Origin of the sequence: Streptomyces sp. NPDC086519 (assembly GCF_040686075.1) — a bacterium.
Classification (GTDB): domain Bacteria; phylum Actinomycetota; class Actinomycetes; order Streptomycetales; family Streptomycetaceae; genus Streptomyces; species Streptomyces shenzhenensis.
The window spans coordinates 57,188-156,993 of the sequence record NZ_JBFBJL010000020.1 but is presented as its reverse complement, the minus strand read 5'-3'; the positions used below and the strand labels follow the sequence as shown (position 1 = coordinate 156,993).

Genomic DNA, 99,806 nt, shown 5'->3' with positions numbered 1-99,806 from the left:
GTACTGCAGGGGGGACCCTGTGGGAGAGTAGGACGCCGCCGAACAAATATTGAGAAAGAGCCCCACACCTCACGGTGTGGGGCTCTTTCGCGTTTAAGGGGCCGGCCTGGCCCCGCAGGGCCATTCCGGAATCAGAGTCGGCCCGCCGCTTTCAAAGCCAGGTACGCGTCCGCCAACGCGGGAGCGAGATCATCAGGCGTCGCGTCCACGACCGTCACCCCGCGCCGGCGGAGTTGCTCCGCGGTCCGATGCCGTTCGCTCTGCGCCTGTGCGGCCGCCGCTGCCTCGTACACCGAGTCGGCGTTTCCACGAGCCATTGCCATGCGGGCGACATGCGGGTCGGCCACCGACGCGAGCAGAACCGTGTGGCGCTGGGTCAGTTGGGCGAGCACGGGAAGCAGGCCCTGTTCGACCGGGGCCGTGTCCAGTGTCGTGAGCAGGACGATCAGGGACCGGCGTGGGGCCGTACGGAGCGCGGTGGCGGTGAGCCCGCGGGCGTCCGTTTCCACGAGCTCCGGTTCCAGTGTGGCCATCGCGTTGACGAGGGACGGGAGGACGTCGCCCGCGGCGCGCCCCTGGACGAGGGCGCGGACCCGACGGTCGTAGGCGAGGAGATCCACGCGGTCGCCCGCGCGGGACGCGAGGGCCGCGAGGAGGAGTGCCGCGTCCATGGAGGCGTCCAGGCGGGGGGCGTCGCCGACTCGGCCGGCGGAGGTGCGGCCGGTGTCGAGGACGAGGAGGATGTGCCGGTCGCGTTCGGGACGCCAGGTGCGCACCGCGACCGCCGACTGCCGGGCCGTGGCACGCCAGTCGATGGAGCGGGTGTCGTCGCCAGGGACGTACTCGCGCAGGCTGTCGAACTCCGTGCCCTCGCCGCGGGTCAGGACACTGGTGCGGCCGTCGAGTTCACGCAATCGGGCGAGTTTCGACGGTAGGTGCTTGCGGCTGGTGAACGGGGGCAGAACCCGTACAGTCCAGGGCACTTTGTGAGCGCTCTGGCGGGAGAACAGACCGAGGGGGCCGTAGGAGCGGATGGTGACACGGTCCGCCTGGCGGTCGCCGCGGCGGGTGGGGCGCAGGCGGGTCGTGATGCGGCGGCGCTCGCCCGCGGGGACGGTCAGGCGGTGTCGCGAGGCCTCCACCTCCGTGCCGGGCTGCCAGCTGCTCGGCGGCCAGCCGTCCCTGAGGCGGGCCCGCAGCGGGCGCCCGGAGGGGTTGGTCACCGTCAGGGTGACGTCGGCGGTCTCGCCCAGGCGGGCGGAGGTGTCGCCGGAGCGGGCCAGGACCAGGCGTCGTACCGGGGCTGCCAGGGCGAAGTCGCAGGCGCAGGCCAGGGCCAGCGGTCCGTTGACGGCGAGGATGCCCGTCCAGCTCGGTTCCCAGATGCCGACGGGGATCGATCCGATGGCCGCGATGAGGGCGGCGCGTCCGGTGAGCGGCATCAGCGGGGGACCGGGACGTGAGCGAGGATCGCGTTGATGACGGAGTCGGCGGTCACGCCCTCCATCTCGGCCTCGGGGCGGAGCTGGACGCGGTGGCGGAGGGTGGGCAGGGCGAGGGCCTTGACGTCGTCGGGGATGACGTAGTCGCGGCCTGTCAGCCAGGCCCAGGCACGGGAGGTGGCCAGGAGGGCGGTCGCGCCGCGCGGGGAGACGCCGAGGGTGAGGGACGGGGACTCGCGGGTGGCGCGGCAGATGTCCACCACGTAGGCGGTGATCTCGGGGGAGACGGTCGTCTTGGCGACCGCCGCGCGGGCGGCCTCGAGGTCGGCGGGGCCTGCTACGGGGCGTACGCCGGCGGCGCGCAGGTCACGCGGGTTGAAGCCCTCGGCGTGGCGGGTGAGGACGTCGATCTCGTCCTGGCGGGAGGGGAGCGGGATCGTCAGTTTGAGGAGGAAGCGGTCGAGCTGTGCTTCGGGGAGGGGGTAGGTGCCCTCGTACTCGACAGGGTTCTGGGTCGCGGCGACCAGGAACGGATCGGGCAGCAGACGAGGGGTGCCGTCGACGGTGACCTGGCGTTCCTCCATGGCTTCGAGGAGGGACGACTGGGTCTTGGGCGGGGTGCGGTTGATCTCGTCCGCGAGGAGGAGGTTGGTGAAGACCGGGCCGGGCTGGAAGGAGAACTCGGCGGTGCGGGTGTCGTAGACGAGGGAGCCCGTGACGTCGCTCGGCATCAGGTCGGGAGTGAACTGGACGCGCTTGGTGTCCAGTTCGAGCGCGGATGCGAGGGCGCGGACGAGCAACGTCTTGGCGACTCCGGGGACACCTTCGAGGAGAACGTGTCCGCGGCAGAGGAGAGCGACGACGAGGCCGGTCACGGCGGGGTCCTGGCCGACCACGGCTTTGGCGATCTCCGCGCGCAGGGCCTCCAGGGAGGCCCGGGCGTCGGCCGGGTTCCCGGTGCTCCCGGCGTTGTCAGTGGTCGGGTCCATCATGGACGGCGTACCTCTCTTTCGAGGGCGTCGAGCTGGTCGGTGAGGGCGATGAGGGCCGCGTCGTCGCCGGGCGGCGGTCCGAAGAGCAGGGCGTGCAGGGCCTGTCCGTCGCCGTGGAGATGCGCGGACAGGGCGGCGAGCAGGGCCTCCGGCGCGTGCGCCTGGGAGATGGGGACGCCCACGAGGGGGGCGAGGCGGGTGCGGGCGGTGGAGCGAAGAGCGGCGGCGGCGCGGTCGCGGGCGCTCGCCTTCCGGTAGAGGCGGGCGCGGCCTTCGACGGTTTCGGAGGCCCGGATCGCCACGGGGAGTTTCTCGGGCACGAGGGGGCCGAGCCGGCGTGCCCGCCAGAAGGCGGCGAGCGCTGCGGCGATGAAGAGCTGGAGCGTGCCCCAGAGCCAGCCGGAGGGCAGCAGGTCGAACAAGGATTTCTGGTCGCTGCCACCGGTGGCCGTGGAGTCGGAGAGCGAGGGGAGGTACCAGACCAGATGGGGGCGCGAGCCGAGGAGTTGGAGAGCGAGCGAGGCGTTGCCCTGCTCGTCGAGGCGGTCGTTGAGCAGGATGTCGGGGGCGCCGAGGACGACGGTGTCGCCGCCACCGGAGGCCGCGGGGACGCGGATCAGCGTCGCCAGGCGCTGGCTGGGGTAGCAGGAGTCGGCGTCGAGGTGGGTGGTGGTGTAGCGGATGCCGCCGGTGTCGGCGCTGCCTGCCCGCCGGGCCTCGGTCAGGGTGCAGTGCGGGGCGAGCGTGGACCTGAGGCTGGTGGCGGGGTCGGCGGTGACGCCGGGGGCGAGCCGTTCGACGGAGGTGCTGCCGGCGGCGACCAGGACGGTGCGGCCGCCCGACCGGGCCGTCGACTTCCGGAGCTGGGACTGCTGATGCGGGGTCAGCAGATCCGGGACGGCGACGAGAAGGGTGGTGTCCCGGCCGGCTGCGGCGCGCGCCTCGGCCAGGGTGGTGACCACGCGTGTGTCCACACCCCGGTCGGCGAGGAGTTCGGCGACGGCGCGGCTGCCGTAGCGGTCGGCGGAGCGCGGGTCGAGGTCGCCGTGCCTGCTGTCGGAGCGGATGACGGCGATCGCGACGGCCCCGGCGAGGACGAGCACCAGGGCGAGGACGATGCCCCGGGCGCGGGACCACACCTGGCGGCCGGTGGGCGCGGTGGAGGTGGTCGGGAGAGTGGCCACGCCGGCGGTCATTCGGCGGCCCCCTGGCGGGTGCTGTGGGCCGTGCTGTGGGCGCTGGCGGTGAGGATCGGCTTGGCGCGTTCCAGGTCACGGTCGAGGTCGGCGACGCGGTCGTACGACGCCTGGGTCGCCCGGCGGCCGCCGTACGTCACGTCGTCGAACTCCAGGGCGGCGGCGCGCAGCCGGTCGGCGTGGGCGGGCAGGACGCGGCCGGCTTCGGCGGCGGCCTCGTCGGCGGTGCGGCCGGGGCGGACGTCGAGCAGTGCGCGTTCCTCCAGGGCGCGGACGACGCCGCGTACGCGTTCCTGGAGGGCCTGGTTCCAGTGGCCCTGGGCGGCGTGCGCCTCGGCGGCCGCCCGGTGTTCGGCGGCGCTGCGGACCCGGTCGTCGAACAGGGCGACCGAGGAGACGGGTTGCCGGCTGGGGGTGCCCAGGCGCCACCACAGGGCGCCCAGGACGGCGACGACGGCCAGGACCACGACGACCAGGCCAAGTGCGCCTCCGGGCGTCGCGGACGCGGCGGCGGAGAGCAGGCGGTCGATCCAGTCGAGGGCGGCGTTCAGGGCGCGCTGGAACAGCCCGGGGTCGTTCTCGTGGTACATCCGCTTGGACAGTTCACGCCGTGCGGCCTCCCGCGCGGGGTCGCGCGGGATGGTCACGGGCGGTTGGCCGCCCGAGCCGGTCAGCGACAGCAGGGCTGCGGGCACGGCTGTGAGGACTCCCCCCGTCGGGCTCACCGCATCAGCTCCCCGGGACGGTGCCGGGCGTGCCGGCGCCGTAGTTCTCGACACCGGCGGCGCGGGCCAGTTCGAGGTCGAGGGCCTCGCGGCGGATGCGCTGATCGATGTAGAGGAGCACGGTGACGCCCGCGTTGATCGGGAAGGTGAGCATGGAACCGATCACGGAGCCGATGCCGCTGATGACGAGGAACGTCCAGCCGTAGTTTTCGTTGGTGTTCTGAAGGAAGCCGGTCAGGCCGTGGCCGCCGGCGTAGGCCCCGATCAGGGTGAAGGGGACCACGGCGAGCGACGAGACGATGTTGGCGATGATCGAGGCGAGGAACTGGATGCCGAAGACCCGCCACCAGGAGCCGCGTACGAGCTTGATGGAGCGGCCCAGCGATGTGGTGATGCCCTGCTTCTCCAGCATCAGGGCGGGCGAGGCCAGGGAGAAGCGGACCATCAGCCACACGGTGACGACGGCGCCGGCGAGGATGCCGAGGACGAGCAGGCCGGCGATGGCGCCGCCCGGGCCGCCGGCGATCGCGACGACGATGCCCGGCAGTGCGCCGACGAGCAGGACACCGACCGCGATGAGCCCGGTCAGGAGGATGAGGCCGAACAGTTTGAGGACCTGCGGGCGGGCGTCGCGCCAGGCCTCGCCGATGGTGACGGACTTGCCGAGCACGGCGCGGCTGGTGACGGTCGTCAGCAGGGCTGTCGCGATGATGGTGCCGACCAGGGTGATCAGCAGGACGGCGCCCGAGCTGAGCGCGACTCCACCCGCGGCGCGGCTGATCTCGGTGAGGGAGGCGCTCGGGTCGTTGAGTGCGTCGGTGGTCTCGGTGTCGTTCAGGACGAGGCCCTGGAGCAGGATCACCGCGACCTCGGTGACGACGGCGATCGTCAGCGAGATGCCGAGGACCGTGCGCCAGTAGGTGCGCATGGTGGAGACGGCGCCGTCGAGGATCTCGCCGGTGCCGAGGGGGCGGAGCGGGATCACGCCGGGTTTGGCGGCGGGCGGGGGGCCGCCCCAGCCGCCGCCCCAGGCTCCGTATCCGCCGGGCGGGCCGTAGCCGCCAGGGCCTCCGTAGCCGCCTGGCCCGCCATGACCTGCGCCGGGGGGCCGGCCGCCCCAGCCGGGGCCCGGGGGTGGTGGCGGTGCCTGGCCTGGTGTCGGGGCGCCGGTGGGCGTGGACCACTGGCCGGGCGGCGGCTGCTCCTTGGACCACTGCGAGCCGGAGTCCTGCGGATCGGTGCCCGGCTGATCGGCGGGCTGTTCGGCAGGCCCTGCGGGGACGGGGCGGTCGGCAGGCGTGGACGCGCCGGGTTCCCGCCCGTCGGACGGGGCGGATCCGGGCGAGGCCCAGCCCGGAGTGTCGTTCATCGAAGCTCCTTCACGGTGCCCGTCCGCGGACGCGTCGGCGGGTTGGCTGCCATCGTGCCATGGGGTGGGCGCCCAGTGACCGGCCGAGGTGGAGCTGCGCACCTTCAATTGTCTGCCGGATCCGGGGCAGACTGACCGCATGGCTGATCAGTACGCGCAAACCGGCGAGGACAAGCGGCCGACGGGAATGCCAGTGATCCGATGGGAGGAGCCGCCCGAAGGTCCCGTGGTGGTCCTTCTCGACCAGACCAGACTGCCGACCGAGGAGGTCGAGCTGGTCTGCACGGACGCGTCGGCGCTGGTCGAGGCGATCCGTTCGCTCGCGGTGCGCGGAGCGCCGTTGCTCGGCATCGCGGGGGCCTACGGCGTCGCGCTCGCCGCCGCGCGGGGCTTCGACGTGGACGAGGCCGCGGTGGCGCTGGCGGGTGCCCGGCCCACGGCCGTGAATCTCTCCGTCGGGGTGCGCAGGGCCGCGTCGGCATACCGGTCCGCTCTGGCCGAGGGCGGCGACAGCGGGGCGGCGGCCGCGGCGGCGCTGGATGCGGCGCGGGCGCTGCACCGGGAGGATGCCGAGGCCAGCGCCCGGATGGCCGAGCACGGGCTGGCGCTGCTTGAGGAGTTGCTGCCGGGCGGGGGGCATCGGATCCTCACCCACTGCAACAGCGGTTCGCTGGTGTCGGGAGGGGAGGGAACGGCGTTCGCGGTGGCCCTGCACGCCCATCGGGCGGGGCGGCTGCGGCGGCTGTGGGTGGACGAGACGCGTCCCTTGCTACAGGGCGCTCGCCTGACGGCGTACGAGGCTGCTCGCAGCGGCATGGCGTACACCTTGCTCACCGACAACGCGGCCGGTTCGCTGTTCGCGGCGGGGGAGGTGGACGCGGTGCTGATCGGGGCGGACCGGATCGCGGCCGACGGTTCGGTGGCGAACAAGGTGGGGAGCTATCCGCTCGCGGTGCTCGCGCGGTACCACCACGTTCCGTTCATCGTCGTGGCGCCGGTGACGACGGTGGATCCGGAGACGCCGGACGGGGCGTCCATCGAGGTCGAACAGCGCCCCGGATACGAGGTGACCGAGGTCGCGGCACCGCAGGCGCCGGTGACGGGAGCGGGAGGCGGGATCCCGGTGGCGCCCCTGGGGACCCAGGCGTACAACCCGGCGTTCGACGTGACGCCGCCCGAGTTGGTGACGGCCATCGTCACCGAGGAGGGCGCCGTCTCGCCCGTGACGGCCGAGGCCCTTGCCGAGCTGTGTGCCAGGTCGCGCCAGGTGACGATGTAGCCGATGCGCCAGCCGCCCCGCCCGAGATGTTGTCGGCTCGGCCGCCGGGAACGGCCCCTCCGTCTGCGGCGATTCGCAGGCCGAGGGGTCGTGGCGTCCAGCGGTCGCGTCGGCCTGGCCACCTGGTCCGGCAGGAGCTGGGCGAGGACCCGGCAGGGGTACCGTGAGCGCCGCAGAGTCTCGGCGAAGGATTGAGCGGGTGCCCATGCAGGTGATCAGACGCACCGTTGCCGGTGCTCTCCTGCTCTGCGGTGCGTTGCTTTGGGCGCGGGAACTCCAGCGGCGGGCTTCCGGCCGTGGCGCTAAGAAGAGCCTGACGGGGCTTGCGTTCGCGCTGTGCGCTGTCGGCGTGCTGCTCAGCCAGGCATAGCGGCACCGCGTCGGTACGACTCGGCCTCGCGCAGCGGGGTCAGGAGGAGCGGGCGGTCACAGGGGGGGGGCGGAGCCGGCATCCGTCACTGACATCGGCGTCGGCGGACGGGGGCAGACAGTGACGGCCCCCTGCGGCTATCGTCACTGGCCGGTGACCCTGGTCACCTGCGTAACCTTCACCGTTATGAGAATGGGATGATGTCGTTTATGAAGGGACGAGTCCTTGTCGTCGACGACGACACCGCACTGGCCGAGATGCTCGGCATTGTGCTGCGTGGTGAAGGTTTTGAGCCGTCTTTCGTAGCCGACGGCGACAAGGCGCTGGCCGCTTTCCGTGAGACCAAGCCCGATCTGGTGCTGCTCGATCTGATGCTGCCCGGTCGGGACGGTATCGAGGTGTGCCGTCTGATCAGGGCGGAGTCCGGGGTGCCGATCGTGATGCTCACGGCGAAGAGCGACACCGTCGATGTGGTCGTGGGCCTGGAGTCGGGCGCCGACGACTACATCGTCAAGCCGTTCAAGCCGAAGGAGCTGGTGGCCCGGATCCGGGCCCGGCTGCGCAGGTCGGAGGAGCCGACGCCGGAGCAGCTCGCCATAGGTGACCTGGTCATCGACGTGGCCGGGCACTCGGTGAAGCGGGACGGGCAGTCGATCGCGCTGACCCCGCTGGAGTTCGACCTGCTGGTCGCGCTCGCCCGCAAGCCGTGGCAGGTGTTCACGCGTGAGGTGCTCCTGGAGCAGGTCTGGGGCTACCGGCACGCGGCGGACACCCGTCTCGTCAACGTTCATGTCCAGCGGCTGCGCTCCAAGGTCGAGAAGGACCCGGAGCGGCCGGAGATCGTGGTGACCGTCCGTGGCGTCGGATACAAGGCGGGACCCAGCTGACATGCCCGGGGACAGTGCCGCTTCGGCCCCCGGCCGGTCCGGGGACCGTCCGGAGCGGCCTGTCGGCGGGAAACGGCTCGGCACGCGCTGGCGGCGGCTCTTCGAGGGCGGACTGCTCCAGGGCGGGGTTCAGGGCAGCCCGGTGCTGCGCCTGTTCATGCGCTGGGTGCGGCGGCCGCTGCTGCCGGTCATGCGGCTGTGGCGGCGCAACATCCAGCTCAAGGTCGTCGTCACGACCCTGCTGATGTCGCTGGGCGTGGTCCTGCTGCTCGGCTTCGTCGTCATCGGCCAGGTGCGCAACGGCCTGCTGGACGCCAAGGTGAAAGCCTCCCAGAGCCAGGCCACCGGCGGTTTCGCGGTGGCCAAGCAGAAGGCCGACGAGGCCGGGACCGGCACCGGTGACACCGCCGAGACGGCGGACGGACGGCAGTCGCAGAACCTCACCTCGTGGATGAGCGACCTCGTCGAGTCCCTCTCCAGCGGCGGCCAGGGCGCCTTCGACGTGGTCACACTGCCTGCGGGCGACAACAACAGCGGCGGCGGGCGCACCCGCGCCTCCGGGCAGGTCGACCCGACGGCCAGCGTGCCCGACGACCTGCGCGCGCGGATCAACGGCAATACGACGGCCGCGCAGAGCTACACCCGGATCATCTACACGGACGACAAGGAGTCGCAGCCCGCGCTGGTCATCGGCAAGCAGGTCAACGACCCGAACAACCAGCCGTACGAGCTGTACTACCTCTTCCCGCTCACCCAGGAGGAGAAGTCCCTCAGCCTGGTCAAGGGCACGCTGGCGACCGCCGGGCTGTTCGTCGTCGTCCTCCTCGGGGCCATCGCCTGGCTCGTCGTACGGCAGGTCGTCACGCCCGTGCGGATGGCGGCCGGGATCGCCGAGCGGCTGTCGGCGGGGCGGCTCCAGGAACGGATGAAGGTCACCGGCGAGGACGACATCGCGCGGCTCGGCGAGGCCTTCAACAAGATGGCGCAGAACCTCCAGCTGAAGATCCAGCAACTGGAGGACCTGTCGCGGATGCAGCGCCGGTTCGTGTCCGACGTCTCGCACGAGCTGCGGACGCCGTTGACGACGGTCCGGATGGCGGCCGACGTCATCCACGAGGCGCGCGAGGACTTCGACCCGGTGACCGCGCGGTCCGCGGAACTCCTCGCCGACCAGCTGGACCGGTTCGAGTCGCTCCTCGCCGACCTGCTGGAGATCAGCCGCTTCGACGCGGGCGCGGCGGCGCTGGAGGCCGAGCCGATAGACCTCAGGGAGGTCGTACGGCGGGTGGTCAGCGGCGCAGCGCCGCTCGCGGAGCGCAAGGGCACGCACATACGTGTGGTCGGAGACCTGCAACCCGTGGTGGCCGAGGCGGACGCCCGGCGGGTGGAACGGGTGCTGCGCAACCTTGTCGTCAACGCCGTGGAGCACGGCGAGGGCAAGGACGTCGTCGTCAAGCTGGCGGCGGCCGGCGGCGCGGTCGCGGTCGCGGTGCGCGACTACGGCGTCGGGCTCAAGCCCGGCGAGGCGACCCGGGTCTTCAGCCGCTTCTGGCGGGCGGACCCGGCACGCGCGCGTACCACCGGCGGTACGGGCCTGGGGTTGTCGATCGCGCTGGAGGACGCGCGGCTGCACGGCGGCTGGCTCCAGGCGTGGGGCGAACCGGGCGGCGGCTCACAGTTCCGGCTGACGCTTCCCAGGACGGCGGACGAGCCGCTGCGCGGTTCGCCGATACCCCTGGAGCCCAAGGACTCCCGGCGCAACCGGGGGCTGGGTGAGGCCGGTCTGCCGAGCGGCGGCGAGGACAAACGAGCGACGGTACCGGTGCAGCCCGGCGGCCAGGCGCCGCCGCTCGCGCCGATGACACAGCGGATGACCACCACGGCGCCCACGGCCGACCCGACCGCACTGCCCGGCAGCGGCGCGCGCGTGGTGCCCCGGCCGGTCCAGGGCGTACGGCGTCAGGAGGGCCCGCCCGAGACCGGTCAGGCCGGCGGGGCCGACCGGGCCGACGAGTCGAACAAGCCAGGGGAGGCATTTCGTGGGCGCTGACCGCGAGGGGAGCGCCCGGCGCGGGCCGGCGCGCGCGGTGGCGTACGCCGCCTGTGGGGTCCTGCTGCTGGCGGGCTGCGCCTCCATGCCGGACAGCGGCAACCTGCAGGACGTCGAGTCCACACCACGGCAGGACACGCAGGTGCGGGTCTTCGCCATGCCGCCGCAGCAGGACGCCTCGTCCACGGAGATCGTGCAGGGCTTTCTGGAGGCCCTGACCAGTGACGATCCGAACTACGACACGGCGCGCAAGTATCTGACCAAGGCGGCCTCGAAGAGCTGGCAGCCGGAGGTGCAGGCCACGGTGCTGGCGAACGGGCCGAGCATCCAGACGAACCCGCGCCCGGCGGGCCGGGAGGGCACGAACAGCATCACCTACACGCTCCAGGGCAGCCGGGTGGCCACCGTCGACGCGCAGCAGGCCTACACGCCCGCGGACGGGTCGTACAGCAGGACGGTGCATCTGACCAGGGACGCCAAGAGCGGGCAGTGGCGGATCGACTCGCTGCCGCAGGGGGTCGTGATGGGCAAGTCCGACTTCCAGCGCAACTACACGTCGGTCGACAAGTACTACTTCGCCTCGGACACGTCGGCCCGGGAGACCGGGCAGCCGGTGGCGGTCGCCGATCCCGTCTTCGTGCGCAGCCGGGTGGATCCGACGACCCAGCTGGTGCGTTCGCTGATCAACGGCCCCACCGCCTGGCTTGGCCCGGTGGTCCGGTCGAGTTTCCCGACCGGTACGGCGCTGAAGAAGGGCGTGTCGGGGCTGACCCCGGACGACCAGAACGAGGTCACGGTGCCGCTGAACGTCAAGGCGTCCCGGATCGGCTCGGCCAAGTGCAGCGAGATGGCGACCCAGTTGCTGTTCACGCTGCGGAACCTGACGCCCACCGTGGACTCCGTCGCGCTGCGGTCCGTCAACGGCGCACACATGTGCGACGTCGACGAGAGCCAGGCCGAGGCCACCGCCTGGCGTGCCTCGACCAAGCGCCCCGACTACCTGTACTTCCTCGATGACAAGCACCGGCTGGTGCGGATGGCGGCCGGTGGTACCGGGACCAGCGCGTTCGCCGTGCCGGGCCCGTTCGGCGCGGGCACCAAGCCGCTGCGGTCGGTGGCGGTCGCCCGCGACGAGCGGACCGCTGCCGGGGTCACCAGCGACGGCAGGACGCTGTACGTCACCTCGCTCGCGTCCGACGGTTCGCTGGGCGACGCCGTGCTGACCAGCCACGGTGCCACCGAGAACGACCGGCTGACGGCGCCGAGCTGGGACGCCCGCGGCGACCTGTGGGTGGCCGACCGCAACCCCGCGAAGCCGCAGCTGTACATGCTGGAGCAGGGCGTGGGTCAGCCGCTGGCCGTGCAGGTCCCCGAGCTGAACGGCCGGATCGAGGACGTGCGGGTCGCCGCGGACGGGGTGCGGATCGCGCTCGTCGTGGAGAAGGACGGCAAACAGTCGCTGCTCGTCGGGCGGATCGAACGCACCAAGTCCGACGACCAGCAGGAGGTCTCGGTCCTCGAACTGCGCTCCGCCACTCCCGGCTCCGAGGAGGTCACCGCGATGTCCTGGGCGGGGGACAGCCGGCTCGTGGTGGTCGGGCGCGAGCAGGGCGGTGTGCAGCAGACGCGGTACGTCCAGGTCGACGGTTCCACGCCGGACGGGTCGGCGCCCGCGGCGCTCACCGGTGTCCTCGCCATCGCCGCGTCCGAGGACGACCGGGTGCCGCTGGTGGCCCGCTCGCAGGACGACGGGATCGTCCGGCTGCCGTCGGGGGACCAGTGGCAGAAGGTGGTCAAGGACGGGTCGGCGCCGGTCTATCCGGGCTGAGCCCCGAGCCGTGCGCGAGCGGCCGTCCCGTTCCGGCGCCGAGCCGGTCGGGACGGCCGTTTTCGTGTGCCGACATCGGCTTCCTCACCTGTGTGGGGGACGCGCTGTGCAGGTCGCACGGAGTTGTCCACAGGCGGTTGTCCACAGGGGTGGCAGGCCTGGCCGGCCGTTGGCACAGTGGGCACATGCGGGGGTGGTGGCAGGATCTCACCGACCTGGTGCTACCGGCCGAGTGCGGAGGCTGCGGGACACCTCGCACGGTGCTCTGTGCCGAGTGCCGTGCCGCCCTGAGCGGGGCCGTACCGCGCCGGGTGCGGCCGGTGCCGGAGCCGCCCGGGCTGCCGGCGGTGTACGCGGCGGCGTCCTACGCGGACGAGGTACGGACGGTCCTTCTCGGCCACAAGGAGCGCGGTGCGCTGGCGCTCGCCGGTGCGCTGGGCGCGGCGCTGGCGGGAGCGGTGCGGGCCGGGCTCCGGGACGGCCGGAGCGTGCGGATCGTCGCCTCGTGGCGCGGTGCGCAGGGCGGCGTCGCCGCGTCCGGGCCCGTGCTGCTCGTCCCGGTGCCGTCCGCGCCGTGGGCCGTGCGGGCGCGCGGGCACGACCCGGTGCGGCGGATCGCCCTCGTGGCGGCCGCGGAGCTGCGGCGGGCCGGGGCCTCGGCCCGGGTGGCACCGGTGCTGCGGCAGCGGCGGGCCGTGGCCGACCAGGCGGGGCTCAACTCCCGGCAGCGGTTCGCGAATCTCGCGGGCGCGCTGGAGGTGACGGCGGACGGCGCGCGGCTGCTCGGCGGGGGCCGTGTCGTCCTCGTCGACGACCTGGTCACCACCGGCGCCACCCTTGCCGAGGCGGCGCGTGCGGTACGGGAGGCTGCGGGAGCCGCGGCGGCAGGAGAGGGAGCAACGGCTGTGTATCGGCGCGCGGCTTGGGAAGGAAGGGAGGAACGGAAGGCCGGACCAGGGGAAGAGCAGGCCAAGTGGACACGCGACGTATCGGGAATGGCCGAGGTCAGGGGCCTCGCGGGGCCGATCCGTGGGGCCGTGGTCGCGGCCACCCCGGATTCTTTCGAAATGAACCGGAACTGACCGTGAACGTACATCGTTGCAGATAGTGACAGGGCCAATTCACTTGAATGGAGGTACGCATCAGTAGAGGGTGACGACATCCGTCCGGGCGAGATATGTTCGGTTGTGAGGGAGAAAGCCGCAGGCCATGGCTTCCCTGTCCGAATGCCGTGCCGCGGGTTTTCCGTAATCATCGCGGTGCTGGGGTGCAGACTCGCCCATGGGGGAGGAGGAGGTGACGTCGCCGAGTCCAAGGCTCCGGGGTTCACCGGAGCTGGGTGCAAAAGGGAGATGCTCCGCAGTGCAGCGGAGCTATCCGGGAACGGAGTTCTGCGTGGACATCGTCGTCAAGGGCCGCAAGACCGAGGTGCCCGAGCGGTTCCGCAAGCACGTGGCCGAGAAGCTGAAGCTGGAGAAGATCCAGAAGCTCGACGGCAAGGTGATCAGCCTCGACGTCGAGGTGTCCAAGGAGCCCAACCCCCGACAGGCCGACCGCTGTGACCGAGTGGAGATCACGCTCCGCTCCCGCGGTCCGGTGATCCGGGCGGAGGCAGCGGCCAGTGACCCGTACGCGGCACTCGACCTCGCGGCGGAGAAGCTGGACGCGAGGCTGCGCAAGCAGCACGACAAGCGGTTCTCACGCCGCGGCGCACGGCGCATCCCGGCCGCCGAGGTCCCCGACCACGTCCCGGACGCGGCGACGCTCAACGGGAACGGCAGCCCCGTCCACGAGGAAGAGGCCGACGGCGTGCCCACCAAGAAGATGGGCTCCCTGGAAGTGAAGGGCGAAGGCCCCCTCGTCGTCCGCGAGAAGACCCACGTCGCCTCCCCGATGACCCTTGACCAGGCCCTTTACGAGATGGAACTGGTCGGACACGACTTCTACCTGTTCGTCGACTCCGAGACCAAGGAGCCGAGTGTCGTCTACCGGCGGCACGCGTACGACTACGGCGTCATCCACCTCAGCACGGACCCGATGGTCGCCCAGGCGCAGCCCCCCGCGGCAGGAGGCACGCTCGGCGGCTGACCCGCCCGGCCGGCAGCTGAGCCGGTGCCCCTGGGAGCCTGTGCGCCCCCAGGGGCACCGGTGTGCGACCACTTCGCGCCCCGCTCTGTCACCGCGTTCCGGCCCGGGCATGGAATCATGGCCGTAACGGTCCAACCGGTGGGCCGCTGCCTTGGGTTGGCGGATGGCACAGCACCACAGGCCACAGCCTTCAGGGGGAGGAACGATGGCGGACAGCTTCGGACCGATGCGGGACGGTGATGCCGACGGCGGCGTCGCCGGCATGGGCCCGGACACGGGCGGTACTCCACGCAAGGAACCGATCAGAGTCCTTGTCGTCGACGACCATGCCCTCTTCCGCCGCGGACTGGAGATCGTGCTCGCCGCCGAGGAGGACATCCAGGTCGTCGGGGAGGCGGGCGACGGCGCGGAGGCCGTCGACAAGGCCGCCGACCTGCTGCCGGACATCGTGCTGATGGACGTCCGGATGCCCAAGCGCGGCGGCATCGAGGCCTGCACCTCCATCAAGGAGGTCGCGCCCAGTGCGAAGATCATCATGCTGACGATCAGTGACGAAGAGGCCGATCTCTACGACGCGATCAAGGCGGGCGCGACCGGATACCTCCTCAAGGAGATCTCCACCGACGAGGTGGCCACCGCCATTCGGGCGGTGGCCGACGGGCAGTCGCAGATCAGCCCGTCCATGGCGTCGAAACTCCTCACCGAGTTCAAGTCGATGATCCAGCGCACCGACGAGCGCCGGCTGGTGCCGGCGCCGCGGCTCACCGACCGGGAACTCGAAGTGCTCAAGCTGGTCGCCACGGGGATGAACAACCGCGATATCGCGAAGGAGTTGTTCATCTCCGAGAACACCGTGAAGAACCATGTGCGCAACATCTTGGAGAAGTTGCAGCTGCACTCCAGGATGGAGGCGGTGGTCTACGCGATGCGGGAGAAGATCCTCGAAATCCGCTGAGGCCGCGCCGGCGTCGGACTTGGCGCCGGTCAGCGCAGCGCCGCTGTCAGGAAGCGGGTCACCTCCTTCACGAGCGGCTCGCGCAGTTCGGGGGCGTCCACGCGCTCCACGCGCACCGTCGTGCAGTCCACCCAGCTCGCCGCCTCGACCAGCGCCTCCGCCACCGCCGGGACCGCCTTGGGGCCGTCCAGCGTGACCTGGCGGGCCACCAGGATCCCGCCCGCCTCCCGCGCCGGGTCCACGCGGCCCACCAGCCGGCCGCCGGCCAGCACCGGCATCGCGTAGTAGCCGTACACCCGCTTGGGCTTGGGAACGTACGCCTCCAGGCGGTGGGTGAAGCCGAAGATCCGCTCCGTGCGCGCCCGGTCCCAGACCAGGGAGTCGAACGGGGAGAGCAGCGTCGTACGGTGCCGGCCGCGCGGGGGCGTGGCCAGGGCCGCCGGGTCCGCCCAGGCGGGCTTCCCCCAGCCCTCCACCTCCACCGGGACCAGACCCGAGTCGGCGATCACGGCGTCGACCTGCTCGCCCTTGAGCCGGTGGTAGTCGGCGATGTCCGCGCGCGTGCCGACGCCCAGCGACTGTCCGGCCAGCCGGACCAGGCGGCGCAGGCACTCGGTGTCGTCCAGCTCGTCATGGAGCAGCTCGGCCGGGACCGCGCGCTCGGCGAGGTCGTACACCCGCTTCCAGCCGCGCCGTTCGACGCACACCACCTCGCCGTACATCAGCGCGCGCTCCACGGCGACCTTGGTGCCGGACCAGTCCCACCACTCGCTGGTCCTCTTCGCGCCGCCCAACTCCGTGGCGGTGAGCGGGCCTTCGTCGCGCAGCTGCTTGATGACCTGGTCGTAGGTGCCGTCGGGGAGGGCGTGGTTCCAGTGCGGGCGGTCGCGGTAGGCGCGGCGGCGGAAGGCGAAGTGCGGCCACTCCTCGATGGGGAGTATGCAGGCGGCGTGCGACCAGTACTCGAAGGCGTGTGCGTCCTGCCAGTAGGCGGCCTCGACCGTCCTGCGGCCGACGCGGCCGAGGCGGGCGTAGGGAATGAGCTCGTGCGACCGGGCGAGGACCGAGATGGTGTCGAGCTGGACCGCGCCGAGGTGGCGGAGCACGCCCCGGACGCCCAGGCGGCGGTCGGGGGCGCCGAGGAAGCCCTGTGCCTTCAGCGCGATACGGCGGGCTTCGTCCGCCGAGAGAGCGGCGGCGGGGCGCGGGAGGGTCGTCATGGGTCGGACGATAGAGGGTGGCACTGACAGCCCGGCAGGAGCTGGGGTTTCAGCCCCGCGCGGGGGCCGGCAGGTAGGGCGCCGCCGACGGCAGGCCCAGGTCCGAGGGGAGCAGGGAGCCGACCCAGCAGTCGCGTCGTACGCCCTTGTTGTTGAGGCAGGATCGCAGGATGCCCTCGACGGTGAAGCCCGCGCGTTCGGCGACCGCGCGGGAGGCGTGGTTGCCGACCTCGGCGCGCCATTCGACCCGGTCGATCGCCATCCGGGTGAACGCCCAGCGGGCGGCCGCGAGGGTGGCCTCCGCGGTGTAGCCGTGGCCGCGGTGCTCCTTGGCCGTCCAGAACCCCACCTCGGCCGTTCCCAGCGAGCGCATGGTCAGGGCGAGCATCCCGGCCAGCCCGCCGGCCGGCAGGAAGACGCCGAAGGTGAACATGGAGCCCTCGGTCCAGCCGTCGGGGACCATCTGCTCCGTGAAGCTGCGGGCGTGCTCGGCGAGGTAGGGGGAGGGAATCGTCGTCCAGCGCTGGATGTCGGGATCCTGGACGGCCGCGTACACCGCGTCGGTGTCCTGCGGGCCGACCGCGCGCAGCAGCAGACGAGGGGTGGTGAGCGTGACGGGTTCCATCAGCCGATTCTGCTCGCCCCGGCGTCCGGCACGCCATCGATTTCGCGCTCCGTGAGCCTGTGATCACATTTCGCGCAATTCCTCGCCCCGGCGCGGCACTATCGGGCGGTCCTGGCCGTTGTCCCGGGTGAGGCACGAAATGTGCTCGCAGGGCCCTCGGGAAAGCGACAGGCGGTCGTCGGGCCGACAGGCCTCCCGACGCGGCCGGGTCCTCGCATACGATGGCCGTTGCTCAGTACGTCAAATGGAAACCGACCCTCCCAGGCCCGACCGGCAAGGAGACTAACCCCCGTGTCCGTCCTCTCGAAGATCATGCGTGCAGGCGAAGGCAAGATCCTGCGCAAGCTGCACCGCATCGCGGACCAGGTCAACTCCATCGAAGAGGATTTCGTCGACCTCTCCGACGCCGAGCTGCGGGCCCTCACCGATGAGTACAAGCAGCGCTACGCCGACGGCGAGAGCCTTGACGACCTGCTTCCCGAGGCGTTCGCCACGGTGCGCGAAGCCGCCAAGCGGGCTCTCGGCCAGCGTCACTACGACGTGCAGATCATGGGCGGCGCGGCTCTCCACCTCGGCTACGTGGCCGAGATGAAGACCGGTGAGGGCAAGACCCTCGTCGGCACCCTGCCCGCGTACCTCAACGCGCTGTCGGGCAAGGGTGTCCACCTCATCACGGTCAACGACTACCTGGCCGAGCGCGACTCCGAGATGATGGGCCGCGTCCACAAGTTCCTGGGCCTGACCGTCGGCTGCATCCTCGCCAACATGACGCCGGCCCAGCGTCGCGAGCAGTACGCGTGCGACATCACGTACGGCACGAACAACGAGTTCGGCTTCGACTACCTCCGCGACAACATGGCGTGGGCCCAGGACGAGCTCGTCCAGCGCGGCCACAACTACGCCATCGTCGACGAGGTCGACTCCATCCTGGTCGACGAGGCCCGTACGCCGCTGATCATCTCCGGCCCGGCCGACCAGGCCACCAAGTGGTACGGCGACTTCGCCAAGCTGGTCCTGCGCCTGAAGAAGGGCGAGGCCGGCAACCCGCTCAAGGGCGTCGAGGAGACCGGCGACTACGACGTCGACGAGAAGAAGCGCACCGTCGCCATCCACGAGTCCGGCGTCTCCAAGGTCGAGGACTGGCTGGGCATCGACAACCTCTACGAGTCGGTGAACACCCCCTTGGTGGGCTACCTGAACAACGCCATCAAGGCGAAGGAGCTCTTCAAGAAGGACAAGGACTACGTCGTCCTCGACGGCGAGGTCATGATCGTCGACGAGCACACCGGCCGTATCCTCGCCGGCCGCCGCTACAACGAGGGCATGCACCAGGCGATCGAGGCGAAGGAAGGGGTGGACATCAAGGACGAGAACCAGACCCTCGCCACGATCACCCTGCAGAACTTCTTCCGCCTCTACAAGCGCCACGACCACAACGGCAAGGAACTGCCCGGCCTGTCCGGCATGACCGGTACGGCCATGACCGAGGCCGCCGAGTTCCACCAGATCTACAAGCTCGGCGTGGTCCCGATCCCGACGAACAGGCCGATGATCCGCAAGGACCAGTCGGACCTGATCTACCGCACCGAGGTCGCCAAGTTCGAGGCGGTCGTCGACGACATCGCGGAGAAGCACGAGAAGGGCCAGCCGATCCTGGTCGGCACGACCTCCGTCGAGAAGTCGGAGTACCTCTCGCAGCAGCTCTCCAAGCGCGGCATCCAGCACGAGGTGCTCAACGCCAAGCACCACGAGCGCGAGGCGTCGATCGTCGCGCAGGCCGGCCGCAAGGGCGCCGTGACGGTCGCCACCAACATGGCCGGCCGTGGTACCGACATCAAGCTCGGCGGCAACCCCGAGGACCTCGCCGAGGCGGAGCTGCGCCAGCGCGGCCTCGACCCCGAGGAGCACATCGAGGAGTGGGCGGCCGCGCTGCCCGCCGCCCTGGAGAAGGCCGAGCGGGCCGTCAAGGCCGAGTTCGACGAGGTCAAGGAGCTCGGCGGCCTCTACGTGCTGGGCACCGAGCGGCACGAGTCGCGCCGGATCGACAACCAGCTGCGCGGCCGCAGCGGCCGTCAGGGCGACCCCGGCGAGTCCCGCTTCTACCTCTCCCTCGGCGACGACCTGATGCGCCTGTTCAAGGCCCAGATGGTCGAGCGCGTGATGTCCATGGCGAACGTGCCGGACGACGTGCCGATCGAGAACAAGATGGTCACCCGCGCGATCGCGTCCGCGCAGTCGCAGGTCGAGCAGCAGAACTTCGAGACCCGTAAGAACGTCCTGAAGTACGACGAGGTGCTCAACCGGCAGCGCGAGGTCATCTACGGCGAGCGCCGCCGCGTCCTGGAGGGCGAGGACCTGCAGGAGCAGATCCAGCACTTCATGGACGACACGATCGACGCGTACGTCGGCGCGGAGACCGCCGAAGGCTTCCCGGAGGACTGGGACCTCGACCGGCTGTGGGGCGCCTTCAAGCAGCTCTACCCGGTGAAGGTCACCATCGAGGAGCTGGAGGAGGCGGCCGGTGACCGCGCGGGCCTGACCGCCGAGTACATCTCCGAGTCCATCAAGGACGACATCCACGAGCAGTACGCGTCGCGCGAGGCCCAGCTCGGCTCCGAGATCATGCGTGAGCTGGAGCGCCGGGTCGTGCTGTCGGTCCTCGACCGCAAGTGGCGCGAGCACCTCTACGAGATGGACTACCTCCAGGAGGGCATCGGCCTGCGCGCGATGGCCCAGAAGGACCCGCTGGTCGAGTACCAGCGCGAGGGCTTCGACATGTTCACCGCGATGATGGACGGCATCAAGGAGGAGTCCGTCGGCTACCTGTTCAACCTGGAGGTCCAGGTCGAGCAGCAGGTCGAGGAGGTCCCGGTCGAGGACGCCGAGGCGGCCGTGGAGGGCGTCCAGGACGCGGTGCCGGCCCAGGCGGGCTCGCGTCCGGAGATCCGTGCCAAGGGGCTGGAAGCGCCGCAGCGACGGGGTATGCACTTCTCGGCGGCCACCGTGGACGGCGAGGGCGGCATCGTCGAGGGCGACTTCGCCTACGACGACGAGGAGCCGACCCGTTCCGAGGCCGACGGCCTGACCCGCGCCGAACGCCGCAAGCAGGCGAAGAGCCGCCGCGGCCGCAAGAAGTAACCCGACGCCAGCGTCTCGTGAGGGCCGGTCACCTGGAAAGGGGCCGGCCCTTCGGCTTGCGGCCGGGGCGCGGGGGCGGTCAGGGGCCCGGCCTCTCTTCGGGCCGGCCGTGAGTCGTCGTGCGGCGCTTCGGGCCGGCCGTGAGTCGTCGTGCGGCGCCTCGGGGTGGCTGTCAGGGCTGGCTGTCAGTCATCGTGAGGCGCGCGGGGGCCGCCCATCTCCACCGCCGTGCAGCGCCAGCGCAGGTCCGCGCCCTGCTCCAGGCGGAAGGCCATCGCGCGCAGCCTGTCGCCCGCGGCGATGCGGGCGAAGACCTCCAGGGCGCCGGCGCGCGGCACGTAGTAGCCGATGTCGCGGACGACCGGGTCGGCGCCGCGGGTGCGCAGGGGGCCGCGTTCGGCGAGCCGGGCCAGGTCGTCGTAGGCGTCCCCCGCGGTGTGCCGGAGCATCCAGTGGACGGGGCGGCGGCCGCTCAGAACGGCCAGCAGACGCTCCGCGAACAGGTCGGTGGGGCGCGGGCTCGGCGGGGCCGCCGGAGGCGTGAGCGGACGGCGCGAGGAGGGAGCGCCCGGCCGGCGGGGGTCGCGGCGGCCGGGTGGCCGGGTGGCCGGGCGGAGCTGCGCGGTCCTGGTCATGACCTTGTTCATGGGGGATCCCCGTTCGCGGGCCCGGAGAGTAACCGGGCGGTAACTTGAAGTTACGGATCTTGTACGGGGCCGGGTCGGCGGCAGCAAGGCGGTGGCGGTCCGTGTCGGGGGCCCGGGAATGTTCACCTATCCGAGTGGTCGGAGGTGCGGAATCCCGTCGCGTGGGCGGCGGCACCGGGTGAATCGCGGGCGCCGGGTGGACGCCCGCGACGTCACTGCCCGGGACCCGAAGGGGGACGCCCGCACGTATCCTGAAGGCCCTCCGGGAGACGCCAGAGCCTTCGGGAGGCGCAGAGTCGAAGAGTCCGGAAGAGAAGAGCGGCCAGTCATGCGCGTCTACGTCCCCCTGACCCTCCCCGGGCTTGCCGAGGCGCACCGGACGGGCGAGCTGGGGACCGGTCCCTTCGTCGCCTACGCCGTCACGCCCGCGCTGCGCGAGTGGTACCTCTCCGACGACATAGAGGAACTGGAGTACGCCGCGCTCAACCGGGCAGCCCTGGCCTCCCTGCGACTGCTGGCCGCCGACCCGGGCGCGGTACGGCGCCGGGTCGTGGTCGCCGTCGACGTGCCCGACGGCGCGGCGGCGGCCGACCCGGACCGCGGGCTCGACCCGGCGGCGCTGGGCGAGGTCCGGGTGACCGGGACGGTGGTACTGGCCAAGGCGGCCTCGGTGCACGTCGACTCCGACGACGCCCAGGAGGACGTCACGGCGGCCGCCGGGGCGCTGGCGGCGGCGGACGGCGGGGACGACGACGCGCAGTTCGTCGTGGACGGGGCCGAGGACCACGAGCTGCTCTGGTATGCCACGCAGGAGATCCCGAACCTGGTGGGGCTGGGCGGCTGACCGGCCGGGTCTTGATTGTCGGTGGCGGCGGGTAGCGTTTTGGACATGGGGAAGCACGAAAGCGCACACATTGTCTGGGACTGGAACGGGACGCTGTTCCACGACAACGACGCGATCATCGGGGCGACGAACGCGGCCTCGGCCGAGCTGGGCCTGGCGCCGATCACGCTGGAGCAGTACCGGGCGCTGTACTGCGTGCCGGTGCCGAAGTTCTACGAGCGGCTCATGGGAAGGCTTCCGACCGAGGCCGAGTGGGAGGCCATGGACGAGGTCTTCCACCGCTACTACGCCGAGCACCGCGGCCTGTGCGCGCTGACCGAGGGGGCGCCGGAGCTGCTGGCCGGGTGGCGTGCGGCGGGGCGCAGCCAGTCGCTGCTGAGCATGTACGTGCATGACGAACTGGTCCCGCTGGTGCGGGGGTTCGGCATCGAGTCGCACTTCGTCCGGGTGGAGGGGCGGCTCGGGCCGTCGGGGGGCAGCAAGGCCGAGCACATGGTGCGGCATCTGCGGTGGCTGGCGGATGTGGAGCCGGGGCGGACCGTGGTGATCGGCGACGCGGCGGATGACGCGGTGGCGGCGCAGGCGGTGGGAGCGAAGGCGGTGCTGTACACCGGGGGGTCACACGGGAGGGCGAGCCTGGAGGAGGCCGGGGTGCCGGTCGTGGACTCCCTGGCGGAGGCGGTCGAGGAGGCGGAGCGACTCGTGGCGTGAGCGGGTGCCGGCGGGCGCGGGCCGGGGGGCAGGGACGCTTGCCGGCGCTGGCCGGGTGCCGCCCGCGCCCACCCTCCCCCACCCTCCCCCACCCTCCCCCACGCTCGGCTTCGCTCGCGCGGGGGGACCCCCATCGCCCTGGGGGCACCTCCCAGGCCCTTAAGGCACTGGGGGAGGCACGACTGCCCGCGGCTGTAAGAGACGCGGCTGGGCGGCGCGCTCCTCAGGGGCGCGGGGCTGTGTCAATGGGCGGCTCCGCCGCGTGGGCGCGAGCAACCCCCACCGGCCCGCGCATCACCACCCGCCCCCATCCCCCACCCCACCCCCCATGTCGGCCAAGCCGGCGCAGCGCCCCTGTGCAGAACGTCAAAGTTCGACCCCTGGTTTTGTACACATACGGCTCATGACGACCCCCCGGTCGGGAGCGATAGCCTTGGTGGCGTGATCAGCGCGATAGTTCGCGGGGGCCTCGACGTCCCTGCCCTGCGCCCGGTGAGCACGGACCACCTCCGTGACCGGGTGGCGGTAGCTGGTCTTCCCGGGCGGAGGGCGCCGGAGACGGCCCAGGCAGGGGCGCTGCCGAGAGCAGCATCACACCTGCGGAGCAGCTCAAATATGGCTCAATACCCCCCGCTCGTCTCACCCCGCGGCATAGCGTCGGAGCAGACCGGAGAACCCGGCCGTGGCGTCGAGCCGCAGGGGGAAGAGCCCGTACTTCCTTCTACGTCACGCAATGGCGCGCGACAGGAGCCAGAGGACAATGCAGACCAAGCTGGACGAAGCCAAGGCCGAGCTGCTCGATCGGGCCGCTCGGGTAGCTGAGAACAGCCCGGCCGGGGGGCACCTACCGACTGGGACCACGGGGGAGGCGGACCAGGAGTCCGTCTTCGCGTTCCTCCAGCGCTACTACCTGCACACCGCACCGGAGGACCTCGCCGACCGCGACCCGGTCGACGTCTTCGGCGCCGCCGTCTCGCACTACCGTCTCGCCGAGACGCGCCCTCAGGGCACCGCGAACGTCCGGGTCCACACCCCGACCGTCGAGGAGAACGGGTGGACCTGCAGCCACACCGTGGTGGAGGTCGTCACCGACGACATGCCCTTCCTCGTGGACTCGGTCACCAATGAGCTGACCCGGCAGGGGCGCGGGATCCACGTCGTGATCCACCCCCAGTTCGTCGTCCGCCGCGACCTCACCGGCAAGCTGATCGAGGTGCTGCCGACCCCGCCCGCCGACAGCGACCTGCCGCACGACACGCACGTCGAGTCCTGGATCCACGTCGAGATCGACCGGGAGACCGACCGCTCCGACCTCAAGCAGATCACCGCCGACCTGCTGCGGGTGCTCTCCGACGTCCGGGAGGCCGTCGAGGACTGGGAGAAGATGCGGGAGTGCGCCGTCCGCGTCGCCGAGCATCTCGGCGAGGAGCCGGTGCCCGGTGACCTGCCGCGCCCCGAGGTCGAGGAGGCCCGCGAGCTGCTGCGCTGGCTGGCCGCCGACCACTTCACCTTCCTCGGCTTCCGCGAGTACCAGCTGCGTGCGGACGACTCGCTGGCCGCCGTGCCTGGCACCGGCCTCGGCATCCTGCGCTCCGACCCGCAGCACGCCGGCGAGGAGGGCCACCCGGTCAGCCCCTCCTTCGAGCGGCTCCCGGCCGACGCGCGCGCCAAGGCCCGCGAGCACAAGCTCCTCGTCCTGACCAAGGCGAACAGCCGGGCGACCGTGCACCGGCCGTCGTACCTGGACTACATCGGCGTCAAGAAGTTCGACGCGGACGGCAACGTGGTGGGGGAGCGGCGCTTCCTGGGCCTGTTCTCGTCCGCCGCCTACACCGAGTCGGTACGCCGGGTGCCGGTCATCCGCCGCAAGGTCGACGCCGTGCTGGAGCGGGCGGGCTTCTCGCCCAACAGCCACGACGGCCGTGACCTGATGCAGATCATGGAGACCTACCCGCGCGACGAGCTGTTCCAGACCCCGGTCCCGGAGCTGGAGTCGATCGTCACGTCCGTCCTCTACCTCCAGGAGCGCCGCCGGCTGCGGCTGTACCTGCGCCAGGACGAGTACGGCCGCTACTACTCGGCCATCGTCTACCTCCCGCGCGACCGCTACACCACCGGCGTGCGGCTGCGGATCATCGACATCCTGAAGGAGGAACTCGACGGCATCAGCGTCGACTTCACGGCCTGGAACACCGAGTCGATCCTGTCCCGGCTGCACTTCGTCGTCCGCGTCCCGCAGGGCACCGAACTGCCCGAGCTGTCCGAGTCCGACAAGGACCGCATCGAGGCCCGCCTGGTCGAGGCGGCCCGCTCCTGGACCGACGCCTTCGCCGAGGCGCTCAACGCCGAGTGCGGCGAGGAGCACGCGGCCGAGCTGCTGCACCGCTACGGCAACTCCTTCCCGGAGGGCTACAAGGCCGACCACACCCCGCGCGCCGCGGTCGCCGACCTGGTCCACCTGGAGCGGCTCACCGAGGAGGCGGGCAACGACTTCGCGCTCAGCCTCTACGAGCCGGTGGGCGCCGCCCCCGACGAGCGCCGGTTCAAGATCTACCGCAAGGGCGCGGCGATCTCCCTGTCGGCCGTGCTGCCGGTCCTGAGCCGGATCGGTGTCGAGGTGATCGACGAGCGGCCGTACGAACTGCGCTGCGCGGACCGGACGACCGCGTGGATCTACGACTTCGGTCTGCGGGTGCCGAAGGTGCAGGGCAGCACGACCGGCGACTACCTGGGCGACGACGGGCGTGAGCGGTTCCAGAACGCGTTCGCGGCGACCTGGACCGGCCAGGCGGAGAACGACGGCTTCAACGCCCTGGTGCTGAGCGCCGGGCTGAACTGGCGGCAGGCGATGGTGCTGCGGGCGTACGCCAAGTACCTGCGGCAGGCCGGTTCCACGTTCAGCCAGGACTACATGGAGACGACGCTCCGCAACAACGTCCACACCACCCGGCTGCTCGTCTCCCTGTTCGAGGCGCGGATGTCGCCGGACCGGCAGAAGGCCGGCCTGGAGATCACCGACGCCCTGCTGGAGGAGCTGGACGCGGCGCTGGACCAGGTCGCGAGCCTCGACGAGGACCGCATCCTGCGCTCCTTCCTGACCGTCATCAAGGCGACGCTGCGCACCAACTTCTTCCAGGAGACGGCGGAGGGCACCCCGCACTCGTACGTCTCCATGAAGTTCGACCCGCGGGCCATCCCCGACCTCCCGGCGCCCCGCCCGGCGTTCGAGATCTGGGTGTACTCGCCGCGTGTCGAGGGTGTGCACCTGCGCTTCGGCAAGGTCGCGCGCGGCGGTCTGCGCTGGTCCGACCGGCGTGAGGACTTCCGCACCGAGATCCTCGGCCTGGTCAAGGCGCAGATGGTGAAGAACACCGTCATCGTGCCGGTCGGCGCCAAGGGCGGCTTCGTCGCCAAGCAGCTGCCGGACCCGAGCGTGGACCGGGACGCGTGGCTGGCGGAGGGCATCGCCAGCTACAGGACGTTCATCTCGGCGCTGCTCGACATCACCGACAACATGGTGGCCGGCGAGGTCGTGCCCCCGCAGGACGTGGTCCGCCACGACGAGGACGACACCTACCTGGTGGTCGCGGCCGACAAGGGCACGGCGACGTTCTCCGACATCGCCAACGAGGTCGCCGGCAGCTACAACTTCTGGCTCGGCGACGCCTTCGCCTCCGGCGGCAGCGCGGGCTACGACCACAAGGGCATGGGGATCACCGCGCGCGGCGCCTGGGAGTCCGTGAAGCGGCACTTCCGGGAGCTGGGCGTCGACACCCAGACCGAGGACTTCACGGTCGTCGGCATCGGCGACATGTCCGGCGACGTGTTCGGCAACGGCATGCTGCTCAGCGAGCACATCCGCCTGGTCGCCGCCTTCGACCACCGGCACATCTTCATCGATCCGAACCCGGACGCGGCCACCTCCTACGCCGAGCGCCGCCGCCTGTTCGACCTGCCCCGCTCCAGCTGGGGCGACTACGACACCGACCTGCTCTCCTCGGGCGGCGGGATCTTCCCGCGCAGCGCCAAGGCCATCCCGGTCAACAGCCACATCCGCGAGGCCCTCGGCATCGAGGACAAGGTCACCAAGCTGACCCCGGCCGACCTGATGAAGGCGATCCTCGGGGCGCCGGTGGACCTGCTGTGGAACGGCGGCATCGGCACCTACGTCAAGGCGTCGACCGAGTCCAACGCGGACGTCGGCGACAAGGCCAACGACGCCATCCGCGTCGACGGCGCCGACCTGCGCGTCAAGGTCGTCGGCGAGGGCGGCAACCTGGGCCTGACCCAGCTCGGCCGGATCGAGTTCGCCCGCCAGGGCGGCAAGATCAACACCGACGCCATCGACAACAGCGCCGGCGTGGACACCTCCGACCACGAGGTGAACATCAAGATCCTGCTCAACGGCGTGGTCGCGGACGGCGACATGACCGTCAAGCAGCGCAACAAGCTGCTCGCCGAGATGACCGACGAGGTCGGCGCGCTGGTGCTGCGCAACAACTACGCGCAGAACGTGGCGATCGCCAACGCGCTCGCCCAGTCCGGCGACATGCTCCACGCCCAGCAGCGGTTCCTGCGCCACCTGGTCAGGGAGGGCCATCTCGACCGGGCGCTCGAGTTCCTGCCCACCGACCGCCAGATCCGCGAGCGCATCGGCACCGGCCAGGGCCTGACCGGCCCGGAGACGGCCGTCCTGCTGGCGTACACGAAGATCACGGTCGCCGACGAGCTGCTGGCCACCACGCTGCCGGACGACCCGTACCTCAGCGGCCTGCTGCACGCGTACTTCCCGACGGCCCTGCGCGAGCAGTTCGCCGCCGCCCTCGCCACCCACCCGCTGCGCCGCGAGATCACCACCACGGTCCTGGTCAACGACACGGTCAACACCGGCGGTACGACCTACCTGCACCGGCTGCGCGAGGAGACCGGGGCCTCCCTGGAGGAGATCGTCCGGGCGCAGACCGCGGCCCGCGCGATCTTCCGTTCGGCCCCGGTGTGGGACGCGGTCGAGGAACTGGACAACAAGGTCGACGCGGCCGTCCAGACCCGGATCCGGCTGCACTCCCGCCGCCTGGTGGAGCGCGGCACCCGCTGGCTCCTCAACAACCGGCCACAGCCGCTCCAGCTCCTGGAGACCGTCGACTTCTTCTCCGAGCGCGTCGAGCAGGTCTGGCAGCAGCTGCCCAAGCTGCTGCGCGGCGCGGACCTGGACTGGTACCAGCACGTGTACGACGAGCTGTCCGGCGCCGGGGTGCCCGACGAGGTCGCCACCCGCGTGGCCGGCTTCTCCTCCGCCTTCCCGGCGCTGGACATCGTCTCGGTGGCCGACCGCATGGGCAAGGAGCCGCTGGACGTCGCCGAGGTCTACTACGACCTCGCCGACCGGCTCGGCGTCACCCAGCTGATGGACCGCATCATCGAACTCCCGCGCGCCGACCGCTGGCAGTCGATGGCCCGCGCCTCCATCCGCGAGGACCTGTACGCGGCCCACGCGATGCTCACCGCCGACGTGCTCGCCGCGGGCGAGGGCACGGCGACGCCCGAGCAGCGCTACCAGGCCTGGGAGCGGAAGAACACCGCGATCCTGGGCCGGGCCCGGGCCACCCTGGAGGAGATCCGCAGCTCGGACTCCTTCGACCTGGCCAACCTCTCGGTGGCCATGCGGACGATGCGGACGCTGCTGCGCACGCACTCGTAGCCGTACGAAGCAGCCGTACGAAGCAGCCGTGCGGAGTGGCCGTGCGAATTAGTCGTACGACATGAAAGGCGCCCCGGACCGGTGACGGTCCGGGGCGCCTTCTTTCCCGCCGGTGTTTGTTCTTGCCGATATCCAGGGGAAAACGGGCGCTGAATTTACCGTTTCCTGCTAATCCGGACCTCTCGGATATGGTCTGCCCTGTGACAGTGCAACTCACGGTGGGGCGGCCGCTCCCGCACGTCGTACTCGAAGTCGTGAAATTCGGGGTCGTCGGCGGCAGCGGTGTCCTCGTCAATTTCCTGATCTTCAACCTGCTGCTGCACGGCCTGCGTTGGCCGGCCATGACCGCCACAGTGGCGGCCAGCTGCCTGGCGATGGCGACCAATTACGCGGGCTTCCGGTTTTTCGCCTACCGTGACCGGGCCTCGCGCACACGACGGCAGATCGCACTTTTCTTCGTGTTCAGCGGCCTGGGCGTCGGGCTGGAAAGCGGTCTGTTCTACGCCGGTTATCACGGCCTCGGTCTCGACGGACCGCTGGAATCCAACGTGGCGAAGGCGCTGTCGATCGTGCTCGCCTCCGCCTTCCGTTTCCTCGTCTACCGGACGTGGGTGTTCCAGACGGACGCGAGCCGCGCCGTACGGCAACGGCGCGGCTCGCGGTCGTAGAACTCCCGAGGCTGCTTCAGGAAGGCTGGGCGACCTTCGGCTTCGCCTTCGCCTTCGTCTTGTCGGACTTGTCGCCGGTGAAGGCCTCGTACTCCGCGAGGACGTCCTCGGTCGGCCCGTCCATGCGCAGCACCCCGCGCTCCAGCCAGAGCACCCGCTCGCAGGTGTCGCGGATGGACTTGTTGTTGTGGCTGACGAGGAACACCGTGCCCGCCCGCTCCCGCAGCTCGCGGATGCGCTCCTCGGACCGCATGCGGAAGGACGCGTCACCGGTGGCCAGGGCCTCGTCGATGAGGAGGACGTCGTGGTCCTTGGCGGCGGCGATGGAGAACCGCAGCCGGGCGCCCATGCCGGAGGAGTAGGTCCGCATCGGGAGGGTGATGAAGTCGCCCTTCTCGTTGATGCCGGAGAAGTCGACGATGTCCTGGTAGCGCTCCTTGATCTCCTCGCGGGACATGCCCATGGCGAGGCCGCCGAGGTAGACGTTCTTCTCGCCGGTCAGGTCGCCCATCAGGGCCGCGTTGACGCCGAGGAGGGAGGGCTGGCCGTCGGTGTAGATGGCGCCGTTCTCCACCGGGAGGAGGCCGGCGACGGCCTTGAGCAGGGTGGACTTGCCGGAGCCGTTGGTGCCGATGAGGCCGATCGCCTCACCCTTGTAGGCGACGAAGGAGACGTTCTTGACGGCGTGCACCTTGCGGACGCCGGCCGCCTTCTCGGTCTGCTTGCGGCGCAGCATGCGGTTGAGGGCGGCGGTGGCGGAGCCGCGTCCGGCGCCGGTGCCGTTGACCCGGTAGACGATGTCGACGCTGTCGCAGACGACGGTGGGGACCTCGCTCACGGTGCGGGCCTCACGCACGGTGGGGGTGTCGCTCATGCTGGGGGTGTCGCTCACGTTCTCAGCCACGGCCGTACGTCTCCTCAGCCTTCCAGAAGTAGATGAACCCGCCGACGCCGAAGAGCAGGGCCCAGCCGGTCGCGACCATCCACACGTGCGGCGGCAGCTGGCTGGCGTGGAAGCTGTCGATCAGGGCGTAGCGCATCAGGTCGATGTAGACGGCGGCCGGGTTGTCCTTGAGTACCGGGTTCACCCAGCTCGGCAGACCGTGGTGGTTCTTGGTCAGCTTGTCGATGCTCCACATGACGCCGGAGACGTACATCCAGGTGCGCAGCACGAACGGCATCAGCTGGGCGATGTCCGGGGTCTTGGCACCCCACCGGGCCATGATCATCGCAAAGCCGGCGTTGAAGGTGAACTGAAGGACCAGCACGGGGATCGCCAGCAGCCAGGAGGCGGCCACCGGAATGCCGAAGCAGAGCAGGATGACGAACAGGGCGGCCATGGAGAACAGCAGCTGCTGGAGCTGCTGGAGGCAGAAGGAGATGGGCAGCGCGGCCCGCGGGAAGTGCAGGGCGCGGACGAGCCCCAGGTTGCCGGAGATCGCGCGGGTGCCGACCATGATCGAGCTCTGCGTGAACGTCCAGATGAACACGCCCGTGACGAGGAACGGGATGTAGTCGGGGACGCCGCGCTTGGTGCCCAGCAGGATGCCGAAGATGAAGTAGTACACCGCGGCGTTCAGCAGCGGGGTCATGACCTGCCAGACCTGGCCGAGCTTCGCCTGGGCGTACTGGGCGGTGAGCTTGGCCGTGGCGAACGCGGTGATGAAGTGCCGTCGCGCCCACAGTTGGCGGATGTACTGGGGCAGGGAAGGGCGGGCGCCGCTGACCGAGAGTCCGTGCCGGGCGGCGAGCGCCGCGAGGTCGTCCTCGGCCGTGACCGGGGCCGGGGGCGGTGTGTGGAGAACCTGGGTCACATCCGCTGCTTTCACTCGGGGGGTGGGGGTGCGGCGTCCGGCTGGGCGCCGGGCCCGTCATCCGAAGTTTCCTTACGCTTCTCTTCACGTTTTCTTACGTCGGGACGGAACCGTTTCGTCGCAACGGGAGCGTAGGCCGAGTCGGCGTCGGAACGCAACCGTTTCGTCGTCACGGACGGATGTGCGCCGTAACACGTTCGAGGTCGGGGCGCGACCGATTCGTTGCGTTGCGGTGCGGGCACGCGTTCGGTACGGCGGTGAGCTGCGGCGCGTTCAGCGCGCCCGCGCTGCGGCGTTCGAGTGGCGGGTCCGTGTCGGGGTGTCGTCGGAACGCAACCGTTTCGTCGTTACGCCCCTATGCTGGGACCATGACGACGAACGCCGAGGAGTCCCAGACGCGTCCGCGCCGACGAGCCCCCGCCGGGGCGGCCGTCCTCCGCGAGGACGTGACCGAGGCCATCCGGGCCGCCGTCTTCGAGGAGCTCGCGGCGGTCGGGTATGCCCGGATGTCCATCGAGGGCATCGCGCGCCGCGCGGGCGTCGGCAAGACCGCCGTCTACCGCCGCTGGCGTTCCAAGCTGCACCTGGTCCTCGACGTCGTCTCCGCCCTCGCCGTGATGGGCCTGCCGGTGCCCGACACCGGCTCCCTGGAGGGCGACCTGCGGCTGCTCTACGAGGTCACCTCCCGCGCGCTGCGCCACCCGGTCGCCTCGCAGATCATCCCGGACCTCCAGGCCGAGGCGGCCCGCAACCCCGACATCGCCGAGGCCATGCAGAAGACGCTGCGCGAGGGCCAGGAGGGCGTCGCCAGCAAGATCATCGAGGCGGCGCAGCGGCGCGGCGAACTCGCCGAGGGCCTCGACGACGACCTGGCCATGGACCTCATCTCCGGCCCGCTGTACTGGCGCTCGGTGGTGATCCGCACCCCGAAGCTGCCCAAGGGCTATCTGGCGGCGCTGGCCCGCGCGACCACGGAGGCGCTCAAGGCGCTGTGAGCCGCTCTCCCGGGGATGTCACAGGCGCGGCGGCCGTCTCGTCGTAGAGGGCGCAGGCATCCTCGATCAGGGAGTGGACATGGAGAGCAGGACCGAGGAGTTCCAGGAACTGCGGCCGCTGCTGTTCTCGATCGCGTACCGGATCCTGGGCAGCGTCGGCGAGGCCGAGGACGCGGTCCAGGAGGCCTGGCTGCGCTTCGCCGGCTCACCGGCACAGGTCAGGTCGGCGAAGGCCTTCCTGTCGGCCGCGGTCGCCCGGATCTCCATCGACGTGCTGCGCTCGGCACGGGTCCGGCGCGAGGAGTACGTCGGCCCGTGGTTCCCCGAGCCGCTGCTCGCCGACCCCTACGAGGACCCGGTGCGGTCGGCGGAGCTGGCCGACTCGGTGTCCATGGCGGCCCTGCTGCTCCTGGAGCGGCTCAGCCCCCTGGAGCGCGCGGTCTTCGTCCTGCGCGAGGTGTTCGACTTCGGCTTCCCCGAGGTCGCGTCGGCGGTGGGCCGCTCGGAGGCAGCCTGCCGCCAGCTGGCGGTCCGGGCCCGGCGCCACATGGCCGAGGGCCGCCCCCGCTTCGCGGCGGACCGCGAGGAACGCGACGAACTGGCCGCACGCTTCTTCGACGCCCTCCACGAAGGTGACCTGGCCGGCCTCCGGGAACTGCTCGCCGCCGACGTGTCGCTGGTCGGCGACGCCGGCGGCAAGGCACCGCAGCTGGCCCGCGCGGTACTGGGCGCCCAGAACGTGGCCCGCCTCCTCGCCGCCGTCTTCCCGTTGCTGGCCCGCATCGACGTGACCTGCGAACCGCACGAGGTCAACGGCCAGCCCGGCGCGATCTTCCGCGACCGGGACGGCAGGGTCCTCCAGACCTTCTCCCTCGACATCCTCGACGGCCGGATCCAGGCGATCCGCCTCGTCCTGAACCCCGACAAACTCGGCCACGTGGGCCCGGTGGCGGACGCCTGGGCCATCTCCGAGGAAGTCAGACAGGCCCGCAGAACCACGAAGTGACGAGAGCTCAGGAAGCCAGCCGCCCGGTCAGCGCCGCCAGGTCCGCCGTCCGCAGCACCCGGTCACCGGACCCGGGCAACGGCACGTGCAGAACGTCCGTCCACCGCTGCGGCACGGCCCCGGCACCGTGCACGGCACCGGCCAGGGCGCCGGTGACGGCGGCGACGGTGTCGCCGCCCAGGTCGACGGCCGCGCGGACGGCTTCCTCGTAGGAGGAGGTGGTCCGCAGCGCCCAGACCGCGGAGCCGAGACAGGGCCACACGGCGCCGTTGAACTCGGTCGCGAGGCCGGGGTGCGAGGCGGGGGCAGCGCCCAGGGCGTCACCGACGGCGGAACCGATGACGGTGCCCAGGGCGCGGTCGAGGCGTGACAGGCAGGGCATTCCCGCAGGGTACGGGGTCAGCCTCGGGCTGCCTCCGGGTGCAGGCGTACCCAGCCCTCCCAGGCCGAGGCGATCATGTCCTGGACGTCGTGTCTGGCCTTCCAACCGAGTTCGGTGGTGATGCGGTCGGCGGAGGCGACCACGCTGGCCGGGTCGCCGGGGCGGCGCGGGGCGACGGTCGGGGGGAGGTCGTGGCCGGTGACCGCGTTGATGCGGTCGATCATCTCGCGGACCGAGACGCCCTCGCCGCGCCCGATGTTCAGGGTCAGCTCGCGGCCCGGCCCGGCCTGGAGGGCGCGGGCGGCGGCCACATGCGCCTCGGCCAGGTCCACCACGTGGATGTAGTCGCGGACGCAGGTGCCGTCCGGCGTCGCGTAGTCGTCGCCGAAGATGCGCGGCGGCGCGTTCTCCGTGAGCTTCTCGAAGACCATCGGGACGATGTTGTACACGCCCACGTCGGCGAGCTCGGGGCGGGCCGCGCCGGCCACGTTGAAGTAGCGGAGCGAGGCCGTGGCGAGACCGGTGGCCCGGCCCGTCGCGCGGACCAGCCACTCACCCGCGAGCTTCGTCTCGCCGTACGGCGACATCGGCACGCACGGCGTCTCCTCCGTCACCAGGTCGACGTCCGGCATGCCGTAGACCGCGGCGGACGAGGAGAACACGAAGGACGGGACCCGCGCCTCCGTCACGGCCTGCAGCAGTACCCGCAGGCCCTCGACGTTCTCGTGGTAGTAGTGCAGCGGGCGCTCCACCGACTCGCCGACCTGCTTCTTCGCCGCGAGGTGCACCACCCCGGTCACCTCGTGCTCGGCCAGCACGCGCGCGACCTTCTCACCGTCGAGCGTGGAGCCCGTCACCAGGGGCACGTCCTCGGGCAGGCGCTCGGCGATCCCGGTGGACAGGTCGTCGAACACCACCGTCCGCTCGCCCGCCTCCGTCATCGCGCGTACGACATGCGCCCCGATGTAACCGGCGCCGCCGGTGATCAGCCAGGTCATGTGTGGCCGTCCCCTTCGTGAGTTGGCCGAGGTGTTTCGTCAGCCGCCGTCACCCCTCAGTGAAGCAGGTGCCGCCGACATCCGCGGACGGCCGGCCGGCCCGCTGCGGCCGGGTGGACACGGCCCGTGTTCTCGCGTGGGCGGGTGGCCCGCCACAGGCGGGTCAGGGAGAGCACGGCGGCGGTGGCCAGCAGGCTGTTGCGGGCGAGCATCAGCAGACAGCCGGTCCAGGTGCACTGGACGACCTCGGTGTAGAACGCGGGGTAGGCGACGGCAGTGAGCGCGGTCGCCGCCACGATCAGCGCGGCGACCGGACGCTGGGTGGTGTGCCGTGAGGACAGGCAGACGGCGGCCAGGCCGAGCAGCCAGATCATGTACTGCGGGCTGATCACCCGGCTGGTGACGGTGAAGAGGAGTACGGCGCTCAGGGCCGCGTCGTACGGGGTGGCCGGGCTCCAGTGCCGGGCCCGCATTCGCCACAGCAGCAGCAGCGCGAAGGCGGCCGCGGTGAGCGCGAGGGAGACGGTCGCGACCGCGCGCACATGCGGACCGACCAGTTCGACGGCGCCGTACTGGTAGCGCGTCGTGCCCGTCCAGCCGGCGTGCCGCGCCAGGCTGAGCGCGGTACCGCCGAGCGACTCCACCTGCACACCCCGGCCGCCCTGCTGACGGAGAAAGGCCAGCGGGTTGCGGAACGACACCACGAAGGCGGCGAGGGCGACGGTCCCGGTCAGGGCCGCGGACAGCCAGGCCGTACGGGTCGGACGCCCGCGCTCCAGGCCCAGCAGCACCAGCGCCGGCCACACCTTCACCAGCGCGCCCAGCGCCGCGAGCGCACCGCACGCGCGCGTGGAGCGCGACAGCGCCAGCAGGGAGAGCACGGCGAAGGCGGTGACCTCCACGTCGTAGCGGGCGAGCGGAAGGTGCAGCAGCAGGGGCAGGCCGCCGGTCCAGAAGGCCGCGCCGAGCAGGGTGCGGCCGGGGCGCGTGCCCGCGCGGGCGAGCGCCGCCGTGATCAGCGCGTCGGTGGCCAGGGTGAGCGCCACGAACGCCTGGAAGTAGCTGAGCCCGGGCACCAGCCCCGGCGCGAGCAGCACCGCGCCGGCGCCCGGCGGGTACTGCCACAACGTGTCGTGCGCCGGGAACGCGCCGTGCGACAGGACGCCGTACCAGCGGAAGTACAACCGCCACACTTCGCGCGCGACCGCTCCGTGCCCCAGGGTCCGCTCGTTGTTGTGGGCGAGGAGCCACAGCATCAGCGCGCGCGTGGCGGCCCAGGTGACGGCGAGACAGAGGAGGCGGGGGAGGCCGGGCGGGCGGCGGAGCCGGGAGAGCCGGGTGAGCGTGGGGAGTCGAACAGGGGAGGCGAACGGAACGCGTGGAAGCGGGGTGTACGGGTGGCGGTTCATCGACCGCGAGCGTAAGCCGCGCGGATGGTGTATCCATGCCGATACGCCGTCATTACCCGGCAAAGGTTGGCTAATCGCAAAAGATCGGGCCGTGGTGACTATCGGGCCTCTCGTAAAAGCACGTCCGCGCACGACGCGAACAGCGGACGACGGCCGGCCGGCTCCACGGAGCCGGCCGTGCCCGGTGGGCTGCCCGCCCCGGCGGGCGGGGGTCGCCCGGGTCCTCGCCGTGGCCGTCCCGGCCGCGGCGATGCTCGCGGTCGGGCTCTGGAGGCTGCACCGCGGCGGCATGTGGCGCGACGAGGCCGTCACCTACCAGGTCGCCCGGCGCACGGTGCCGCAGATCTGGCGGCTGCTGCACGGCGTGGACGCGGTGCACGGCCTGTACTACCTGCTGATGCACGTCGTCCTCGCCGCCGACCCCGGCCATCCCGGCGAGGTCGTCCTCCGGCTGCCCTCGGTGTGCGCGGCGGCCGTCACCGCCGGCCTGGTGGCCGTCCTCGGCACCCGTCTGGCCCGGCCGCGGGTCGGCCTGTGGGCCGGGCTGCTCTACGCGGTCACCCCGCTGGTCGGTCACTACGCGCAGGAGGGCCGCTCGTACGCCCTGGTCGCCGCCGGCGCCACCGGGGCGACGCTGCTCTTCGTCCGGGCGGTGCGGGACGGCGGGCGGCGGGCCTGGTGGCGGTACGGGGCCGTCCTCGGAGTCACCTGCTGGCTGCACGAGTTCGCCGTCCTGCTGCTGCTCGCGCACGCGGGAACTCTGGCGCTGGCCCGTTCGTCGGGAAAGGTGTGGCGGGGGTGGGGCTGCGCGGCCGGGGGCGTGGCGCTGTCGCTGCTGCCGATGGTCGTGGTCTCGCACGGGCAGTCGGCCCAGGTGGCCTGGTTGCGGGAGCCGGACGTGGAGACCGCGCAGGAGCTGCTGCGCCAGTACCTCGGACCGACCGACGGGGTGTACTGGATGTGCCTGGCGCTCGGGCTGCTCGGACTGACGCGGCTGGTGGGCCGGCGCGGCGAGGTGACCCTCGCGGCGGTCGCGCTGCCGCTCGCGGTGCTGCCGCCGGTGGCCCTGATGCTGGCCTCACAGCTCACCCCGCTGTACGTCGACCGGTACGTGCTGTACGCGCTCGCCGGGGCGCCGCTGCTGGTGGCGCTCGGCGCGGACCGGGCCGGCGGGCTGCTCGGCCGGCTCTGGTCGCGCGCCGCGGCGCCCGTGCCCCGGTCGCGCGCGCTCACCCTGGCCGGGGTCCTGGCGATTCTCCTCGCCTTCAGCCACCAGGTCCCACTGCTGCGGGCGGACCGGGTGCCGGGCACCCGTCCCGACAACCTCGGGGCGGTGGCGGCGGCCGTCGCTCGTGGGCTGCGGCCCGGTGACCCCGTGCTCTTCCTGCCGGCTCACGCGCGCGGGGCGGAGCTCGCGTATCCGGCCGACTTCAAAGCCACGAGGGACGTCGCACTGGCGGAGCCGGGGCCCCAGTCGGGGACGTTGTACGGGCGGGAGGTGGGGGCGGGGACGCTGCGGCGGCGGCTGGCGGGGGCGGACGAGGTGTGGGCGGTGGTGGAGAAGTACGCGATGGTGAGCGGGTATCGGCCGCGGCTGGCCACGGAGCGGGCCAAGCTGGAGGTGTTGAACCAGCAGTTCGTGCTTCGGCAGGAGATGGTGATCGACCGGGTCGCGCTGCGGTTGTACGTGCGCCCGATTCGGGCGGGTTCGGAGGAGTCCGGGCTGCGGGGCGGCGACGGGGGCTGGTCGCGCCCACGCGGGTAGCCGGACATCGGCGACAGCCCCGCGCCCCTGAAAGCCAGAAGAAGGGGGCTCCAAGGGGGTTCCAAGGGGGCCTCTTTCAGCAGGAACCCTCCTCCAGAGCCGCCGCGTCCAAAGTCCCCGTCAGCTGGTCCAGCCGCTCCTTCAAGTCCCGGATCTCCTCCAGGTCGAAGCCCGTCGCCGCCACGATCCTCCGCGGCACCTGAACGGCCCGCTCCCGCAGCGCGGCCCCCTCCTCCGTCAGCCGTACCTCCACCGAGCGTTCGTCCCGGGCGCTGCGCTCGCGGTGTACCAGGCCCGCCGCCTCCAGTCGTTTGAGCAGCGGCGACAGGGTGCCGGAGTCCAGGCGCAGATGTTCGCCGAGCTTCTTGACCGGCAGATCGCCCTGTTCCCACAGCACCAGCATCACCAGGTACTGCGGGTAGGTGAGCCCCAGGTCCTTGAGGATCACGCGGTAGACGCCGTTGAAGGCGCGGGACGCGGCATGCAGGGAGAAGCAGATCTGGCGGTCCAGGTGGAGCCACTCCACGTCGGGGACGGGGACGGGGCTGGGGGTCGGGGTCGTCGCGGTCATGGCTCAAGCGTACCGCTCGCGGGTCATTTAGTTGTGCACAACTTAATTGTGTGCTCTACTTGTGGTCGTGAAGGCGGCCGGAACGGAGCCGCCGGAACGCCGATGCATCGAGTACTTCGAGTACTTCGCGCACTTCGAGAGGGATGGTCTTCCATGGACGCGCTCTACACCGCAGCCGCCACCGCCACCGGCCGGGAAGGACGGGCGGTCAGCTCGGACGGGCAGCTGGACCTCACGCTGGCCTTCCCGCCCGCGCTGGGCGGCAACGGCCAGGGCACCAACCCCGAGCAGCTCTTCGCCGCCGGTTACGCCGCCTGTTTCGCCAGCGCCCTCGGCGCCATCGGCCGCCAGGCCAAGGTCGACACCGGCGAGATCTCCGTGACCGCCGAGGTCGGCATCGGCAAGGACGAGTCCGACGGCGGCTTCGCGCTCAAGGTCACCCTGCGCGTCGAGCTTCCCGAGGCGCTCGCCGACGAGGCCGGCGAGAAGCTGGTCCACCAGGCCCACGCCTACTGCCCCTACTCCAAGGCCACCAAGGGCAACATCCCGGTCGAGCTCGTCATCGAGTAACCAGCGGTACCGGGGTTGTGTCCCCCGTCCGGGTGAGCCGTGCGAGCACCTCCCCGGTTCGCCGGCTCCAGTCCACGACCACCGCCTCCGCGGGCAGCCGCTCCCGCCGCGTCAGCAGCAGCCAGCGCACCCGGGGGCGGTGGCCGTGGCCGTCGGCCAGCTCGATGCCGTACCCGGGGAGCAGCCGGACGGCGTAGTACGCGTCCGTGATCACCGGTTCCCCCGGGCCGATGTGCCGGGCCGCCCAGTCGTACGACGGCCAGCGCGGCGGCTGGACGAAGCCGACCGGGTCCACCGAGCGAGGTACCACCGCCCCGGCCTGCGCGGCCAGAAAGCCCAGGCAGACCCCGCCGGCCGCGGCCCAGCCGAGCGCCCGCCGCCGACGGGACCAGGGCCGCCGCGCCGCCAGCTCCACGGCGAGCGCGCACTGTGGCGCCAGCAGAACGAGCCCGAGCACTCCGACCAGCCGGCCGCACGCCAGCACCAGGCACTCCAGAACGAACAGCAGCACGAGCGGATCACCCCAGGCCGCGCGCCCCGCCGCGCCCCGCAGCGCTGGCCCGCCCGCCCGCCGCGCCCGCAGCCACAGCGCCGGGAGTCCGAGCAGGGCCAGCCAGCACCGGCCGGCCAGCCCGGCCGGCCCGCCGTACGACGCGTACGGCCAGTGCGGCGACGGCGAGAGCACGCGCGCGTGCGTCCCGAAGGCGAGGACGGCCGCCGCCACCGCGCACAGCAGCGCCCACCGCCCCCACACCGCTCCCCGCCACCCCCGCTGCCACCCCGCCACGAACGCCACCGCCCCGGCCGCCGCGCCCGCCCCCGTCACCGGGTCGACCAGGGCCACCGCCCCGTACAGCAGCCCGAGCGCCGCGTATCCCGACAGGCTGCGCAGGCCGCTCGGGCCGACATAGCGCACCCGGCGCAGGTCGCGGGCGCGGGCGCCGGTCAGGGCCCAGGCCCAGAAGGCGAGACCGAGGGCGAACGCGGACGGGTAACCGAGACTGCCGGTCAGCGGCAGCAGGGCCAGCGAGCCCCCGCCCCACGCCGGCCGGGTGCCCCACAGCACGGACAGGAAGGCCAGCGCCAGCACCGGGGCCCACGGGCGCGGGGTGAGGACGCGGACCAGCCGGCCGAGGCCCGTCAGCAGCACCAGCAGGTTCAGCGGGCCGCACACCCGCAGCAGCTGCCATCCGGTGAGCCCGGTCAGCCGCGCCAGCATCCCCTGCGCCAGCACGTACGGTGAGACGGCCGGGTCCGGCAGGCCCGCCCGCAGCCGGGCCACCGCCGCCGCGTGCAGTCCGGCCTCGCAGCACGGCGGCACCCGCCAGTACGCCAGGGTCATCAGCAGCCAGAACAGCAGGCCGAAGACCTGGTACGGAGTGAGCCTGCGGACCCGGCCGCCGCGCAGGGCGGTGGAGCCACGCGTGGCGCGCCGGAGCAGGGCGCCGGTGGTCACTGGAGGAAACGGGCAGGGCGGACCATTTGTCCAGTGTTCCCGCGCGTCCCGACGGCGTTGCCGTTCATCACCTCATCGAGTGACGCCGACCGTCCTGGGTGACCCCTGCGCGGGAACCTGGACCGGCCGGTGCGCCAGCGGTTCGAGAAGCAGCGGCACGCCCACCACCGGCAGCAGCCAGGCCAGCACGATCAGCCGGTCGCCTCCGATGGTGATGTCGGGGTGCCCGGCCTGGGTGAGGATGCCGGTGCCGGCGGCCGCCAGCAGGAAGACGCCGAAGGCGGGCCGCCGTCGCGCTCCCCACGCCCCTGCCGCCAGCGCTGCCGGGAACAGTGGCGCCAGCAACTGACGGCGCAGCCACTCCACCCAGAAGTCGACCTCCAGATGGAGGAACTCCCGCCACGGGTGGGCCCGGTCGGGGTGGGTGTAGTGGCCGGTCAGCAGGTCCTGCACGCTCTCCGCCTCGGACGGGTAGCGCAGCAGCCGGGCGAGGAGCAGGGTGCCGGCCGCCGCCGCGCACGCCACCGCCGCGATCGTGGCCACCGCGCGCCCGGGGCGCCGCCCGTGCCGGTGCCGCCACAGCGCGACCACCGCGGCGGCCGCGGCCAGGCACCCGCCGAGGAACAGCGCCTGCGAATGCTTCACGGCGAACAGCGCGACCAGCGCGCCCGCCACCAGCCCCGTCCCCGCCCGTGCCGCCCGCGCCGCCCGCGCCGTTCCCTCGCTTCTTTCCGTCCCCGCCCGCCCGGTCAGGGCCAGCGCGCAGCCCCACACCGCCGTCAGGGTCAGGGCCAGCATCAGGCCCTCCGCCATCGGCCGCATCGCGGTCGTGCCGACCGGCAGGACGTAGTACAGGACCTGCCCGGTGAGCGCGAGCGGCACGGGCACCGACACCGTCCGCAGCACCAGGAAGACCAGCACCCCGCCCGCGCCCGCGACCAGCACACTCGCCAGCCACACCCCCCACGTCACCCCGAACACGGTGACGAACGGCAGCAGGAACACCGGATAGCCCGGCCGCACCTCGAAGATCCGCCGCAGCCGGGGACCCACGAACGGCACGATGTGCCCGTCCGTCTGCGCGCCCCCGGCCCGCAACCGCCGCTCCACCCGCCGCAGTTCACCGGTCCGGCAGTCCGCGGACACCCGGGCCGCCGGACTCGGCGCGTGGAAGCGCACCACGTCCACGCGCTGCGCGCGCTCCGCCGCCGACGCGTCGCCGGCGCACACCCAGTCCACCGTCTCGGCCGCCGCCTCCCGCTTGCCCGCCCCGCCCAGGGTCAGCGCGTACGACACGTAGTTCTTGGAGTCGGGCGTGTCCCGGCCGGTGACGTTCGCGAGTTGCAGCACCGCGAAGACGGCGGCCAGCACCAGCACCCAGGTGCGCGGTCTCACGTCGTCACCGGCAGGTCACGTGTCCCGGCCGGACCGGGCACCCGGGCCGGCGTCGGCGTCGGCTCGCCCAGCAGCAGCGTCCGTACGACCCGCTCGGCGGCCCTTCCGTCGTCGAACTCGCAGAACCGGGACCGGAAGTGGGCCCGCAGCAGCGCCGACTCCTCGTCCCGCCAGGCGCCCGAGGCGAACAGCCACGCCAACTCGCGGTAGGTGTGGGAGACATGGCCGGGCGCCTCGGCGGTGATGTCGAGATAGGCGCCCCGGCTCGCGGTGTACGCGGCCCAGTCGTCCGCGTGCACGACGATCGGCCGGTCCAGGTTGGCGTAGTCGAACATGAGGGAGGAGTAGTCGGTGACCAGGGCGTCCGAGGCGAGCATGACGTCCTCGGCGTGCGGTTCGCCGGTCGCGTCGACCAGGACACCGCGCCGGTGCAACTCGGCCAGGCCCATCCCGCGCGCCGGACCGGTCGCGAGGGCCGGATGCAGGCGGACCACCAGCGTGTGCCCCGCGCCGAGGTCGGCGGCGAACCGGGCCAGGTCGATCCGGTCGACGTGCCCGCCCCGGACGTAGTCGCGGCGGGTCGGCGCGTACAGCACCACCGTGTGGTCGGCCGGAATGCCGTGCCGGGCCCGGAAGTCCGTCGGGCCGCCGGCGACCAGGACGTCGTTGCGCGGGCTGCCCGTGCGGGCCGACGCGAAGTGACAGGGGTAGGCCCGCTCCCACACCAGTTCCGAGTGGCGGTTGGCGACCAGACTGTGGTCCCAGCGGTCGGCCCTGCGCAGCATCTGCGGCACGTCGAAACCGAGCCGGGCGCCGGGCTTGCCGAGCAGGTCGGCGCCCAGGTACTTGAGCGGGGTGCCCCGGTGGGTGTGGATGTGCACGCTGCCGGGCCGTTTCACCAGCGTGCCGGGCCAGTTGACGTCGTTGACGAAGAACTTGGCGCGGGCGGTCAGCCGCAGGTACTCCGGGGAGTCCAGCAGTACGTGCTCGACCTCGGCCGGGAGCTGTGCCGCCGCCTCCGCGTCCCGCACCACCCAGACGCCACGCAACCGGGGCGCGAGCTCCCGGGCCGCCCGGTACACGGCCGCCGGGTCGCCCCGCAGCCCCTGGTGCGAGGCCGCCGAGTACACGACCAGGTCCTCGTCCAGCGGGCGCAGGCCGCGCAGCCCGGTCAGCGCGCGCCGGGCCCGGGCACCCGCCGCCCGCCGCACCCGCAGCGCCTGCCGGCCGGCCGCCCGTCCGGCCCGCCCCGCCTCCTGCCGCAGCCGGTACGACGCGTAGGAGCCACCGAGCACACCCAGGTCACCCAGGTCACCCAGGCCACCGAGGTCGCCTGGACCGGCTCCCGCGGGCCGGAACGCCCGGTACAGCTCCGCCGTGCGCCGGAAGAACTCGCCCTTGGCGTCCGGCGGCAGCCGGTCCGGTTTGGCGAGGATGTCCAGGCAGTGCTCGCCCATCTTCCGGTGCAGGTACGGCCGCCAGCCGGCCAGTTCCGGGTGGGCGTCGACGAAGGCGAAGACCCGCCTGTACTGGTCGTGGACGTCGAAGTGCTTGCGGCTGGTGGTGGAGAGGATGTTGCCCTGCCGACGCTGCCGGTAGTTGAGGCAGATCCGGTCGAGGGTGGCGATCCGGGCCGCGCTGAGCATGACCGGGAAGGTCCAGGGGGTGTCCTCGTAGTAGCCCGGCGGGAACCGGAAGCCGTTCTCCTCGACGAAGTCCCGGCGGTGGACCTTGTTCCACACCACCATCAACAGGTCGAGGATCTCCGGGTGTTCGGCCGCCGTGAACACGTCCGGCGTGACACCGAGCACCTCGGCGAGGGCGTTGCGCCGGGTCCCGCCCCACCAGTAGGTGCGGGCGTAGTCGAAGACCAGCACATCCGGATCGCCGGTCTCCGCCAGCCGGTCGGTGATCGCGCGCAGCGCGCCCGGGGTGAGGGTGTCGTCGCTGTCGAGGAAGAGGAGGAAGTCACCGGTGGCGTGCGGGAGTCCGGCGTTGCGGGCGCGGCCGAGGCCGACGTTCTCCGGCAGGTGCAGGACCTTCACCCGGGGGTCGCGGGCCGCGTACTCGTCGAGGATCGCGCCGCAGCCGTCCGGGGAGCGGTCGTCGACGGCGATCACCTCGATGTCGTGGAAGGACTGCTCCAGGACCGAGTCGAGGCACTCACGGAGGAAGCCCTGCACCTTGAAGCAGGGGACGATCACACTGAGTCGGGGCACGGTCAGCTCCTGACGAGGGTCGCGGCCGGGGCGGGCAGGCGCTCGGCGAGCGGGATCACCGTCGGGATGTCCTGGGGCCCCCGGCCGAGGAACACCCGCCGTACGACGCGTTCGGCGGCCAGGCCGTCGTCGAACTGGCAGAAGCGCGCCCGGAACTCGGCCCGCAGCCGCCTGGACTCCGGGCCCCGGTAGGAGCCGTCGCGAAAGAGCCGGGCCAGCTCCTCCGGGGTGCGGGCGACCGGTCCCGGCGGCTCGGCCATCAGGTCGAAGTAGACGCCCCGGGTCTGCCGGTAGACCTCCCAGTCGTCGGCGTAGACGACGATCGGCCGGTCCAGGTTGGCGTAGTCGAACATGATGGAGGAGTAGTCGGTGATCAGCGCGTCCGCGGCCAGGCACACGTCCTCGGCCGAGCGGTGCGCGGTGACGTCGATGACCCGGCCGCTGCCCTTGCCGACGCCCCGGTCGTAGAAGTAGTGGGCGCGCAGCAGCACGACGACGTCCTCGCCGGCCGCCTCGCAGAACGCCTCCAGGTCGAGGCCGGGCTCGAAGCCGGTGTGGTGGTCGCGGTGGGTGGGGGCGTACAGCACGGCCGTCCTGCCGTCCGGGACGCCGAGTCTGCGGCGGGCCCGGACCACGTCGTGGGCGGTCGCCGTGTAGTAGACGTCGTTGCGCGGATAGCCGTACTCCAGGGTCTGGTACGAGCCGGGGAAGGCCCGCTCCCACGTCTGGGTGGAGTGGCGGTTGGAGGAGAGGTTGAAGTCCCAGCGGTCGACGCGGCCGAGCAGTCTGGTGAAGCTGCCGGTCCGGGCGGCGACCACCGGGTACGTCGACTGGTCCACGCCCATCTTCTTCAGCGGGGTGCCGTGCTGCGTCTGGACGTGCACGCTGCCCGGCCGCTTGACGACCCCCTCGGCGAAGTTGGCGTTGTTCACGAGGTACTTGGCGCGGGCCAGCACCTGCCAGTAGCGGCGGCTGCCGATCACCGCGTACTCGACGTCCTGCGGCATGGTGTGCTCCTGGCCGGCCTCGACCAGGAACACCGAGCGGATGTGCGGGGCGAGATCGCGGGCCACGGCGTGGATCGCGGCCGGGTTGCAGACGTAGCCGCGCCCCCAGTAGGCGCAGTACACGGCGAGGTTCGGATCCAGCGGGCGGCGCAGGTCGAGGGCGTACCGCAGCCGGGTGAGCGGCAGGTGCGGGCGGGGCAGCAGCTCGGCCGCCCTGTCCGCGACCCGGTTGGCACCGCGCAGGACCCGGAACGCCGTGTACGCGCCCGCCGCGAGGAGCCGGTGCTGGACTCCCACACTCCCGCCCGGCATCCGGAACCCGGCGGGCCGGTGCGTGCGGTGCAGCCGGGCCGCCCGCCGGAAGAACGCCCGGTGCCCGGACGGCATCCGGTCCGGCCGCGCGGCCGTCTTCAGCACCACCCCGAAGACCTGCTCGAACAGCGCCCGCGCCCGTTCGCCGGACAGCCCGGTCGCCCGCTCCAGCACCAGCTCCGCCTGGTCGAGGAGTTCATGCTGGTGCGGCCCGGGCAGATTCAGCCGGCTGCCCTGCCGGCGCAGCCGGTGCCGTACGACCACCGAGCGCAGCACCGCGATCCGCTCGGCGGCGACGGTGGTCAGGCCGCCCCAGCCGAGGTCGGTGAAGTGCCCGTCCGGAAAGCTCAGCCGCCGTTCGGCCAGGAAGGAACGGCGATAGGCCGCGCTCCAGGCCGGCAGGGCCACGCCCGTCAGCCGGGGCGCCCGGTCCGGGGGGAACGCGCCGTTCGGGACGCCCGCCAGCAGGGGTGCCGCCGGGTTGGTCGGCTCGCCCTCCCACCAGGGGGTCCGCTCGTGCTCCAGGTACAGGACGTCCACGTCACCGGTCTCGGCGAGCCGGGCGTCGAGCAGCGCCAGCGCGCCCGGGACCAGGACGTCGTCGCCGTCGAGGAACAGCAGGTACGTGCCGTTCGCCGCCCGCATCCCGGTGTTCCGGGCTCCGCTCAGCCCGGCCGACGGCGGTGAGTGCACCGGGGTCACCCGGGAGTCCCGCTCGGCGTAGGCGGCGGCGACCGGGGCGGCCGGGGCGTCGGGCGCGTCGCAGACCGGGATCAGCTCCAGGTCGCCGAAGGACTGGGCGAGGACCGAGTCCAGCGCCTGGGAGAGCCGGCCGGCGACCCCGTGGGACGGGACGATGATGCTGAAGCGGGGCATGCTGCTCTTTCTCAGGTGTGCACGCGGCCCGGCCTTCCCGTCGGCCGCCAGGTGGACGGCCGGGACGGCGTGGGCCGCGAGGTGTTGGGGGACATGAGAGAACTCCCTGCAAGGCAAACGGTGCTCAGCGGCCCTCGGTGACGGGCGGATGGCCGGAAGGTTGCGGAACGGTGGCCGGCGGGGAGTGGGCGAGCCCCAGGACCGCCGAGGGCACGGGGTGCCGCTGTGCCAACGGGATGAACTCCGGCAGCCCGCTCGTCTCGCCGAGCACCACATGCCGGACGACCCGCTCGGCGGCGCGTCCGTCGTCGTACCGGCAGAACCGCTCGCGGAACGCGGCGCGCAGCTGGGCGGAGCGGGAGCCGCGCCAGTGGCCGGTGGCGAAGATGTCGATCAGTTCGTCCTCGGTGCGTGCGACCGCGCCGGGCGGGCTGGAGCGCAGGTCGAAGTAGGTGCCGCGGGCCGCGTGGTAGGCGTCCCAGTCCTCGGTGTGCACGACGATCGGCCGGTCCAGGTTGGCGTAGTCGAACATGAGGGAGGAGTAGTCCGTGACCAGCGCGTCCGCGGCCAGGCAGAGCGACTCGACGCTGGGGTGGCCGCTGACGTCGATCACCCGGTCCCCGGACGCCAGGGGAGCGCCGTGCCAGTAGTGGGCGCGGGCCAGGATCACGAACCGCGGGCCGAGACGGCGCACGATCCGGTCCAGGTCGAGGGCGGGGCGCTGGGTGCGCCGGTAGTCGCGGTGGGTGGGCGCGTACAGCAGGGCGACCGTGTTCCGCGGGATGCCGAGCGACTCGCGGATCCGGGTGACGTCGGCCGAGGTGGCCTGCTGGAACACGTCGTTGCGCGGGTAGCCGTATTCGAGGGTCCGGTATCCGCCGGGGTAGACGCGTTCCCAGGTCAGGGTGGTGTGCCGGTTGGCGGACAGGACGTAGTCCCACTTGTCGACGCCCCGCAGGAGCTCCTCGAAGTCCATGTCGGCGGCCGCCGCCGGGTGTTCCTGGAGATCGAGGCCCATGTGCTTGAGGGGGGTGCCGTGCTGGGTCTGCACGAACACCTGGCCGGGGCGCTTTCGCAGCCGCCGGTCGAAGTTGACGTTGTTGACCAGGTACTTGGAGCGGGCCAGCGCCGTCCAGTAGGCGAAGGTGCCCGGACGCAGCCGGCGCGGGCCCGGCGGGATCGTGTGGTGGTGTTCGGAGCGGGCGATCCACGCGGTGCGGATGTGCGGGGCATGGGTGCGGAACGCCTTCTCCAGCGCGCCCGGATTACAGCTGTGGCCGCGGTTCCAGTAGGCGGCGAAGACCGCGCGGTCGGCGCGCAGCGGGAGCCGCAACTGCACGCGGTAGTGCAGCTGGAGCAGGACCGAGCGCAGGCCGCGGGCGGACTTGACGGCCGCCTTCAGGGCGCGGCGGCGGGCGGACATCGCCAGTTGGAGGGCGCGATAGGTGCGGTGCAGGCCGTAGCGGACGAGGGCGTGACGCAGCCGGGTGCGCCACGGCACCGGCGTGCCCTTGGCCTGGTAGCGGCGGCAGTAGGCGCGGGCGGTGCGCAGGAACTCGGCGCGGCTGCCCTTCGGGAGCCGGTTCCGCCTGGTGAACACCGTGCTGAAGTGGTCGATCATGCGGCGGAACAACACCGGTTGCCAGTGCGCCAGTTCGGGCCGCTGCGCGAGGAACGCGAAGACCCGGTCGTACTGTTCGAAGATGTCGAAGTGCCGGCGGCTCGTGGTGACGAGGATGCTGCCCTGCCGCCGCTGCCGGTAGTCCACGCAGACCCGGTCGAGGGTCGCGATCGACTCGGCGGTCATCAGGACCGGGTAGGTCCAGGGCGTGTCCTCGTAGTAGCCGGGCGGGAAGACGAAGCCGTGCTCCTCGACGAACTCCCGCCGGTACGCCTTGTTCCAGGCCACCATGAGCACGCGGAGCAGGCCGGGCCGGTCTTCGAGCCGGAAAGGCGCCGGGCCCTGTTCGGCCAGGTGCGACGCGACCTTGTTGCGCTCCGCCCGGCCTGTCCAGAACGTCCGCGCGTAGTCGTACACGAGCACGTCCGGATCGCCGGTCTCCTTGAGCCGGTCGGCGATCGCCCACAGCGCGTCCGGCGTCAGCGTGTCGTCGCTGTCCAGGAAGAGCAGGTAGTCGCCGCGCGCCTGCGCCATCCCCGCGTTGCGGGCGCCGCCCAGGCCCTGGTTCTCCGGCAGGTGCAGGGCCTGCACGCGCGCGTCCCTGGCCGCGTACTCGTCGATGATCGCGCCGCAGGCGTCCGGTGAGCAGTCGTCCACGGCGATCAGTTCCAGATCGGGGTACGACTGCGAGAGCACCGAGTCCAGGCACTCGGACAGATACGCCTGGACCTGGTACGCGGGGACGATGACACTGAACCTGGGCAAGGGACATCCATGGGTCGTCGGCGCGGGCGTTCTGCCCGGGAACGGCCAATGGAGTGATTTGGTTACGGTTCCCTACGTCATGTGGGTTACGTTCCGTGAGCGGTCAGGGGCGGGCCGGTGGCCGACCCGCCCCTTTCGAGAACCCTTTGCGTGATTGTCCGACCGTGAGATCGCCTGACCGTGCGGTCACTTGACCGCGCCCGCCATCACCCCCGACACGAACTGCCGCTGGAACGCGAAGAACACGGCCAGCGGGATCACCATCGAGATGAAGGCGCCGGGCGCGAGGACGTCGACGTTGTTGCCGAACTGGCGTACCTGGGTCTGCAGCGCGACCGTGATCGGCTGGGTGCCCGACTTGGTGAACACCAGCGCGACCAGCATGTCGTTCCACACCCACAGGAACTGGAAGATGCCCAGGCTCGCGATCGCGGGCCCGCCGAGCGGCATCACCACCCGGGTGAACAGCCGCAGTTCACCGGCGCCGTCGAGACGGGCCGCCTCCAGCAGCTCCCGCGGGATCTCCGCGAAGAAGTTCCGCAGCAGGAACACCGCGAACGGCAGACCGAAGCCGACATGGAAGAGGATCACCCCGAGGATCGTCCCGAACAGGCCGATCTTGCCGAAGAGTTCGGCGATCGGGATCAGGGCGACCTGGACGGGCACGACCAGGAGACTGACCACGATCAGGAACCACCAGTCCCGGCCCGGGAACTCCATCCACGCGAACGCGTAACCGGCCAGCGCCCCGATGATCACGACCAGGATCGTCGCCGGGACGGTGATCAGCACCGTGTTCCAGAGCGAGCTGGTGATGTCGCCGTTCTCGAGGAGCTTCTGGTAGCTCTCGAAGGTGAGCTGGGACGGCTTGCTGAACACCTGCCACCAGCCGCTCGCGCTCATGTCCTCGGGGGATCTGAGGGAGGACGCGAGCAGCCCGATCGTCGGCACCAGCCAGAACAGCGCGACGACGATCAGGAAGACCCGCACCAGCCCGCCGTTGACCTTCTCCAGCAGCCAGCTCATCGCCGCTCCTCCCGCCGCAGCCGGCGCACGTTGCTGTGCTGTCCCGGGGGGCGACCCCCGGACCCCCAGCCGGAACTCAGGCGGTGTGTGCTCATCGCCGCTCCTCCCGCCGCAGCCGGCGCACGTTGAACAGCATCACGGGGATGACCAGCAGCAGCAGGAACACCGCGATGGCGCTCGCGATGCCCGGCTGGCCCTCTGAGAAGCCCTTGCGGTACAGCTCCAGGGCGAGCACGTTGGCGTCGTCCTGCGAGGAGCCCGGCGCGATGATGTACACGAGGTCGAAGACCTTCAGTACGTTGATCATCAGGGTGACGGTGACCACCGCGAGGACCGGTGCGAGCAGCGGCACGGTGACCTTGCGGAACACCTGCCACTCGGTCGCCCCGTCGACCCGCGCCGCCTCGAGCAGCTCCCGGGGCACCCCCGCCAGCCCGGCCGCGATCAGCACCATCGCGAAGCCCGCCCACATCCAGACGTACGATCCGATGATCGCGGGTGTGACGAGCGACGGGCCGAGCCAGTCGACGCCGTTGTAGGGCTGTTTGAAGTTGCTCGCCGGCAGGCGGAGCAGGGCCCCGTCGGCGGAGGCGGGGAGGGTGAAGGTGCCGTCGCCGGCGGCCTTGGCGGACGCCACCACCTGGCCGTTCCTGACCGCCTCGATGCGCATGCCGGAGTAGCCGAGCTCGGAGGGGTCGGGGGCGCCGAGCCTGCCGACGCCCTTGCCGCGGGTGAAGTCCTGCCAGGTGGTGCCGGTGATCTTCCCCGGGTCGGGCTTGGCCGCCACGGCCTTCTTGGCGCCGTCGGGCATCTGGTCGGGAGCGACGCCGACGAGGGGAAGGGCGACGGTCCGGCCGGTGTGGACCGTCGCCTTGGTGATGAAGCCGCCCTGGTCCGGTCTGAGAGGCGACTCGCGGCCCGGGTGGGCGTTCGGGAACGCGGAGGACTGGGCGAAGGTGTCGTGGATGCCGACCCACACCGCGTTGGCCACGCCCTTGTCCGGGTCCTGGTCGTAGACGAGGCGGAAGATGATCCCGGCGGCCAGCATCGAGATCGCCATCGGCATGAAGACGACCAGTTTGAAGGCCGTGCCCCAGCGCACCCGCTCGGTCAGCACGGCGAAGACCAGACCGAGGGCGGTGGAGACCGTCGGCGCGAACACCACCCAGATGACGTTGTTCTTCAGGGCGGTACGGATGCCGTCGTCCGTGAAGATCGCCTTGTAGTTGTCGAAGCCGGCGAAACCGCTCCCGTCGGCGTTGTAGAGGCTGCGGACCAGCGAGTACCCGATCGGGTAGACCACGAGCGCGCCGAGCAGCACCAGGGCGGGGAGGAGAAACAGGGCCGCCACGGTCTTACGGGTGCCGGTCACGCTCTTGCGGGGCTTGGGGGCGGCGGGGGCCTTGGCGACCCCCGCCGTTGCGGGTGATGCCATCGCCGGGCCCGGTCAGCTTCCGCTGCCGTAGGCGGCCGCCGCGTCCTTCTCCAGCTTGGCCTGCGTGCCCGCGACGTCCGTCGGGTTCTGCAGGAAGTCCTGGAGGTCCTTCCACTCGCCCTTGCCCGGGGTGCCGCCGAACGCCTGCGGAGCCTGGTCGGACATGTCGAAGCGGAAGTCGTCACCGGAGGCGATCAGGGACTTGGCGATCGTGCGCTGCACCTCGTTCGGATAGGCCGAGTTCGGCACGCTCTTGTTGGGCGAGAGGTAGCCGCCGAGCTTCGCCTGGATCGTCGCCGCGTCCGGGGAGGCCAGGAACTTCGCCAGCGCCTGGGCGCCCTTGGAGTCCTTGAAGATGACGGCCGCGTCACCGCCGGAGACCACGGGTGCGGTGGAGCCGACCGCCGGGAACGGGAACACCTTGGCGTCCGTGCCCACCTTCGCCTTGGTCTCGCCGATGTTGACCTGTACGAAGTCGCCCTCGTAGACCATCGCCGCCTTCGGCTGGTCGCCGCCGGTGAAGGTCTGGGTGACCGAGGCCGGGAACTCCGTCTGCAACGCGCCGGACGCGTTGCCCGCGATGTACCCCTTCTTGCCCCAGATCTGGGCGAGCGTGGTCAGCGCCTGCTTCACCGACGGGTCGGTCCACTTGATCTTGTGCTGGGCGAGCTGGTCGTACTTCTCCGGGCCCGCCTGGGAGAGGTAGACGTTCTCGAACCAGTCGGTCAGCGTCCAGCCGTCGGCGCCGCCGACCGAGAACGGGGTGACGCCCGAGTCGTACACCGCCTGCGCCGTAGTCAGCAGGTCTTTCCAGCTCCCCGGCTCCTTGGCGCCCGCGTTCTCGAAGACCTTGGTGTTGTACCAGATCAGCGACTTGTTGGCGGCCTTGTAGTAGACGCCGTACTGCTTGCCGTCGACCTTGCCGATGTCCTGCCAGCCCTGCGAGTAGTTCTTCTGCACTTCCTTGATCGTGTCCGCGCCGAGCGGCTTCGCCCAGCCCTTCTGCACGGCCTGCTTGATCGCGCCGGGCTGCGGCAGCAGCGCGATGTCCGGGGGCTGACCGCCCGCGATCTTCGACCCGAGGAAGTTGATGATCGGGTCCTGGGCGGGCACGAAGGTGACCTTCGCGCCGGTGCGCTTCTCGAACTCCGCGAGCACCTGCTTGAAGTTCTTCTGCTCCTGGCCGGTCCAGACGGCGGCCACTTCGAGGGTGGTGCCGTTCAGCTTCGGCAGGGTGACGGTGCTGGTCTCGGTGGCGCCGGTGCTGTTGTCGCCGTCGGATTTCTTGTCGTTGCCACCGCACGCGGTGAGTGCGAGAGATCCCGCGAGCAGTGCGGCGAGTGCGGCGAGGGCCCTGTGTGTCCGGCTGGTGTTGCTCATGACGCGCATCACTTCCCCGTTCGTCGTTCCTCATTGAACGTCAGAACTCTGTCCCGTGCGCTCCGGTCTACGCGGGGGCCGCCTGTGCGGCAAGGGTGCCTACGGGGGAGGGCCGGAGATCGTGATCGCCTCGTGATCAGTGACCGGAACCGGTGCGGGCGTCCACCGGGGGCTGCCGCCCCCGGACCCCCGCTTCGGCCTGGACGGCCTCGTCCTCAAACGCCGGACGGGCTGGTTTCTGCCCTCGTTCACAGAAGCGAGGGCACCTCCGCCGCCGAAACCTCCTTCGCCGCCCGCTCCACCGCGCTGGCCAGCAGGGCCAGGTCGGTCGGGCCGTTGCCCAGCTCTCGGATCGGGCGGCGGGCCGGGGGGTCGCCCATGCGGTGCCAGTCGAGGGGGACGACGGTGGGGCGCTGGGTCGCCGTGCGCGGGATACGACCCGTGACACGGCCCGTCTGGAACGCCGTGGTCCCGCCGTCCGGGGTGGTCAGACGGCCGCGGCCGGGCGCCGGTTCGTCGGGGCCGTCGGCCGGGGTGTCCAGGGTGATGCGCAGCGTGGCCTGCCGGGCCGGCTCCGTCTCCGCCGTGCGGCCGCCCGTGCCGGCCGCCGCGACCAGATGCACGCCGAGCCGCTCGCCCTCCTTCGCCACCGCCTCCAGCGCCCGCATCACGGAACCGGCGGCCGGGCGGCCCGGTGAGCCGAGGGCGGGGGAGACCAGGGCGTCCAGGTCGTCGACCACGACGACGAGCCGGGGGAGCGGGGGCGGCACCTCCGCACGCTCGCGGGCCGCGGCGCCGGCCGACGGGCGCAGGCGGAGGGTCGAACTCGGCGGGGCCTCTATGTCGCCGGCGCCCGAGGCGGCGGGGCGGGCGCGCTGCGGGACGATGCGGCCGGAGACCTCCCGCCGGCCGTGCCAGTCGGTGAAGTCGGAGCGGCCCAGCAGCTCGGCCCGCCGCTTCAGCTCGGCGCTCAGCGACTGCGCCAGCTCCCGCATCCGCACCGGGTCATTGGCGGTGAGATGGGTCGTGACATGCGGTATGTCCGTGCAGACCCGCAGGCCCTCGCCGTGCCCGGCACCGGTGCCGACGCCGTCGCGGCCGTCGATCAGGACGATCCCGAGCCGGTCGGGGCGCTCGGCGGCGGCCAGCGAGGCGACTATCGCCCGCAGCAGCTCGGTACGGCCGCTGCCGGGCGGGCCCTCGATCAGCAGATGCGGTCCCTCGGACACCAGGTCGGCGGTGAGCGGGCCGCGCGGTCCGGCGCCGAGCACCGCCCGCGCCCGGCCGCCCAGTGACTCGGTGTCGTCGGCGGCGTCCGCCCAACGGGCCATCAGCGACGCCGGGGTCGCCCTCGCCAGTCCCAGTTCGTCCAGCAGCCGGGCGGACTGGGGGAGCGGCGCGGCGACACGGGGGTGCCGGTCGGCGGCCGGGCCGCCCGGGCGCAGCGGGGCCAGCGCCCTCGCGAACCGCTCGGCCCAGGCGGGGCAGACCGCGTCCACCGCCGCCACGGTGCCGGGGCCGACCGGGCCGGGGTGACCGCCGTGCGCGGCCGAGACCCGCATCAGGTGCAGCGCCGTCGCCACGTCTCCGCTGAGCAGGGCCACCGCGCCGCACTCCCGGAACGTCGGCGTCACCGCGCACGCCTCCTCGTAGGTCCGGCCGACCGGGGAGGTGGACGAGGCGGGGGCCGTCTCCGCCAGGCAGATCACGTGCACTCCGGCCCGCGGTCCGGCGACGGCCAGCCGCGCCACCGCGTCGCGCAGCGCGGAGCCGCCGGGGTCGCCGTCCACGACGACGACCGTGTACGGCCCCGGGAAGCCGCCCCCGCCGTCCTCGTCGGCGCCGAGGTCACGGGCCCAGGAGGGGCGGTGGGCGGCATCCGAGGACGAGGCCTGCGCCGCCGTACGGGGCGGGGCGGGTGCGTGGGCCGGTGCCGGGCGGTCGGCGGGGGCGGCCGGCCTGCGGGGGGCGGACAGCTCCTCGGTGCGCCGCAGCAGCTCCTCGACGCGAGCCGCCGCCTGTTCGCGGTCGTAGGCCAGCAGCAGGCGGCAGTCCTGGCCGTGCCCGGGGCGCACGTGCGGGAGCCAGCCGAGCCAGGACCACTCGGCCGTGCGCTCCTCCAGGGACCGGGCCCGGTCCGCGCTGATCAGCACGATCTCCAGCAGGTCGGGTGAGTGCAGCGCGGCGAGCTGGGCCAGGACCGCGCGGGCGAGGCCGGCCAGGCGGGTGCGTGGTCCTGCCAGGCCGAGGGCGCCGGCCTCGCGCAGATCGGCGGTGACCGGGACGGCGGGGAGCAGGCCCGAGCCGTCGGGTGCCGGGCGGTCCGCCGTGCCGAGCCGGACGGTGAGCGCCTCCGGGTGGCCGGGGCCGCGCTCCCAGAGGCGGGGGCCGGGGCCGAGGGCCGTCAGCAGCAGGGCGGCGGGATCGGGCCAGGTCTCCGGGTGGGCGGGCACACCGGCGGACACGGCGCCGCCGTCCGCCGCCGCGGCCTCGTCGTCGCCGGCCGACGGGGGCTCACCGCGCCCACCGGCCAGCCGCCGCGCCCAGGCTCCGAGCCCGCCGCGCCTGCGGGCGCCGGGCAGTACGGGGGCGTCGGTACCGCGCAGGGGGGTGCCTTTGCGCCTGCCGGAGGGGGCGGCGGCATCGGTGGGGGTGTCGGCGAGGGCGCCGCCGTCGGTGTGGGTGGGGTACGCGGTTGCCGGGGCCGGGGAGGAGGTGGTGGCACTTCCGCCGCTGTCGGAGCTTCCGGCACTTCCGGCACTTCCAGGGGAACTCGGGCCGCCGAGCACTCCGGATCGGCCGGCATGCGTGTGACCCGCACCGCTGTTCGCGGCGGAGCCGGGCGCGGCGCCGGAACCGCCGCGCGGGCCCGGCAGTGTGCCGCGATGGCCGGCCGGCGGGTATCCGCGGCGGTCGCTCTCGCTCCCGCGCTGGGCCGGGGGCGACTCGATCCCTTGCCCGGCGGACGACGGGAACCCGCCCGCGTGCCCGGTCGGCCGCCCGCTTTCCCGCTCGGTCCACGGTGAGCCGTCCCCGCGGCCGGCCGCCGGCAGCCCGCCGTCCCGGCTCTCGATCCTCGGTGCCTCCCCCTGCGCCGGCACCACCGGGCCGTGCTCCTGGCCCGCGGACACCCCGCCCGCGGCTCCCCAGCCCGCGGTGCCGTAGGCGTGATGGGTACGGCCCGCCGGACCTGCCGTACCGCTTCCCGGGGCGGCGGAACCGTCGCCGGCCTCCTCGTCCCCGGTCAGGACGCGCACGTACCCCTCCCCGTCGGGCGCCGTGCCCACCCGGGCCCCCGGTCCCCCGGACGGCGTAAGCCGCAGGGCTGATTCCCCGATCCGCAGGAGCGAGCCCGGGCCGAGACGGACCGGGCGGTCGGTGACGCGGGTGCCGTCCAGCGACGTGCCGTTGGTGGAGTGCAGGTCGGCGACCGAGACCCGGCCGTCGGCCGCGACCGTGACCGCGCAGTGCAGCCGGGAGACGTCCGGGTCGTCGAGCGGGACGTCGGCCTCGGCGGAGCGGCCGATGGTGATCTGGCCGCCGTGCAGGAGGTGGACCCCGCCCGCGTCCGGGCCGGCGATCACGTGCAGCTGGGTCGGGGCGTCGTCCAGCTCGGGGTGCGGCTCGGGGGCCGCGGGGGCGCCCAGGGACAGCACCGCGCCGTCGACCAGCGGGGGCTCGCCGAGGACGCGGCGGCGGGCGTCCAGCCGCTCCACCCCGGCGTACAGCACGACCGGGGCGCCGCTCTGCTCACGGCCGCCCAGGCTGCCGTCCCCGGTGACCGCCGAGGCCAGAGCCGAGGCCACCGCGGCCAGGTCCGTGCCCGCGGGTGCCGTCACCAGCACGTCGCGGCTCACGGCCCGGCCCCGCTGCGCGGCAGGACCCAGCGGGTCTACGACGGTCAGCCGGATCTGCATCGCCGTCAGCGGTCCCTTCTGCGCGGGCGCGGAATTCCCCCCACCGCCACGAGCACGTCGGCCAGTTCTGCTGTCAAACGCATCCTCGCACCTGCCACTGACAACGCGCCCACGCCCCGATGGTAAGTGATCTTGATTGGTCAGCTCTGCCCCCAAAAGTGCCTGCCCGGCACCGCGCGGACGATCACTTGAGATCGGTCACGTCCGAGCCCGGCAACCAGTGGACCGAAGCAAGCGTCTTTCCATCGAACGCAGGCCGGAACACCAACGTATGGGGACACGTCGGGAACGCTTATCGGCTCCCTACCGGGGAGGGGAAAGCACAGCCGGACGACAGCCCGGTCCCAGGCGCCACGGCACTACAGTGGGTCGGACACACGGGTCGGAGACATTCAGCAAGCAGCAGGGAGTGCATGACGTGCGGCCGGTAGGCAGCAAGTACCTCCTGGAGGAGCCGCTGGGACGCGGCGCCACCGGCACCGTCTGGCGTGCCCGCCAGCGGGAGACCGCGGGCGCCGAGGCAGCCGTGCAGGGCCAGCCCGGCGAGACCGTCGCGATCAAGGTCCTCAAGGAAGAGCTCGCGAACGACTCCGACATCGTGATGCGCTTCCTGAGGGAGCGCTCCGTCCTGCTCCGGCTCACCCACCCGAACATCGTCCGGGTCCGGGACCTCGTTGTGGAGGGCGATCTCCTTGCCCTGGTCATGGACCTCGTCGAGGGCCCCGACCTGCACCGCTACCTGCGCGAGAACGGCCCCTTCACGCCCGTCGCCGCCGCGCTGCTCACCGCCCAGGTCGCCGACGCGCTCGCCGCCAGCCACGCCGACGGTGTGGTGCACCGCGACCTGAAGCCCGCCAACGTGCTGCTCGCGCAGTACAACGGCCAGATGCACCCGATGCTGACCGACTTCGGCATCGCCCGCCTCGCCGACTCCCCGGGCCTGACCCGCACCCACGAGTTCGTCGGCACGCCCGCGTACATAGCTCCCGAGTCCGCCGAGGGCCGCCCGCAGACCTCCGCCGTCGACATCTACGGCGCCGGCATCCTGCTGTACGAGCTGGTCACCGGCCATCCCCCGTTCTCCGGCGGCAGCGCCCTGGAAGTCCTCCACCAGCACCTCAGCGCCGAGCCCCGCCGCCCCTCGACCGTCCCCGACCCGCTGTGGACGGTCATCGAACGCTGCCTGCGCAAGAACCCCGACGACCGTCCCAGCGCCGAGAACCTCGCGCGCGGCCTGCGCGTCGTCGCCGAGGGCGTCGGCGTGCACGCGAACTCCGCGCAGATCGCGGCGGCCGAGGGCGTCGGCGCGCTGCTCGCACCCGACCCGGCGCCGACCGCCGTACCGGGCGCGGCCGACCCGACCCAGGTGCTGCCGAACACCGGCACGCCGATGGGGGCGTACGACCCGAACGCCGCGACCAGCGTCCTGCCGCACACCGGCGGGCCGGGGCCGTTCGGCGCCGCCGACCCGACGGCCGTGCTGCCGAACACCGGCGCCGCCGACCCGACGGCCGTCATGCCGCCGATGCCCCAAGGGCAGCCGGGCCAGTCCGGCCGGCAGCAGCCCGAGGAGCCGCACCCCTGGCAGAGCCAGCTCCGCGCGGCCCGCGACCGTAACGAGCAGACCCAGGTCCAGTACCTCGACCCGGGTGAGGACCCGCTGCGCCGCCGCCCGCAGCGGCAGGTGGCCCGGCCGCAGCAGCCGCAGCAGCAGCCGCGCCAGGCCCCGCAGCAGCAGCCGGTGCGCCGGCCGCAGCCGCGCGGCCAGGGCGGGCCGGGCGGCCAGGGCGGGTACGGGCAGCCGCCCGCCGCCGGGTACGGCCAGCAGCAGCCCGCGGGGTACGGCGGCGGGCGGCCGCAGCAGTACGCTCCACCGCCGCAGCAACCCCAGCAGCGCTACGCGCCCCCCGCCGAGCCGCAGCAGCGGGCCCCGCGCGAGCCGCGGCAGCGCAGCGCCAACCCGATGCGGATCCCCGGGCTCGGCTGCCTCAAGGGCTGCCTCTTCCTGGTCGTCATCCTGTTCGTGGCGGGCTGGCTGATCTGGGATCTGACCCCGGTGCACACCTGGGTCGGCGAGGGCAAGGGCTACTGGCACCAGCTGAGCGACTGGGCGAGGACGGTCGGCAACTTCGTCGGCGACCTGGGCAACAGCTCGGGCAGCAGCTCGGGCAACTGACCGCGAGTCTATGGATTTGTCGACATCTGGCGGGTGATTTCCGCCTCCCTGGTGAAGGTTGGCTCTTCGGGCGCGTAGTTTTGTCGGCAACACGCGTCTGTAGGAGCAGCCTTGGCACGGAAGATCGGCAGCCGGTACACCGCGAACCAGATCCTGGGGCGGGGCAGCGCCGGCACGGTGTGGCTGGGCGAGGGGCCGGAGGGGCCCGTCGCCATCAAGCTGCTGCGCGAGGATCTCGCGTCCGACGAGGAGCTGGTGGGCCGCTTCGTGCAGGAGCGCACGGCACTGCTGGGCCTGGAGCACCCCCACGTGGTGTCCGTCCGTGACCTCGTCGTCGACGGCAACGACCTCGCCCTCGTCATGGACCTGGTCCGGGGCACGGATCTGCGCACCCGCCTGGACCGGGAGCGGCGGCTCGCCCCCGAGGCGGCCGTCGCCATCGTCGCGGACGTCGCGGACGGGCTGGCGGCGGCGCACGCGGCCGGGGTCGTCCACCGCGACGTCAAGCCGGAGAACGTCCTCCTCGACATGCAGGGCCCGCTGGGCCCCGGCGGCTCCCACCCCGCCCTGCTGACCGACTTCGGCATCGCGAAGCTCATCGACTCCCCGAAGCGGACCCGCGCGACGAAGATCATCGGTACGCCGGACTACCTGGCCCCGGAGATCGTCGAGGGCCTGCCGCCCCGCGCGTCGGTGGACATCTACGCACTGGCGACGGTCCTGTACGAGCTCCTCGCGGGCTTCACCCCGTTCGGCGGCGGCCACCCGGGCGCGGTCCTGCGCCGCCACGTCACCGAGACCGTCGTCCCGCTCCCCGGTATCCCCGAGGAGCTCTGGCAACTGCTCGTCCAGTGCCTGGCGAAGGCGCCGGCGTCCCGGCTGCGGGCGTCCGAGCTGGCCGCGCGGCTGCGGGAGCAGCTGCCGACGCTGGCGGGGATGCCGCCGCTGGACGTCGACGAGCCGGAGACCGAGACGCCGGAGGAGGCCGAGGAGCCGGCCGCCGCCGCTCCGGCCGCGGAGGAGCAGCGGGTACGGCGCCGGGGGGCCGTCTCCCTGGTGCCGGGCGCGAAGCCGGACTCCAACCGGGACACGCACACGTCGATGCGGGTGCCGGGCCCCGACGAGCTGGCGGGCGGCGCCCGGGGCACGGCGCGGGTGCCGAGGGCGGCGGGGGCGCCGCGGCCGGGGTCGGCGCGGCATCGCGTGGCGGCACGGCGGCGGAGGGTGACGTTCGCGGTGGCGGGGGTCGTGGTGGCGGCGGTGGTCGGTGTCGGCGCGTGGCTGGCGTCGTCGGGGGACGACTCGGCCCCTTCGCAGGAGACGCACAGCACATCGACGCCGTGACCGGTCGGGTGCGGGTGGTGGCTCCGGCGGTCCTTGTTTCCCACCCGCTCGCCCGACTCGGTGGGCGACAGGCCTCCGCCGCGGGGCTCCGCCCCGGACCCCGACGGGTGAGGTGCCATGCCGTCGCGTACTCGGTGTGCGGGCCGGCGGGCGCCCCCGGCGTGGGTGGGCAGGCGTCCGTTGGTTGAACGAGCCGTTACGCTGGAGGCGTGGCAGTTGTCGATGTATCCGAAGAGCTCAAGTCCCTCTCCTCGACCATGGAGTCGATCGAGGCCGTTCTGGACCTCGGCAAGCTGAGGGCAGACATCGCCGTGCTTGAGGAGCAGGCGGCCGCGCCGTCCCTCTGGGACAACCCGGACGAGGCGCAGAAGATCACCAGCAAGCTGAGCCACCTGCAGGCCGAGGTCAGGAAGGCCGAGGCGCTGCGGGGACGGATCGACGATCTTGCCGTGCTCTTCGAGATGGCCGAGGAGGAGGACGACCCGGACACCCGTGCCGAGGCCGAGTCCGAGCTGGCCGCCGTCCGCAAGGCGCTGGCCGAGATGGAGGTCCGGACGCTGCTCAGCGGGGAGTACGACTCCCGGGAAGCGCTCGTGAACATCCGCGCGGAGGCCGGTGGCGTCGACGCCGCCGACTTCGCCGAGAAGCTGCAGCGCATGTACCTGCGCTGGGCCGAGCAGCACGGATACAAGACCGAGCTCATCGAGACGTCGTACGCCGAAGAGGCCGGCATCAAGTCGACCACCTTCGCCGTACAGGTCCCGTACGCCTACGGGACCCTCTCCGTGGAGCAGGGCACGCACCGGCTCGTGCGGATCTCGCCGTACGACAACCAGGGGCGCCGCCAGACCTCCTTCGCCGGTGTCGAGGTGCTCCCCGTGGTCGAGCAGTCCGACCACGTCGAGATCGACGAGAGCGAGCTCAGGATCGACGTCTACCGGTCCTCCGGGCCCGGCGGCCAGGGCGTCAACACGACCGACTCCGCGGTGCGCATCACGCACCTCCCCACCGGGATCGTGGTCTCCTGCCAGAACGAGCGGTCGCAGATCCAGAACAAGGCCACCGCGATGAACGTCCTCCAGGCCAAGCTCCTCGAGCGGCGCCGCCAGGAGGAGCAGGCCAGGATGGACGCCCTCAAGGGCGACGGCGGCAACTCCTGGGGCAACCAGATGCGGTCGTACGTCCTGCACCCGTACCAGATGGTCAAGGACCTGCGCACCGAGTACGAGGTCGGCAACCCCGAGGCCGTGTTCAACGGCGAGATCGACGGGTTCCTGGAGGCCGGAATTCGCTGGCGCAAGCAGCAGGAGAAGTAACTTTGTCGACTTGCCCACGGTAAGTCGTCCCATCTGGAACTGCCGCCCCCGTGGCGGCAGTTCTCGTTTGTCTGGGTTTTACGTCACACTCACAGGCTTCAACTCCCCGCATTCGGCCCGCAATTGGACATCGCGCCCGCAACGGCCTTGACGTTGCTTTGAAAAGTGGGAAGGGTGAAGCGTGGCATGCGTATCTCTGGGGCGCATGTGAACCGGGGGACTTGGCAACGCCTTTACCGCCCCCGTCGATCACGGCCGGCCCCATGCGCCCGCTCATTGACTATCAGCTACTGGGGGTAGCAACCAGATGACCAAGAAGACGCGGATCCGGGTCGCGCGGATAGCCGCCGGTGCCGTGATCGCCGCCGGTGCCTCGCTGACCGCGGCCGGCGCGGCCTCCGCCCTCTCCATCGGCGTCAGCGCCGACGGGAGCGGTGTCTCGGCCAACGTCAACCTCGGCGCCGACGACGAGACGCCCGACCCTAGCGCGAGCGACACCGGGATCCCGACCGGTCCGGCCAGCAGCGAACCGGCGTCCACGCCGCCCACGAGCCAGGAACCCTCCGAGTCCAGCGAGCCGACGGACGAGCCCACCCAGCCGACCGACGAGCCCACCGAGCCCACGGACGAGCCGTCCAGCGACACCCCGTCCGACGGCAGCACCAGCGGCAGCGGTACCGGCAGCAACGGAGGCGGCAACAACAACACCGGCACCGACGGCAACTCCGGCACCTCCGCGCAGGAGGAGGGCTCCTCCGCCCTCACCGACACCGGCTCGTCGAACACCGAGGCCCAGGGCGGCGGCGACCAGCTCGCCGAGACCGGTGCCGGACAGACGGCCTTCCTCATCGTCGGCGCCGCCACGATGATCGCCGGCGGTATCGGCTTCCGTGTCCTGCCGCGCCTCATGGGCGGCCGCGGCGGCGCCGCCGCCTGACGGTAGGCAACCGCTCACGGAGCGTACGCGCCTCGCACGGTGAAGGGCCCGGAGCAACCGCTCCGGGCCCTTACCCTGCTTGTGTGAGTTTCGTTACGCGGTCTGGTGCGCCGCCAGCAGCGCCACCGCGGCGATCAGCACTGCCAGCAGCCCGATCAGCGCCATCGGGTTCAGACCGCCGAGGAAACTCTCCTGCTGAAGACGCTCGCGGTTGGCGCGGCACACAGGGCACCGGCCTTCGCTCACGGGCGCCGCGCAGTTCGCGCACACCAACCGGTCGTACGTCATGCGCTCGCCCTCCTTGCACCGGCCATCGCCTACACAACGCTCCGCGGAACGAGAACGTTCCCCTCCCACTGTGCCAGGTTCCCCCGGAAAGAGCGCGGCCGTCCGGCGACCTCGTCCCGCCGCTCAGGGGCACTCGGCCGGGACTGTCAGGGAATAAAACCGCACAAGCCTCACCCAACCGTGACCGGCGCCTGCGCTTCCTCACCCGACTCGCGTATGGTCACGCTCATCTACCCCCGGCGACCCGTGGTGCATCCGTGATCCGATTCGACAATGTCTCCAAGGTCTACCCCAAGCAGACCCGCCCCGCACTCAGGGATGTGTCCCTGGAAGTGGAGAAGGGCGAGTTCGTGTTCCTCGTCGGGTCCTCCGGCTCCGGAAAGTCCACCTTCCTGCGGCTGATCCTCCGCGAGGAGCGGTGCAGCCACGGCCAGGTGCACGTCCTCGGCAAGGACCTCGCCCGGCTGTCCAACTGGAAGGTGCCGCAGATGCGCCGCCAGCTCGGGACGGTCTTCCAGGACTTCCGCCTGCTGCCCAACAAGACGGTCGCCGAGAACGTGGCCTTCGCCCAGGAGGTCATCGGCAAGTCGAAGGGCGAGATCCGCAAGTCCGTGCCCCAGGTGCTCGACCTCGTCGGGCTCGGCGGCAAGGAGGACCGGAGGCCCGGCGAGCTCTCCGGCGGTGAGCAGCAGCGCGTGGCCATCGCGCGCGCCTTCGTGAACCGGCCCAAGCTGCTGATCGCGGACGAGCCCACCGGCAACCTCGACCCGCAGACCTCGGTCGGCATCATGAAGCTGCTGGACCGCATCAACCGCACCGGCACCACCGTGATCATGGCCACCCACGACCAGAACATCGTGGACCAGATGCGCAAGCGCGTCATCGAGCTGGAGAAGGGCCGTCTCGTCCGCGACCAGGCCCGCGGCGTCTACGGCTACCAGCACTGACCGCGACCGTTTACGGAAAGGCATAACCCGAGGCCATGCGTGCCCAGTTCGTACTGTCGGAGATCGGAGTCGGTCTCCGCCGCAATCTGACGATGACCTTCGCGGTCGTCGTCTCGGTCGCCCTGTCCCTGGCGCTCTTCGGTGGCTCGCTCCTGATGAGCGACCAGGTCAACACCATGAAGGGCTACTGGTACGACAAGGTCAACGTCTCGATCTTCCTCTGCAACAAGAGCGACGCCGAGTCCGACCCCAACTGCGCCAAGGGCGCGGTGACCGAGGACCAGAAGAAGCAGATCCAGGCCGACCTCAGCAAGATGTCGGTGGTCGAGAAGGTCACCTACGAGTCCCAGGACCAGGCGTACAAGCACTACAAGGAGCAGTTCGGCGACTCGCCGCTCGCCGACTCCCTCACCCCGGACCAGATGCAGGAGTCGTACCGGATCAAGCTCAAGGACCCGGAGAAGTACCAGGTCGTCGCGACCGCCTTCGACGGCCGTGACGGGGTCCAGTCCGTCCAGGACCAGAAGGGCATCCTCGACAACCTCTTCGGCCTGCTCAACGGCATGAACTGGGCGGCCCGCATGGTCATGGCCCTGATGCTGGTGGTCGCCCTGATGCTGATCGTCAACACGGTGCGCGTCTCCGCGTTCAGCCGTAGGCGGGAGACCGGCATCATGCGCCTGGTCGGCGCCTCCGGCTTCTACATCCAGGCCCCGTTCATCGCGGAGGCCGCCGTCGCCGGCCTCATCGGCGGCACGGTCGCGTGCGGATTCCTGGTGATCGCCCGCTACTTCATCATCGACCACGGCCTGGACCTGTCCCACAAGCTCAACTTGATCAACTTCATCGGCTGGGACGCCGTGTTGACCAAGCTCCCCCTCATCCTCGCAACGAGCCTCCTGATGCCCGCGCTTGCCGCGTTCTTCGCGCTGCGCAAGTACCTGAAGGTGTGACGCATGCCAAGAGGGCCGTACGGGCAACAGCCCGTACGGCCCTCTTGCCTTGTCCTAGACTCACCCGCATGTCAGGCCGAGAGCTGTTCTGTCAGCCCCGCCGGGTTCGCCGGGGGGCGGCTCTGACGTTGGTGTTCGCGGGCCTGTTGGTGGCCGGGGCGGCCACCGGGGCGTTTCCCGACCCGGGGCAGTCCCACCGGAAGACGCCCACCCGGGCCGCTGGGCCGGGCGCCGGGCACGAGGATGTCGCGAAGGCCGCCGCCGAGGCGATGGCCGACGGCAAGTCCCCCGTGGAGGCGGCGGAACGCGCGGTCAGCCGCAGCGGGGACCGGTGGGCCGCGGTCTACTCCGAGGGCGAGTACCAGGAGTTCGAGGAAGCGCTCGACGGCCAGTACACGGGCGTGGGGTTGTGGGCCCGGCGGACCGCGGACGGGCGGATCGACGTGAGCAAGGTGCAGGCCGGGTCGCCCGCGGCCGCCGCGGGGATCAGGAAGGGCGACCGGCTGCGCAGCGTGGACGGGGAGGACGTCGACGGGCGGCCCGTCACCGACGTCGTCTCGTTACTGCGTGGTGACGCCACCGACGCCCGCGCCGGTACGACCGTCACCCTCGGCCTTCAGCGCGGCACGCGCGCGTGGCGCGAGACCCTGTGCCGGGCGCTGCTGTCCACCGACTCGGTGACCGTGCGGAAGCCGGCCGCCGGCATCACCGTCATCAAGATCTCCGCCTTCACCAAGGGCTCCGGGGAAATCGTGCGCACCGCCGTCCGCCAGGCCCCGGCCGACGCCGGCATCGTCCTCGACCTGCGCGGCAACTCCGGCGGACTGGTCAGCGAGGCCGTCACCGCCGCCTCCGCCTTCCTCGACGGCGGCCTGGTCGCCACCTACGACGTCGACGGCGTCCAGCGCGCCCTGCACGCCGAGCCCGGCGGGGACACCGCGAGGCCGCTGGTCGCGCTTGTCGACGGCGGCACGATGAGCGCGGCCGAGATGCTCACCGGCGCCCTCCAGGACCGCGGCCGCGCGGTCGTCCTCGGCTCCCGCACCTTCGGCAAGGGTTCCATCCAGATGCCCACCCGCCTCCCCGACGGCTCGGTCGCCGAGCTCACCGTGGGCCACTACCGCACCCCCTCCGGCCACGCCGTCGACGGCCGGGGCATCACCCCCGACCTGGAGGTCTCCTCCGGGGCGCTGCGGCGGGCCGAGACGGTCCTCAGCGGCCTGGGCGATCCGTCGTAACGCGACGCGGGTCCTCGCGGACCTGTTGAACCCGCTGCTAATCCGCTTCCCCCGCACCCCCTCCGTAGTGCGAAAATGGACGGCACTATGGCCAAGGGAATGTATGTACCGAAAGAGTCCCAGCAGAAGCAGCAGGGGACGGCCGCCAAAGCCCGGGACGGCGAGAAGGGCGGCAAGCGCAAGATCGTCGCGCAGAACAAGAAGGCGCGGCACGACTACGCGATCATCGACACCTACGAGGCCGGCCTGGTGCTGTCCGGCACCGAGGTGAAGTCGCTGCGGCAGGGCCGGGCCTCGCTGGTCGACGGCTTCGTGCAGATCGACGGCAACGAGGCGTGGCTGCACAACGCGCACATCCCGGAGTACAGCCAGGGCACCTGGACCAACCACTCGGTGCGCCGCAAGCGCAAGCTGCTGCTGCACCGGGAGGAGATCGACAAGCTGGAGGTCAAGGCCCAGGAGACCGGTCACACGATCGTGCCCCTCGCCCTGTACTTCAAGGACGGCCGGGCGAAGGCGGAGATCGCGCTCGCCCGAGGCAAGAAGGAGTACGACAAGCGGCAGACCCTGCGTGAGCAGCAGGACCGCCGGGAGGCCGGGCGCGCCGTCGCGGCGGCGAAGCGGCGGCAGCGGGACGCGTAGGGCCACGGGAATGTAGTGGCACCCGCGTGCGTTGGTCACGTACGATGGCACCAACACCGGGGGAAGCCGGTGTGAAGATTGAAAAATCAACATGGGGATGATCGGTTTCGACAGCGGATGTCGAGGCAGGGGAAGCGTGTCGAGAAAGCGGCCATGATCTCGTAAACCACAGGCCGAAAAAAATAATCGCCACTTCCAAGCGCGATTCCTCCCAGCAGGCCTTCGCCCTCGCTGCCTGATCTCAGGTAGCGACAGCGAGCCTCCTACAAAGGGAGTGTCAGCCCGGGGCTGTTCCCGACCCGGATCCTGGCATCAGCTAGGGGACTAAACCTTGATCCCGGTCACGGGGTGAAGAGGGAAATCTAACAGTGACTGGGCCCGTCGGCGACTTGTTCGCGTGATCGCCGGGGCCGAGAAAATCACAGCGAACTGCACACGGAGAAGCCCTGGTTCCGCACCGTTGGACGCGGGTTCGATTCCCGCCATCTCCACAATCTCCATGTTGCGAGGGCCCGGTGGTCACAGACCACCGGGCCCTCGTCGTGTCCGCGGGGCCCCGCGCACCGGTGCACGATGATCTCGTTCGGTCAAAAACTCTTCACAGATGTCACACAAGTTTACTAAAGTGGGGTGCGCGCACTGAGCTGAGCCGACCACTTGGCCACCGCGCACGACCATCAGCGACCGGGGGAACAGCGTCGCCATGGGGAGGGGCCGGCGGCACTGACCGCCGCCACGGCACACGTCGCCTCTTCGAGCCGGGCCCCCGTCTGCCCTCCTCATAAAAAACGGGGTGTCCTTGTGCGTTCCAGACCCGGGCTTGTCATGCCCCTTACGCGAAAAGCCGGCCGGCTGAAACGTCTCGTCCCCTCCGTGCTCGCGCTCGCCGTGCTCGCCACGGTCGCCGGCCGGCCGGACCTGCCCCACGACCGGGCCACCGACTTCAGCCCGGTGGCCGACAGTTACGACGGCTTCGACGCGGCCGCCGCCGAGCAGCTCCGCCAGGACCAGTGCCTGATGGCCGGCGTGTTGCGCCTGGGCGGCCCCGGCATGTTCAGCACCGCGCAGGACGCGCTCGACCAGACCCCGGACAAGCTGCACACCGCGGCGAACCGGGAGTACTGGAACACCACTGCGCTGTCGACGGCGTACGACCAGGACAAGGCCGCCGCGAGCAAGGAGGGGTCGGCGCTCTACGACCGCATCAGCGAGTGGAAGAAGCCCGTCTCCGGTCTCTCCACCCCGGGCGGCTTCATGACGGTCGCCGACTTCGAGGATCCGCCGGGCCTGGCCGGGCGAGGCCAGGACTTCTTCGAGCAGACCGGCCTGGCCCAGTGGGTCGGCAGCCGGATGTGGCTGGCCGAGGACCCCTTCTACGACGACCCCACCCCGAAGGCGGACGACGTCACGCTGAAGGCGGTGAAGGACCTCGGCACCCCGCTCTACGGCAGCTCCCCGGACCCCTCGCTGCCCACCCAGCAGTGGCAGCAGGCGTATGCCGAACACCAGGCGTGGGACGCCCTGGTGAACTGGTCCGCGCGGCCGACGGGCGCGGACGACGCCCGGGTCTTCCTTTCCTCCGGTGGTTTCGCGCGCATCGCGCCCGAGCCGGGCAGTGTCGAGTACCGGATCGCAGTGGAGGACCTGAAGTCCCGGTTCGCCTCCTGCGCCTGGCGCTCCCCGGTCGACCCGAGCAAGGTCCTCGGCAAGGAAGTCGCGGACGCGTCCGCCGAGTGGCAGCGGGAGATCGCCGCCCAGGCCGGCCGGCGTGACCAGATCCTCAACGCGAACCGCGACGCCACCAAGGCCCTCGCCGCCGGCTCCAAGGCGCTGGGCGAACTGCTGGGCCAGTCGTGGATCGCCGACCACCTGGCCCGCTGGCAGGACTACTGGTCGGCCGGCGGCCCCGGCTGGATCGGCGACAGCCCGGTGATCGTGCACGCGCACGGCGCCACCGACAAGTGCCTGGAAGTGGGCGGCGGCAAGAAGGACAACGGCACGCCGGCGCAGATCTACACCTGCAACGGCTCGGCCGGGCAGAAGTGGCAGATCAGCGGTGACGCGCTGGTCAACGTCAACTCCGGCAAGTGCCTGGAGGCCAAGGGCGGCTCCACCGCGAACGGAACCGTCGTACAGATCTCGACCTGCAACACCAAGAGCCCGGCCCAGAAGTGGGAGTACGACACCCACGCGACCAGCCGCCTGTACAACCCGGCCACCGGCAACTGCCTGGACCTCGCGACCTACGACAACGGCCGGGACGCCCGGATGTGGGACTGCAAGGGCACCGACCCGCAGAAGTTCGACTTCGCCCCCTCCGGCCACAACGGCACCGACGACCTGGCCTATCCGACCAAGGCCCAGTTCGACAAGGCGAAGAAGGGCGTCACCGATGCCCAGGCCGCCGCGAAGACCCAGCTCGACCTGCTCAAGGCCCAGGTGACCGCGGTGAAGAAGGCCGCCACCGACACGGACACCGCCACCCAGGCCGCCTACGCCATCGCCGACCAGGCGGGCGCCCCGCGCGGCCGGGGCCTGCTCGTCGGGCAGCAGAAGGCACAGGTCACCAAGGCGTCGGCCGCCGCGCTCGACGCGCTGTCCAAGGCCGGCGACACCGCCTACGCGGCGACCAAGGCGTCCGCCGGTGACAGCGCGGCCATCGCGGCCCGCGCGGTGACCCAGGCGGCGCAGTCCAAGGCCGCGTTCCGTACGGCCGCCGCGCAGGAGGCCAACGCGCAGGCGAAGGCCGCCGCCGACGCCGCCGCCGTACAGGCGCAGACCGCCAAGGCCGCGCGCGACACGGCGAAGGCGAAGCTCGGCGAGACCCAGCAGGCGGAGGCCGACGCGAAGGCGGCCGCCGCCACCGCGCACGCCAAGCGACTCGCGGCCGAGGCCGAGAAGGCGACGGCCAAGGCGGAGCAGGAGACCGCCGCGGCCAAGCAGGCCGAAGCTGCCCAGCACAAGACGAACGCAGAGGGGTACGCGAAGACCGCCGACGAGGCCAAGGGCCGGGCGGAGACCGCCGAATCCACCGCCCGCACCAAGCGCCAGGACGCGGAGACCGCGCGGGACCTCGCCAAGGGCAAGTCGGACGACGCGTGGGACGCGCAGAGCAAGGCGAACGCGGCCCGCGCCAAGGCCGACGCCAAGGACGCCTACGCCGACGCCCACGACTCGGACGCCGACGCGAAGGACTCCCGGGCGGCGGCCGACGAGGCGGACCACGCGGCCGACGACGCGGAGACGGCGGCGGGTTCGGCGCGTACCGAGGCCGACGCGGCGAGCCAGGCCGCGGCGGACGCCGACGCCGCGGCGACGCGTGCCGAGGCGGCGGCGAAGCGGGCCCGATCCGACGCGGACGCCGCCCAGGCGGCCAAGCTGAAGGCGGACGCGGCGGTGCGCACGGCGACCAGCGCGGCAGCGGACGCCATCACGGCCTCCCAGGCCTCGGCCGCCGCGGCCCGCAGCGCGGTCAAGCTGGCCGACGAGGCGGAGCAGCACGCCGCCGACTCCAGGAAGCAGGCGGACGCGGCCGAGGCCGAGGCCGTCAAGGCGGTCGCGGGCGCGGCCGACGCGGTCGGTCACGCGTACACGACCGCCCAGGCGGCCGAGGCCGCAGGGGCCGCCGCGCAGCAGGTCGCCGCGCCCGCCAACGACGCGATCCAGCTCGGTTCGCCGTATGTGGACACCGACTCCGCGGCGGGTCTGGCCGTCCTGTCGGGCCAGTCGTCGAAGACGATCGCCGAGCAGCAGCAGGCCGTCGCCGAGGCGCACGCCGCCAACGCGCAGAAGAACGCCGCGCAGGCGCAGAGCCTCGCCGACGCGGCGACCGGCGACGCGAAGGCCGCGTACACGATCGCCGCCGAGGCGGCCGGTCACGCCGCCGACGCCCGTAAGTCGTCGAAGGAGGCGCTGGGTTACGCCTCCGAGGCGGCGCAGTACGCGGCGGACGCGCAGAAGTCACTGGCGCGCACCATCGAGTACGACCAGCAGGCCACCGCGGACGCGGCGGCCGCCGACCAGGCGGCCGGGGACGCCGAGGGCTACGCCAAGGACGCCCGGGACTCCGCCGACCAGGCGGCCCTGGACGCGGACGCGGCCCGTACAGCGGCCGCCGAGGCCGAGCAGTCCGCGAAGGACGCCCGCGCCGCGGCCGACCGCGCCGACGCCGAGGCCACCGCGGCCGAGGAAGCGGCGAAGGACGCCCAGCGCTACGCCGAGTCGGCGCAGCAGGCGGCCGACGAAGCCGAGCGCAAGCAGGCCAACCAGACGGTCTCCAGCGGCTCGGGAACCGGTATCGACGGTGTCTTCTACGTCGTCGAGAAGGTGACCGAGGCGGCCCCGGGCAAGCAGCTCAACGAGTGCCAGTACGTACCCCAGGGCTGCACGGTGACGTACGAACTGCACCTCAACGTCACGGCCAGCTACTACTACTGTGCCAACCCCGACGTCCCCGCCACCGAGGCCGGCTGCCCGAAGGACGACTGGATCTTCCTCAAGACGGTGACTCTCAAGGACCAGGAGAACGAATGGACGCACCACTTCAGCTTCGGTGACATCACCCGCATCGGCTGGCAGAACCTCTTCGGGGAGAAGGCCGGCGCGGTCCTGTACGAGATCGTGCTGGGCGACGTCGCCAGGTGCTACCACGGTGACGGGACCAGCTGCGCCTGGGCCGCCGCGCTGGCCGTCCCGCCGTCGATGGCCGAGAAGCTCGCCGAGGGCGTCAAGCTCGCCGCCCGGGTCGAGGAGGCTATCAAGACCGGGGAGAAGGCCGCGGAGGTCCTCGCGGACCTGAAGAAGATCTACGGTGAATCCGGCGCCGCCCAGGCGCTCGCCGAACCCGCCAGCGAGGCGGGACTCGCGCTGCGGATCGCCAGGGGCGTGGCGGAACGGGCCAAGATCGCCCGTGGCGCCCTCGACCCGAAGCTTCTGGCCCGGCTCGACCAGGCCGGGGTGAAGTTCAACAAGGCGGACACGATCTGGGTGATCGAGTACGCCAAGCCCGGTGTGAACCTCGCCTGGCTTGAGAAGGGGAACGTCCACGCGGGTCTGACTCACATCATCTTCCGGCACGCCGGAGAGTTCGCGGCCGCGGGCGTCCGGATCGAGGACATCCCGGCTCTGGTGAGCAAGGCACTGACCGAGGGCACGAGGGTCGGAACGCAGGGGGCCGGCCGACCGATCTTCGAGGTCGTCTTCAACGGCAAGACCCAGCGGGTGGCCGTTAGCGTGGGCGACAACGGATACGTGATCGGAGCGAACATCGCATGACGTCTGACGAACCACGGAGCCTGCTGGTGCAGGCGCGGGGCGAGCCGTCTCCGCTGTACGGGCCCGAGGACCCGGCGGACCACGACGACCTCGGCGCCTACACCCGCCCGATCCCGCTGGACGACGACCGGCTGGCACTCCCGGCGGACCTGGCCGCGGACCTGCGCTCCTGGTCGCTGTCCCGTCCGCCGGCGGGCTTCGGCTCCCGTCCCGACCTGCGCAAGCACGTCGAGCGGGGGCTGGAGACCGCCCAGCGCCTGGCCAGGCGGCTCGGACCGGCGTGGTCGGTGCGCTACTGGGACGAGCGGCACCGGACGGCGAAATGGCTGTGCTGGGGCTGCGACCGCCTGCACTGGGAACGCGACGAGCACGGCACCGAGCCGCATCCCCTCGACCTCACCGTCGAGGGCGAGTACCAGTACGGTCCGCTGCGTGCCGACGGCTTCGGGGACTTCTTCCCCGACGATCCCGCCGCCGGACTGGCTCTGTCCGACGGCCTCGTCGCCGACCTGTACACCTGGGCGAAGGCCATCGACACCACCCTGAACCTGTATCTACGGGACCGGGACGAGGCCAAGTACGAGGACGAGTGGCAGCGGCTGTTCCAGGAGGGCGCGGAACTGACGAAACGGGTCGCCCATGAGTCCGGCCCCGCCCGGCGAGTGACCTACAAGGGCGTGGCACACGGCGGCCTGAGCACCCTGACGTCGGTCACCTGGCAGGGGGAGCGGCAGCTCTAGCCGGTGGATCCGGTTCCGTATGGACGGCGTTGCGTTCCGGGGTCGCTTCCGGGGCGCAACGCCGTTTCGCGGGTGCCGTCACAGCGCCTCGCGCGGTGCCGTGCTCGCGCGTTCCGTCAGCCGGGGAGCGAGCAGCGTCGCCTCGGGTACGTCCGGGTCGCCGTCGAGCTTGCGCATCAGTAACTCCGCCGCCTGCTCGCCGAGTTCGGCGGTCGGCAGCGCCACCGAGGTCACCGGGACGCGGGGCGCCGTCGCCAGTTCGTCCGGGCAGATCGCGGTGACCGACAGGTCGGCGGGGACGCGGAGGCCGAGCTGCTGGAAGGCGTCGATCAGGGGCTCCAGAACCGCCTCGTTGTGGACGACGACCCCCGTCAACGCCGGCTGCTCACGCAGCAGTTGCTCGGCCATGCGGCGGGCCCCCGCCGGCGTCGCCTCGCAGGGGTGGACGGAGGACGCCATGCCGTTGCGGTCGGCGGCGGCCGTGAAGCCCTGGACGACGCGCTGGGCGAACGCGGTCTCCCGGACGTACACCTCAGGCGGTGAGCCGACCAGTGCGACCACCCGGTGCCCCAGCCCCGCCAGCCGCTGTACGCACAGCTCACCGGCGGCCTTGAAGTCCAGGTCGACGCAGGTCAGGCCCTCGGCGGCGGCCGGGAAGCCGATCAGTACCGACGGCCGCTCCAGGGCGCGCAGCAGCGGCAGCCGGGGGTCGTGGAGCTGGACGTCCATCACGATCAGGGCGTCGACGAGTGCCGTGTCGGCGACCCGGTGCAGGCCCTCCTCGCCCTCCTCCTGGGTCAGAAGCAGCACGTCGTGGTCGTACCGGCGGGCCGTCGTCACCACCGACACCGCGAACTGCATCACCACCGGGACATGGATGCCGGTGCGCAGCGGGACGACCAGGGCCAGGACGTTGGAGCGGCTGCTGGCGAGGGCGCGGGCGCCGGCGTGCGGGCGGTAGCCCAGCTCGCGGATGGACGCCTCGATCCGGCGCCGGGTCTCCGCCGAGATCGGGCGCTTGCCGCTGAGCGCGTAGGACACCGTGCTGGGGGAGACCCCGGCGTGCCGGGCCACGTCGGTGATCTTCACCATCAGTCCAGCTCCAGGGAGAGAAAACCGGTGCCGGCCTGGGCGCGGGCGGTCCGCTCCCCGGCCGCCAGGGCCCACGCCGCCGCCGGGTCGCTGCACGAGGCGCGCAGGGTGTCCCCTTCGCGTACGACGGTGAAGGTGACGTCGCCCACCGGGACCGTGACCTGGGCGCCCCGGCCGAGGCCGAAGACGCGGAGCGTCACCCCGTCGGCGTGGTCGTAGTCGGGGCGGTCCGTGACCGAGCCGACCGGGATCACGGAGCCGGGCCGGACCAGGAGCGGGACGCTCAGGAAGCCGTGGTGCTCGCGGACCCAGCGGGGGCCGGTGACCGTCTCGCCGGTCAGGAAGTGGGTCCAGGTACCGGCGGGGCAGTAATATGTCACATTCCCCTCATCCGAGAACACCGGCGCCACCAGCAGATCCGCCCCCAGCATGTACTGCCGCTCCAGATGCGCGCACCCCGGATCGTCCGGGAACTCCAGCACCATCGCCCGCATCATCGGCACCCCCTCCGCCGAGGCGGTGCGCGCGGCCTCGTACAGGTACGGCATCAGGCTCAGCTTCAGCCGGGTGAAGTGCCGCAGCACGTCCACCGACTCCTCGTCGAACAGCCACGGCACCCGGTACGACGACGACCCGTGCAGCCTGCTGTGCGACGACAGCAGCCCGAAGGCCAGCCACCGTTTGAACAGCGCCGGGGTCGGCGTGCCCTCGAAGCCGCCGATGTCGTGGCTCCAGTAGCCGAAGCCGGACAGGCCCAGCGAGAGTCCGCCGCGCAGCGACTCGGCCATCGACTCGTAGGTCGCCTCGCAGTCCCCGCCCCAGTGCACGGGGAACTTCTGGCTCCCGGTCGTCGCCGACCGCGCGAACACGACCGCCTCGCCCTCTCCCCGGTGCTTGCGCAGCACCTCGAAGACGGTCCGGTTGTAGAGGTAGGTGTAGTAGTTGTGCATCCGCTCGGGGTCCGAGCCGTCGGACCAGGCCACGTCCACCGGGACGCGTTCCCCGAAGTCGGTCTTGAAGCAGTCGACCCCCTGGGCGAGCAGCGCCGCCAGCTTGCCCGCGTACCAGTCGCGCGCCGCCGGGGACGTGAAGTCCACCAGCGCCATCCCCGGCTGCCACAGATCCCACTGCCACACGCTCCCGTCCGGCCGCCGCAGCAGGTGCCCCAGCTCCTTCCCCTCGGCGAACAGCGGCGACCGCTGCGCGATGTACGGGTTGATCCAGACGCTCACCCGCAGCCCGCGCTCGTGCAGCCGCCCCAGCATCCCCTCCGGGTCGGGGAAGACCCGCGGATCCCAGCGGAAGTCGCACCAGTTGAACTCCCGCATCCAGAAGCAGTCGAAGTGGAAGACGGAGAGCGGCAGTTCGCGCTGCCGCATGCCCTCGATGAAGGAGGTGACGGTCTTCTCGTCGTACGACGTCGTGAAGGACGTGGACAGCCAGAGCCCGAAGGACCAGGCGGGCGGGAGCGCCGGGCGGCCGGTCAGGGCCGTGTACTTGCGCAGGATGTCCTTCGGGGTCGGACCGTGGATGACGTAGTACGTCAGCTGCTGTGACTCGACGCTGAACTGGACCCTGGACACCGATTCCGAGCCGACCTCGAACGACACCTTCCCCGGGTGGTCGACGAAGACCCCGTAGCCCGCGTCCGTGAGATAGAAGGGGGCGTTCTTGTAGGCCTGTTCGGTGGCCGTGCCGCCGTCGGCGTTCCAGATGTCGACGACCTGGCCGTTCTTGACCAGCGGGCCGAAGCGTTCGCCGAGGCCGTAGACCGATGTGCCGACGCCCAGACCCAGTTGTTCCCGCAGGTAGTGGGCGCCGGTGGCGGTGTCCCGCATGATGCCCATGCCCTTGGGGCCGCTGGAGGTCAGGGTGCGGCCGCCGGCGAGGAAGTCGAGCCGCCAGGGCGTGGTCCGGCTCAGCCGCAGGGTCAGCGAGCCGGAGGTCAGGGTCGCGTACTCGTCGTCGTACGCCACCTGCGACCCGCTGTGCCTTTCTGGGGGACATCCCCCAGACCCCCGGACGGCCCGGTGCAGCTCGAACTGGGGTCCGCGGGGCTGCTCGCCCTCGAAATGGGTGAAGGTGACGCCGATGACGTCGGGCATCGGCGTGTGCGCGCTGATCGTCACGACCGGTCCCTTCAGCAGGTCGCCGCGGTGGCGGATGGGCTGGGTCGGCGCGTGGATCTCCAGGGCGCCGTCCGTGGCCGTGACGTCGAGGACCTCGACCGGGTGCGCCGCGGTGACGCCCTCGCGCAGCAGCCAGTAACCGTCGGTGAACTTCACGCACGTACCTCCTATTTGACCGCTCCCACGGCGATCCCCCGGGTGAGCGTCCGCTGGAAGACGAGGAAGAAGACGATGGCCGGGAGCACGCCGAGCAGGGCGGCCGCGTTGGTCATGGTGGCGTCCATCAGGCGCTGGCCCTGGAGGACGCCTAGGGCCACGGACACCGTCTGGTTGTCGTTGGAGATCAGCATGACCAGCGGCAGCAGGAACTCGTTCCAGGTCCAGATGAAGAAGAAGACCAGGAGCACGCCCAGCGTCGGGCGGCTGACCGGTACGACGATCCGGACCAGGATCTGCCACTTGTTCGCGCCGTCGATGCGGGCCGCCTCGATGATCTCGCGCGGGAACTGGCCGAGGACGGCGGAGAGCAGGTACGTCCCGAACGCCGACTGGATCACCGTGAAGACGATGATCACGCTGAGCCGGGTGTCGTACAGGCCGGCCTCCTTGCTCAGGTAGTAGAGCGGGTAGACCAGTGCCTCCTGCGGCAGCAGGTTGGCGAGGACGAAGAAGGCGAGCACCCAGGTACGGCCGCGGATCCGGCCGATGCCGATCGCGTACGCGCTCAGGACGGAGAGCGCGGTGGCGAGCAGGGCGACCGAGCCGCTGATGAGGGTCGAGTTGACCAGCTTCTGGCTGTAGTCGACGCGCTGCCAGAAGTCCTTGAGGCCGTCGAGGTAGAGGCCGTGGGGAAGGCTCAGCGGGCCGTTCTGGGAGTACTCCGCCGGGGACTTCACCGCGTTGACCGTCACGATCAGGAACGGGACGACCATGAAGAGGGCGGCGAGGCAGAGGGCGATGAGGACCGGGTAGCGGCGCAGGGCGGTCATGGCGTGTCCCCGTCCTCCGCGCGGCCCTGCAGCTTCAGGCCGAGCACGGCCAGGGCCAGGATGATCACGGTGAGGACCGTGGAGATCGCCGAGCCGTAGCCGACCTGGGTCTTCTCGAAGAACGTGGTGAAGGAGAAGTAGGACGGGACGTCGGTGGCGCCGCCCGGGCCGCCCTTGGTCAGGACGTACACCGCGCCGAAGACCTTGAGGGCGGCGATCGTGCACCAGGTCAGGACGACGTACACCTCGGGGCGGATCTGCGGCAGCGTGACGTGCCAGAAGCGGCGCCACCAGCCGGCGCCGTCCAGCTCGGCCGCCTCGTACAGCTGCGGGTCGACCCGGCCGAGCCCGGCCATGAAGACGACCAGCGGGAAGCCGATCTGCACCCAGACCAGCACGCCCATCACCGTGTAGAGGGCGAGGTCGGGGTCGCCGAGCCAGTCCTGCTGCCAGGAGCCGAGACCGACGGCCTTGAGCAGGGCGTTGAGGGAGCCGTTGTCGGGGGCGAGGATCCAGCTCCACACGATGCCGGCGACCGCGACCGGCAGTACCTGGGGGAGGTAGAAGCAGGCGCGGAGGACGGCCGCGATCCGGGTGCCGAAGTGCTTGCCGACGTAGTCGAACAGGGCGGCGGCCAGGACCAGTCCGAGGGCGGTGGGTATCGCGGCCATCGCGACGACCATGAAGAGGCTGTGCCGGAACGACGCCCAGAACTCGGAATCGTGCAGCAGCTCGCGGTAGTTGGCGAGTCCGGACCAGTGCGGGCTGCCCACGCCCTGCCAGTCGGTGAAGCTCACGCCCGTGTTCATCAGGAACGGGACGATCACGACCGCCAGGAAGGCGAGGGCGCCGGGAAGGAGAAAGAGGGCGTACGAGTCCCGGGGGCGTACCGGCATGCTCACTTCGAGCCCTTGTCGTACGCCGTCTGGAGGTTGCTCAGGTAGGCGTCGGGTTTCTCGCTGCCGGTGATCAGCTTCTGGGTCTCGGAGACGAGGGTGTCGTAGAAGCCGGCGACCGGCCAGTCGGGGTAGAAGGCGAGGCCGTCGCGCTTGCTGACCGTGTTGAAGTTGGCGATCAGTTCCTTGGACTTGGGGTCGGTGATGGCGCTCGCGTCCGCGGCGACCGGGACACCGCCCTTGTTGCCGAGCAGGTTCTGGATCTTCTTCGACATGGTGATGTCGATGAAGTCGTAGGCGAGGTCCTTGTTCTTGGAGTTCTTCGGTACGACCCAGAGGTTGCCGCCGGAGCCGAGGGTGAGGTCGGAGCCGGGCCACAGGAAGCTGCCCCAGCCGAACTTGGCCTCCGACTGGAAGCGGCCGTACCACCAGCTGCCGGAGAACAGGATCGGTGACTTGCCCTGGATGAAGGAGACCCCGGCCTGCTCGGCGGTCGTACCGGAGGACGTCTTCGCGATGTACCCCTTCTTCACCCAGTCGGCGAAGGTGGTCGCCGCGTACGTCCAGGCCTGGTCGTGGAAGTCGACCTTGCCCTTGTACAGCTCGTAGGCGTCGACCCACGAGCGGTCGGCCTTCGAGAGCGCCAGCTGGTACAGGTACTGCTGGGCCATGTACTCGGAGCCGGAGTCGGCGAGCGGGGTGATCCCCTTCGCGACGAACGTGTCCATCGCCGCCGTCAGGTCGTCGAACGTCTTCGGCTCGGCGATCCCGTACTTCTTGAACAGGTCCTTGTTGTAATAGACCATCGTGTACTCGGCGTAGTTGGGCACGCCGTACCACTTGCCGGAGCCCATCACGCCGTCGGCGTCGTACTGGCTGGTGGTGCGCACGCCCGCGCTGAGCTTCTTGTCCCAGCCGCGCTTGGCCGCCTCGGCGGTCAGGTCGGTGAGCAGGCCCTGCTTGGAGAGCAGGCCCGCCGTCGCGTTGCCCTTGTTGTACTCCATGAGGTCGGGAGCGTCGGAGGAGTTCAGGACCATCTGCGCGGTCTTCTGGATCTGCTCGAAGCTCTTCTCCTCGTACTTGACCTTCACGCCGGGGTGGGTCGCCTCGAACTCCTTGATGGCCTCGTTCCAGGCGATGCCCATCGCGCTGGTCGGACCCTCGTAGTGCCACAGCCTGAGCGTCTTCCCGTCGGACGTGCTGCCGCCCGAGCCGCCGCAGGAGGTGAGGAGCAGCGATCCGGCGAGGATCGCCGCCGCGGTCGTGGTTCGCCCTCGTGTCGTCAACATCCAATGCCTCCCAGGGAGTCGGATGGAGGGTGCTCGTTCCGCGTCGAATCGGTTCGATGCGAAACGTCGAAGCGCTTCGACGGAGGACGGTAGGTGCGCGCTGTGAAGGCGTCAATGGGTGCGGAGAGAATTGGGGGAAGCGATTCGACTGGCGGTGTTGACGGCGAGGGCCACGACGGCCGCCGCGGCCGGGGTCGCGAAGGCGGCCGTCGGCGATACGTGGTCCGCCGCCCAGCCGCCGAGCGCCGAACCGCAGGCGATGCCGGTCAGCAGGGCGGTCACGACCAGGCTCATCCCCTCGTTGAGGCGGCCCTCCGGGGCGCGGTCCTGGACCAGGGTCATCGCGGTCACCATGGTCGGGGCGGTCGCCATGCCGGCCGCGAGCAGGGCGGGGGCCAGAGCCCAGAGGCTGTCGAAGGCACGGACGGCGAGCAGCGGGACGGACATCAGCGCCGCCATCGACAACAGGCAGACGGGAAGCCTGCGTTCGGCGGGCCCGGCCGGCCTGAGCGCCCCGTACAGCAGGCCCGCCGCACAGGAACCGGCCGCCTGTAGGGCGAGCACCGCACCGGCCGCCGAGCGGTGGCCCTGGGCGTCGGCGTAGGCGATGGTGACGACCTCCATCGAGCCGAACACCGCGCCGGTCGCGACGAAGCAGGCCAGCAGCGGGCCGATGCGCAGCGGTGTGCGCGTGGTGCCCGGACCGGTCCGGGGCGGCGGCTCGGTGGCCCGCTGGGCGGCGAACAGCAGCGCGCCGGTGAGCAGCAACACCGCGCCGACCAGGGTGCCGGCCTCCGGGAAGAACGTGCCGGTCAGGAAGGAGGCGAGGACCGGGCCCAGCATGAAGCACAGCTCGTCGGCGGCCTGCTCGAAGGAGTTCGCGGTGTGCAGGGCGTCCGGGTTCGCGCGCAGCAGGTGCGCCCAGCGGGCCCGGGACATGCCGCCGAGGTTGGGGGTGGTGGCGGTGGCCGCGTAGGCGGCGAACAGGGTCCAGTCCGGGGCGCCGTACCGGACGCAGAGCAGCAGGGCCAGACTGCCGAGCACGGCGGTGACGGTCGCGGGTATCGCGACCCGCGCCTGCCCGTGCCGGTCGACGAGCCGGGCGATCCAGGGCCCGGCGAGACCGGTGGCGGCGAGGCCGGTCGCGGTGACGGCACCGGCGAGGGCGTACGAGCCGCGCGACCCGGCGATCATCACGACCGCGCTGACGCTGAACATGCCCATGGGGAGGCGGGCCAGCAGGTTCCCGGCGGTGAAGGCCCGGGTGCCGGGGAGGGCGAAGAGGCGGCGGTAGGGGCCGGGCGGACGGCGGCGGGAGCGAGGGGGGCGACGGTGGAAGCGGGGGCTGAAGTCGACGGTGACGAGGGAGTCGGCGGTGACGGTGTGGACGGTCCCGGGCGGGCCCGGCTGAGTCGGTCGCGGCATGGACACCACCGTCGCCCCGGGCCGATCAAGGGGTCCAACACCTGCTCGGCGCCGATTCACGCACCTGTGTTGTAAGTTCGCGTGATGCCGGCGCCCGCCCACATCGACCCCCGCCTGCTGCGCGTCTTCGTGACCGTCGCCGAGGAACTGCACTTCACCCGCGCCGCCGCCCGGCTGTACGTCGCCCAGCAGGCGCTCAGCCGTGATGTACGGCGGCTGGAGCGGGAGCTGGGCGCCGAGCTGTTCCTCCGCAGCACCCGTCAGGTCGGCCTCACCGCCGACGGCGCCCGGCTGCTGCCGTACGCCCGCCGGGTGCTGGCCGCCCAGGACGCCCTGCTCGCCGCGTTCGGACAGGCCCGGCCGCTGCTGGTGGACCTCAACTCCCCGGGCCTGGAGACCGGCCGGCGCGTCCTGCACCGCGCCCGCGAACTCGCCCCCGACTGCGAGCTGATGGCCCGCTACGAGAGCGGGCTCACCGGAGCGGCGGCCGAACTCCTCGCGGGACGGCTCGACGCGTCCTTCGGACGGTTCGCGGGACTGGACCCGGCGCTGCGCTCCGGCCTCGAACACCAGCCCGTTCGATTCGAACCCATGGCCGTAATCCTCCCCTCCGACCACCGGCTCGCGGCTCTGGAGACGGTGCCGTTGGCCGCGCTGGAAGGCGAGGCGGTGTACGCCGGTGCCGGGAACGAACGCACCCTGGAATGGACCGACCTGGCCTTTCACCTCTTCGAGGGACGAGGCATCACGGTCGCGCCACCGCTGCCGCTGGCTGTCGGGGAGGAGGAGTTCCAGCGGATCATGACCAAGTACCGGAATCCCGTCCTCGGGGTGGTGGGATTTCCGGCCATACCCGGAACGGTCTGGCGGCCCCTGGCCGATCCGGTCCCGTTGTCGCCCGTGTCGCTCGTGTGGCGAAAGGGGCTGGCCCATCCGGGACTCGACGCGCTGCGGCGGGCGGCCGCCGAGATAGGGCGGGCGGAACGGTGGCTTCAGTGGCCGGCCGACGGATGGATTCCGGCCGGTGACCGGGAGGTGATGGGCGGCCGCACATGACACGCCGGGAACACGGGTCCGCCCTGTGAGCTGACTTCATGGGGCCGGGTGCGGGGAGCTGGAATGGGGCGCTCGGAGCGGGTGGGGGCCCGGCCTGGACGTGCGCTCGGGGTCGTCAGCGTGCCCGGAACAGTCCAGTGGGGGGACCTTGCGCGAAGGAATCGTAGATCCCCGGCTCGGTCATCAGCTCGCACGAGTCGAAGTGGTGGACCTGCCCGCCCTTCGCCTCCAGTTCCGGCAACTGCCGCTGAATTCCGGCCGTGCCTTCTGGAACGAGGACGACCAGAAGGCGTCGCCGTTCGCCGGCCCGACTCCATCTGGCGTACCAGGCGTTCCCGCTCTCGCGGCGTCCGCCCGGCTACCGAATCCCCTCGATGAGTTTCTCCAGCGCCCGGTCGCCCGTGTCCGCCAGCAGTGTGGCGCTGTCCATGCCGACGTAGACGGCGCCGTTCGGTGCCATGCCCAGGTAGATGTTCCGGCGGTCAGCCTCCCCGATCGGATAGAGAGTGGCGCCGGCCTCGTCGCTGAGTACGTCGAAGATCTCGTCGTCCCATTCGGCAACGGCTGGGTCGAGACTGAACCCCATGCGGGCCATCGTCCTCCCCGGTCCCCGCTCGCTACCTTCCAGCCCGCCGAACTCGGCGAGAAAGCGCCGGGCCGCCTCGTGGATCTCGAAGCCGCCGTGCTCCCGGAGCGCGGTCTCCCACTCCAGGGTGGGCACCGAGCGGCCGGGGTACCAGCCCGCCTCCCGCAACACGCGTTCCGTCTCCGCCGACCACCGGGGCGTGGTCTCTGCGCTCATCTCCAGGTCACCGCCCCGATTCCGAGTTGATCGAGCACTTGTCGGTACGAGGAACACGGTGCCTGGGAGCACCGTGCTTGGGCTTGCCCGCCGCGCGGACGTCCACGGAAGCCATCACACCACCCCGAGGGTCGACCCCGGCGTGCATGGCATCGGAGAGGGCTTCCGCCTCGCCGCACCGCCCGTGCTCGTTGCCCGCCGGACGAAGCTCCTGCGGAACCCGGTCGTATGCGGCCCGCACATCGGGATGCAGGTTCGGGTGGTCCCCACCACCCTTGGTACTCGCGCCCGTGAAGGGGGTTCGGGCCGGGCTATCGAGAAGAGGGTGGGGCGTCTCCCCACCGGAACGTGTAACCTCCCTGTCCGGCATCGAAGGCCACCCGCAGTCCGCGGTCCGGTAGGCCGAACCGCTGCCTGAGCCAGCCGTCCATGGCCAGGGCCGCGGCTTCCGGCCGGTAGTGGGCGAGCGGGAACGTGAACGACGTGACCCTGACGGTCAGGCCTTCGGGGTGCAGCGACAGCAGGGCGGACGCGTGTGCCGCCAGGCCGTGTGCCAGCCAGTGGACATCCCGCCAGTGCGTTCCCGTAGGGGGGATCAGGCGCACCCGCCGATCGATCTGCAGGAAGAAGCCGTCCTCCGCGCTCGGGGGCATGTGTCCCGCCGTCAGATCGGCGGCCAGCCCGCCGAATGGGCTGCGGAAGCGGTACGCGAAGGTGCTGGTCTCCGTCGTGCGTCCATCTTCGGTCACCACGGTCGCGAGGAGTTGCCGCAGACGCCTCACCTCTTTCACGAGCCGAGGCACGGCGTCCCGCGCCATCGCGATAAAGGCCGCGTTCTCGTCCCAGCGTTCGTCGGCGCAGTCCACATAGCGTGGCTCCTGCACCAGGGTCGCCGCGATCAGCTCCCTGTGGTCGAAGCGTGGCCACCGCTCCCCGCGTCCGGTGTCCGCCACTGTGCTGACGGCGCGCAGGTTCATCGCATGACTGTCGTCCAGGTTTCTGACGAACCAGGGCCCGGGCGTGGCCACGGCACAGATCTCCTCGATCCCGTCGAGATCGAGTTCCGGTTCGTCGCCCTCCCCGCCCGGCGGATGCTCTTCGATCATGATCCACCCAGTATCCGGTCCTCGTCGAAGCCGAGCTCGTCCTCGATCCCCAGTTCCTCCGCGGCATGCCGGCGCAGGAGGTCGGGCCAGGCCGCGGGATCCCCGGTCGCGATGCCGCGCAGGAAGTCGGCGGCGTCAGGGGTGCCGATCTCACCCAGTGCCCGGATGGCCTTGACGCAGAAGGTGAAGTAAGGGCCGTCGGTCGACGTCCGCTCCCGCACCAGGGCGGCGACCGGTTCGACTCCCTCGGGGGCCCGCAGTTCTCCGAGCAGGTCGACCAGGTCCTCCGTGTTCACGCCCGGGGGCCGGGTGGCCAGCACCGTCGCCAGGATCGGCCCGAGCCCTTCGGGGTGGATGTGCAGGGCCAGCGCGGCGAACCGCTCGAAGCGCCGCCAGTCGCCTTCGGCGGACGTGATCCGCAGCCAGTCCAGGACATGCTGCCGTGCCGCAGGCACCGCGGCCGCCGCATCCTCGGCCCGCTCGGCGCCGATGTATCCGCCGGCGACGAGGGAGTCCACCCGCTCCAGGTCGATCATCTTCATCATTCCTGTGCTGGAAAATCGGCTTCAAGGATCCAGTATTCGGACCCTTCGGTGCTGGCCGCGCAGACCCGGTGACCGCTCAAGGAACGGGCGATGAAAAGGAGCTCTCCTCCCTGATCCGCCAACGCAGAGATATCAGTTGCGGGGGTGAGCCTGACATGAACCCACCCGTAGCGCATACCGTCGGCCGCAAGGAACGCTCCATCGTCAGCTACCACTCCTCCTTCACGTGCACAGGTCTTCCAGGCATCGTCGACCCGGTGGGCCGCGTCGGGCCCGCGCTTCTGCATTCTCTGAACCGGCGTGGCATCGATGTGCACGACTCGGTGGAATGCCTCATCGACGGACGGGACGTCAACGCCCGTGTATCGAGCGACCACTTCCAGGCCGGCGCTCGTGAAGCGGGACTTGGTTTCTGTGTCCACGGCAATCCTGAAACTCATTGCGAAGAGAAGCGGCAGCCTCAGTGCCATTCCTCGGGATTGAGCGCAACCCCCACGAATCCGTCCTTGGTGGTGACGAGCAGGTCGGGTTGCTCGACACAGTCCGCGATCTTCGCGAGGTCGAAATTCCGGAATTTCAGGACGAAGTGTTCGGCGATGGCGGGTCGGTCCAGGGGGTCGCCGTCGAGGTCCACGGCTGAGTTCGCGCGGTCGGCGCCCTGGCAGAGTACCGATACGAACAGGGGGAAGTGCTCCGTCCGGAGCAGGAGATCAGCGTCGTGCACTACGCCCGCGATCCCCGCTCCTCCACCCGTGACCTCGCCGCAGAGGTCGTCCAGGCAGTCGACCAGCGCATCCCAGTTTCTCCCGAAATAGCCGGGTAACTGCAGAGTTTCCGCGAAGGTGCGGAAGGTGCCCCGTACGGTCGTCAGATCGCGGCCGTCGAAGTGGTGGACCCGCCCGCCCTTCGCTGTCAGTTCCGACAGTTGCCGCCGGACCTCCGCCGTACCTTCCGGGACGCATACGACCCAGGGCTCCGAAGTGCCTGTGAGATCGAAACTGCTCATACGATCGTTACCACCTAAACAGTCGCGTAGAAGGATCCGACGAAGTCGTTTACGACCGCTGCGGAGAATGGGTCGGCTGCGGGGTCCTCCGGTGTGAGCAGACTGATGGTGTAGTACTCGGTCATCAGGAGGCTTGTTCCTTCGACTGCCTGCACGATGTCGGAGTCGTCCGTCCTGATTCCGGAGATCGTCGTGGCGTGCAGTGGCCCGGTACGGCGTCGGTGGAAGACGGCGTACGGTCCCTGCCCCGAGCCGTCCAGCGCATAGCCGTTCTCCTCCCAGAAGTCCTCCATCTCCTGACCGGAGGAGAAAGTGACGATCCCGGAGTAGCCGTCGTCGGGTTCGGGCAGCCGCCAGTCCGCCTCCTGAACAACCGGCTCCCCGGACAGCAGGAGCTGCGGCCATCGGCGTTGCGCGCGGGCCACGAATCGGCGCATGGCGTCGGGGAAGGACGCGTCGACGGTGAAGTCTGTCGAGTGGCCGGTGAGATCCATGGGTCTTCCCTAAGAATGGTTGGCGGTCCGGGAGGACCGGGTGTGGCTGATGGTTGTTTGCTGTCAATGGCTCACGAGGAATGGCCGCCCGGTCCTCCGGGACGCTCCGACCACTGATTGAGAACTGCGGTCATCGCTGGTTAGGGACCTGTCGGCGGGGTGTTCTTCGGGCCATGAAGGTGTTGGTCTCGGTGGAACGGAGCGAGGGGCTTGAGCACGGCTCACGCACGGATATGGGTCGGTGTCGACGCCGGCAAGGGGCATCACTGGGCGGTGGCGTTGGACGCCGACGGCGGGTCGCTGTTCTCGACGAAAGTGATCAACGACGAAGCGCAGATCCTCACGCTGATCGAGACCGCCCGGGAGCGGGCCAGTGAGGTGCGGTGGGCGGTGGACATCTCCGGTCGTTCCTCCACGCTGTTGCTGGCGCTGCTGATCGCCCACGGTCAGCAGGTCGTCTACGTGCCCGGACGGACGGTCAACCGCATGTCCGCGGCCTACAAGGGCGAGGGCAAGACCGACGCCCGCGATGCCAGGGTGATCGCCGACCAGGCGCGTATGCGCCGGGACTTCGCCCCGCTGGACACGCCGCCGGAGCTGGTCTCCACCCTCCAGCTGCTGACCAACTACCGGGCCGACCTGATCACCGACCGGGTCCGGCTCGTCAACCGGCTCCGTGACCTGCTGGTGGGCATCTGTCCCGCCCTGGAGCGTGCCTTCGACTACTCCGCGGCCAAGGGCCCGGTCGTCATGCTGACCGAGTACCAGACCCCGGCCGCTCTGCGTCGAATCGGAGTGAAGCGGCTGACGACCTGGTTGGAGCGCCGCAAGGTCCGCGGCGCCGGCGATGTCGCCGCCAGGGCGGTTGAAGCGGCTCAGGCCCAGATGACCTCCCTGCCCGGGGAGAAGCGGGCCGTCAGGATGGTCGGCGACCTCGCCCACCAGCTGCTGGCTCTGGACGAACGGATCAAGGACAACGACCGGGAGATCCGCGAGACCTTCCGCGCCGACGACCGCGCCGAGATCATCGAATCGATGCCCGGCATGGGCCCGATCCTCGGGGCGGAGTTCGTTGCCATCGTCGGTGACCTGTCCGGCTACCGCGACGCCGGCCGCCTGGCCTCGCACGCGGGCCTGGCCCCGGTGGCCCGGGACTCCGGCCGCCGCACCGGTAACTACCACCGGCCCAAGCGCTACAACCGGCGCCTGCGGCACATCTTCTACATGGCCGCACAGACCGCCATGATGCGGCCCGGACCATCCCGGGACTACTACCTTCGGAAGCGATCCGAGGGGCTGCTGCATACCCAGGCTCTGCTGTCCCTCGCCCGGCGCCGGGTCGACGTGCTGTGGGCGATGCTGCGTGACAAGAGGCTGTTCACCTCCGCCGCGCCGGTCACGCAGGCGGCTTGACACGATCATTGAGATTCCTCGTCAGTTCCGCCAGCTGCCGCCGAACTCCGGCGGATTCCTCAGGAACAAGGACCGCCCAGGCTCGGAGACGCCGTTACTCACCAGCGTTCCGCCGAGGCAGCCGTGCCGCGAAATTCCCGAAATCGGCCAGGGACTTCTCCAGATCCTCCCGCCCCGCGTCATCCCCGGGAAGGAGCGGGAGTCGGGGCTTCTCGAAGCGCTCGGCTCCTGCGTGCACGGCGCTCGCGAGGTCCGCGGCGGACGAGCGGTCGATCACCATACCGTCGTAAACGGTCTCGATCGAGCCGTCCTTTCCGCGCCTGAACGTCAGTGAGAAGGACGAGTCGACGGCGGACGTCGTGAAGGACCTGCCCCAGCCCGTCAGGAAACGGCGCAGGCCGTCCATGAGGAGGGTCAGCGAGAGGTAGATCATCATCGCCTGGTCCGGGGTGTGGCTCCGTGAACTCGCCTCTCCGCGGTCGCCACGGACGTCGATGTGCCCCAGGTCGAACCCCGACGGCGGGGGGGCCTCGTTCTCGTTCACGGAGAACTCGAACCGGATCACCCCTCAGGGCGCAGACGGGTCGTCCGAGAAGGGGGCGGTGTCGTCTCCCCATTGGAACGTGTAGCGCCCCTGCACAGTATCGAAGGCAGCCCGCAATCCGCGGTCCGATAGGTCGAACTGATGTCTGAGCCAGCCGTCCATGGCCAGGGCGCCCACTTCCGACCGGAAGTGGGCGAGGGGATAGGTGAACGATGTCACTCTCAGGGTCATGCCATCGGGATGCCGTGACATCAGGGCGGGCGCGTGTGCCGCCAAGCCGTAGGCCAGCCACGATGCGTCCCGCCAGTGAATCCCTGCGGGCAGCGCCAGGCGCACCTGTCGGTCGATCTGCAAGAAGAACTCGTTCTCGGCACCCGTCGGGGTGCACTCGGCCGTCAGGTCGGCGGCGAGCCCGCCCAGTGGGCTGCGGAAGCAGTACTTGAAGGTGCTGCTCACGTCGGATTATTCCAACCTCAGCAAGGCTGTTGACGCGGCTCGCTCCTGGTTGAGCCGGGCGGAGACTCTGGCGGCAAGATGACCTTCGTGCCCACCATGGTTGTTGAGATCCACGTGCCGTTGCTGCCGACGTCCGGCCTGCCGGACGGCTCCTACCCGTTCCCCTGGATCGAGGAGGTCGGGACTTCCTGGCCGATCTCGAAGCCCAAGGTGACGTGGAGGCCTTCGATGAGGGAGAGGAGGACGGAGACGTCTACGTCTTCTTCATCACCGGAGCCGGTGAGGGGGATCTTCTGGCGGTGGCGTCCCGCGTGGCCGCCCTTCCTGGCGTCCCTGCGGGCACCGTCGCGGTCGTCAGTAACAACGAGGCCGAGGAGTTCGGTCTGGGACGACAGGTGGCGCTTCCGCTGCCTGCGCTCTGAAGACCGATGCGAAGCCCCCCGGTCCAGGTCAGGTCACATGGCAGCGGGGCACCGCGTGCGTGACGGAGTGAAGCTCCTGGTAGACGAGTTGTCTACCCATCGGGACTCGATCTGTCCAGTTCAGCCCTACGGTTCCTGGCCAGGAAACTGACGGCTCTGTGCCGTGAACGCGGAACACGGTGGCGCCGGCTCGGAACGGCCGGGAACCTGCTGGTCCTGGCCCACCTGCGATGCGGACACACCTACGCCCAGCTGGCCACCGGGTTTGGCATCAGCCTCAGTACCGTCTACTGGTACGTGAGCGAGGCCGTCGAACTGCCTGGCCGCCCTCGCCCCCGACCCCGCCCAAGCGGTGCGTGCCGCCTCCCGCAAAGCCTTCTGGCCCGGCCTGCCACGGCACTGAATGCGAAATCCACATCGCGAAGAGCTTCCCAATCTGCGAAGAAGTCGCCAACTCCGAGGAGCGGTAAATCCCGTTGGGGGGCGCGAAGTCGTTGAAGAGGGGAGCACCGCCCCGAGGGAGAGGCGCTTGGTGTACCGCTGATCACCGCGGACGATCGGCTCACTGCAGAGGTCAGTCGACCTTCTCGATCACGGACCACACCGTAACTGCGTCGTACTGGGCCATGTACTCACTCAGATACATGTCTGTTTCATCTTCGAGGTCCTCTTCGTGCAGCCACAATGATTCACATTCAGGGCACATGAAGAAAACAGAGTCAATATCCTTCCTTCGGTACTTGTGAATCCAGTCCTGACTGCAATGGGGGCAAACGATCTTCTTCATCAGGGCCAGCTCCTAGGGAATGCTGTGATTACTTCGTTTCCATGCTCGACGGTGATGGAGATGTAGTCCTCACCCTCGTTCAGTCCCACTCTTCGACTCATGGGAATCACATAGGTTGTGCGGGCGCCCTGCTGGTTCACCGAAGCGGCAAGAGCGCGCCTGTCCCAGGCTTCGTCGACGGTCTCCAAGATCCCCTTCGAACCGGTGTCATACACGCCGTGTCTAGGTTTCGCGGGATTCTCTCGGGCGTGCTCCATGACGTGCAGAATCCGATGACCTTCCGCGGATCCTGGACCGTAGTCCAATCCTGCCTGAGAACGGTACCAGCCGTCGCCAAGGTCGGTGAGGTCGTAATCCGGGGCCAGGCCGAGCGGGTCGGCGAAGACGAGTGGATTGTCGACATAAGTGAGAGGGTTGGGGGACGGGGCCAAACCCAGTGGGTCCGGGGTGAGATACCGGGCCGTCTCTGGGTCGTAGTGCCGGAAATAATTGTAATGCAGGCCGGTTTCGACATCGTAGTACTGACCTGGGAACCGCAGGGGTGTGTAGGCAGCGGAGCCTGCTGGCCAAGCTGTCGATCCCCATAGGGTGCTGCGGGCGCGCCACGCTATGTCGCCCTGCTCGTCAACGAGTTCGCTGGGACTGCCGACCAGGTCGCTCACGATGGCGAAGAAGCGAGAATCGATTTCTTCGTGCGAAGCCTCGGAGGCGCTGATGCGTTCCGTCTGGGCCACTGGGCGCAGACCCTGGTAGTCCCAGGTGAGAGTCACGGGACGGGAGCGGTCGTGGATGGTCGTCTGTTCGCACAGCGTTGTGCCGTCCCAGGTGAAGTCGACTCGCTCCACGACTGTTTCACCGTCCTCCGCCAGGCGGAGTTTGGCTGTGCGTCGGCCGAGTGGATCGTATTCGTACCGCCAACGGACCCCGGAGGGAGTGATCACTGAAGTGAGGCGGTCCTCCGGGTCCCACTCGTACTGCCACGTCAGAGGCTTTCGGGATAGCCGAGATTTCTGACGCAAGGTCATGCGACCGAGAGCGTCGTGTTTGTATCGGACCCGTCCCGCACGGACGATGCGAGTGCCCTCGTATTCACGGGCGCCCACAGCTTCTTGGCCAGGATGGCTCTCCGGCCAAGAAGCGGCCTCCTGGTTACCGGAAGCGTCGTAGGCGTAACGCTCGGTCCACTTGGCCGCGTGTACAGCCGTCACGCGGCCTACGGGGTCCAGCTCGAAGCGGCGCACACCGGTCAGCTGATCCTCGATGGCGATGACGTGACCGTCAGAGCGATAGAGGTAGTTGCGCTGCTGTACATGGCGATGTCGTGGACTTGTCAGCGACTGGCTCGTCAAACGACCGAGATCGTCGTATTCCTGAGCCAAAGTAAGAGCCTCGTCGCCGATATGGCGTATCAGTTCTCGTCCCACGGAGTCGTAGGTGAAGCTGATTGGGCGCCCCGAGGCCACCATTTTCGTACGGTTGCCAGCAGCATCGTACGTCCACATGGTTCGTGCGCCGCTGGGCGTACTGCGCGCCGTGCGGCGGCCGAGAGCGTCATATTCGTATGTCAGTGTCCGCTCGTTGACCGTCTCCGAGACAAGTCGACCGACGCGGTCGCGCAGAAATATGACGTTCGCGTCCGGACCCGCTGCCTCATCCATGTAGCCGGTCGGGCCGTACGAGTATGTAGTTACACGCCCTGCCGTGCACTTCCGCACGATCTGACCCATAGGATTGCGCTCGAACGAAACAGTCTGACCCAGGGCATTCGTGCGGGAAATCAGGCGACCTGCGGCGTCGTACCGGTATGCAAGCGCACGGCCGTCGAAGTCCGTCTCGCAGACCATATTTCCTGCTGCGTCGTATTCGTACGCCCATGTCAGTCCCTGAGGATTCCTGACATTCGTCAGACGCAATTGGCTGTCGTGAGTGAACTCGTATCGCACGCTGTCCGGACCGGTACGGGATGCCAGCAGGTCGAAATGCGTGTACTCGAAGCTGGATATCCCGCCCAGCGCATCAACATGGCGGATGCAGTTTCCTTCTCCGTCATAGGACCAGCTTTCAGCCGTGGCGTCGGGAGCTGTACGGCGAGCCAGATGTCCCTCCGTCGTCCACTCCAGGCGGGTTATGGCGCCTGTGGCATCGATGAGCGCGACTCTGCGACCGAATGCATCTCGCTCGTACCGAGTGACAGCGCCGAGTGGATCTGTAATCTCGATCGGAAGACCGGCCTTGTCGCAGCGGACTGTGGTTGTGTGCCCGAGGGGGTTCGTCACAGACGTTATACGGCCGTCTTCGGCGTAGGTGAGATGACTCTCGCCCCCAGCCGGATCAGTTGACGATACCTGATTGCCGCGCTCGTCGTATGTCCGCTTGTGGGTGTTCCCGTCGAAGCCGGTGATCTCGACAGGAAGAGCGAGATCGTTGAATTCAACGGACGCACTGCGCCCATCAGGTCGGAAGATTCTGGTGGGTTGGCCGTTTACGTTGTTTTCAAGGTGCGTGGTGTGGCCGAGTGCATCCGTCTGGGCCAGGACGTGGTGGTGCTGGTCGTAGCTGGTGCGCGTGGTGTTGCCGAGGGGGTCTGTTTCGGCGATGACCTGGCTGTTGGTGTTGACGACGAAGCGAGTGACGGCGCCTTCGGCGGTGGTGAGGGTGGTGATGCGGCAGGCGGGCCAGGCGGGGTCGGCGCCGTCGTAGTCGAGGGTGATGGTGATGTGGCCGGCTTCGCCGCCCTCGGCGATGCAGCGGTCGCGGTCGTCGTAGGTGTAGGCGTAGCGGCTGTTGTTGGTGTCGGTCCAGGAGGTGACGCGCAGCCGGTCGTCGTAGGTGAAGCGCAGGGGCAGGCCCGAGGAGTTGATCGTCTCGGTGAGGTTGCCGTCGGTGTAGCCGTAGCGCTTGATGACGACGTCGGTGCCGTCGTCGTCGGCGCCGACCAGGGAGATGGCGGTGACTCGGCCTTCGTCGATCGTGATGCGCAGGTGGTAGCCGCCGGAGTGGCGGATGGCGAGCGGGGTGCCGTGCTCGTCGTACTCGAACGTGATGGTGTGCTGGTTGCGGTCGGATATCCGGGTGAGCAGGGCTGTGCCGTCGGTGCTGGGGCGGGCGAAGTGCCGGGTGTGGCCGGTGAGGGGGTCGGTGATGCGGTAGCCGCCGTCGTCGTGGCGGGTCAGGGGGCGGCGGGGGCCGGCCTCCGGCATGACCGGGGTGTGAGGTGCGGCGGGGTGGGGGTAGGCGAGGAGCAGGCCGTCCTCGGTGACGTGGACGACGCCTTGGTCGTCTACTTCCAGACGCTCATCCAGGGTGGATGCCCAACTCGGGCCGAACCACCAGCCGCAGCGGTAGTTGGAGGCGACGCGGCGGGTGAAGGCCAACGGCAGTAGGCCGGGCAGTTCGATGTCGTTCTGCGGCAGATACATGGCGCCGGTGGCCATGTCGACGGGGTCGCTGCCCTTGGATCGGACGACGCTCTTGAGCCGGTTGAAGGCCCCTTCCGCACCCTCGGCGAGCATGCCGCGGGCGTTCTTGCCCAGTCCGCGGACGGCGAGGCTCATGGCCTTCATGCCGCCGCGGAGGTTCTTCATCTCCTTGAGCCCCTTGGCGAGTTTTCCGAGGCTGGTGATGCCCTTGCCGCCGGGTATACAGTCCAGCGCCGCGAACGCCACGTCCCACAGGGACGCTTGGCCCTTTGAGTATTTGTAGAGCGTGTCCGCGAGCACGACGAGCGCCGCGACCAGCACGATCGCGCCGAGGATCGGCCCGCCGATGATCAACGCGATGATCCCGACGACCGCTACGACGACCTTGCAGACGGTGACGATGGTGTCCCAGTTGTCCTCGAACCAGTGACCGACGTCCTGCCACCAGTGCCGGTTGGGTATCCCCGCGTCGGAGGCCTCGTCGATCTTCCGCTTCGCCTCGCCCGCCGCGTCGTCGCGCATCTTGCGGGCGTCCTCGGCCATCTTCTTCGCGGCGTCGAGGGCGTTCTGCGCGGTGGTGACGTCCGACTGGGCCTTGGTGTGGGCGGACTTGGCGCTCTGCACGTCCCTGGTGGCGGCGCGGACCTTGCCCTCGTCGGGCTTGTCGGCGCTGGACTTGCTGCCGGTGGGGTCGTCCTTGTACTTGTCCGCTTCCTTCGTCGCGCGGGTGACCCAGGAATCGGCGGAGGAGAGGCGGGACTTGGCGGAGGAGAGGTCGGACTGTGCCTCCTTCGCCTTGGCCAGGGCCTTGTCGGCGAGGGCCTGGGCGCGCTCCAGCTTCGGCCAGTAGTCCGCAAGCGCATCGCCGCACATCTCGTACGACTTCTTCAGCTTCTTCAGGTTCTTGGGGACGTCCTTGAACTGCTCCTTGAACACCTCGGCCGACTTGCCGGCCCACTGGAGGAGGGTGTCCTCGCCGGCCATGCCCTTGACCAGGCGCAGGGCGTCCGAGACGTCGTCGGCGAAGGCGTGCAACTGGGAGGCGAGGGTGCGCACGCGTTGCGGGTCGCCGGGGGTGGGGTCCCTGTCGAGGTCGAGTGGATGCCAGTCCGCCGGTCGGTACCCCGCCATGATTCCGCAACCCCCGTCGCGTACGCCCCGTCAACAAACCTGTGCACACGTGAAGTTACAGGTCCTGCCGGTTCGAGGTGAAGGCCGGTTCGTGATCAGGGTTCGGAAGCACGCCCCGTCCGACCGCGCGGGTCGCCCCGCATTTCGGCGGCCCGACCCGGCCAACGCCTTTGCGGAGGCCAACCGAGGGTCGTGGTGATGTCACGGGACGGCACCAAAGCCTAGGCCGCGGCGACGAGTTGCCCGACTATGATCTGCCGTGCGCCGTTTCGTTCGACCGGGTCGCAGCAAATCGCTCTGGTGCGTTCCGGATGGACCCCGATACCGTATTCGCTGCTTCGCAGACCCCAACCGTCCCACCAGGAGCCCACCGTGACCCGCCGTTCCCGCCTGCTCACGACTGCCACCGCCGGTGTGACGGCGGCACTTCTGCTCGCCGGTTGCGGTGGAGGCGACGGAGACAAGTCCAAGTCGAACGACAAGATCGCGGGCGCGGACACGGGGGCGTCGACTTCGGCTTCGGCGAGTGCTTCGGCTTCGGCAGCAGCGTCGGGGCGGCCGAAGATTACGCTGCCTGCTGGTGACACTCTCACGTTCACCCCTGACCAGGATTCCGACCCGGTCAAGAACGCGATCCTCTCGGACAATGCGGAGTTCGTCCGGGCACTCGATGCGGCCATCGGAGCCCAGAATCCGCGTCTTCCCGCTCTGGAGTACTACACGGAAGGGGAGGGGGCCGTTGCTGCTCAGCAGTGGGTCCAGTCCTTCGTGGATGGTGGACTGACGGTCACGGGAGTTGTCCGCTACTACGACCGGCAAGTCACCGTCGAGTCCAAGTCCACGGCCTCGCTGACTTATTGCGGGGACGAAAGCAAGGGCTACAACAAGGTCATCAAGACCGGGGTTGTCAAGAAGACGAAAACCACCAAGAACAGCTATGTCGCATATGGCGTCCAGGTCGAGAAGAACGCAAAGGGAGTCTGGGAGCTCGTGAAGATCGCGTCTACTCGCGGAGCCGACAAATGCCAGCCGTGACCAGATTCCGCCGAGGTATCACGACGATCGCACTGGCGGCGTCCGTCTGTGTCCTCTCTGCTCCGTCAGCCATGGCCGACCGTCCCGGAGGCGGTGGATCAGTCGGCGGGTCCGGTCCAGGCACGACCACGTCCGGCAATGCCTCCAGCGACGGGACTCTCTCTTCGACCGTCGGCCTGATCCAGTACGACCGTTCCAAGAACGGCTCGGGCGATTCCGTCGGTCCTGTCACTCCCATGACGACCTGGACCCCGCCGGCGTGCTGGTACGCCCCGAAGTACACGCCCGCCCAGTTGCAGGCGTACCTGGAGCCGATCTGGGCGGCCGGTTCGACGGGTGACGCCTGGGACGCGACCCAGCGTGACCGGTACGTCAACGGTCATCCCTACAAGGACTTCAACAAGGACCAGACCGGCAAGGGTTACTGGTGGGACTCGTACGTCAACAAGTCCTTCCCGCCCGGCTGGGACAAGTGCGACGAGCCCTACTTCTGGGTGGCCACCGGTGACGCGCCGCCGACCAACATCAAGAACGCCGTCACGCCCCAGATTCTCGCCGAACTCGCCTACAACGAGATCCGGGTGCCCTCCAAGGACGTGAGCCTGGCCCCGGCGGACAAGACGAAGGTCAACCTTCCCACGTGGGCGTGGCTGGACGAGACCACGTTCAAGCCGGTGTCAGTCACCGCGCGCATCGACGCCTTGGGCATGTGGGCCACGACCACCGCCAAACCCGTCTCCCTCAAGATCGAGCCGGGTACCTCCGACGCGGTCACCTACCCTGCGTCGGGGGTCTGTGATCTCAACAACAATGGCGGTGTCGGGGAGAAGTACACCGAGGGTGACGCCGGCAAGACGCCCCCCTGTGGGGTGAAGTACCTCCGGTCGTCAGGTAACGGCTCGTACCAGCTCAAGGCCACGATCACCTGGCAGATCAGGTGGTCCGGCAGTGACGGCACCAATGGCCGCCGCCTGCCCGACGGCTCCTTCGGCCGGTCGCAGGACGTCACCGTGCAGGAGATCCAGTCCGTCAACAGGTGAGACCTGTCGTCCGGTGACGACGACCGGGACCTGGCCATGTACCCGAGGGCACCTGGCCAGGTCCGCTTTTCGCGCGCCGCAGCCCCGATTCCCCATTCCGACCACGTCACCTCCCAGCAGGAGTTTCAGAGTGAGCCGCCGGCCCCGAATGTCCGCACACACCGTCACGGGAGCCGCAATCGCGCTGCTCGTCTGTGGTTGTGGCGGCAGCGGTGGCTCCCCCGCAGGTGACGACAACGCGGCGGCCGGTACCGGAACGGCTGGCAGCGCGTCCGTATCGCCGAGCGTGCAGGCCGGGACGGACCGTCCCCAGATCACCTTGCCGTCGGATGTGACGGACGAATACGCGGGCTGGAGGACGGGCGATGCCGCGAAGGACGCCGTACTCGCAGACGTCGCCGCACGCATCGACTCGATGAACGACGCCATCCTGCGAGGCGACACGAGCGCACCCGGCCTGTCCTTCTACTACCGGGACAAGGCGTTGAGCGGCGCCGTCGCCTGGATCCAGGCGTATCTGGACGCCGGCCTGTCCTTCACGGGCACCACCCGCTACTACGCCCCCAAGGTCACCCTGGCCTCCGGAAAGACCACGGCGACGGTCCTCTACTGCTCCGACGAGAGCAAGGGCTTCAACAAGAACCGCAAGACCGGCAAGGTCGACCGGACGCCCTCGGACCAGAGCCCGTACGTGTTGTACAACACGCGCGTCGACAAGAACGACTCGGGCGTGTGGCAGACCACCGCTCTGACCTCGCACCGCGGCGACAAGGCCTGCGTCGGCTAGCCGACGAGCCGCGTTTTCTCGGTATCTCGTGTGCCGATCCCAGCCGCCCCACCAGGAGTCATTCGTGAACCCTCGTTCCCGCCTGTCCACGACGGCCGTTGTCAGTCTGACCTCCGTACTCCTCCTCACGGGATGCGGCGGGGGCGACGGCGACGGCGGAGCGCAGGCCGCGGACAAGGCCTCGTCCGCGCCCACAACGACCGGGGCGTCTGTGTCGGCCTCGCCGAGTGCGTCTGGCTCGGCCTCGTCCGGCGGTCGCCCGAGGATCACGTTGCCGTCGGACGTGACGTTGACCTTCGAGGGTGGTCGAACCGGGGATGCGGTCAAGGACGCGGTGCTCGCCGACGGCGCGGAGATGACGCGGGCGGTTGACGCCGCCATCGCCGGGACGGATCCCAAGGGCGAGGGAATGGGTTACTACACCACGGGCAAAGCCCTTGAGGCCTCGCTGTCCTGGGTCGCTCAGTTCAAGAAGGCCGACGTCACGATCACCGGCGTTGTCCGGTATTACGACCGCAAGGTGACGCTCACGAGCAAGACGGCGGCCATCCTCACGTACTGCGGCGACGAGAGCAAGGGCTTCAGCAAGGACAAGAAGACCAACAAAATCAACAGGACACCCGTCACCAAGGACAGCTACGTCACGTACAACACCAGGCTCGACAAGAACTCCGACGGTGTCTGGCAGACATCACAGATCATTTCCACCAGGGGGGCGGCTCAGTGTCAGCCGTAGTGAGGATCGAGACGCTGAGGGCTGGGGACCACGTCGTCTCGTCGCGGTTCAGGCCATCCCGCCAGGTGCGGCACTCGATCCAGACGTGGATGTCCGTTCTCCTGCGGTCATTGTGAGCGGGGCCGTACCGCGAGAGAGACGAAGTCGGCCCAGGCCGAGGGTGTGACGGTGAGGTGGGGGCCGGTGGTGTGCTTCGAGTCGCGGATGTGGATGGTGGACGGGGCGGTGGCTACTTCGACGCAGTTGGAAGCGTCACCGCTGTAGCTGGATTTCTGCCAGATGAGTTTGGGCATGACGGGGTTCCTCAGAGTTCCTGGGCGATGCGGTGGGTGAGGTCTCGGGATGCTTCGGGGCTCAGTGCGCTCGCCTCCATGTGGTCGACCACTGATCGGTACTTGCGCAACTGCGCTTCACCGTCCAGGAACTCGCAGCCATGGTGGGTGTCCAGTTGCACTGTGTCGAGTTGGGGCACCGCCCCCGCGACATAGTCGATGCCCTGGCCTGTGCCGTGGAAGCTCGCTTTGCCAAAGGGGATGATCCGGACAGTGATGTGGGGCAGTTCGCTCATGGCGACGAGGTGCTTGAGCTGGGCGGCGGCTACATCTCGGCCGCCAAACCCCATTCTGAGCGCTGCCTCGTGAATGGTGGCCGTGTACGGGGTGGGCTCGTTTCCGTGAAGGATGCCCTGGCGCTTGATGCGGTGAGAGAGCCGGTGTTCGATCTCGTATTGCTGGAGCGGTGGGAAGACCGCGCGGAAGAGTGCGCGGGCGTGGTCCGTCGTCTGCAGCAGGGCCGGGATATGGATGACCAGGGCCACGCGCAACTCCGTCGCGTAGTGCTCCAGTTCGGCCAGGTCGATCAACCCGGCGGGCAGATGATCCCGGTACTCGTCCCACCAGCCGCGTTTGCGTCCGCCGGTCATCGCGGCGAGGGCTTCGACCAGTGATGTGTCGGCGCAACTGTACGTACGGGCCATGCTGCGTACGCGGTCAGCGCTCACGGCGTAGCGGCCTGACTCGATGTTGCTGATCTGCGCCTGCTTGAGGCCGAGCAGTCCTGCGGCGGCGGTGGATGTGAGCCCGGAGTGCTCCCTGAGCTTGCGCAACTCGGCGCCGAGACGTTGCTGGCGCAAGGTGGGGATGGTGCTGGGCGGCACTGAGCCCTCTCTCGTCATCGCGTTACCCGTGAATCACCCACAGGAAGTAATTGTCAAGCATTTCCCTTAAGTGATGTCAATTATTACATCGTGGCGCTCTATGGTGGTTCTGCGTCGCTCAGCACCCCGCGCCTGTAAGCCGGAAGCGCACCCCATGGCAGAGCCACCGCCCGGCGCGGTCATCGAGCGAACCCGAGTCCCGTCTCTCGTCGGAGGTCCCCGTGGACACCGTATCCCTGCCCGACACCTGGGTGTACGCCCTTCGCCTGCCCCATGATCCCCGCGCGGCACGCGTCGCACGCATGACCGTACGGGCGGCACTCAGCGGCCATGGCAGGCACGAAGTCCTCGACACCGTCGAACTGTTGACGTCCGAACTGGTCACCAACGCCTACCGGCACACACGCGGCCCCGCCTCCCTCCGGCTCACCGCCCTCGCGGACGGCCGGCTGCGGGTCGGGGTCTGGGACAGTCACCCGCGTATTCCCGCTCCCTTCGGGAAGCCCCCCTGGGACCGTGTGCCGTTCGTTCCGGCGGAAGCCGAGCGGGGGCGCGGGCTGCGGCTCGTGCAGGAGTACGCGGACTCGTGGGGCGGCCTGCCCGTCGGAGACGGCGGTCCGCTCGACCGCGGTGCCGGGAAGCTGCTGTGGTTCGAGGTCGGCGAGTGCTGACGGCAGGTCAAGCTCCGGTCAATCCACCCGGTGGCCGTTCTCCCGGTGCATGCCGCATGGAACACTTCCTGGGTTGCAGAAGTGAAAAGAGTGGCTCAGCCGACGGGGAGCGGATGCGATGAGCGCGCGGCAGGCAAGGAAGATGTTCCAGTTGATGGCCGGCGGTGAGCCCGTCGAGCTCACCAACGCCTGGGGCTCCGTGAAGAAGCTCGCCCGACTCGCCTTCGTCGCCCAGCAGTTCGGGTACGAGTACGCCGACGCCCGGTACGCCGGCTCCCGCAACAACGTGCTCAAGCTCCTCATCGTGCCCGACCACAGCCCGCAGGGCCGGGCTCGGGCCGCGCAGAACTGGGCGCAGTACCCGAACGCGGCCGACGGTGTCTCGCTCCCGCCCCTCGTCCCCGACGCCGTCGAGCTGCTCAGGGCCCGCATCCAGTTCGACCTCACCGGTAAGAACGCCGAGAAGCGGTTGGCGATCTCGGCCGGTGCCATCACCCTCGGGCTGGTCTTCGCCGCTGTGCGCAACGGCGGGGGCGCGGGCCCCGTCGTCATCGCCGGGGTGGTGTGGGTCATCGCCATGGCGGTCATGGGGCTCGGTTTCTTCGTCACGCGCGGGCGCAACGCCAAGTTCGCGCAGCGGCTCCGGGCCGCCGGGTTCGTGCCGGTGACGGAACAGAGCGGGCGGGTGCGGTATCTGCCGCCCGGCACGCCCATGCCCATGCAACAGGGACCAATGCAACAGGGACCAATGCAACAGGGGTCGGTGCAACATCCCCAGTACCAGCCCCCGCAGCCCCACCCCCACCCCCAGCCCCAGTACCAGCCCGGCCCCTACGGCCCCCACACCCCGTACGGCGGCCAGAGCGGTCACGGCCCCTACGGCGGTCAACCCCCCGCCGCCCCCGCCGGTTACGGTCAGCAGCCGCCCCCGCCCCACACCCCCGGCCCCTACGCCCAGCCCGCCGGGCCGTACGCCCCGCCCCAGCAGCCCCCCGGCCCCTACGCCCCCGGCCCCTACCACCAGCAGCCCCCGCAGCCCCCGTACCCCTCCCGCTGACCCACCCCCGCCCCCGACCTCTCACCGGGCCTCGCCTCAGGGTGAGAGCAACGTTCCCTTCCGGTCACCCACAGCCACAGCGTGGAAACGACGCCTCCCTACCTTCGGCTCAGTCACTCGTAGCAGACCGAGCACGCGGAGCACCGTGGAGGCGTCATGACAGCCCCAGCCCCTACCTCACGCAGTCACTGGATCCAGGAGTGGGATCCGGAGGACGAGACCTTCTGGAAAGAGACCGGGGAGAAGGTCGCACGACGCAATCTGTACTTCTCCGTGCTCTCCGAGCACATCGGGTTCTCGATCTGGACGCTGTGGTCCGTGCTGGTGCTCTTCATGGGCCCGGAGTACGGGCTCACCCCGGCCGACAAGTTCCTGCTGACGTCGATGGTGACGCTGCTCGGCGCCGTCGTCCGCGTCCCCTACACCTTCGCCGTCGCGATCTTCGGCGGGCGGAACTGGACGATCATCTCGGCCAGCCTCCTCCTCATCCCGACCATCGCCGCGTTCGCGGTGATGAAGCCGGGGACCTCGTTCGGCACGTTCCTGTGGATCGGGCTCCTCGCGGGTATCGGCGGCGGCAACTTCGCCTCCTCCATGACCAACATCAACGCCTTCTTCCCGCTGAAGAAGAAGGGGTGGGCCCTCGGGCTGAACGCGGGCGGCGGCAACGTCGGTGTCGCCGCGATCCAGCTCGTGGCCCTCGCGGTCATCGGGGCCAGCGGCGGCCCGCGCGTGCTGCTCGGGATCTACATCCCGCTGATCGTCGTCGCCGCCGTCTGCGCCGCGCTCTTCATGGACAACATCGAGAACGTCAAGA

77 protein-coding genes, 1 other RNA gene and 2 pseudogenes (1 of these 80 cut by a window edge) are annotated in these 99,806 nt (G+C 70.6%); 38 read left to right on the top strand and 42 right to left on the bottom strand.

The window, feature by feature from the left end:
- Window positions 1–131: 131 nt before the first annotated feature.
- Genes AB0P24_RS20925 through AB0P24_RS20905 form a run of 5 tightly spaced genes read right to left on the bottom strand, consistent with a single transcriptional unit; the run spans window position 132 to window position 5,724 of the window.
- Complete coding sequence (locus AB0P24_RS20925; protein WP_365796053.1) at window positions 132–1,442, bottom strand: DUF58 domain-containing protein; 1,311 nt, start codon at window positions 1,440–1,442, stop codon at window positions 132–134.
- The gene (locus AB0P24_RS20920; protein WP_365796051.1) at window positions 1,442–2,431 is read right to left on the bottom strand and encodes a MoxR family ATPase; all 990 of its coding nucleotides are present in this window, start codon (window positions 2,429–2,431) and stop codon (window positions 1,442–1,444) included. Before AB0P24_RS20920 ends, AB0P24_RS20925 begins: the two co-directional genes overlap by 1 nt.
- Entirely contained in the window at window positions 2,431–3,630 is a 1,200-nt protein-coding gene (locus AB0P24_RS20915; RefSeq protein WP_365796049.1) for a DUF4350 domain-containing protein, read from the bottom strand. Before AB0P24_RS20915 ends, AB0P24_RS20920 begins: the two co-directional genes overlap by 1 nt.
- Window positions 3,627–4,325 carry a DUF4129 domain-containing protein gene (locus AB0P24_RS20910; protein WP_365796047.1) on the bottom strand — a complete coding sequence of 233 codons (699 nt, stop codon included), beginning with the start codon at window positions 4,323–4,325 and terminating at the stop codon, window positions 3,627–3,629. The genes AB0P24_RS20915 and AB0P24_RS20910 overlap by 4 nt, the downstream gene beginning before the upstream one ends.
- A 34-nt stretch (window positions 4,326–4,359) precedes the next feature.
- Window positions 4,360–5,724 (bottom strand): hypothetical protein, encoded by a 1,365-nt coding sequence (locus tag AB0P24_RS20905; protein ID WP_365796045.1) that lies wholly within the window; start codon window positions 5,722–5,724, stop codon window positions 4,360–4,362.
- A gap of 139 nt (window positions 5,725–5,863) precedes the next feature.
- Between AB0P24_RS20905 and mtnA the strand changes: the two genes are divergently transcribed.
- The 7 genes from mtnA (at window position 5,864) to AB0P24_RS20870 (ending at window position 15,181) form a co-directional block, all read left to right on the top strand.
- Window positions 5,864–7,003 (top strand): S-methyl-5-thioribose-1-phosphate isomerase, encoded by a 1,140-nt coding sequence (gene mtnA / locus AB0P24_RS20900; protein WP_365796043.1) that lies wholly within the window; start codon window positions 5,864–5,866, stop codon window positions 7,001–7,003.
- A 567-nt stretch (window positions 7,004–7,570) separates the two neighbouring features.
- A complete protein-coding gene (gene mtrA, locus AB0P24_RS20895) occupies window positions 7,571–8,260 on the top strand; it encodes a two-component system response regulator MtrA (protein ID WP_307620883.1) in 690 nt (229 codons plus the stop codon).
- Between the two features lies 1 nt (window position 8,261).
- A complete protein-coding gene (gene mtrB / locus AB0P24_RS20890) occupies window positions 8,262–10,310 on the top strand; it encodes an MtrAB system histidine kinase MtrB (protein WP_365796041.1) in 2,049 nt (682 codons plus the stop codon).
- On the top strand, window positions 10,300–12,138 hold the full coding sequence (locus tag AB0P24_RS20885; protein ID WP_365796039.1) for an LpqB family beta-propeller domain-containing protein: 1,839 nt from the start codon (window positions 10,300–10,302) through the stop codon (window positions 12,136–12,138). The genes mtrB and AB0P24_RS20885 overlap by 11 nt, the downstream gene beginning before the upstream one ends.
- Window positions 12,139–12,323: 185 nt before the next feature.
- Window positions 12,324–13,220: a ComF family protein gene (locus AB0P24_RS20880; protein WP_365796037.1), complete on the top strand. Its 897-nt coding sequence runs from the start codon at window positions 12,324–12,326 to the stop codon at window positions 13,218–13,220.
- A 280-nt stretch (window positions 13,221–13,500) separates the two neighbouring features.
- Window positions 13,501–14,226 (top strand): ribosome-associated translation inhibitor RaiA, encoded by a 726-nt coding sequence (gene raiA / locus AB0P24_RS20875; protein WP_365796035.1) that lies wholly within the window; start codon window positions 13,501–13,503, stop codon window positions 14,224–14,226.
- A 205-nt stretch (window positions 14,227–14,431) separates the two neighbouring features.
- Entirely contained in the window at window positions 14,432–15,181 is a 750-nt protein-coding gene (locus AB0P24_RS20870) for a response regulator transcription factor (protein ID WP_181806400.1), read from the top strand.
- Between the two features lie 29 nt (window positions 15,182–15,210).
- On the opposite strand, the gene AB0P24_RS20865 is transcribed toward AB0P24_RS20870, so the two are convergent.
- Together AB0P24_RS20865 and AB0P24_RS20860 are read right to left on the bottom strand one after the other, a co-directional pair.
- Window positions 15,211–16,401: a crosslink repair DNA glycosylase YcaQ family protein gene (locus tag AB0P24_RS20865; RefSeq protein ID WP_365796032.1), complete on the bottom strand. Its 1,191-nt coding sequence runs from the start codon at window positions 16,399–16,401 to the stop codon at window positions 15,211–15,213.
- A 49-nt stretch (window positions 16,402–16,450) separates the two neighbouring features.
- Window positions 16,451–17,026, bottom strand: coding sequence for a GNAT family N-acetyltransferase (locus AB0P24_RS20860; RefSeq protein ID WP_365796030.1), 576 nt, complete (start codon window positions 17,024–17,026; stop codon window positions 16,451–16,453).
- Window positions 17,027–17,317: 291 nt separating this feature from the next.
- Between AB0P24_RS20860 and secA the strand changes: the two genes are divergently transcribed.
- Window positions 17,318–20,164 (top strand): preprotein translocase subunit SecA, encoded by a 2,847-nt coding sequence (gene secA, locus AB0P24_RS20855; RefSeq protein WP_365796028.1) that lies wholly within the window; start codon window positions 17,318–17,320, stop codon window positions 20,162–20,164.
- 185 nt (window positions 20,165–20,349) lie between these two features.
- On the opposite strand, the gene AB0P24_RS20850 is transcribed toward secA, so the two are convergent.
- Complete coding sequence (locus AB0P24_RS20850) at window positions 20,350–20,811, bottom strand: Rv3235 family protein (RefSeq protein WP_365796026.1); 462 nt, start codon at window positions 20,809–20,811, stop codon at window positions 20,350–20,352.
- Window positions 20,812–21,139: 328 nt separating this feature from the next.
- On the opposite strand from AB0P24_RS20850, the gene AB0P24_RS20845 reads away from it, so the two are divergent.
- The 4 genes from AB0P24_RS20845 to AB0P24_RS20830 all read left to right on the top strand — a co-directional run bounded on the left by AB0P24_RS20845 (window position 21,140) and on the right by AB0P24_RS20830 (window position 28,732).
- On the top strand, window positions 21,140–21,655 hold the full coding sequence (locus AB0P24_RS20845) for a hypothetical protein (RefSeq protein ID WP_365796024.1): 516 nt from the start codon (window positions 21,140–21,142) through the stop codon (window positions 21,653–21,655).
- Window positions 21,656–21,700: 45 nt separating this feature from the next.
- On the top strand, window positions 21,701–22,366 hold the full coding sequence (locus tag AB0P24_RS20840) for an HAD family hydrolase (protein WP_365796022.1): 666 nt from the start codon (window positions 21,701–21,703) through the stop codon (window positions 22,364–22,366).
- Window positions 22,367–23,126: 760 nt separating this feature from the next.
- The gene (locus AB0P24_RS20835; RefSeq protein WP_365796020.1) at window positions 23,127–28,064 is read left to right on the top strand and encodes an NAD-glutamate dehydrogenase; all 4,938 of its coding nucleotides are present in this window, start codon (window positions 23,127–23,129) and stop codon (window positions 28,062–28,064) included.
- Window positions 28,065–28,270: 206 nt separating this feature from the next.
- Window positions 28,271–28,732 carry a GtrA family protein gene (locus AB0P24_RS20830; protein ID WP_365796018.1) on the top strand — a complete coding sequence of 154 codons (462 nt, stop codon included), beginning with the start codon at window positions 28,271–28,273 and terminating at the stop codon, window positions 28,730–28,732.
- Window positions 28,733–28,748: 16 nt separating this feature from the next.
- Here the strand turns inward: AB0P24_RS20830 and AB0P24_RS20825 are convergent, their stop codons facing one another.
- Window positions 28,749–29,606 (bottom strand): ABC transporter ATP-binding protein, encoded by an 858-nt coding sequence (locus AB0P24_RS20825; protein WP_365796061.1) that lies wholly within the window; start codon window positions 29,604–29,606, stop codon window positions 28,749–28,751.
- Window positions 29,607–29,628: 22 nt separating this feature from the next.
- Window positions 29,629–30,546 carry an ABC transporter permease gene (locus AB0P24_RS20820; protein ID WP_365796016.1) on the bottom strand — a complete coding sequence of 306 codons (918 nt, stop codon included), beginning with the start codon at window positions 30,544–30,546 and terminating at the stop codon, window positions 29,629–29,631.
- 368 nt (window positions 30,547–30,914) lie between these two features.
- Here AB0P24_RS20820 and AB0P24_RS20815 point away from each other — a divergent pair, with 368 nt between their 5' ends.
- Window positions 30,915–31,541, top strand: coding sequence for a TetR/AcrR family transcriptional regulator (locus tag AB0P24_RS20815; RefSeq protein ID WP_365796014.1), 627 nt, complete (start codon window positions 30,915–30,917; stop codon window positions 31,539–31,541).
- A 79-nt stretch (window positions 31,542–31,620) separates the two neighbouring features.
- Window positions 31,621–32,547: an RNA polymerase sigma-70 factor gene (locus AB0P24_RS20810; protein WP_365796012.1), complete on the top strand. Its 927-nt coding sequence runs from the start codon at window positions 31,621–31,623 to the stop codon at window positions 32,545–32,547.
- A gap of 7 nt (window positions 32,548–32,554) precedes the next feature.
- On the opposite strand, the pseudogene AB0P24_RS20805 reads toward AB0P24_RS20810, so the two are convergent.
- The 3 genes and pseudogenes from AB0P24_RS20805 to AB0P24_RS20795 form a co-directional block, all read right to left on the bottom strand.
- Window positions 32,555–32,830, bottom strand: a pseudogene (locus AB0P24_RS20805) (ADP-ribosylglycohydrolase family protein); the annotation flags it as partial.
- Between the two features lie 116 nt (window positions 32,831–32,946).
- The gene (gene galE / locus AB0P24_RS20800; RefSeq protein ID WP_365796010.1) at window positions 32,947–33,927 is read right to left on the bottom strand and encodes a UDP-glucose 4-epimerase GalE; all 981 of its coding nucleotides are present in this window, start codon (window positions 33,925–33,927) and stop codon (window positions 32,947–32,949) included.
- A 56-nt stretch (window positions 33,928–33,983) separates the two neighbouring features.
- On the bottom strand, window positions 33,984–35,183 hold the full coding sequence (locus AB0P24_RS20795) for a glycosyltransferase 87 family protein (protein WP_365796059.1): 1,200 nt from the start codon (window positions 35,181–35,183) through the stop codon (window positions 33,984–33,986).
- Window positions 35,184–35,520: 337 nt separating this feature from the next.
- On the opposite strand from AB0P24_RS20795, the gene AB0P24_RS20790 reads away from it, so the two are divergent.
- Window positions 35,521–37,101: a glycosyltransferase family 39 protein gene (locus AB0P24_RS20790; RefSeq protein WP_365796008.1), complete on the top strand. Its 1,581-nt coding sequence runs from the start codon at window positions 35,521–35,523 to the stop codon at window positions 37,099–37,101.
- Between the two features lie 76 nt (window positions 37,102–37,177).
- Here AB0P24_RS20790 and AB0P24_RS20785 read toward each other — a convergent pair whose 3' ends face one another.
- The gene (locus AB0P24_RS20785) at window positions 37,178–37,672 is read right to left on the bottom strand and encodes a MarR family transcriptional regulator (protein WP_365796006.1); all 495 of its coding nucleotides are present in this window, start codon (window positions 37,670–37,672) and stop codon (window positions 37,178–37,180) included.
- Window positions 37,673–37,825: 153 nt separating this feature from the next.
- Between AB0P24_RS20785 and AB0P24_RS20780 the strand changes: the two genes are divergently transcribed.
- Window positions 37,826–38,242 (top strand): organic hydroperoxide resistance protein, encoded by a 417-nt coding sequence (locus AB0P24_RS20780; protein WP_365796004.1) that lies wholly within the window; start codon window positions 37,826–37,828, stop codon window positions 38,240–38,242.
- Here AB0P24_RS20780 and AB0P24_RS20775 read toward each other — a convergent pair.
- The 9 genes from AB0P24_RS20775 to AB0P24_RS20735 form a co-directional block, all read right to left on the bottom strand.
- The gene (locus AB0P24_RS20775; RefSeq protein ID WP_365796002.1) at window positions 38,232–39,698 is read right to left on the bottom strand and encodes a hypothetical protein; all 1,467 of its coding nucleotides are present in this window, start codon (window positions 39,696–39,698) and stop codon (window positions 38,232–38,234) included. The genes AB0P24_RS20780 and AB0P24_RS20775 overlap by 11 nt on opposite strands.
- A gap of 72 nt (window positions 39,699–39,770) precedes the next feature.
- A complete protein-coding gene (locus AB0P24_RS20770; RefSeq protein ID WP_365796000.1) occupies window positions 39,771–41,093 on the bottom strand; it encodes a hypothetical protein in 1,323 nt (440 codons plus the stop codon).
- A complete protein-coding gene (locus AB0P24_RS20765; protein ID WP_365795998.1) occupies window positions 41,090–43,312 on the bottom strand; it encodes a CDP-glycerol glycerophosphotransferase family protein in 2,223 nt (740 codons plus the stop codon). Before AB0P24_RS20765 ends, AB0P24_RS20770 begins: the two co-directional genes overlap by 4 nt.
- Before the next feature lie 2 nt (window positions 43,313–43,314).
- Complete coding sequence (locus tag AB0P24_RS20760) at window positions 43,315–45,507, bottom strand: bifunctional glycosyltransferase family 2 protein/CDP-glycerol:glycerophosphate glycerophosphotransferase (protein ID WP_365795996.1); 2,193 nt, start codon at window positions 45,505–45,507, stop codon at window positions 43,315–43,317.
- 124 nt (window positions 45,508–45,631) lie between these two features.
- Complete coding sequence (locus AB0P24_RS20755) at window positions 45,632–47,893, bottom strand: CDP-glycerol glycerophosphotransferase family protein (protein WP_365795994.1); 2,262 nt, start codon at window positions 47,891–47,893, stop codon at window positions 45,632–45,634.
- A 186-nt stretch (window positions 47,894–48,079) separates the two neighbouring features.
- Complete coding sequence (locus AB0P24_RS20750; protein ID WP_365795992.1) at window positions 48,080–48,919, bottom strand: carbohydrate ABC transporter permease; 840 nt, start codon at window positions 48,917–48,919, stop codon at window positions 48,080–48,082.
- A 91-nt stretch (window positions 48,920–49,010) separates the two neighbouring features.
- On the bottom strand, window positions 49,011–50,291 hold the full coding sequence (locus AB0P24_RS20745; protein WP_365796057.1) for a sugar ABC transporter permease: 1,281 nt from the start codon (window positions 50,289–50,291) through the stop codon (window positions 49,011–49,013).
- Window positions 50,292–50,366: 75 nt separating this feature from the next.
- On the bottom strand, window positions 50,367–51,743 hold the full coding sequence (locus tag AB0P24_RS20740; protein WP_365795990.1) for an ABC transporter substrate-binding protein: 1,377 nt from the start codon (window positions 51,741–51,743) through the stop codon (window positions 50,367–50,369).
- 239 nt (window positions 51,744–51,982) lie between these two features.
- Complete coding sequence (locus AB0P24_RS20735; protein WP_365795988.1) at window positions 51,983–55,651, bottom strand: FHA domain-containing protein; 3,669 nt, start codon at window positions 55,649–55,651, stop codon at window positions 51,983–51,985.
- A 418-nt stretch (window positions 55,652–56,069) separates the two neighbouring features.
- Here AB0P24_RS20735 and AB0P24_RS20730 point away from each other — a divergent pair, with 418 nt between their 5' ends.
- From AB0P24_RS20730 to AB0P24_RS20715, 4 genes are all read left to right on the top strand, one after another.
- Complete coding sequence (locus tag AB0P24_RS20730) at window positions 56,070–57,827, top strand: protein kinase (RefSeq protein ID WP_365795986.1); 1,758 nt, start codon at window positions 56,070–56,072, stop codon at window positions 57,825–57,827.
- 111 nt (window positions 57,828–57,938) lie between these two features.
- A complete protein-coding gene (locus AB0P24_RS20725) occupies window positions 57,939–59,171 on the top strand; it encodes a serine/threonine-protein kinase (RefSeq protein WP_365795984.1) in 1,233 nt (410 codons plus the stop codon).
- A gap of 209 nt (window positions 59,172–59,380) precedes the next feature.
- Window positions 59,381–60,487 carry a peptide chain release factor 2 gene (gene prfB, locus AB0P24_RS20720; RefSeq protein WP_365795982.1) on the top strand — a complete coding sequence of 369 codons (1,107 nt, stop codon included), beginning with the start codon at window positions 59,381–59,383 and terminating at the stop codon, window positions 60,485–60,487.
- Between the two features lie 307 nt (window positions 60,488–60,794).
- Complete coding sequence (locus AB0P24_RS20715) at window positions 60,795–61,424, top strand: hypothetical protein (RefSeq protein ID WP_365795980.1); 630 nt, start codon at window positions 60,795–60,797, stop codon at window positions 61,422–61,424.
- A 93-nt stretch (window positions 61,425–61,517) separates the two neighbouring features.
- Here the strand turns inward: AB0P24_RS20715 and AB0P24_RS20710 are convergent, their stop codons facing one another.
- On the bottom strand, window positions 61,518–61,712 hold the full coding sequence (locus tag AB0P24_RS20710; RefSeq protein ID WP_089106595.1) for a hypothetical protein: 195 nt from the start codon (window positions 61,710–61,712) through the stop codon (window positions 61,518–61,520).
- Between the two features lie 257 nt (window positions 61,713–61,969).
- On the opposite strand from AB0P24_RS20710, the gene ftsE reads away from it, so the two are divergent.
- The 7 genes from ftsE (at window position 61,970) to AB0P24_RS20675 (ending at window position 71,506) form a co-directional block, all read left to right on the top strand.
- Window positions 61,970–62,659, top strand: a complete 690-nt coding sequence (gene ftsE, locus AB0P24_RS20705) for a cell division ATP-binding protein FtsE (protein WP_365795978.1) — start codon at window positions 61,970–61,972, stop codon at window positions 62,657–62,659.
- 35 nt (window positions 62,660–62,694) lie between these two features.
- A complete protein-coding gene (ftsX, locus tag AB0P24_RS20700) occupies window positions 62,695–63,612 on the top strand; it encodes a permease-like cell division protein FtsX (protein ID WP_181806164.1) in 918 nt (305 codons plus the stop codon).
- A 68-nt stretch (window positions 63,613–63,680) separates the two neighbouring features.
- Window positions 63,681–64,850 carry a S41 family peptidase gene (locus AB0P24_RS20695; protein ID WP_365795975.1) on the top strand — a complete coding sequence of 390 codons (1,170 nt, stop codon included), beginning with the start codon at window positions 63,681–63,683 and terminating at the stop codon, window positions 64,848–64,850.
- Between the two features lie 99 nt (window positions 64,851–64,949).
- A complete protein-coding gene (gene smpB, locus AB0P24_RS20690) occupies window positions 64,950–65,492 on the top strand; it encodes an SsrA-binding protein SmpB (RefSeq protein ID WP_365795973.1) in 543 nt (180 codons plus the stop codon).
- 93 nt (window positions 65,493–65,585) lie between these two features.
- Window positions 65,586–65,986, top strand: a transfer-messenger RNA (tmRNA) gene (ssrA, locus tag AB0P24_RS20685).
- A gap of 331 nt (window positions 65,987–66,317) precedes the next feature.
- Entirely contained in the window at window positions 66,318–70,766 is a 4,449-nt protein-coding gene (locus AB0P24_RS20680; RefSeq protein WP_365795971.1) for an RICIN domain-containing protein, read from the top strand.
- Window positions 70,763–71,506 carry a hypothetical protein gene (locus AB0P24_RS20675; RefSeq protein ID WP_234543285.1) on the top strand — a complete coding sequence of 248 codons (744 nt, stop codon included), beginning with the start codon at window positions 70,763–70,765 and terminating at the stop codon, window positions 71,504–71,506. Before AB0P24_RS20680 ends, AB0P24_RS20675 begins: the two co-directional genes overlap by 4 nt.
- A 78-nt stretch (window positions 71,507–71,584) precedes the next feature.
- On the opposite strand, the gene AB0P24_RS20670 is transcribed toward AB0P24_RS20675, so the two are convergent.
- The 6 genes from AB0P24_RS20670 to AB0P24_RS20645 form a co-directional block, all read right to left on the bottom strand.
- A complete protein-coding gene (locus AB0P24_RS20670) occupies window positions 71,585–72,598 on the bottom strand; it encodes a LacI family DNA-binding transcriptional regulator (RefSeq protein WP_365795969.1) in 1,014 nt (337 codons plus the stop codon).
- On the bottom strand, window positions 72,598–74,883 hold the full coding sequence (gene yicI, locus AB0P24_RS20665; RefSeq protein WP_365795967.1) for an alpha-xylosidase: 2,286 nt from the start codon (window positions 74,881–74,883) through the stop codon (window positions 72,598–72,600). The genes AB0P24_RS20670 and yicI overlap by 1 nt, the downstream gene beginning before the upstream one ends.
- Before the next feature lie 11 nt (window positions 74,884–74,894).
- On the bottom strand, window positions 74,895–75,716 hold the full coding sequence (locus AB0P24_RS20660; RefSeq protein WP_365795965.1) for a carbohydrate ABC transporter permease: 822 nt from the start codon (window positions 75,714–75,716) through the stop codon (window positions 74,895–74,897).
- A complete protein-coding gene (locus tag AB0P24_RS20655) occupies window positions 75,713–76,612 on the bottom strand; it encodes a sugar ABC transporter permease (RefSeq protein ID WP_365795963.1) in 900 nt (299 codons plus the stop codon). The genes AB0P24_RS20660 and AB0P24_RS20655 overlap by 4 nt, the downstream gene beginning before the upstream one ends.
- Before the next feature lie 2 nt (window positions 76,613–76,614).
- Entirely contained in the window at window positions 76,615–77,901 is a 1,287-nt protein-coding gene (locus AB0P24_RS20650) for an extracellular solute-binding protein (protein ID WP_365795961.1), read from the bottom strand.
- A gap of 111 nt (window positions 77,902–78,012) precedes the next feature.
- Complete coding sequence (locus AB0P24_RS20645) at window positions 78,013–79,326, bottom strand: MFS transporter (protein ID WP_365795959.1); 1,314 nt, start codon at window positions 79,324–79,326, stop codon at window positions 78,013–78,015.
- Between the two features lie 84 nt (window positions 79,327–79,410).
- Here AB0P24_RS20645 and AB0P24_RS20640 point away from each other — a divergent pair, with 84 nt between their 5' ends.
- Window positions 79,411–80,382 carry a LysR family transcriptional regulator gene (locus AB0P24_RS20640; protein ID WP_365795957.1) on the top strand — a complete coding sequence of 324 codons (972 nt, stop codon included), beginning with the start codon at window positions 79,411–79,413 and terminating at the stop codon, window positions 80,380–80,382.
- 358 nt (window positions 80,383–80,740) lie between these two features.
- Here the strand turns inward: AB0P24_RS20640 and AB0P24_RS20635 are convergent, their stop codons facing one another.
- From AB0P24_RS20635 to AB0P24_RS20610, 6 genes are all read right to left on the bottom strand, one after another.
- Window positions 80,741–81,184 carry an SUKH-3 domain-containing protein gene (locus AB0P24_RS20635; RefSeq protein ID WP_365795955.1) on the bottom strand — a complete coding sequence of 148 codons (444 nt, stop codon included), beginning with the start codon at window positions 81,182–81,184 and terminating at the stop codon, window positions 80,741–80,743.
- Between the two features lie 311 nt (window positions 81,185–81,495).
- A complete protein-coding gene (locus AB0P24_RS20630) occupies window positions 81,496–82,290 on the bottom strand; it encodes a hypothetical protein (protein ID WP_365795953.1) in 795 nt (264 codons plus the stop codon).
- Complete coding sequence (locus AB0P24_RS20625; RefSeq protein WP_365795951.1) at window positions 82,287–82,826, bottom strand: HEAT repeat domain-containing protein; 540 nt, start codon at window positions 82,824–82,826, stop codon at window positions 82,287–82,289. The genes AB0P24_RS20630 and AB0P24_RS20625 overlap by 4 nt, the downstream gene beginning before the upstream one ends.
- 5 nt (window positions 82,827–82,831) lie before the next feature.
- On the bottom strand, window positions 82,832–83,257 hold the full coding sequence (locus tag AB0P24_RS20620) for a hypothetical protein (RefSeq protein WP_365795949.1): 426 nt from the start codon (window positions 83,255–83,257) through the stop codon (window positions 82,832–82,834).
- A gap of 38 nt (window positions 83,258–83,295) precedes the next feature.
- A complete protein-coding gene (locus AB0P24_RS20615; protein WP_365795947.1) occupies window positions 83,296–83,841 on the bottom strand; it encodes a barstar family protein in 546 nt (181 codons plus the stop codon).
- Window positions 83,842–83,855: 14 nt separating this feature from the next.
- Window positions 83,856–84,335 carry a hypothetical protein gene (locus AB0P24_RS20610; protein WP_365795945.1) on the bottom strand — a complete coding sequence of 160 codons (480 nt, stop codon included), beginning with the start codon at window positions 84,333–84,335 and terminating at the stop codon, window positions 83,856–83,858.
- 210 nt (window positions 84,336–84,545) lie between these two features.
- Between AB0P24_RS20610 and AB0P24_RS20605 the strand changes: the two genes are divergently transcribed.
- Window positions 84,546–85,748, top strand: coding sequence for an IS110 family transposase (locus AB0P24_RS20605; protein WP_365795943.1), 1,203 nt, complete (start codon window positions 84,546–84,548; stop codon window positions 85,746–85,748).
- 94 nt (window positions 85,749–85,842) lie between these two features.
- On the opposite strand, the gene AB0P24_RS20600 is transcribed toward AB0P24_RS20605, so the two are convergent.
- Window positions 85,843–86,292, bottom strand: coding sequence for a hypothetical protein (locus AB0P24_RS20600; RefSeq protein WP_365795941.1), 450 nt, complete (start codon window positions 86,290–86,292; stop codon window positions 85,843–85,845).
- 24 nt (window positions 86,293–86,316) lie between these two features.
- On the bottom strand, window positions 86,317–86,748 hold the full coding sequence (locus AB0P24_RS20595) for a hypothetical protein (protein WP_365795939.1): 432 nt from the start codon (window positions 86,746–86,748) through the stop codon (window positions 86,317–86,319).
- 215 nt (window positions 86,749–86,963) lie between these two features.
- On the opposite strand from AB0P24_RS20595, the gene AB0P24_RS20590 reads away from it, so the two are divergent.
- Window positions 86,964–87,170 (top strand): hypothetical protein, encoded by a 207-nt coding sequence (locus AB0P24_RS20590; protein WP_365795937.1) that lies wholly within the window; start codon window positions 86,964–86,966, stop codon window positions 87,168–87,170.
- 111 nt (window positions 87,171–87,281) lie between these two features.
- A pseudogene (locus AB0P24_RS20585) lies at window positions 87,282–87,549 on the top strand (transposase family protein); the annotation flags it as partial.
- A 195-nt stretch (window positions 87,550–87,744) separates the two neighbouring features.
- On the opposite strand, the gene AB0P24_RS20580 reads toward AB0P24_RS20585, so the two are convergent.
- Together AB0P24_RS20580 and AB0P24_RS20575 are read right to left on the bottom strand one after the other, a co-directional pair.
- Window positions 87,745–87,957: a hypothetical protein gene (locus tag AB0P24_RS20580; RefSeq protein ID WP_365795935.1), complete on the bottom strand. Its 213-nt coding sequence runs from the start codon at window positions 87,955–87,957 to the stop codon at window positions 87,745–87,747.
- Complete coding sequence (locus AB0P24_RS20575) at window positions 87,957–92,507, bottom strand: RHS repeat-associated core domain-containing protein (RefSeq protein ID WP_365795933.1); 4,551 nt, start codon at window positions 92,505–92,507, stop codon at window positions 87,957–87,959. Before AB0P24_RS20575 ends, AB0P24_RS20580 begins: the two co-directional genes overlap by 1 nt.
- 372 nt (window positions 92,508–92,879) lie before the next feature.
- Here AB0P24_RS20575 and AB0P24_RS20570 point away from each other — a divergent pair, with 372 nt between their 5' ends.
- The 4 genes from AB0P24_RS20570 (at window position 92,880) to AB0P24_RS20555 (ending at window position 96,105) form a co-directional block, all read left to right on the top strand.
- Entirely contained in the window at window positions 92,880–93,542 is a 663-nt protein-coding gene (locus AB0P24_RS20570; RefSeq protein ID WP_365795931.1) for a hypothetical protein, read from the top strand.
- Window positions 93,530–94,582, top strand: coding sequence for a hypothetical protein (locus AB0P24_RS20565; protein WP_365795929.1), 1,053 nt, complete (start codon window positions 93,530–93,532; stop codon window positions 94,580–94,582). Before AB0P24_RS20570 ends, AB0P24_RS20565 begins: the two co-directional genes overlap by 13 nt.
- Before the next feature lie 331 nt (window positions 94,583–94,913).
- Window positions 94,914–95,369, top strand: coding sequence for a hypothetical protein (locus tag AB0P24_RS20560; RefSeq protein ID WP_365795927.1), 456 nt, complete (start codon window positions 94,914–94,916; stop codon window positions 95,367–95,369).
- 64 nt (window positions 95,370–95,433) lie between these two features.
- Entirely contained in the window at window positions 95,434–96,105 is a 672-nt protein-coding gene (locus AB0P24_RS20555; RefSeq protein WP_365795925.1) for a hypothetical protein, read from the top strand.
- 107 nt (window positions 96,106–96,212) lie between these two features.
- On the opposite strand, the gene AB0P24_RS20550 is transcribed toward AB0P24_RS20555, so the two are convergent.
- A complete protein-coding gene (locus AB0P24_RS20550) occupies window positions 96,213–96,398 on the bottom strand; it encodes a DUF397 domain-containing protein (RefSeq protein ID WP_365795923.1) in 186 nt (61 codons plus the stop codon).
- Window positions 96,399–96,409: 11 nt separating this feature from the next.
- Entirely contained in the window at window positions 96,410–97,261 is an 852-nt protein-coding gene (locus AB0P24_RS20545) for a helix-turn-helix transcriptional regulator (protein WP_365795921.1), read from the bottom strand.
- 221 nt (window positions 97,262–97,482) lie between these two features.
- On the opposite strand from AB0P24_RS20545, the gene AB0P24_RS20540 reads away from it, so the two are divergent.
- From AB0P24_RS20540 to AB0P24_RS20530, 3 genes are all read left to right on the top strand, one after another.
- Entirely contained in the window at window positions 97,483–97,932 is a 450-nt protein-coding gene (locus tag AB0P24_RS20540; protein WP_181801528.1) for an ATP-binding protein, read from the top strand.
- 118 nt (window positions 97,933–98,050) lie between these two features.
- Window positions 98,051–98,989, top strand: a complete 939-nt coding sequence (locus AB0P24_RS20535) for a hypothetical protein (protein ID WP_365795919.1) — start codon at window positions 98,051–98,053, stop codon at window positions 98,987–98,989.
- Window positions 98,990–99,145: 156 nt separating this feature from the next.
- Window positions 99,146–99,806: the 5' end (the start) of a nitrate/nitrite transporter gene (locus AB0P24_RS20530; RefSeq protein WP_365795917.1), read on the top strand. The gene runs 707 nt beyond the window's last position; the window shows 661 of its 1,368 coding nt (coding positions 1–661); the start codon lies at window positions 99,146–99,148; its stop codon lies beyond the right edge, outside the window.

Bases quoted from the DNA above. Each gene is read 5' to 3' on its own strand.
- AB0P24_RS20905 (WP_365796045.1), bottom strand. From the start codon at position 5,724: ATGAACGACACTCCGGGCTGGGCCTCGCCCGGATCCGCCCCGTCCGAC.
- AB0P24_RS20670 (WP_365795969.1), bottom strand. From the start codon at position 72,598: ATGGTGAAGATCACCGACGTGGCCCGGCACGCCGGGGTCTCCCCCAGC.
- AB0P24_RS20535 (WP_365795919.1), top strand. From the start codon at position 98,051: ATGAGCGCGCGGCAGGCAAGGAAGATGTTCCAGTTGATGGCCGGCGGT.
- AB0P24_RS20865 (WP_365796032.1), bottom strand. From the start codon at position 16,401: ATGACGACCCTCCCGCGCCCCGCCGCCGCTCTCTCGGCGGACGAAGCC.
- AB0P24_RS20840 (WP_365796022.1), top strand. From the start codon at position 21,701: ATGGGGAAGCACGAAAGCGCACACATTGTCTGGGACTGGAACGGGACG.
- AB0P24_RS20645 (WP_365795959.1), bottom strand. From the start codon at position 79,326: ATGCCGCGACCGACTCAGCCGGGCCCGCCCGGGACCGTCCACACCGTC.
- AB0P24_RS20860 (WP_365796030.1), bottom strand. From the start codon at position 17,026: ATGGAACCCGTCACGCTCACCACCCCTCGTCTGCTGCTGCGCGCGGTC.
- AB0P24_RS20785 (WP_365796006.1), bottom strand. From the start codon at position 37,672: ATGACCGCGACGACCCCGACCCCCAGCCCCGTCCCCGTCCCCGACGTG.
- AB0P24_RS20660 (WP_365795965.1), bottom strand. From the start codon at position 75,716: ATGACCGCCCTGCGCCGCTACCCGGTCCTCATCGCCCTCTGCCTCGCC.
- AB0P24_RS20635 (WP_365795955.1), bottom strand. From the start codon at position 81,184: ATGAGCGCAGAGACCACGCCCCGGTGGTCGGCGGAGACGGAACGCGTG.
- AB0P24_RS20675 (WP_234543285.1), top strand. From the start codon at position 70,763: ATGACGTCTGACGAACCACGGAGCCTGCTGGTGCAGGCGCGGGGCGAG.
- AB0P24_RS20550 (WP_365795923.1), bottom strand. From the start codon at position 96,398: ATGCCCAAACTCATCTGGCAGAAATCCAGCTACAGCGGTGACGCTTCC.
- AB0P24_RS20850 (WP_365796026.1), bottom strand. From the start codon at position 20,811: ATGAACAAGGTCATGACCAGGACCGCGCAGCTCCGCCCGGCCACCCGG.
- AB0P24_RS20695 (WP_365795975.1), top strand. From the start codon at position 63,681: ATGTCAGGCCGAGAGCTGTTCTGTCAGCCCCGCCGGGTTCGCCGGGGG.
- AB0P24_RS20710 (WP_089106595.1), bottom strand. From the start codon at position 61,712: ATGACGTACGACCGGTTGGTGTGCGCGAACTGCGCGGCGCCCGTGAGC.
- AB0P24_RS20680 (WP_365795971.1), top strand. From the start codon at position 66,318: ATGCCCCTTACGCGAAAAGCCGGCCGGCTGAAACGTCTCGTCCCCTCC.
- AB0P24_RS20615 (WP_365795947.1), bottom strand. From the start codon at position 83,841: ATGAGCAGTTTCGATCTCACAGGCACTTCGGAGCCCTGGGTCGTATGC.
- AB0P24_RS20565 (WP_365795929.1), top strand. From the start codon at position 93,530: ATGCCAGCCGTGACCAGATTCCGCCGAGGTATCACGACGATCGCACTG.
- AB0P24_RS20650 (WP_365795961.1), bottom strand. From the start codon at position 77,901: ATGTTGACGACACGAGGGCGAACCACGACCGCGGCGGCGATCCTCGCC.
- AB0P24_RS20925 (WP_365796053.1), bottom strand. From the start codon at position 1,442: ATGCCGCTCACCGGACGCGCCGCCCTCATCGCGGCCATCGGATCGATC.
- AB0P24_RS20825 (WP_365796061.1), bottom strand. From the start codon at position 29,606: ATGAGCGACACCCCCACCGTGCGTGAGGCCCGCACCGTGAGCGAGGTC.
- AB0P24_RS20630 (WP_365795953.1), bottom strand. From the start codon at position 82,290: ATGATCGAAGAGCATCCGCCGGGCGGGGAGGGCGACGAACCGGAACTC.
- AB0P24_RS20780 (WP_365796004.1), top strand. From the start codon at position 37,826: ATGGACGCGCTCTACACCGCAGCCGCCACCGCCACCGGCCGGGAAGGA.
- AB0P24_RS20625 (WP_365795951.1), bottom strand. From the start codon at position 82,826: ATGATCGACCTGGAGCGGGTGGACTCCCTCGTCGCCGGCGGATACATC.
- AB0P24_RS20750 (WP_365795992.1), bottom strand. From the start codon at position 48,919: ATGAGCTGGCTGCTGGAGAAGGTCAACGGCGGGCTGGTGCGGGTCTTC.
- smpB (WP_365795973.1), top strand. From the start codon at position 64,950: ATGTATGTACCGAAAGAGTCCCAGCAGAAGCAGCAGGGGACGGCCGCC.
- AB0P24_RS20815 (WP_365796014.1), top strand. From the start codon at position 30,915: ATGACGACGAACGCCGAGGAGTCCCAGACGCGTCCGCGCCGACGAGCC.
- mtrB (WP_365796041.1), top strand. From the start codon at position 8,262: ATGCCCGGGGACAGTGCCGCTTCGGCCCCCGGCCGGTCCGGGGACCGT.
- AB0P24_RS20845 (WP_365796024.1), top strand. From the start codon at position 21,140: ATGCGCGTCTACGTCCCCCTGACCCTCCCCGGGCTTGCCGAGGCGCAC.
- AB0P24_RS20920 (WP_365796051.1), bottom strand. From the start codon at position 2,431: ATGGACCCGACCACTGACAACGCCGGGAGCACCGGGAACCCGGCCGAC.
- AB0P24_RS20735 (WP_365795988.1), bottom strand. From the start codon at position 55,651: ATGCAGATCCGGCTGACCGTCGTAGACCCGCTGGGTCCTGCCGCGCAG.
- ftsX (WP_181806164.1), top strand. From the start codon at position 62,695: ATGCGTGCCCAGTTCGTACTGTCGGAGATCGGAGTCGGTCTCCGCCGC.
- AB0P24_RS20760 (WP_365795996.1), bottom strand. From the start codon at position 45,507: ATGCCCCGCTTCAGCATCATCGTCCCGTCCCACGGGGTCGCCGGCCGG.
- AB0P24_RS20575 (WP_365795933.1), bottom strand. From the start codon at position 92,507: ATGGCGGGGTACCGACCGGCGGACTGGCATCCACTCGACCTCGACAGG.
- AB0P24_RS20740 (WP_365795990.1), bottom strand. From the start codon at position 51,743: ATGCGCGTCATGAGCAACACCAGCCGGACACACAGGGCCCTCGCCGCA.
- AB0P24_RS20655 (WP_365795963.1), bottom strand. From the start codon at position 76,612: ATGCCGGTACGCCCCCGGGACTCGTACGCCCTCTTTCTCCTTCCCGGC.
- AB0P24_RS20610 (WP_365795945.1), bottom strand. From the start codon at position 84,335: ATGGATCTCACCGGCCACTCGACAGACTTCACCGTCGACGCGTCCTTC.
- AB0P24_RS20870 (WP_181806400.1), top strand. From the start codon at position 14,432: ATGGCGGACAGCTTCGGACCGATGCGGGACGGTGATGCCGACGGCGGC.
- AB0P24_RS20640 (WP_365795957.1), top strand. From the start codon at position 79,411: ATGCCGGCGCCCGCCCACATCGACCCCCGCCTGCTGCGCGTCTTCGTG.
- AB0P24_RS20835 (WP_365796020.1), top strand. From the start codon at position 23,127: ATGCAGACCAAGCTGGACGAAGCCAAGGCCGAGCTGCTCGATCGGGCC.
- AB0P24_RS20880 (WP_365796037.1), top strand. From the start codon at position 12,324: ATGCGGGGGTGGTGGCAGGATCTCACCGACCTGGTGCTACCGGCCGAG.
- AB0P24_RS20810 (WP_365796012.1), top strand. From the start codon at position 31,621: ATGGAGAGCAGGACCGAGGAGTTCCAGGAACTGCGGCCGCTGCTGTTC.
- AB0P24_RS20715 (WP_365795980.1), top strand. From the start codon at position 60,795: ATGACCAAGAAGACGCGGATCCGGGTCGCGCGGATAGCCGCCGGTGCC.
- AB0P24_RS20580 (WP_365795935.1), bottom strand. From the start codon at position 87,957: ATGAAGAAGATCGTTTGCCCCCATTGCAGTCAGGACTGGATTCACAAG.
- galE (WP_365796010.1), bottom strand. From the start codon at position 33,927: ATGACCTGGCTGATCACCGGCGGCGCCGGTTACATCGGGGCGCATGTC.
- AB0P24_RS20795 (WP_365796059.1), bottom strand. From the start codon at position 35,183: ATGCTGTGGCTCCTCGCCCACAACAACGAGCGGACCCTGGGGCACGGA.
- mtrA (WP_307620883.1), top strand. From the start codon at position 7,571: ATGATGTCGTTTATGAAGGGACGAGTCCTTGTCGTCGACGACGACACC.
- AB0P24_RS20915 (WP_365796049.1), bottom strand. From the start codon at position 3,630: ATGACCGCCGGCGTGGCCACTCTCCCGACCACCTCCACCGCGCCCACC.
- mtnA (WP_365796043.1), top strand. From the start codon at position 5,864: ATGGCTGATCAGTACGCGCAAACCGGCGAGGACAAGCGGCCGACGGGA.